Source organism: Streptomyces sp. NPDC091377 (genome assembly GCF_044757045.1).
Lineage (GTDB): Bacteria > Actinomycetota > Actinomycetes > Streptomycetales > Streptomycetaceae > Streptomyces.
This window is the reverse complement of record NZ_JBIVUE010000004.1, coordinates 288,358-401,786: the sequence shown is the minus strand read 5'-3', so window position 1 is coordinate 401,786 and position 113,429 is coordinate 288,358. Positions and strand designations below refer to the sequence as shown.

Annotated in this window: 91 protein-coding genes, 6 pseudogenes and 1 riboswitch (1 of these 98 running past the window's edge); of the genes and pseudogenes, 54 read left to right on the top strand and 43 right to left on the bottom strand. The window is 73.2% G+C overall.

The window, feature by feature from the left end:
• Positions 1-115: 115 nt before the first annotated feature.
• A complete protein-coding gene (locus ACIQNG_RS12015) occupies positions 116-547 on the top strand; it encodes a hypothetical protein (protein ID WP_401426168.1) in 432 nt (143 codons plus the stop codon).
• A 37-nt stretch (positions 548-584) separates the two neighbouring features.
• Here the strand turns inward: ACIQNG_RS12015 and ACIQNG_RS12010 are convergent, their stop codons facing one another.
• A complete protein-coding gene (locus ACIQNG_RS12010; RefSeq protein WP_401484293.1) occupies positions 585-1,358 on the bottom strand; it encodes a fumarylacetoacetate hydrolase family protein in 774 nt (257 codons plus the stop codon).
• A 104-nt stretch (positions 1,359-1,462) separates the two neighbouring features.
• Between ACIQNG_RS12010 and ACIQNG_RS12005 the strand changes: the two genes are divergently transcribed.
• From ACIQNG_RS12005 to ACIQNG_RS11990, 4 genes are all read left to right on the top strand, one after another.
• Positions 1,463-2,221 carry an IclR family transcriptional regulator gene (locus ACIQNG_RS12005; protein ID WP_401484291.1) on the top strand — a complete coding sequence of 253 codons (759 nt, stop codon included), beginning with the start codon at positions 1,463-1,465 and terminating at the stop codon, positions 2,219-2,221.
• A 592-nt stretch (positions 2,222-2,813) separates the two neighbouring features.
• Complete coding sequence (locus ACIQNG_RS12000; RefSeq protein WP_401484289.1) at positions 2,814-3,863, top strand: iron-siderophore ABC transporter substrate-binding protein; 1,050 nt, start codon at positions 2,814-2,816, stop codon at positions 3,861-3,863.
• Positions 3,863-4,915, top strand: a complete 1,053-nt coding sequence (locus tag ACIQNG_RS11995; protein WP_401484287.1) for a FecCD family ABC transporter permease — start codon at positions 3,863-3,865, stop codon at positions 4,913-4,915. Before ACIQNG_RS12000 ends, ACIQNG_RS11995 begins: the two co-directional genes overlap by 1 nt.
• A complete protein-coding gene (locus ACIQNG_RS11990) occupies positions 4,912-5,988 on the top strand; it encodes a FecCD family ABC transporter permease (protein WP_401484285.1) in 1,077 nt (358 codons plus the stop codon). Before ACIQNG_RS11995 ends, ACIQNG_RS11990 begins: the two co-directional genes overlap by 4 nt.
• A 100-nt stretch (positions 5,989-6,088) precedes the next feature.
• On the opposite strand, the gene ACIQNG_RS11985 is transcribed toward ACIQNG_RS11990, so the two are convergent.
• Both ACIQNG_RS11985 and ACIQNG_RS11980 read right to left on the bottom strand, forming a co-directional pair.
• On the bottom strand, positions 6,089-9,433 hold the full coding sequence (locus tag ACIQNG_RS11985) for a SpaA isopeptide-forming pilin-related protein (protein ID WP_401484283.1): 3,345 nt from the start codon (positions 9,431-9,433) through the stop codon (positions 6,089-6,091).
• 149 nt (positions 9,434-9,582) lie between these two features.
• Positions 9,583-10,287 (bottom strand): fasciclin domain-containing protein, encoded by a 705-nt coding sequence (locus ACIQNG_RS11980; protein WP_401484281.1) that lies wholly within the window; start codon positions 10,285-10,287, stop codon positions 9,583-9,585.
• A gap of 377 nt (positions 10,288-10,664) precedes the next feature.
• Here ACIQNG_RS11980 and ACIQNG_RS11975 point away from each other — a divergent pair, with 377 nt between their 5' ends.
• On the top strand, positions 10,665-12,881 hold the full coding sequence (locus tag ACIQNG_RS11975) for an APC family permease (RefSeq protein WP_401484463.1): 2,217 nt from the start codon (positions 10,665-10,667) through the stop codon (positions 12,879-12,881).
• Positions 12,882-12,925: 44 nt separating this feature from the next.
• Here the strand turns inward: ACIQNG_RS11975 and ACIQNG_RS11970 are convergent, their stop codons facing one another.
• On the bottom strand, positions 12,926-14,683 hold the full coding sequence (locus tag ACIQNG_RS11970) for a GAF domain-containing protein (RefSeq protein WP_401484279.1): 1,758 nt from the start codon (positions 14,681-14,683) through the stop codon (positions 12,926-12,928).
• Between the two features lie 374 nt (positions 14,684-15,057).
• Between ACIQNG_RS11970 and ACIQNG_RS11965 the strand changes: the two are divergent.
• Positions 15,058-16,014: pseudogene (locus tag ACIQNG_RS11965) on the top strand (pyruvate, phosphate dikinase); the annotation flags it as partial.
• A gap of 17 nt (positions 16,015-16,031) precedes the next feature.
• Positions 16,032-16,481 (top strand): pyridoxamine 5'-phosphate oxidase family protein, encoded by a 450-nt coding sequence (locus tag ACIQNG_RS11960; protein WP_401426147.1) that lies wholly within the window; start codon positions 16,032-16,034, stop codon positions 16,479-16,481.
• 31 nt (positions 16,482-16,512) lie between these two features.
• On the opposite strand, the gene ACIQNG_RS11955 is transcribed toward ACIQNG_RS11960, so the two are convergent.
• Entirely contained in the window at positions 16,513-17,208 is a 696-nt protein-coding gene (locus ACIQNG_RS11955) for a universal stress protein (RefSeq protein ID WP_401484277.1), read from the bottom strand.
• 240 nt (positions 17,209-17,448) lie between these two features.
• Complete coding sequence (locus ACIQNG_RS11950; protein WP_401426143.1) at positions 17,449-18,123, bottom strand: helix-turn-helix domain-containing protein; 675 nt, start codon at positions 18,121-18,123, stop codon at positions 17,449-17,451.
• 231 nt (positions 18,124-18,354) lie between these two features.
• On the opposite strand from ACIQNG_RS11950, the gene ACIQNG_RS11945 reads away from it, so the two are divergent.
• Positions 18,355-18,711, top strand: coding sequence for an STAS domain-containing protein (locus ACIQNG_RS11945; protein ID WP_401426141.1), 357 nt, complete (start codon positions 18,355-18,357; stop codon positions 18,709-18,711).
• Positions 18,712-18,795: 84 nt separating this feature from the next.
• Positions 18,796-19,626, top strand: a complete 831-nt coding sequence (gene ppk2, locus ACIQNG_RS11940; RefSeq protein ID WP_401484274.1) for a polyphosphate kinase 2 — start codon at positions 18,796-18,798, stop codon at positions 19,624-19,626.
• Here the strand turns inward: ppk2 and ACIQNG_RS11935 are convergent.
• The 3 genes and pseudogenes from ACIQNG_RS11935 to ACIQNG_RS11925 all read right to left on the bottom strand — a co-directional run bounded on the left by ACIQNG_RS11935 (position 19,596) and on the right by ACIQNG_RS11925 (position 22,302).
• A complete protein-coding gene (locus ACIQNG_RS11935; protein ID WP_401484272.1) occupies positions 19,596-20,561 on the bottom strand; it encodes a universal stress protein in 966 nt (321 codons plus the stop codon). The genes ppk2 and ACIQNG_RS11935 overlap by 31 nt on opposite strands.
• Positions 20,558-21,473, bottom strand: a pseudogene (locus ACIQNG_RS11930) (universal stress protein). The gene ACIQNG_RS11935 and the pseudogene ACIQNG_RS11930 overlap by 4 nt, the downstream one beginning before the upstream one ends.
• 166 nt (positions 21,474-21,639) lie before the next feature.
• A complete protein-coding gene (locus tag ACIQNG_RS11925; RefSeq protein WP_401484270.1) occupies positions 21,640-22,302 on the bottom strand; it encodes a hypothetical protein in 663 nt (220 codons plus the stop codon).
• A gap of 271 nt (positions 22,303-22,573) precedes the next feature.
• Between ACIQNG_RS11925 and ACIQNG_RS11920 the strand changes: the two genes are divergently transcribed.
• Positions 22,574-23,041 (top strand): cyclic nucleotide-binding domain-containing protein, encoded by a 468-nt coding sequence (locus ACIQNG_RS11920; RefSeq protein WP_401426130.1) that lies wholly within the window; start codon positions 22,574-22,576, stop codon positions 23,039-23,041.
• Positions 23,042-23,248: 207 nt separating this feature from the next.
• Entirely contained in the window at positions 23,249-23,968 is a 720-nt protein-coding gene (locus tag ACIQNG_RS11915) for a response regulator (RefSeq protein WP_401484268.1), read from the top strand.
• Between the two features lie 24 nt (positions 23,969-23,992).
• Here the strand turns inward: ACIQNG_RS11915 and ACIQNG_RS11910 are convergent, their stop codons facing one another.
• Positions 23,993-25,264: a cytochrome P450 gene (locus ACIQNG_RS11910; protein WP_401484266.1), complete on the bottom strand. Its 1,272-nt coding sequence runs from the start codon at positions 25,262-25,264 to the stop codon at positions 23,993-23,995.
• Positions 25,265-25,677: 413 nt separating this feature from the next.
• Here ACIQNG_RS11910 and ACIQNG_RS11905 point away from each other — a divergent pair, with 413 nt between their 5' ends.
• The 3 genes from ACIQNG_RS11905 to metE all read left to right on the top strand — a co-directional run bounded on the left by ACIQNG_RS11905 (position 25,678) and on the right by metE (position 30,123).
• A complete protein-coding gene (locus ACIQNG_RS11905) occupies positions 25,678-26,787 on the top strand; it encodes a type III polyketide synthase (protein ID WP_401484265.1) in 1,110 nt (369 codons plus the stop codon).
• An 82-nt stretch (positions 26,788-26,869) separates the two neighbouring features.
• On the top strand, positions 26,870-27,415 hold the full coding sequence (locus ACIQNG_RS11900) for a cupin domain-containing protein (RefSeq protein WP_401484263.1): 546 nt from the start codon (positions 26,870-26,872) through the stop codon (positions 27,413-27,415).
• Positions 27,414-27,640: riboswitch (cobalamin riboswitch) on the top strand. It overlaps the preceding gene by 2 nt.
• A gap of 152 nt (positions 27,641-27,792) precedes the next feature.
• Positions 27,793-30,123 (top strand): 5-methyltetrahydropteroyltriglutamate--homocysteine S-methyltransferase, encoded by a 2,331-nt coding sequence (gene metE / locus ACIQNG_RS11895; protein WP_401484261.1) that lies wholly within the window; start codon positions 27,793-27,795, stop codon positions 30,121-30,123.
• A gap of 82 nt (positions 30,124-30,205) precedes the next feature.
• On the opposite strand, the gene lysA is transcribed toward metE, so the two are convergent.
• Together lysA and ACIQNG_RS11885 are read right to left on the bottom strand one after the other, a co-directional pair.
• Positions 30,206-31,537 carry a diaminopimelate decarboxylase gene (lysA, locus tag ACIQNG_RS11890; protein ID WP_401484260.1) on the bottom strand — a complete coding sequence of 444 codons (1,332 nt, stop codon included), beginning with the start codon at positions 31,535-31,537 and terminating at the stop codon, positions 30,206-30,208.
• Positions 31,534-31,953 (bottom strand): SAV_915 family protein, encoded by a 420-nt coding sequence (locus tag ACIQNG_RS11885; protein WP_401484258.1) that lies wholly within the window; start codon positions 31,951-31,953, stop codon positions 31,534-31,536. The genes lysA and ACIQNG_RS11885 overlap by 4 nt, the downstream gene beginning before the upstream one ends.
• A 317-nt stretch (positions 31,954-32,270) precedes the next feature.
• On the opposite strand from ACIQNG_RS11885, the gene ACIQNG_RS11880 reads away from it, so the two are divergent.
• Positions 32,271-33,056 (top strand): polysaccharide deacetylase family protein, encoded by a 786-nt coding sequence (locus ACIQNG_RS11880; RefSeq protein WP_401426112.1) that lies wholly within the window; start codon positions 32,271-32,273, stop codon positions 33,054-33,056.
• 117 nt (positions 33,057-33,173) lie between these two features.
• On the top strand, positions 33,174-33,614 hold the full coding sequence (locus tag ACIQNG_RS11875; protein ID WP_401484256.1) for an SRPBCC family protein: 441 nt from the start codon (positions 33,174-33,176) through the stop codon (positions 33,612-33,614).
• Between the two features lie 54 nt (positions 33,615-33,668).
• On the opposite strand, the gene ACIQNG_RS11870 is transcribed toward ACIQNG_RS11875, so the two are convergent.
• The 5 genes from ACIQNG_RS11870 to ACIQNG_RS11850 all read right to left on the bottom strand — a co-directional run bounded on the left by ACIQNG_RS11870 (position 33,669) and on the right by ACIQNG_RS11850 (position 40,495).
• Positions 33,669-34,820: an XdhC family protein gene (locus ACIQNG_RS11870; protein WP_401484254.1), complete on the bottom strand. Its 1,152-nt coding sequence runs from the start codon at positions 34,818-34,820 to the stop codon at positions 33,669-33,671.
• A 50-nt stretch (positions 34,821-34,870) separates the two neighbouring features.
• Positions 34,871-36,325 (bottom strand): NCS2 family permease, encoded by a 1,455-nt coding sequence (locus ACIQNG_RS11865; RefSeq protein ID WP_401484252.1) that lies wholly within the window; start codon positions 36,323-36,325, stop codon positions 34,871-34,873.
• Positions 36,326-36,593: 268 nt separating this feature from the next.
• On the bottom strand, positions 36,594-38,999 hold the full coding sequence (locus ACIQNG_RS11860) for a xanthine dehydrogenase family protein molybdopterin-binding subunit (protein WP_401484250.1): 2,406 nt from the start codon (positions 38,997-38,999) through the stop codon (positions 36,594-36,596).
• Positions 39,000-39,001: 2 nt separating this feature from the next.
• The gene (locus ACIQNG_RS11855) at positions 39,002-39,604 is read right to left on the bottom strand and encodes a (2Fe-2S)-binding protein (protein ID WP_401484248.1); all 603 of its coding nucleotides are present in this window, start codon (positions 39,602-39,604) and stop codon (positions 39,002-39,004) included.
• Positions 39,605-40,495: an FAD binding domain-containing protein gene (locus ACIQNG_RS11850; RefSeq protein ID WP_401484246.1), complete on the bottom strand. Its 891-nt coding sequence runs from the start codon at positions 40,493-40,495 to the stop codon at positions 39,605-39,607.
• A gap of 403 nt (positions 40,496-40,898) precedes the next feature.
• Between ACIQNG_RS11850 and ACIQNG_RS11845 the strand changes: the two are divergent.
• The 3 genes and pseudogenes from ACIQNG_RS11845 to ACIQNG_RS11835 form a co-directional block, all read left to right on the top strand.
• Positions 40,899-41,453, top strand: a pseudogene (locus ACIQNG_RS11845) (PucR family transcriptional regulator ligand-binding domain-containing protein); the annotation flags it as partial.
• 111 nt (positions 41,454-41,564) lie between these two features.
• Positions 41,565-42,683: pseudogene (locus ACIQNG_RS11840) on the top strand (PucR family transcriptional regulator); the annotation flags it as partial.
• Between the two features lie 151 nt (positions 42,684-42,834).
• On the top strand, positions 42,835-43,605 hold the full coding sequence (locus tag ACIQNG_RS11835; protein ID WP_401426097.1) for a hypothetical protein: 771 nt from the start codon (positions 42,835-42,837) through the stop codon (positions 43,603-43,605).
• A 340-nt stretch (positions 43,606-43,945) separates the two neighbouring features.
• Here ACIQNG_RS11835 and ACIQNG_RS11830 read toward each other — a convergent pair whose 3' ends face one another.
• Positions 43,946-44,731: a GntR family transcriptional regulator gene (locus ACIQNG_RS11830; RefSeq protein WP_401484244.1), complete on the bottom strand. Its 786-nt coding sequence runs from the start codon at positions 44,729-44,731 to the stop codon at positions 43,946-43,948.
• A gap of 155 nt (positions 44,732-44,886) precedes the next feature.
• On the opposite strand from ACIQNG_RS11830, the gene ACIQNG_RS11825 reads away from it, so the two are divergent.
• A complete protein-coding gene (locus ACIQNG_RS11825; protein WP_401484242.1) occupies positions 44,887-45,726 on the top strand; it encodes a (2Fe-2S)-binding protein in 840 nt (279 codons plus the stop codon).
• Between the two features lie 314 nt (positions 45,727-46,040).
• The gene (locus tag ACIQNG_RS11820) at positions 46,041-47,084 is read left to right on the top strand and encodes a DUF2637 domain-containing protein (protein WP_401426091.1); all 1,044 of its coding nucleotides are present in this window, start codon (positions 46,041-46,043) and stop codon (positions 47,082-47,084) included.
• A 154-nt stretch (positions 47,085-47,238) separates the two neighbouring features.
• Here the strand turns inward: ACIQNG_RS11820 and ACIQNG_RS11815 are convergent, their stop codons facing one another.
• Together ACIQNG_RS11815 and ACIQNG_RS11810 are read right to left on the bottom strand one after the other, a co-directional pair.
• Positions 47,239-47,721: an ATP-binding protein gene (locus ACIQNG_RS11815; protein WP_401426088.1), complete on the bottom strand. Its 483-nt coding sequence runs from the start codon at positions 47,719-47,721 to the stop codon at positions 47,239-47,241.
• 531 nt (positions 47,722-48,252) lie between these two features.
• On the bottom strand, positions 48,253-48,876 hold the full coding sequence (locus ACIQNG_RS11810; protein ID WP_401484240.1) for a hypothetical protein: 624 nt from the start codon (positions 48,874-48,876) through the stop codon (positions 48,253-48,255).
• A 220-nt stretch (positions 48,877-49,096) separates the two neighbouring features.
• Here ACIQNG_RS11810 and ACIQNG_RS11805 point away from each other — a divergent pair, with 220 nt between their 5' ends.
• Positions 49,097-50,470, top strand: coding sequence for a helix-turn-helix domain-containing protein (locus ACIQNG_RS11805; protein WP_401484238.1), 1,374 nt, complete (start codon positions 49,097-49,099; stop codon positions 50,468-50,470).
• A 36-nt stretch (positions 50,471-50,506) separates the two neighbouring features.
• Here the strand turns inward: ACIQNG_RS11805 and ACIQNG_RS11800 are convergent, their stop codons facing one another.
• The 3 genes from ACIQNG_RS11800 to ACIQNG_RS11790 form a co-directional block, all read right to left on the bottom strand.
• Positions 50,507-51,151, bottom strand: a complete 645-nt coding sequence (locus ACIQNG_RS11800) for a dihydrofolate reductase family protein (protein WP_401484236.1) — start codon at positions 51,149-51,151, stop codon at positions 50,507-50,509.
• A gap of 114 nt (positions 51,152-51,265) precedes the next feature.
• Complete coding sequence (locus ACIQNG_RS11795) at positions 51,266-53,008, bottom strand: pyruvate dehydrogenase (RefSeq protein WP_401484234.1); 1,743 nt, start codon at positions 53,006-53,008, stop codon at positions 51,266-51,268.
• A 63-nt stretch (positions 53,009-53,071) separates the two neighbouring features.
• Positions 53,072-54,004 (bottom strand): protein phosphatase 2C domain-containing protein, encoded by a 933-nt coding sequence (locus ACIQNG_RS11790; RefSeq protein WP_401484232.1) that lies wholly within the window; start codon positions 54,002-54,004, stop codon positions 53,072-53,074.
• A 1,548-nt stretch (positions 54,005-55,552) separates the two neighbouring features.
• Here ACIQNG_RS11790 and ACIQNG_RS11785 point away from each other — a divergent pair.
• On the top strand, positions 55,553-56,536 hold the full coding sequence (locus ACIQNG_RS11785; protein WP_401426075.1) for a helix-turn-helix transcriptional regulator: 984 nt from the start codon (positions 55,553-55,555) through the stop codon (positions 56,534-56,536).
• 78 nt (positions 56,537-56,614) lie between these two features.
• A complete protein-coding gene (locus ACIQNG_RS11780; protein ID WP_401426072.1) occupies positions 56,615-57,097 on the top strand; it encodes a DUF456 domain-containing protein in 483 nt (160 codons plus the stop codon).
• A 28-nt stretch (positions 57,098-57,125) separates the two neighbouring features.
• On the opposite strand, the gene ACIQNG_RS11775 is transcribed toward ACIQNG_RS11780, so the two are convergent.
• The 5 genes from ACIQNG_RS11775 to ACIQNG_RS11755 all read right to left on the bottom strand — a co-directional run bounded on the left by ACIQNG_RS11775 (position 57,126) and on the right by ACIQNG_RS11755 (position 63,641).
• Entirely contained in the window at positions 57,126-57,644 is a 519-nt protein-coding gene (locus ACIQNG_RS11775; RefSeq protein ID WP_401484461.1) for a methylated-DNA--[protein]-cysteine S-methyltransferase, read from the bottom strand.
• Positions 57,645-57,715: 71 nt separating this feature from the next.
• Positions 57,716-59,140 carry an AlkA N-terminal domain-containing protein gene (locus ACIQNG_RS11770; protein WP_401484459.1) on the bottom strand — a complete coding sequence of 475 codons (1,425 nt, stop codon included), beginning with the start codon at positions 59,138-59,140 and terminating at the stop codon, positions 57,716-57,718.
• A gap of 160 nt (positions 59,141-59,300) precedes the next feature.
• A complete protein-coding gene (rsgA, locus tag ACIQNG_RS11765) occupies positions 59,301-60,401 on the bottom strand; it encodes a ribosome small subunit-dependent GTPase A (protein ID WP_401484230.1) in 1,101 nt (366 codons plus the stop codon).
• A gap of 225 nt (positions 60,402-60,626) precedes the next feature.
• Entirely contained in the window at positions 60,627-62,165 is a 1,539-nt protein-coding gene (locus tag ACIQNG_RS11760; RefSeq protein ID WP_401484228.1) for a cellulose binding domain-containing protein, read from the bottom strand.
• A gap of 144 nt (positions 62,166-62,309) precedes the next feature.
• On the bottom strand, positions 62,310-63,641 hold the full coding sequence (locus ACIQNG_RS11755) for a radical SAM protein (protein ID WP_401426065.1): 1,332 nt from the start codon (positions 63,639-63,641) through the stop codon (positions 62,310-62,312).
• A gap of 219 nt (positions 63,642-63,860) precedes the next feature.
• On the opposite strand from ACIQNG_RS11755, the gene ACIQNG_RS11750 reads away from it, so the two are divergent.
• The 5 genes from ACIQNG_RS11750 (at position 63,861) to mmuM (ending at position 71,191) form a co-directional block, all read left to right on the top strand.
• Positions 63,861-65,102, top strand: coding sequence for an FAD-binding protein (locus tag ACIQNG_RS11750; RefSeq protein WP_401426062.1), 1,242 nt, complete (start codon positions 63,861-63,863; stop codon positions 65,100-65,102).
• 121 nt (positions 65,103-65,223) lie between these two features.
• Complete coding sequence (locus ACIQNG_RS11745; RefSeq protein ID WP_401484226.1) at positions 65,224-68,100, top strand: glycoside hydrolase family 2 TIM barrel-domain containing protein; 2,877 nt, start codon at positions 65,224-65,226, stop codon at positions 68,098-68,100.
• Positions 68,101-68,478: 378 nt separating this feature from the next.
• Positions 68,479-69,297 (top strand): helix-turn-helix transcriptional regulator, encoded by an 819-nt coding sequence (locus tag ACIQNG_RS11740; RefSeq protein WP_401426057.1) that lies wholly within the window; start codon positions 68,479-68,481, stop codon positions 69,295-69,297.
• Between the two features lie 194 nt (positions 69,298-69,491).
• The gene (locus tag ACIQNG_RS11735; RefSeq protein WP_401426054.1) at positions 69,492-70,070 is read left to right on the top strand and encodes a TetR/AcrR family transcriptional regulator; all 579 of its coding nucleotides are present in this window, start codon (positions 69,492-69,494) and stop codon (positions 70,068-70,070) included.
• Between the two features lie 206 nt (positions 70,071-70,276).
• The gene (gene mmuM, locus ACIQNG_RS11730) at positions 70,277-71,191 is read left to right on the top strand and encodes a homocysteine S-methyltransferase (RefSeq protein ID WP_401484223.1); all 915 of its coding nucleotides are present in this window, start codon (positions 70,277-70,279) and stop codon (positions 71,189-71,191) included.
• A gap of 29 nt (positions 71,192-71,220) precedes the next feature.
• Here the strand turns inward: mmuM and ACIQNG_RS11725 are convergent, their stop codons facing one another.
• Positions 71,221-72,777, bottom strand: a complete 1,557-nt coding sequence (locus ACIQNG_RS11725; protein WP_401484221.1) for a carboxylesterase/lipase family protein — start codon at positions 72,775-72,777, stop codon at positions 71,221-71,223.
• 503 nt (positions 72,778-73,280) lie between these two features.
• Here ACIQNG_RS11725 and ACIQNG_RS11720 point away from each other — a divergent pair.
• The gene (locus tag ACIQNG_RS11720; protein ID WP_401484219.1) at positions 73,281-74,096 is read left to right on the top strand and encodes an SAM-dependent methyltransferase; all 816 of its coding nucleotides are present in this window, start codon (positions 73,281-73,283) and stop codon (positions 74,094-74,096) included.
• A 40-nt stretch (positions 74,097-74,136) separates the two neighbouring features.
• Here the strand turns inward: ACIQNG_RS11720 and ACIQNG_RS11715 are convergent, their stop codons facing one another.
• Positions 74,137-74,877 (bottom strand): class I SAM-dependent methyltransferase, encoded by a 741-nt coding sequence (locus ACIQNG_RS11715; RefSeq protein ID WP_401426048.1) that lies wholly within the window; start codon positions 74,875-74,877, stop codon positions 74,137-74,139.
• A 138-nt stretch (positions 74,878-75,015) separates the two neighbouring features.
• Between ACIQNG_RS11715 and ACIQNG_RS11710 the strand changes: the two genes are divergently transcribed.
• A complete protein-coding gene (locus tag ACIQNG_RS11710) occupies positions 75,016-75,420 on the top strand; it encodes a VOC family protein (RefSeq protein WP_401484216.1) in 405 nt (134 codons plus the stop codon).
• Here ACIQNG_RS11710 and ACIQNG_RS11705 read toward each other — a convergent pair.
• Positions 75,406-76,095 (bottom strand): annotated as a pseudogene (locus tag ACIQNG_RS11705) (helix-turn-helix domain-containing protein); the annotation flags it as partial. The gene ACIQNG_RS11710 and the pseudogene ACIQNG_RS11705 overlap by 15 nt on opposite strands.
• A gap of 120 nt (positions 76,096-76,215) precedes the next feature.
• Positions 76,216-77,160, bottom strand: a complete 945-nt coding sequence (locus ACIQNG_RS11700) for a cupin domain-containing protein (RefSeq protein WP_401484214.1) — start codon at positions 77,158-77,160, stop codon at positions 76,216-76,218.
• 123 nt (positions 77,161-77,283) lie between these two features.
• Between ACIQNG_RS11700 and ACIQNG_RS11695 the strand changes: the two genes are divergently transcribed.
• On the top strand, positions 77,284-78,096 hold the full coding sequence (locus ACIQNG_RS11695; protein ID WP_401484212.1) for an NAD(P)H-binding protein: 813 nt from the start codon (positions 77,284-77,286) through the stop codon (positions 78,094-78,096).
• 19 nt (positions 78,097-78,115) lie between these two features.
• Here ACIQNG_RS11695 and ACIQNG_RS11690 read toward each other — a convergent pair whose 3' ends face one another.
• On the bottom strand, positions 78,116-79,282 hold the full coding sequence (locus tag ACIQNG_RS11690) for a YihY/virulence factor BrkB family protein (RefSeq protein ID WP_401426040.1): 1,167 nt from the start codon (positions 79,280-79,282) through the stop codon (positions 78,116-78,118).
• Positions 79,283-79,391: 109 nt separating this feature from the next.
• Here ACIQNG_RS11690 and ACIQNG_RS11685 point away from each other — a divergent pair, with 109 nt between their 5' ends.
• From ACIQNG_RS11685 to ACIQNG_RS11615, 15 genes are all read left to right on the top strand, one after another.
• Entirely contained in the window at positions 79,392-81,023 is a 1,632-nt protein-coding gene (locus ACIQNG_RS11685; protein WP_401484209.1) for an acyl-CoA dehydrogenase family protein, read from the top strand.
• Between the two features lie 310 nt (positions 81,024-81,333).
• Positions 81,334-82,641: a GAF domain-containing protein gene (locus tag ACIQNG_RS11680; protein WP_401484207.1), complete on the top strand. Its 1,308-nt coding sequence runs from the start codon at positions 81,334-81,336 to the stop codon at positions 82,639-82,641.
• Positions 82,642-82,724: 83 nt separating this feature from the next.
• On the top strand, positions 82,725-84,017 hold the full coding sequence (locus ACIQNG_RS11675; RefSeq protein ID WP_401484205.1) for a hypothetical protein: 1,293 nt from the start codon (positions 82,725-82,727) through the stop codon (positions 84,015-84,017).
• Positions 84,018-84,187: 170 nt separating this feature from the next.
• A complete protein-coding gene (locus ACIQNG_RS11670) occupies positions 84,188-84,760 on the top strand; it encodes a GNAT family N-acetyltransferase (protein ID WP_401484203.1) in 573 nt (190 codons plus the stop codon).
• Between the two features lie 127 nt (positions 84,761-84,887).
• Positions 84,888-84,971 (top strand): putative leader peptide, encoded by an 84-nt coding sequence (locus ACIQNG_RS11665; RefSeq protein WP_309486338.1) that lies wholly within the window; start codon positions 84,888-84,890, stop codon positions 84,969-84,971.
• Positions 84,972-85,099: 128 nt separating this feature from the next.
• Entirely contained in the window at positions 85,100-86,797 is a 1,698-nt protein-coding gene (locus ACIQNG_RS11660) for a nitrite/sulfite reductase (RefSeq protein WP_401426027.1), read from the top strand.
• Between the two features lie 28 nt (positions 86,798-86,825).
• Entirely contained in the window at positions 86,826-87,005 is a 180-nt protein-coding gene (locus ACIQNG_RS11655) for a hypothetical protein (RefSeq protein WP_401426024.1), read from the top strand.
• Positions 87,002-87,712, top strand: a complete 711-nt coding sequence (locus ACIQNG_RS11650) for a phosphoadenylyl-sulfate reductase (protein WP_401484201.1) — start codon at positions 87,002-87,004, stop codon at positions 87,710-87,712. Before ACIQNG_RS11655 ends, ACIQNG_RS11650 begins: the two co-directional genes overlap by 4 nt.
• A 122-nt stretch (positions 87,713-87,834) precedes the next feature.
• Positions 87,835-88,371, top strand: a complete 537-nt coding sequence (gene cysC, locus ACIQNG_RS11645; protein WP_401426424.1) for an adenylyl-sulfate kinase — start codon at positions 87,835-87,837, stop codon at positions 88,369-88,371.
• Entirely contained in the window at positions 88,368-89,306 is a 939-nt protein-coding gene (gene cysD / locus ACIQNG_RS11640; protein ID WP_401426020.1) for a sulfate adenylyltransferase subunit CysD, read from the top strand. The genes cysC and cysD overlap by 4 nt, the downstream gene beginning before the upstream one ends.
• 2 nt (positions 89,307-89,308) lie before the next feature.
• Positions 89,309-90,643 (top strand): sulfate adenylyltransferase subunit 1, encoded by a 1,335-nt coding sequence (locus tag ACIQNG_RS11635; RefSeq protein ID WP_401426018.1) that lies wholly within the window; start codon positions 89,309-89,311, stop codon positions 90,641-90,643.
• A 263-nt stretch (positions 90,644-90,906) separates the two neighbouring features.
• Positions 90,907-92,019, top strand: coding sequence for an aliphatic sulfonate ABC transporter substrate-binding protein (locus tag ACIQNG_RS11630; RefSeq protein ID WP_401426016.1), 1,113 nt, complete (start codon positions 90,907-90,909; stop codon positions 92,017-92,019).
• 30 nt (positions 92,020-92,049) lie between these two features.
• A complete protein-coding gene (locus ACIQNG_RS11625; protein WP_401484198.1) occupies positions 92,050-92,838 on the top strand; it encodes an ABC transporter ATP-binding protein in 789 nt (262 codons plus the stop codon).
• On the top strand, positions 92,825-93,718 hold the full coding sequence (locus ACIQNG_RS11620; protein WP_401484196.1) for an ABC transporter permease: 894 nt from the start codon (positions 92,825-92,827) through the stop codon (positions 93,716-93,718). Before ACIQNG_RS11625 ends, ACIQNG_RS11620 begins: the two co-directional genes overlap by 14 nt.
• Before the next feature lie 5 nt (positions 93,719-93,723).
• Positions 93,724-94,464: a sirohydrochlorin chelatase gene (locus tag ACIQNG_RS11615; protein WP_401484194.1), complete on the top strand. Its 741-nt coding sequence runs from the start codon at positions 93,724-93,726 to the stop codon at positions 94,462-94,464.
• A gap of 79 nt (positions 94,465-94,543) precedes the next feature.
• On the opposite strand, the gene ACIQNG_RS11610 is transcribed toward ACIQNG_RS11615, so the two are convergent.
• Positions 94,544-95,095 carry a DUF1697 domain-containing protein gene (locus tag ACIQNG_RS11610; protein WP_401484193.1) on the bottom strand — a complete coding sequence of 184 codons (552 nt, stop codon included), beginning with the start codon at positions 95,093-95,095 and terminating at the stop codon, positions 94,544-94,546.
• Between the two features lie 452 nt (positions 95,096-95,547).
• On the opposite strand from ACIQNG_RS11610, the gene ACIQNG_RS11605 reads away from it, so the two are divergent.
• Both ACIQNG_RS11605 and ACIQNG_RS11600 read left to right on the top strand, forming a co-directional pair.
• Complete coding sequence (locus ACIQNG_RS11605; RefSeq protein ID WP_401484191.1) at positions 95,548-97,794, top strand: MMPL family transporter; 2,247 nt, start codon at positions 95,548-95,550, stop codon at positions 97,792-97,794.
• A 186-nt stretch (positions 97,795-97,980) separates the two neighbouring features.
• Positions 97,981-98,535, top strand: coding sequence for a MarR family winged helix-turn-helix transcriptional regulator (locus ACIQNG_RS11600; protein WP_401484189.1), 555 nt, complete (start codon positions 97,981-97,983; stop codon positions 98,533-98,535).
• Between the two features lie 28 nt (positions 98,536-98,563).
• Here the strand turns inward: ACIQNG_RS11600 and mgt are convergent.
• The 5 genes and pseudogenes from mgt to ACIQNG_RS11575 form a co-directional block, all read right to left on the bottom strand.
• Positions 98,564-99,845: pseudogene (mgt, locus tag ACIQNG_RS11595) on the bottom strand (macrolide-inactivating glycosyltransferase).
• 90 nt (positions 99,846-99,935) lie between these two features.
• Complete coding sequence (erm, locus tag ACIQNG_RS11590; RefSeq protein ID WP_401484188.1) at positions 99,936-100,715, bottom strand: ErmE/ErmH/ErmO/ErmR family 23S rRNA (adenine(2058)-N(6))-methyltransferase; 780 nt, start codon at positions 100,713-100,715, stop codon at positions 99,936-99,938.
• 297 nt (positions 100,716-101,012) lie between these two features.
• Positions 101,013-102,317: an ABC transporter substrate-binding protein gene (locus tag ACIQNG_RS11585; protein WP_401484186.1), complete on the bottom strand. Its 1,305-nt coding sequence runs from the start codon at positions 102,315-102,317 to the stop codon at positions 101,013-101,015.
• Positions 102,317-103,150 (bottom strand): carbohydrate ABC transporter permease, encoded by an 834-nt coding sequence (locus ACIQNG_RS11580; RefSeq protein WP_401425997.1) that lies wholly within the window; start codon positions 103,148-103,150, stop codon positions 102,317-102,319. Before ACIQNG_RS11580 ends, ACIQNG_RS11585 begins: the two co-directional genes overlap by 1 nt.
• Positions 103,147-104,082 carry a carbohydrate ABC transporter permease gene (locus tag ACIQNG_RS11575; RefSeq protein ID WP_401425995.1) on the bottom strand — a complete coding sequence of 312 codons (936 nt, stop codon included), beginning with the start codon at positions 104,080-104,082 and terminating at the stop codon, positions 103,147-103,149. Before ACIQNG_RS11575 ends, ACIQNG_RS11580 begins: the two co-directional genes overlap by 4 nt.
• A gap of 201 nt (positions 104,083-104,283) precedes the next feature.
• Between ACIQNG_RS11575 and ACIQNG_RS11570 the strand changes: the two genes are divergently transcribed.
• Positions 104,284-105,147, top strand: coding sequence for a phosphotransferase enzyme family protein (locus tag ACIQNG_RS11570; RefSeq protein WP_401484184.1), 864 nt, complete (start codon positions 104,284-104,286; stop codon positions 105,145-105,147).
• A 108-nt stretch (positions 105,148-105,255) separates the two neighbouring features.
• On the opposite strand, the gene ACIQNG_RS11565 is transcribed toward ACIQNG_RS11570, so the two are convergent.
• The 4 genes from ACIQNG_RS11565 to ACIQNG_RS11550 form a co-directional block, all read right to left on the bottom strand.
• Complete coding sequence (locus tag ACIQNG_RS11565; RefSeq protein WP_401484182.1) at positions 105,256-105,981, bottom strand: 3'-5' exonuclease; 726 nt, start codon at positions 105,979-105,981, stop codon at positions 105,256-105,258.
• Positions 105,982-106,169: 188 nt separating this feature from the next.
• On the bottom strand, positions 106,170-107,408 hold the full coding sequence (locus ACIQNG_RS11560) for an SAV2148 family HEPN domain-containing protein (RefSeq protein ID WP_401426421.1): 1,239 nt from the start codon (positions 107,406-107,408) through the stop codon (positions 106,170-106,172).
• 103 nt (positions 107,409-107,511) lie between these two features.
• A complete protein-coding gene (locus ACIQNG_RS11555) occupies positions 107,512-108,828 on the bottom strand; it encodes a copper amine oxidase (RefSeq protein WP_401484180.1) in 1,317 nt (438 codons plus the stop codon).
• Positions 108,829-108,902: 74 nt separating this feature from the next.
• Positions 108,903-109,739 (bottom strand): Tat pathway signal sequence domain protein, encoded by an 837-nt coding sequence (locus ACIQNG_RS11550; protein WP_401484178.1) that lies wholly within the window; start codon positions 109,737-109,739, stop codon positions 108,903-108,905.
• Between the two features lie 200 nt (positions 109,740-109,939).
• Here ACIQNG_RS11550 and glgX point away from each other — a divergent pair, with 200 nt between their 5' ends.
• From glgX to treY, 3 genes are all read left to right on the top strand, one after another.
• Positions 109,940-112,075 carry a glycogen debranching protein GlgX gene (gene glgX / locus ACIQNG_RS11545; RefSeq protein ID WP_401425980.1) on the top strand — a complete coding sequence of 712 codons (2,136 nt, stop codon included), beginning with the start codon at positions 109,940-109,942 and terminating at the stop codon, positions 112,073-112,075.
• Positions 112,076-112,156: 81 nt separating this feature from the next.
• Positions 112,157-112,459, top strand: a complete 303-nt coding sequence (locus ACIQNG_RS11540; RefSeq protein ID WP_401484176.1) for a hypothetical protein — start codon at positions 112,157-112,159, stop codon at positions 112,457-112,459.
• A 6-nt stretch (positions 112,460-112,465) separates the two neighbouring features.
• On the top strand, positions 112,466-113,429 hold the 5' end (the start) of the coding sequence (treY, locus tag ACIQNG_RS11535) for a malto-oligosyltrehalose synthase (RefSeq protein WP_401484174.1). The gene runs 1,400 nt beyond the window's last position; 964 of the gene's 2,364 nt are visible here — the first part of the coding sequence; its start codon is at positions 112,466-112,468; its stop codon lies beyond the right edge, outside the window.

Below are 113,429 nucleotides of genomic sequence, written 5' to 3'. Positions count from 1 at the left end.
CGGCCGGCCGCAACCCCGGTAGCAGTCGTGGGGCGCGGAACCGCAACCAGGGGCGTACACAGGTGTCAGCCGGGGGGCGACGCGGCGGCGGGTGCCCGGCACCGAGCCTGGTCGCATGAACACCACTCCCGGGCCCGCCGCCTCGCTGTCCGACCGGTTGCGCGGTGTGAACCGGACCCTCGTCGGCGTCCTGTCCGCGGTCGCGCTGATCCGCCCCCTGTTCTCGATCGTCGGCCTCAGCGACGCCCTCGGGAAACCGGCCGCGCCGCTGCTGCTCACCGCCGGTGTCTCGCTCACCTGGATCCTGGTGGTGGGCCTGCGCCGGGACCGTGAGCCGCTGCTGACCCTGATCGCGGCGGGCGTCGGCTACGCCCTCGCGACGATCGTGCTGAGCGCGATCCTCTCGCCGCTGCTGACCGGCGAACTCCAGGGCCCCCTCGCCAAGCCGTACGCGATCGTTCCCCTGCTCCTCGTCAACATCCTCTGGGGAGCGGCCTGCGGCGGCTTGGCCCTCGCCCTGCGCGCCCTCCGGAACCGGGGCCGCTGACCGGGAGGGAGCGGTCCGCTTCGGCGCGCCCCGCCGGTCAGGGGGCCGTACTCATCTCCACCGGGTGGTTCAGGGCGCCCACGCCCTCGATCCGGATCTCCACCGTGTCGCCGGGGACCAGCCGGCCGACCCCACCGGGGCTGCCGGTGAGCAGGACATCGCCGGGGCGCAGGGTGATCCAGCGGGTGACATGGGCGAGCAGCCGACCGACGTCGAAGATCATGTCGGCGGTGGAGGCGTCCTGGACCGTACGGCCGTTGACGAGGGTGCGCAGCCGCAGGGCGCCCGGGTCGGGGACGTCCGTCTCGATCCAGGGGCCGAGCGGGCAGAAGGTGTCGGCGCTCTTGGCGCGGGTCCACTGGCCGTCGGCCCGCCAGTCGTCGGCGGTGATGTCGTCGGCGCAGGTGTAGCCGAGGACATGGTCGGCGAAGTCGGCGGCGGCCACCTGGCTCGCGGTGCGGCCGATGACGACGGCGAGTTCACCCTCGTACTCCAGTCGGCGCAGCCCGGTCGGGTGGATCACCGGGGCGCCCGGGCCCACGACGGCGTTGGGGGCCTTGAGGAAGAGGGAGGGCTGGGTCGGCCACGGGCGGCCCTTCTCGGCCAGTTGCCCGGCGTAGTTGCTGCCCGCGCAGACGATGACCCGGGGGTCGCAGGGGGCGAGCAGTTCCACCTCGTCCAGGGCGGCGACCCGGGGGCCGGGGCGCCGGTCACCGTCGGCGGGGAGGGTGTCGCCCAGGTCGTGGACCTGGCTGCCGACGAGCGCGCCGTAGCCGGTGTGCCCGTCCTTGCGGTATCTGACCACTCGCATCGGAGCTTCTCTCCCCTTGTGCCGTGATACGGTACGGCGTTCCGTGAAAAGGTACAGGGATGGTAGGGCCGGGCTGTACCGGAGTCAACGAGGAGGCATCGGGGATGCAGAACGTTCTCAACGCGCTGCGGGTGCTGGAGGAGGTCGCCGCCCGGCAGCCGATCGGGGTCGGTGAGCTGTCCCGGGTGGTGGGGCTGCCCAAGAGCACGGTGCAGCGCGCGCTGCGGACGCTGGGCGAGGCCGGGTGGATCCGGCCGGCCGGGGGTGAGGTGACGCGCTGGGCGGTGACCACCAAGGCGCTGGACGTGGGCCGGCACGCCAGTGGCGACCTGGGGCTGCGGGACGCCGCCGTGCCGGTGATGGAGGAGGTGCGCCGGCGCACCGACGAGACGATCCACCTCACGGTGCTGGAGGGCGACCGGATGGTGCTGGTCGAGCGGCTGGAGACCGCCAAGGCGGTGCGTACCAGCATGTCCCTGGGGCACGCCCTGCCGCTGCACGCCTCCGCCAACGGCAAGGCGGTGCTGGCGGGCTGCCCCGCCGAGCGGGTCGAGGCGCTGCTCGCGCAGGGACTGCCGCGCTACACGGACACCACCGTCACCGACGCCGACCGGCTCCGCTCCGACCTGGACGAGGTGCGGGCGCGGGGCTACGCCGTCAACCGGGGCGAATGGCGGTCCGACGTCGGTTCGGTCGCCTCCGCCGTGCTCGGCGAGTCCGGCACGCCGATCGCGAGTCTCAGCGTCAACGTCCCGATGAGCCGGCTGACGGAGGAGTCCGAGCCGTACTTCGGATCGGTGGTGAAGGAGGCGGCGCGGACACTGTCGGCACGGTGGGGACCCGGCGGGGGCGGGGGGCGGTGAGCCGCTGAGGGGGCGACGGGCGTCGGAAGCCGCTGAGGGGGGCGGCGGACGCTGGGAACCGCTCGGGGCGGGTGACAGGCGCCGGGAACCGCTCGGGGCGAGCGGCGGGCGGCGGGCGCCGGGAGCACTCGGGGGGCGGTGTGCCGTGCCGGTTCAGTCGTCCGGTGTTCCGGCCAGTGTCGCCGGCGCGGTCGCCAGGTCGTGGAGGCGGGGGGCTCGACTACGCCCGGTCGGCCGTCGCGCCGGAGACGACGCGCGCCCGGCTGGGCCCGGCCGACGCCGACACCCTGGCGGTGCACGGGCTGGTGCCCGGCGGTGTCCCGCCCGTCAGCCCGCGCCCCGGCGTCCCGTGCCTCATCGACCCGGCCGTGCCGGGTGGTGCCGCTGCGGCGGTGAGGCAAGTCCGCTTCGGGCATTCGCATTTCACCTCATACACCCGCACTCCACTCGCACCGCACCCGCACCGCACCCGCACCACCACCCCCTCCGCTCCCTCGATTGAGTAAGCTTAGGCTTACCTTTGTATGCTGATCGCCGTGTGCTTCCGCCCCCGCGGAGGCACCCTCGTGCTGCCCAGTAGACAAGGTGCGTCATGTCCCTCCCCGCCCTCACCCGCCACCGTCGTCATCTCGCCGCCGCGGGCTCCCTCGCGCTCGCCCTCGTGCTGACCGGCTGCGGCGGCTCCGACGAGGCCGACGCCAAGGGCGGCTCCGACGACGCGAAGTCCTCCGGCGCGTTCCCGGTCACCCTCGACAGCGCGCTCGGCGAGGCCGTCATCGAGAGCGAGCCCAAGCGGGTCGTCACCCTCGGCCAGGGCTCCGCCGAGACCGCCATCGCGCTGGGCACCGTGCCCGTCGGCGTGGAGAGCTACCCCTGGGGCAGCGACAAGACCGGCTACCTGCCCTGGATCCACGAGGCCGTCAAGGAGAAGGGCGCCGAACTGCCCCAGCAGTTCACCGGCGGCGAGGAACTCGACATCGAGGCCATCACCGAGCTGGAGCCCGACGTCATCCTCGCGCCCTGGTCGGGTGTCACCCAGGACCAGTACGACATCCTCAAGGACATCGCGCCGACCGTCGCCTACCCCGAGAAGGCGTGGTCCACCAACTGGGACCAGCAGATCGAGATCATCGCCAAGGCGCTCGGCAAGCCCGAGCAGTCCAAGACCCTCATCGAGAAGATCGACCAGCAGCTCGGGGACGCCGGCGCGACCCGCCCCGGCTACAAGGACGTCACCTTCTCCTACATCTACACCTCCGGCCCCGGCACCCTCGGTGTCTTCAAGCCCGAGGAGCAGCGGGTGGCGATGCTGTCCAAGCTGGGCCTGAAGGTCGACCCGGTGGTGAACACGTTCAAGGAGACCGAGGGCACGGACTCCTCGCTCATCGGGCTGGAGAACGCCGACAAGCTGTCCGACAGCGACATCGTGTTCACCTTCTACACCGATGAGAAGACCCGCAAGGAGATCGAGGCCCAGCCGCTCTACGCGGCCATCCCGGCGGTCAAGAACGACGCCCTGGTGTACAGCGCCGACCAGCCCTTCGTCACCGCCTCCTCGATCATCAACCCGCTGACCGTGCCGTACACCATCGAGCGCTATCTGCCCATGATCGACAAGGCCGTGGCCAAGGTCGCCAAGTAGTGACGACCGGTCACCACGGGCCGGCCGTCCGGCGTCACCAGGGGCCGGCCGTCCGGCGGCGCGGCGGGCCGGCCCGGTATCTCACGGCCCTCGCGCTGTGTCTGCTGCTGCTCACGGGCGCGCTGCTGGCCAGCGTGATGTTCGGCAGCCAGCCGACCTCGCTGCGCGAGGTGCTGGACGTCCTGACCGGCGGCGGCGAGGACTACACCCGTACCGTCATCGAGAGCCGCTACCCGCGCACCGTGCTGGGGCTGCTCGCCGGGCTCTGCCTCGGAGTGGCGGGCACCCTCATGCAGGGGGTCACCCGCAACCCGCTGGCCGAACCCGGGCTGCTCGGCCTCAACGCCGGGGCCGCCGCGGCCATCGTCGCCGGGACCGCCTACGCCGGTGCCTCCGGACAGCGCGAGACCATCTGGTGGGCCCTCGCGGGCGCCCTGGTGACCGGCGTCGTCGTCCATGTCGTCGGCTCGGTCGGCGGCGGGGGCGGACCGGTGCGGCTGGTACTGGCGGGGGCGGTGCTCTCCGCCGTCCTCGCCGCGTTCGTGCAGGCCGTCGCGCTGTCCCGGCCGCAGGTCTTCGACACCTACCGCTACTGGGTGGTGGGCTCGCTCGCCGGCCGCGACTACGACGCCGCCTGGGCGGTCCTGCCGTTCTGCGGCGTCGGACTCGCCCTGGCCGTGGTGCTCGCGCCCGGCCTCAACGCCATGGCGATGGGCGAGGACAAGGCGGCCTCGCTCGGCATCAGCCCCGCCCGCGTCAAAGGCGGCGGGCTGCTCGCCGCGACCCTGCTCTGCGCCTCCGCCACCGCCGCCGTCGGCCCGATCGCCTTCGTCGGCCTGGCCGTCCCCCATCTCGTACGGGCCCTGGTCGGCGCCGACTTCCGCGCGCAGATCGCGTTCACCGCGCTCGCCGGACCGACCCTGCTGCTCCTCGCCGATGTCGTCGGACGGATCCTGCTGCGCCCGCAGGAACTGATGGTCGGCGTGGTCACCGCCTTCGTCGGCGCGCCCGCGCTGCTGTTCGCGGTGCGCCGGATGAGAGGAGCGACATGAAGCAGACCACGGCGGACCGGGTTCCGCCGTCCTCCTCCCGGCGCCCGGGCCGTGCGCTCGTCCGGGTCGGCCCCTGGGTCGCCCTTCCCGTGCGCCGGGCCACCGCGGGGGCCGCGCTTGCCGTACTGGTGCTGCTGGCCGCTGCCGCCGCCGCGACCCTGTCGATGGGCCGGCTCGGTATCGCCCTGCCCGATCTGCCGTCCGCGCTCGCCGGGGACGCCACCGGCAAGAACGCCTTCGTGCTCAACCGGCTGCGCGGGCCGAGGCTGGTCGTCGCCATCGCCACCGGCGGCGCGTTCGGGCTGTCCGGGGCCCTGTTCCAGTCCGTCACCCGCAATCCGCTCGGCAGCCCCGATGTGATCGGGCTCGGCGCGGGCGCCGGAGCGGGGGCCGCCGCCGCGGCGCTGTTCCTGCCCGATGTCGTCCCGGTGGCGGTCGGGGCGCTGCTCGGCGCGCTGATCGCCATGGCGGTGGTGTACGTCAGCACCGGCACCGGGTTCCGCAACCCCGGGCGGCTGGTGGTGGCCGGTATCGGGGTGGCGGCGATGGCCACCGCCCTCACCCAGTACGTGGTGTACGCCGTCGAGCGGGACAAGGCCAGCGCGCTGACCGCCTACATCAACGGCAGCCTCTCCGCCCGGTCCTGGGAGGACGCCCGCACCATCTGGGCCGTCCTGCTGGTCGCGCTGCCCCTCGCCGCGCTGCTCGCCCGCCCGCTGCGGCTCGCGGAGATGGGCGACGACCTCACCGCCGGACTGGGTGTCGACCCCGGCCGGACGGCGACGGGGGCGGTGGCGCTGTCCATCGTCCTGTCGGCGGGGGCGGTCAGTGTGGCCGGGCCGATCGCGTTCATCTCGCTGACCGCGCCTCAGATCGCCAAGCGGATCACCCGCGGCGGCGGCCCCCATCTGTTCCTGTCCACCCTGCTCGGCGCGCTCCTGCTGGTCCTCGCCGACCTCACCGCCCAGCAACTGCCGCTGTTCGACAACCTTCCCGTCGGCCTGTACACCATGGCCCTGGGCGGGGCGTACCTCGGCTATCTGCTGATGCGGGAGTGGCGGCAGGGGCTGTAGGGCCGCGCCTTTCGGAAACAGGGCCGCGCCCGCCGTCGCATGGACGGGCGGGCGCGGTCCGTCGAGCCGGCCGACCGGTCAGGCCGGCCGGCTCAGGGCGTCACTTGGACTCGGGGCAGGAGCCGTAGCCCCCGTCGCCGTACTCCTTGTCCTTGTCCTTGTCCTTGTCCTTGTGCCCGCCCTTGTCCTTGCCGTCCTTGCTGTTCTTGCTGTTCTTGCTGTTCTTGTCCTTCTTGTCGCCGTACTCCTTGTCCCCGTACTCCTTGTCGCCGTAGCCGTCGTCGCCGTAGCCTCCGGGCTTGCAGGGCTTGGGCGGCTTGGGCGGCTCCTGACCCTTCTCGTTGTGGAGGCGGGCGGTGACGGTCTCCTGGTCACCGCGGATCTCGTACGGCCCGCTGATCGGGTTCTCGGGCAGCGCGTAGCCGTCCGGGGCGTGGATCTCGCGCAGGTAGTACGTGCCGTCCTCCAGTTGATCGAAGGAGCAGCGGCCCGCGGCGTTCGTGGTGCACTCCAGCCCGAGCTGGCTGTCCGGGTTCGCACCGCTGGTCTGGAGACCGGGAACGCCGTTGGTCTCCTCCCACAGGTCGAACGTGGCACCCTCCAGCGGGTCCCCGCTGTCGGCGTCCGTCTTGACGATGCCGATGGAGCCGTTGTCCTGCGGGGTCGGGATGCGCCGGTTGCCGGCGGTCACGGAGACCCCCGTCTCCGCGGTGTCCTCGTTCAGCGGCAGCGGACCGAACACCCCGGGTACGGGCAGTTCGTAGCCGGCGGGGGCCGCCGTCTCCTGCCAGTAGTACGTCCCGGTCTCCACGGTCCGCGAGCAGACGCCGTCGGCGCCGGTCACGCAGGGGGCGCCGACCTCGGTGTCCGGGTTGGCGCCGGTCGTCTGGAGACCGGTGACGCCGTTGGTCTCCTCCCACAGCTGGAAGGTGGCACCGGACAGCCGGGCTCCGGTCTCGACGTCGGTCTTCACGACCTCGACCTCACCGGTGATGGGGGTGACCGTGGTCGGGTGGTCCTCGGCGATCACCGAGACACCCATCGACGCGTTGTCCTCGTTCAGGACGAGCGGGCCGAACACCGTGTTGTCGGGCAGGTCGTACCCGTCGGGCGCGGCCGTCTCCTGCCAGTAGTACGTGCCCGTCTCGACCGTCCGCGAGCAGACACCGTCGCCGCCCGTCACGCACGGGGCGCCGACCTCCGTGTCCGGATCGGCCCCGGTCGTCTGGAGACCGGGAACGCCGTTGGTCTCCTCCCACAGCTGGAAGGTGGCACCGGACAGTGGGTCACCCGTGTCGGCGTCGGTCTTCACGACCTCCACGTCACCCGTGATCGGCGTGACCGTCGTCGGCTCGTTCTCGGCGGTCACCGAGACGCCCTCCGACGCGTTGTCCTCGTTCAGCACCAGCGGACCGAAGACCTGGTTGTCCGGCAGTTCGTAGCCGTCGGGGGCGACGGTCTCCTGCCAGTAGAACGTGCCCGTCTCGACCGTCCGCGAGCAGACGCCGTCGGCGCCGGTCACGCACGGGGCGCCGACCTCGGTGTCGGGGTTGCCGCCGTCGGTCTGGAGCCCCTCGACACCGTTGGTCTCCTCCCACAGCTGGAAGGTCGCACCGGACAACGGGTCACCCGTGTCCGCGTCGGTCTTCACGACCTCCACGTCACCCGTGATCGGCGTGACCGTGGTGGGGTGGTTCTCGGCGGACGCCGACACACCGTCCGACGCGTTGTCCTCGTTCAGGACGAGCGGGCCGAACACCGGGTTGTCGGGCAGGTCGTAGCCGTCGGGGGCCGCCGTCTCCTGCCAGTAGTACGTCCCGGTCTCCACGGTCTGCGAGCAGAGGCCGTCGGCGCCGGTCACGCACGGGGTGCCGACCTCGGTGTCGGGGTTGGCACCGTCGGTCTGGAGCCCCTCGACACCGTTGGTCTCCTCCCACAGCTGGAAGGTCGCACCGGACAACGGGTCACCCGTGTCCGCGTCGGTCTTCGCCACCTCCACGTCACCCGTGATCGGCGTGACCGTGGTGGGGTGGTTCTCGGCGGTCACCGTGACGCCGGTCTCCGTCGTCAGCTCCAGCGGGCCGAACACCGTGTTGTCGGGCAGGTCGTAGCCGTCGGGGGCCGCCGTCTCCTGCCAGTAGTAGGTGCCCGTCTCGACGGTCCGCGAGCACGAGCCGTCGGTGCCCGTCACACACGGGTCGCCGACCGAGGTGTCCGGGTCCGCGCCGGTCGTCTGGAGACCGGGGACGCCGTTGGTCTCCTCCCACAGCTGGAAGGTGGCACCCGCGAGCGGGTCGCCCGTGTCGGCGTCGGTCTTCACGACCTCCACGTCACCGGTGACCGGGACGGTGCCGCCGCAGTCGGGCAGGTCGCCGTTGAACGGGTAGGCGTGGAACTCCTGGCCGCCGCCCCCGGTCGATGACGAGGTGTGGGTGAGCGAGCCGGTGGTGAAGAAGCGTCCGTTGACACCCGGCAGGGTGACCGTGGTGCTGGAGGACTGGTTTCCGATGAGGAAACTGCCCTGGAACTGCCCGGTGCCGTTCAGGTTCACGGTCGTGGCGTCGGGGAAGTTCCACAGCAGTCGCTCGCGGTAGGCGTTGAGCGGGTCGGTGCTGTCGTCGATGGCGCCGCTGTAGGTGTTGATCGTGCGGTTGGCCCCGATGATGTTGACCAGGACGGTCGCGGTCGCCGGGATGTTGGCGAAGGCCACGCCCTGCTGGCCGCCGTTGGCGCTCGCGATGTTGAAGTCGACGTTGAAGACCTGGAGCTGCGAGGTGCCGTCGCCGGTGAACAGGGTCTGGAAGCCCTGGTTGACCGCGGTGCCGGTGGGCGGACGCAGGGCGCCGTCGACGCGGGCGTAGCACTGGCTGGCCGTGGTGAGTCCGTCGCGCAGGGCGGTGTACGGGCCGGCGGCGTCGGGGTCCTCCACCAGGTCGGCGAGGACGGTGCCGGTGACGGTGCCCGCGTGGCGGACCACGCCGGCCTCGGCGAGCAGTCGCTGGCCCGGTGCCACGGTGACATCGCCACCGGTGGTCAGCCAGTCCGCGCCGACCGGAGGCGGCACCCGGGAGCCGACGCCGGCCTCGCCGACGTTGTAGATCTGGCTGACGCCGGCGCTCTTGTTCATGTCGAAGTTGTCGAGGACGACGACCCGGCCCTCGGCCTCGGCCGCGGCGCCGCGCACATCGAAGTCGGCTCCGACGAACACGTTGATGCCGTTGTCGCGGCCCGCGATCGGCCCGTTGCTGACCCCGGGGAAGGGGTCGGGACAGCTTCCGGGCACGCAGGGCCCGAGCCCTCCCGGCAGCGGCGCGGCCGACGCCGGGGCGGCGGCGGGCCCGAGGACCAGGACGGGTACGGCCGTCAGCACCGCCGCACAGGCGAGTCCCGCCGATCTCGCGTGCCGTCTCAGGCGCGCGGAGGGGCGGGCGGTGTGGTTTGTCATGCCGGGAGTGTCGGATTCCCGGCCCCCGGGGCTCGGATACGCCACGCGGGGTTGGGCCGGTCAGGGCCGCCTCTCACCCGGCAGGCGCACCGCTGCCGCGGCGGTATGACCGCGCGGCAGCGGTGGCGTGGCGTACGGCGTCCCGGTGCTCAGGAGGGCGGCATCAGGACCGTGTCGACAAGGTCGATCTGCCCGTTCTTGGTCTTGATGTCACCGCAGGTGATCTTCGCGACGTTGTTCACCTTGAAGGTGCTGCCGGAGCCGGCCGTGGTCAGCTTGGCGCCCTCCAGGGTGGTGAAGGAGCCCTTGGCGAGGTTCGACCGGGTGATGTTCTTCTCCACCACGTGGTACTGGAGGACCTTCTTCAGCTGGTCCGCGTTGTTCATCAGATTGTCCAGCTCGGTCTGCGAGAGCTTCTTGAAGGCGGCGTTGGTCGGCGCGAAGACGGTGACCTGCTTGGCGTCGTTCAGCGTCTTGGTCAGGTTGGCCTTCTTGAGGAGGGTGTTGAGCTGGGAGAGTTCCTTGGTGTCGGCTATCGCGTCACCGGTCTTCTCCGTGGCCGAGTCCGCGGTGCTCCCGTTGCCGGACGTGGGCAGTACATTGCAGCCGGTGCCGAAGGTCCCCGCCTTGGCGGAGGCGCTGGCGCTCGGGCTGGCGCTCGTGCTCGTGCTCGCGCTGGGGCTGGCGCTCGTGCTGGCGCTCGCGCTGGGGCTGGTGCTCGTACCGGCGCTTGCGCTGCCGCTCGGGCTGGGGGAGGCGGCGGCGAACGCCTGCGGGGCCGCGCCGACGGCCAGGGCCAGTGGAAGGGCCACGGCGACGGAGCCGACGAGGGTGCGAGAACGACCGAACTTCATGACGTTTCCCCTTTCCGGGGTGAGCGGGTTTCCGAGGTGGGCGGGGGTCCGAGGCGGGCGGCCGAACGAGCCGTCACGCCGTCACGGCTCGTTCGGGAGGGGGGCGGTCGCTCCCCGCGGATCCCTGGCACAGCCGGGTTCTCGGAGCCGCGTCACTCCGAAGGCCGTCCCGGACCGGGCCGACCGGTGCACACCTGACTCCGAGCATTGCAGCGGTCGTACGGGTCTGCATCCCAGGGTCGGCGGCCGGGTGAACGGGGGTGTCGTGAGGCGGACCTGACGGCCGGGTGCCAAAGGATGCGGACGTGACGGACGCGAACGGACACCGGGGCTGCGACACATCGGGACCGCCGGGGCCGGCGGCGGTGCTGCCGGGCATGAGCGAGGAGCAGGTACGGGCGCTGCGCCGGGTCGGCCGGGCCTGGAACCGGGTCTCGGCGGCGCCGTCGGTATGGCGCCGGGCGCTGCCCGTCGAACCCGACATGGGCCGCTTCCCGCGCTCCGCGGAACCGGCCCCGGCCTGGTTCGGCCGGCTGATCCCGCTCCCCCCACTGCCCGGCCCCGGCCACGCCACCCCACCCACCGGACCGGCCGAACCGGCTGAACCGGCTGGATCGGCCGGACCAGCCCGAGAAGCCGGACCGGCCGACCGGGCCGAAGCCCCCGAAGAAGCCGAAGCGGCGGCGAACCCGCGGGGGGCGGTCCTGCGGCGGGTCCTGCTGGGGGCGCCGCTGGCGAGTTCGGCGTTCGTCACGGAGCGGATGCGCAAGCTGGTGGCGTTGCCGGTGCTGTCGGCGGACGCGCTGTCCTCGGTGGCGTACGGGCCGGAGGCGATGCTGACGGTCCTGGTGCTCGCGGGCGCGGCGGGGCTGGCGTACACCTTCCCGGTCGCCGCGGTGATCGTGTTCCTGATGCTGGCGGTGGGGGTGTCGTACCGGCAGACGATCCGCGCCTACCCGCACGGCGGCGGCTCGTACATCGTCGCGGGCGACAATCTGGGGCCGGTGGCGGGGCTGGTCGCGGCGGCCGGGCTGATGACGGACTACGTGCTGACCGTCGCCGTGTCGATCGCCTCCGGCATCGCGGCCATCACCTCGGCGCTGCCGGGGCTCACCCCGTGGACGGTGCCGCTGGGCGTGGCAGTGATCGTGCTGCTCCTCGCGGGGAACCTGCGGGGCATCCGGCAGGCGGGGGCGCTGTTCGCGGCGCCGACGTACGCGTTCGTCGTCGCGATGTTCGCGCTGATCGGGGCCGGTCTGGTGGACGCCGCGCAGGACGGGTTCCGGGCGGCGCCGACGCCCTCGGTGCCGGTCACCGAGGCGGTCGGGCTGCTGCTGATCACCCGGGCCTTCTCGTCCGGCGCCACGGCGATGACCGGGATCGAGGCCATCTCCAACGCGGTGCCCGCCTTCCGGCCGGTGGAGTGGCGCAACGCCCGCACCACCCTCACCTGGATGGTGGGGCTGCTGATCGCGATGTTCGCGGGGATCGTCGTACTCATCCATCTCACCGGGGTGGTCCCCCGCTCCGACGAGACGACCCTGTCCCAGCTCGCCCATCTCTCGTTCGGGCAGGGCTGGTTCTACGTCTACGTCCAGGCGGCCACCGCCGCCGTGCTGCTGCTGGCGGCGAACACCGCCTACAACGACTTCCCCCGGGTGCTGTCCCTGCTGGCCCGCGACGACTACGCGCCGAAGGTGTTCCTGCGCCTCGGCGACCGGCTGGCGTACAGCAACAGCACGGTGGCACTGTCACTGGCGGCGGCCCTGGTGTACGTCGCCTTCGACGGGCGGACCGGGGCGCTGATCCCGCTGTACGCGGTCGGGGTGTTCCTCGCGTTCACGCTGTCCCAGTCGGGGATGGTCGTGCACTGGTGGCGGCGGCGCGATCCGCACTGGCGCAAGAGCCTCGTCTTCAACGCCACGGGCGCGGTGCTGTCGGGGCTGGTGCTGCTGACGGCCGGGGTCAGCAAGTTCACCTCCGGGGCGTGGGTCGCGCTGCTCGCGATCGCCGTGTTCCTGCTGGTGACGACCCGGGTCCACCGGCACTACGCCACCACCCGCGAGGCCCTGCGGCTGCGCCCGCACGCCGTGGACCTGCCCGCCCGCCCCGGCGCGGGACCGCTGACGCCCGCCGTGCGTACCGGGTCGGCCGCGGATCTGCGGGAGTCGGAGGAACTCCCCGAGGAGATCCGCCATCTGTCGGTGGTCGCCGTCGCCACACTGGACCTCGCCGCGATGCGCACCCTCGCCTACGCCGCGTCGCTCGCCCAGCCGGTGCTCGTCGTCCACATCAGCACCACCGAGGAGGAGGAGCGGCGCTTTCGCGCGTACTGGTCGCTGTGGGGCGACCATCTCCCGCTCCAGACCGTGCTGTCGCCCTACCGTGCGGTGGTGGCACCGCTGGTGCACTACATCGAGACCCTGCACCGGCTGAACCCCGGTCTGACCCTGACCGTCATCCTCCCGGAGATCGTCACCCGCCACCGCCGCCACCAGTTCCTCCACAGCCGCACGGCCCCCCGCCTGCGCCGCTCCCTGCGCCGCCTGCCGAAGATCGTCATCACCACGGTCCCGTTCCACCTGCCGACGTGAACGGGCGGGGCGGGCAGGCCGATGAGCGGGGTGCGGATCTGGTGCTACTCGCCCGTGGGGCTCGGCGGGGTTCCGGGGGTCCGGGGCAGGCGGGCCCGCCACGTCAGGCGGGTGCCGCCGCCGGGCGGGGTGCCGAGGTCCAGGGCGCCGTCGCACTGCGCGGCCCGCTCCGCCATGTTGCGCAGTCCGCTGCGGCGGCCGTCGGCCGGGGTGCCCACACCGTTGTCGGTGACGGTGAGGCGGACCTCGTGGGCGTCGGCGGTGAGGGCGATGTCGGCGCGGCTCGCCCGGGCGTGGCGGGCGATGTTGGTGAGCGCCTCGGAGAGCACGGCCACCACATGGTCGGCGATCTCACGCGGTACGTCGGTGTCGAGCAGCCCCTCCATCCGGACGCTCGGCGCGAACCCGAGGACGGGGGCGGCCTCGCCCGCGACCCGCACGGCCCGGGAGCGCAGCCCCGCCCCGGCGGCGCCCTCGCGGGTGCGGAGCCCGAAGATGGTCGAGCGGATGATCTTGATGGTCTCGTCCAGGTCGTCCACCGCGCGCACGACCCGCTCGGACGCCTCGGGGTGCTCGATGAAGCGGCCCGCGCTCTGGAGGGTCATACCGGTGGCGAAGAGCCGCTGGATGGCCAGATCGTGCAGGTCGCGGGCGATCCGGTCGCGGTCCCTGAGCACCGCGACCTGGGCGGCGTCCAGGCGCCGCTCGGCCAGTTCCATGGCGATCGCGGCCTGCGCGGCGAAGCCCTGGAGGGGTTCGATCTCCGTCGCGGTGAACACCGTCCGCCCGCTCTCCCGGATCAGCAGCACCACCCCGCGCACCCCGCCGTCCCGGGTGCCGATGGGCACGGCGACCGCCGGTCCGAGTCCGGTGAAGGCCGGGGAGCCCACCGCGACCCGGTCGTCCTGGGAGACATCCGGGCTGGTCACGGGGGTGACCGTGGTGAACGCCTCGCCCATCAGCCCGGCGTCGGCGGGCAGCACCAGGCCGCGCACCTCCTCCGCCTGCGGGCCGAGGGCGAGTTCCACGCCGAGCGCGTCGGTGTCCTCCATCGGCATGGCGACCACGGCGAGCGCGGCACCCATGATCTCCCGCGCCCGGTCGGCGATCAGCCGCAGCACCTCGCCGCGCTCATCGCCGGACATCAGGACGTGGGTGATCTCGGCGGTGGCCCGCAGCCAGCGTTCCCGCAGCCGGGACTCCTCGTAGAGCCGGGCGTTGTCGATGGCCACCCCGGCGGCGACGGCGAGGGTGGCCGTGACCGCGACGTCCTCGTCGTCGAAGCGGACGCCGCCGCGCTTCTCGGTGAGGTAGAGATTGCCGAAGACCTGGTCGCGGACCCGGATGGGGACGCCGAGGAAGGTGTTCATGGGCGGGTGGTTGGCCGGGAAGCCGTAGGACGCCGGGTGGTCGGAGAGCTTGTCCAGGCGCAGCGGCTCCGGGTGACGGATCAGCTCGCCGAGGATGCCGTGGCCCTCGGGGTAGTGGCCGATGGCGGCGATCCGGTCCTCGTCCACGCCGACCGTGTGGAACGCGGAGAGCCGTCTGCCGTCCGGGCCGATCACGCCGAGCGCCGCGTACTCGGCGTCGACCAGGGCAGCCGCGGCCTCCACGATGCTGCGCAGCGCCTGTTCCAGGTCCAGCTCCCGGCCGACCGAGAGCACCGCCTCCAGCAGGCTGTGCACCCGGTCCCGGGTGCCGCGGGCGGCGTCGATCCGCGCCTGCAACTCCTCCAGCAGCTCGTCCAGCCTCAGCTGCGGTAGTCGTACCCGCGTCTCCCACGGCTGCTCGGGGCTTGCCACCTGCGTCGTCTCCTCCGGTCCTGCGAACGGGCCGCTGAGCGGCCTGGTGAACGGCCTGCTGAACGGACTGGTGAACGGCCCTGCGAACGGCCTGCTGGACGTCCGCACACCGCCCCCTCCGGCCAGGCCCACCGTACCCACCCGGGGCACGGGGCGGTATCGGGGCGGTACCGGACGGGTCCACCACCCGGGCGGGCCGCGGCGCCGGGCCCGGGCCGTGTCGGTTGGGTCGTGTCGGTTGGGCCGTGTCGGTTGGGTCGTTCGGCCCTAGAGGTGGGGAAGGACAGCACCTCCCCCTCGGGGCGTCCGCGTCGGACGCTGGAAGCGTGCCGTGACCGTGGACCGGTCCGAACCGTCGACCCGAGGAGCGTGTCATGGGCCGTTACGTGTACGACTTCCCCGAGGGCGGCCGGGAGACCGCGGAGCTGCTCGGCGACAAGGGCGCCGGCCTCGCCGAGCTGGCCCGGCTGGGCCTGCCGGTACCGGCGGGTTTCACCGTGACCACCGAGGCGGGCCGCGCCCTGCGCGCCGAGGGCACGGAACCGGAGGGCCTGATGGCGGAGGTCTCCCGCCATCTGCGGACCCTGGAGCGCGAGGCGGGCCGGCTGCTGGGCGGCCGGGACGACCCGCTCCTGGTGTCCGTCCGGCCCGACGAGGGGGCCGCGCGGACCGTCCTGGACATCGGACTCAACGACGGCACGGTGACCGGCCTCGCCAAGGCGTCCGGCAGCGAGCGGTTCGCCTGGGACTCCTACCGCCGGCTCGTCCACACCTTCGGCAGCACGGTCATGGGCGTGGAGTCCGACCGCTTCGAGACGGCCCTCACCGAGCTGGAGCGGGATCACGAGACCCCGGACGAACCGCACCTGGACGCCGAGGAGCTGACCGAGCTGGTGGAGTCGTACAAACGGCTGATCCTGGACCGGACCGGCCGGGCGTTCCCCCAGTCGCCCGCCGAGCAACTGGGCCAGGCGATCCTCGCCGTGCTGCGCGCCCACGACGACGACGGTCAAGGCGTGGCGGTGACCGTGCAGCGGATGGTCTACGGCGATCTCGGGCCCGACTCCGGCAGCGGGGTGGCCGTCACCCACGACCCGGTCACCGGCCGGCCCGGCCCCTACGGCGCCTATCTGCCCGACGCGCAGGGCGCGGACGTGTCGGCCGGGGTCCGCGACACCCTGCCGCTGACCGCCCTGGACCGGCTCGACCCGGCCTCCCACCGGCGGCTCTCCGCCCATCTGGCCCGGCTGGAGGAGCTGCACGGCACCCGCTGCGCCCTGGAGTTCACCATCGAGCGCGGCACGCTGTGGCTGCTGCGGGCACGGGTCGGCACCCCATGAGGTACGAGATGACGCACACGGGCGAAGCACCGGCGCGGCGGGCCCCCGTCCGGCGCCGGGTCGAGATCGACGGGGCCGAGGCGCTGCGGCTGCTGGGCGGGGTCTCGCTGGGGCGGATCGTCTTCACCCGGCACGCGCTGCCCACGGTCCGCCCGGTCAACCACGCGCTGGACGACGGTGACATCGTCATCCGCACCCACGAGGGCGCCGCCCTGACCACCCACGCCCAGTCGGAGGACGGGCCGGGGGTCGTCGTCGCCTACGAGGCCGACTCCTTCGACCCGGAGACCCGGCTGGGCTGGAGCGTGGTGGTCACGGGGTACGCCCGGCTGGTGACCGATCCGGCCGAGCTGGCCCGCTGTCAGGCGCTGGTGCGGCCCTGGGTGGACCAGGAGATGGACCAGACGGTCCGGATCCGGCCGGACCTGGTGACCGGGGTACGGCTGGTGGCCGACTGACCGGGCGGGACGACCGCCGTCGCCGGTCGGGTCAGCCCGCCGGGACGTAGATGACCGGGCAGTGCGCGTGGTGCAGCAGCGCCCGGGCGGGCCCTCCGTGCCGGGTCCCGGCCGCGCGAGGGGTGCCGACGACCATGACGGCGGCGCCGCGGGTGGCCTCCACGAGCGCGGTGTACCCGGTGCGGGTGCCGCGCGGCGGGCGGGGGTCCTGGGCCGGGTACGGCGCCCGCGCCCCGGTCACCACCTGGAGCCGGGTACCGCGCCGCGCCGCCTCCTGGAGGGCGTAGACCGCCGTGTCGGTGTCGTGCTCCGGTCCGAGCAGGACGTCATGGCGGTCGGCGCGGTACGGCCGCGCGCCCCGGACGACCATCACGGGGCCGTGCGCCCGGGCGAGCAGCCGGGGGCCGACCGCGCCGCACAGCAGGGCGGTCAGCGCGCCCAGGCCGCGCGAGCCGACGACGGTGAGCAGGGCTTGCGCGCTCTCGCGGGCCAGCGCCCGGGCGGCGCCGCCCGCCACGGCGACGGGCTCCACGGGCAGGCCGGGGTGGCGGGCGCGGACCCGGGTGACGGCGGAGTCCAGCACCGGTCCTGCGGCGTCCCGGTCCTGTACGGCGTACACCACCCGGAGTCCGACGCCCCTGCGGTCCGCCTCCTCGGCGGCCTGGTCCAGCGCCCGCACGGATCCGGGCGACCCGTCCACCCCGACCGTCACATGCTGCGGTGTCATGACCCCGGCTCCCTTCGGGCACTCTCCTGTGTGCCCGATGGTGAGGTCCCGCCCACCCCCCGGGGAGCCGCCGGGAAGCCCCCGGCGCAACGCCGAACGGCCCTTTACGACAGGGCCGTTCGGCATCCACAGGGGGCTCCCGGCACGCGCCCGCCGACGCCGGGTCCGGGTTTCCCTTCTCGCGGGCACCGGGGCTCACACCACTCCGGACACGCGGCCCGCGTCGCCCACGCGGCGGCCTCATACCGTGATGCGGCGGCCCGTGATCACCTGGGCGTCGACCCGGATCCACAGGTCGCGGCCGTTTCCGGCCCACGGTTCGCTGTAGGCCGCCTCCGCGAGTCTGCGGGTGTCGTCCGTGCCGGTCACCGCCTCGCCGCGCCCGCGGACCAGCACGCTCCAGCCCTGGCTGAACGCGTCGTCGATGCGGTCGACCTCGAAGGCGACCCGGCGGCCCGCGGCGAGCGAGGGGGTGGCGCCGTCGGCGGTGCGGAAGACGACCGCGCCGTCCACCACGCTGTAGTTGACCGGCACGACGACCGGCCCCGAGGAGGTGGGGACCGCGATCCGGCCGACGCCGTGGCTGCCGAGCAGGGAGCGGGACTCGTCCTCGCTCAGCTCGGTGAACTCGGCGGTACGCGATGCCTGTTCCGGTCCTGGCGGCAGGTCGGCCGTGCCGCCGGACAGCTCGGAGACCGAGGTCTCCAGGGCGGCGGCGATACCGAGCAGCGCTCCCCGGTCGGGGGCGGCGCCGGGATGCTCCTCCAGATAGCGGATGTAGCTGGGCGCCATGCTGGCGCGTTCGGCGACGTCCTCCCTGGTCAGACCGAGGTCGGCCCGCCGGGTGGCGAGACGGCGTCCCAGATCCCCGAGGGGCCGTTCGCCCGCCGCGCCGTCCCTCGTCCGTTCCGCCATGCTCGTCACATCCCTTCGCCCCCACCCACCACATGCGCCACGTAAGTCCATCTTGACCGAGATGGCCCCCGTCCGCTTGGGCCGATCGGCCCGGTCCGGTCCGGTGACGCGGGACGGGGCACCGCGCACACACGGTGACCCGCACCCGCGTCCGGCCTGCCCCACCCGGCCCGCCCGGCGGGGACCGTCCGGCCCTTCTGCCAGGTCAGCGGCGGGCGGTTTCATCAGAGCATGTGCCAGAACCCCACGCGGCCCATCCCCACACCGTCGGTCCGGACCGTCGACGGGACCACGGTCGTCGCGCTGTACGGCGAGATCGACCTGATGACCGCCGCACCCCTCGCGGCCCGGCTCGACGCGCTGACCTCGGGCCCCCGCCCCGACCTGGTGCTGGATCTGCGCGAGGTCACCTTCATCGACTGCGCCGGGCTGAGCGTGCTGTGCCGCACCCGCAACCGGGTACGGGCCCGGCAGGGCAGGCTGCGCCTGGTCGCGGGCGGCGGGGGGTTCGCACGGCTGCTGCGGGCCACCCGGCTGGGCGGGGTCTTCGAGATCAGCCCGGACCTGCCCAAAGTCCCGGCGATCTGAGCGGGGCCGGGGTGCGCCGACGGCCCCGGGAACGTACGGTGACGTCCACGTGTTCGACCATGAACGTAGGCGGCGGAGGGCGGCATGGCCGACAAGCAGACGACGAAGGCGGCGAAGGCGACGAAGCCGGCCAAGGTCCCGCGCGCGGTGTACGAGAAAGAACTGCTGCGGCTCCAGACCGAGTTGGTGAAGCTCCAGGAGTGGGTGCGGGCCACGGGCGCCCGGCTCGTCGTGGTCTTCGAGGGACGGGACGCGGCCGGCAAGGGCGGCACCATCAAGCGGGTCTCCGAGCATCTCAACCCGCGTGTCGCCCGCATCGCCGCGCTGCCGAAGCCGACCGAGCGCGAGCGCACCCAGTGGTACTTCCAGCGCTACGTCGAGCATCTGCCGGCCGCCGGGGAGATCGTGCTGTTCGACCGCTCCTGGTACAACCGGGCCGGCGTCGAGCATGTGATGGGCTTCTGCACCAAGGAGGAGTACCAGCTCTTCCTGCGCCAGTGCCCGATCTTCGAGCGGATGCTGGTGGAGGACGGGATCCTGCTGCGCAAGTACTGGTTCTCGGTGAGCGACACTGAGCAGCAGGAGCGGTTCCGCAAGCGTCTGGAGGATCCGCTGCGGCGCTGGAAGCTCTCCCCGATGGACCTGGAGTCGATCACCCGCTGGGAGGCGTACTCCCGGGCCAAGGACGAGATGCTGGTGCACACCGACATCACCGAGGCGCCCTGGTTCGTGGTGGAGAGCGACGACAAGCGCCGGGCCCGGCTGAACACGATCGCGCATCTGCTGGACTCGATGCCGTACCAGGAGATCCCGCCGCCCGTCCTGGAACTGCCGCGGCGCCCGCCGTCCACCGGCTACGAGCGTCCGCCGCGCGATCTGCAGACCTACGTCCCGGACCACGCGGCGAAGCTCTGACCGAGACGCTGACCGACGCTCTGCCCGTCATCCCGTTCCGGCACCACCGCGACCGGGCAGTCCGCGTGGTGCAGCGCCCGATGGGCCACCCGGCCCAGTTGCAGGCCGAAGGTCCTGGGGCGGCGCCGGGCGCCGACCACCAGCAGACCGGCACCGTGCGCGGCGTCCACGAGGACGGTCCTCGCGGAACCCTCGACGACCCGCCGCCGCACCTCCATCCCGGCGGGCACACCCCTGAGCGCCTCCTCCAGCGCCTCCCACGCCCGCCGCTCGCACCGGTGCGCCGACTCCTCATCGGGCCGGGCCAGGTCCGGGCCGCCGCGCGCGGGGTGCCGCCAGGCCCGTACGGCCTCCAGGACCGCGCCGCGCCGCCGCGCCTCGTCGACGGCGAAGCGCACCGCCGCCGAGCCGGCGAACGGCTCCCCGACACCGACGAGGATCCGCGGGCGCGAGCGGGTGTCGTGGTCGTCGCCGCGGACGACGATCAGCGGGCAGTGGGCGTGTCCGGCCACGGTGAGAGCGACCGAGCCGAGCAGTGCCTCGGTGAGGGCGCCGCGGCCCCGGCTGCCGAGGACCAGCAGACAGGCGTTGCGGCTCTCCCGCACCAGCACGTACCCGGGCTCCTCCGGCACCGTCCCGGCGGACACCCGCAGCGCCGGGCGGCGGTCCCGGGCGCGACGGACGGCCACCTGGACGACCTTCTCGCCCAGCACCTCGTCGGCGGGCCCGCCGAGGGCGTCGGCGAGTGCCTTGCCCTCGTAGCGCTCCCACAGGGAGGCGTACACCACCCGCAGGTCCACCCCGCGCAGGGCCGCCTCGTCGGCCGCCCGGTCCACGGCGCGCAGGCCGGGCCCGGAGCCGTCGACCCCGACGACGACCGGCAGGTACTCCCGTTCGTCCCGGCCGCGCGGGACGCCTACGACCGTGGTGTTCATGGCTGCGCTCCTCGGGACGGGTGCGGGACGACGGCGACCGGGGCGGTCGCGTGGTGCAGGACCGTGTGGGTGACGGCGCCGATGCGGGAGCCGAGGGGGCCCCGCCGGTCCCGGCGGCCCACGACGACGAGGGAGGCGTCGGCGGAGGCTTCCACCAACTGCGGGCCGGGGCTGCCGTAGCCGGTCTCCCGGACCACTTCGACCTCGGGGAACTTCTCCCGCCACAGAGCGAGGGGTGCGTCCAGGGCGGCGGTCCGCTGCTGGGCCATCGAGCCGTGGTGGGCGGGGTCGACGGCCAGGCCGTACGCGGAGTACGGCGGTGGATTCCAGGCGTGCAGGATGCGCAGGGAGGCGGGCCGCGGCCCGGAACGCGAACCCGATCACCCCGGCGTCGGGGTCGGCGGTGTCGAGGCCGAGGACGACGGGCCGGTTCGGGGTGGCGGCGGAGGGGGTGCCCGCCGGGTCCGGCGCGTGTGCGTCGGCGGCCCGTGCCTCGGCCCGGACCAGGACGACGGGCCGCTCGGTGCGGGCCACGACGGCGAGTCCGACGGAGCCGAGCACGAAGCCGCCGACCGGGCCGAGCGCGCGTGAGCCGAGGACGAGCAACTCGGCCTCCTCCGCCTCCCGCGCCAGCAGTTCGGCGGGCCTGCCGTCCAGGTGTCCGCTGGTCACCTCCAGGTCGGGGTGGCGCAGCCGCAGTCCCTCGGCGGCCTCCCGGGGCACCCGCTCCGACCAGTGCCGGTGGGTCTCCTTGCCGTCGACGCGGGCCTCCGCGAGGGGCTCGGGCACGGGCTCCCGGATGTGCACCAGCTTCAGCGGCGCACCGAGCGTCCGCGCCTCGCGGGCCGCCCACTCGGCCGCCGCGCGGCTCTCACGCGAACCGTCGAGCCCGACGGTGACGGGGCGGGTCATGGTCTCCACCTCCTGGACGGGGCCCTGCGACGGACCCCGGACGGACGGATCCGGTCGCGCCGGACCCTCGACGGTTCCTTCTTCCAGCCTCGGTCCCCGGGCGGGGCCCCGGCAGGGGTCGGAGGTCCCCGCCGGGGTCCGACCGGCCCGGGCCGCTCCTCCGGGGTCACCGCAGCCAGGTGCCGCGGCGGACGAGCGGGAGCCGGGACCAGGCCCGGCCGAGGCCGAGGGTGTCGCCGGCCGAGGCGGCGGCGAGGGCGATCAGGACGACGGCGTAGACGAGGTGGTAGTCGGCGAAGGGGTTCGTCGACATGCTCGCCGAGCCGTCCGACAGGTGCCGGGCGGGCGGCCATTCGGCGATCCACATCAGCGCCATCATCACCGTGCCCGCGAGGGCGGCGCACCGCAACGCCACCCCGGCGGTGAGGGCGAGTCCGACCCCGAGCAGGCCCAGCATGAAGAGCCAGTCCGCCCAGGCGGCCCCGGCCCAGGCGTGGAACGCGGACTCCATGGGGCCGACGCGCACCCCGCCGAGGAACCCGGCGGTCGGGGAGCCGCCGTCGAGCCAGCCCTTGCCGGACGGGGTGGCGTAGCCCAGGCCGAAGGTCTTGTCGAGGAACACCCAGAGGAAGACGAACCCGGTGACCAGCCGCAGGCCGGCCAGGGCGTACGCCGACGCGGCGGGCCGCGCGGTCGCGCCCTCGTCCCGTACCGCGGACCCGGCGGCGCCGGACGCGCGCCCGCCGGACAGGGAGGGCGGGGCGGGCGGGGAGGGCGGGGAGGGCCGGCGGGGACCCGGAGTGCGGTGCGGGTGGTGGTGCACGGCCATGGTCGTGATCCCTTCGGGAGGGGGCCGGGACGGTCGGTCACTGCCCGACACGGCTCACCCTCGTCCCGTGACGGCCCACCCGCACGATGCCGAAGGGCACCCACCGCCGATGCCGGGCGGGCCCGGCCGTACGAGCCGAAGGGCCCGGTGGGCGGGCCCGGGCGGCCCATGGCCGGGGGGACGCGCCCGGCGCACTCTGGAGGAGGCGACCCGGCCGCCGCGCCGGCCCCTCCACCGCACTGGCCGTACCCACCGCGTCCGGAGGCACACCATGATGACGACCGCCACGCCCAGCATGCTGCGCGCGCTGCCCGCCGAGTACCGGCAGCGGCTCATGAGCACCGCCCGCGAGGTGTCCTTCGGCCCGGGCACCCGGCTGTTCGAGGAGGGCGGCGCCGCCGACCGGTTCTGGATCATCCGCACCGGCACCGTCGAACTCGACCTGCATGTCCCCGGCCGCCGGGCCGCCGTCATCGAGACGCTCCGCCACAACGAACTCGTCGGCTGGTCCTGGCTGTTCACCCCGCATGTGTGGCATCTGGGCGCGGAGGCGACGACACCGGTACGGGCCTACGAGTTCGACGCCCGGGCCGTACGGGCGATGGGCGAGGAGGACCCGGCGCTGGGGCGGGCGGTGGCCCAGTGGGTCGGCGACGTCCTCGCCCACCGGCTGCACGCCGCGCGCACCCGGCTGCTGGACCTCTACGCCCCGTACGGCTCGGGCCACGGACGGCTGTGAGCACCCCGGGCCACGGCACCCCGGCCGCCCTCAGTCCTCCCCCGGCCTCCGGCCCCCCGGTCGGCCGATTGGGGCCGGTCGGCCCTGGTGCGTCCGGCCCCCGGCGCGCGATGATCGACCCACCGGGGAGTCCGCGGCCCGCCCGGTGACCGCCCACCGGCGACCGGGCACACCGCGACGCAGGCCACAGGGGAACAAGGGGTCGTCATGACCGACACACGCACCTTCACCGAGCAGGAGCCGATCAGGGTCTTCCTGCTGGACGACCACGAGGTCGTACGGCGCGGACTGAGCGATCTGCTCGACGCCGAACCGGACATCTCGGTGGTCGGCGACGCCGACACGGTCGCGCACGCCCTCGTCCGCGCCCCGGCGCTGCGCCCCCATGTCGCCGTGCTCGACGTACGGCTCCCGGACGGCGACGGCATCACCGTCTGCCGTGAACTGCGCAGCCGGATGCCGGAGCTGGCCTGTCTGATGCTGACCTCGTTCGACGACGAGGACGCGCTCCTGGACGCCATCATGGCGGGGGCCTCGGGATATGTGCTCAAGCAGATCCGGGGGTCCGACCTGATCTCGGCGGTACGCACGGTCGCCTCCGGGCAGTCCATGCTGGACCCGGCGACCACGGCCCGGCTGATGCGCTCGCTGCGCGCCGACCCGGCCGAGAGCCAGACCCCGGCGATCGCCCCCGAGCTGGCCAGTCTGTCGCCGCGGGAGCGGGACATCCTGGCCCTGATCGGCGACGGGCTGACCAACCGGGAGATCGGCAAGAAGCTGTACCTCTCCGAGAAGACCATCAAGAACCACATCTCCCGGCTGCTGGCCAAGCTCGGTGTGCAACGCCGGGTGCAGGCGGCGGTCCTGGCGTCCCAGCTGGACCACGGGGACCGGGCCGGGGGCGGGAGCGGGCGGCCCGCACGGTAACGAGCCGATCCCCCGGGCAGCCCCTCAGGCGTCGCCAGGGGCCCCGAGGCGGACCGGCAGGGCCTGGTGACCGTTGCTGATCATGGAGCCGAGCGGGCGTAACTCCTCGTGCGGGACGGCGAGGCGGACGTCGGGATAGCGGGTGAAGAGCCCGCGCAGCGCCTCCGCGACCTCCATCCGGGCCAGCGGAGCCCCCAGGCAGAAGTGCACGCCGTGCCCGAAGGCCAGGTGCTCCTTGTTGAGGCGGGAGACGTCGAAGGCGTCGGCGGTGTCGCCGTGCCAGTCGGGGTGCCGGTTGGCGGGACCGTAGGAGGGGAGGATGGCCTCGCCGCGCCGGATGGTCTGCCCGTCGGGGAGGGTGAGGTCGCCGACGGCGAAGCGCAGGGGCAGGAACTTCAGGGCCGGTTGCAGCCGCAGGGTCTCCTCGGCGACGTCCTCCCAGCGGAACTCGCCCGCCCTGACCCGGGTGAGCTGCCGGGGGTGGGTGAGCATGGCGACCAGGGCCTCGTCGATGACGTTGACGGTCGTCTCGTAGCCCGCGCTGATCAGCAGGATGATGGTGTCCCGCAACTCCGGGTGGGTGAGGCCGCTGCCGTCGGTCTCGTCGTCCCGGGCCGCTATCAGCAGGGAGGTCATGTCGTCGCCGGGGGTGGCGCGTTTGGCGACGATCAGTTCGTCGGCGAGGGCGAAGAGCCGGTCGTTGTTGGCGGCCTGCTGTTCCTGGGTGAGCGTGGTGTCGAATATGCCGTCGACCACCTGACGGAAGTGCAGGGTCTGTTCGTCGGCCACGCCCAGGAGATGGCTGATCACCGTGATGGGCAGCGGATAGGCGAGCCGCTGCCGCAGATCGACCACCGTGTCCCCGGAGTCCGGGGCCAGCCCGTCGAGCAGGGCGGAGACCGTCTGCTCCACCATGGGGGCGAGCGCGGCGATCCGGCGGGCGCTGAGCGTGGGGGAGATCAGCCGGCGCAGCCGCCGGTGGTCACCGCCGTACGCGGTGAACATGTTCTGCACCGCGACCCACAGGGCGAGCGGCCAGGTGGTGACCCGGTTCCCGAAGTCCGGCCAGTGGGTGCGGGCGTCCTTGGAGACGTCGGGGCTGGTGAGCAACTGCTTGAGCAGGGCGGGGTCGGCGACCGACCACGCGGTCACCCCGAGGATGTCGACCCGGACGGCCGACCCGCTGTCGCGCAGGGTCCGGAACTCCGACTGCCAGTCGGCGCCGTTGGGGTCCAGGACGAGCGGCGGACGCGGCGGACGCACGCTGTCGTGTGACTGAGCGGACTGCTGGGACATGAGTTCTCCCTTTACTCGAATAGACGATCGACTTTCCCGAATTTCTCGACTTTCCCGAAGAACGGAACACGGAAATACGCGCGCACCGGCCGACGCATATGACAGAGAAATAACCCCATGCACGCTGAATTCAATAAAAGGGTGCGCGCCCCGCACTCCCCACAAACCCCGCCCCTGACGGCGCCCACGGCGCTTACGTCGTACCGGTCCGCCGGTCGCCGAGCGTCGCGCACGCCCGCGCGCACCCCGGCACCACCCCGCGTCCCGCGCCCCTTCCCTTGCCCACGGGCGCCCATCTCACGCTATCGAGGGTGTTTAGTGGGCTTGTCGCATGTTCCAGGGACATGAAGGGCAAGGACCGGTCTGCCGAGACGGATCTCGCTGAAACGGATCATCTCTGAAGGGGGAACTCCATGCCCGTCCTGTGCTGCCCGGCGGTGGCCGTGCCCGAGTACACGATCACGCATGAACAGACGCTGAGCCTGGCCCGGTCGTTGTACAGGGGCCATGAACAACTGCCGCTGGCGCTCCGTCTGATCGGCAACACCGGCGTCAGCAAACGCCATGTCGTGCAGCCGCTGGAGAAGACCTTGCGGCACCCGGGGTTAGAGGCGCGTACGGAGACGTACGAGGCGGAGGCGAAGGCGCGCGTCCCGGACGTGGTCGAGCGGGCCCTCGCCCACGCGGGGCTCGGCCCCCGGGACATCGACGTCATCATCTATGTCTCGTGCACGGGCTTCATGATGCCCTCGCTGACCGCCTGGATGATCAACGCCCTGGGGTTCCGCTACGACTGCCGTCAGATCCCCATCGCCCAGCTCGGCTGCGCGGCGGGCGGCGCGGCCATCAACCGCGCCCATGACTTCTGCGCGGCCCACCCCGGTTCCAACGCCCTCATCGTGGCCTGCGAGTTCTGCTCGCTGTGCTACCAGCCGACCGATCTGACCGTGGGGAACATGCTCTCCAACGGACTGTTCGGGGACGCGGTGGCCGCCGCCGTGGTCCGCGGCTCCGGCGGAACGGGCGTGAGTCTGGAGGCCAACGGCTCGTACCTGGTGCCGGACAGCGAGGACTGGATCGCCTACCGGGTCCGTCCCACGGGCTTCCACTTCATGCTGGACCGGCGGGTCCCGGGCACGATGAAGCAGTTGGCGCCCGCGCTGTCCTCCCTGGCCGCCCAGCACCAGCGGGACGTCAGCACACAGGGTTTCTATCTGATCCACGCGGGCGGCCCGCGCATCCTGGACGACCTCAGCCATTATCTCGCCGTCCCGCCGGAGAAGTTCCGCTTCAGCCGGGCCACCCTCGCCGACTACGGGAACATCGCGAGCGCGGTGGTCCTGGACGCCCTGCGACGGTTGTTCGAGGAGGGCGGCTGCCCGCCCGGCGCGCTGGGCATGATCGCGGGCTTCGGCCCCGGCATCACCGCGGAGATCTCCCTGGGCCGCTGGGTCACCGACACGCCCGACCCCACGGAGCGCAGCGGCGACACCCCGGCCGTGGCCACCGAGGGCCCCTCATGAGCGAAAAGGCCGTCGCGCACACGGGCCCCCTCGTGAACGCAGGAGCCGTCGCGCACACGGACCCCCTCGTGAGCGGAGGAGCATGACCGCGATCGTCCCGTCCGCCGGGCTGGTGCTGCCGCCCGGCGGCGGCCGGACCATGGCCGCCGCCGCCCAGCACGTCACCTTCAAGGTGACCGGCGCGCACTCCCGGACCGCCTCCACCTTCGAGGTCGTCGTCCCGCCCGGATTCGACGTGGGCGCCCACACCCACACGCACAGCGAGGAGTTGTTCTACGTCATCGAGGGCGAGTTGGAGGTGCTCGCCTTCGAACCGCTGGTGCGGACGCCCGACCGCTGGCGGGAGTGGGAGTCGGCGTCCGGCGAACGGGCGGTGCGGGCCGGCCCCGGCACTCTGCTGTTCGTACCGCCGGGCTGTCCGCACGCCTTCGCCAACCCGGGCGGAGCGCCGGCCCGGGTGCTCTTCCAGGCCGCCCCTCCCCCGGCGCACGAGCGGTACTTCGAGGAACTGATGGACCTCCTGGCCGCCGACGGCGATCAGATCGACCACGCGGCCGTCGCCGCCCTGCGGCTGCGCTACGACGTCCATCAGCTCACCCCACTGCGCTACGAGCCGCCGTGCGGTTAAGGTGGCCGGTGCAGCTGGTTCGCCCCGTCCGCCAGGCGGGAGGCGTCGTAAGAGGGAACCCGGTGGGAATCCGGGACTGCCCCGCAGCGGTGAGCGGGAACGACCGCCGTCATACGCACTGGACCCCTCGGGGTCTGGGAAGCGACGGCCTGTAGGTGTCCTCCGGTGTGCCACCGGGGAACGTGCCCGCGAGTCCGAAGACCTGCCATCTGCCCGTGCGCGAACCACTCGCGCGCGGACATCCCGGTGACCTCGTGGGCGGGTCGGCGTACAGACCGAGCGGACGGCCGAAGGCCGCTTCCGTCCGGTCCCGTCACCCTTCGCGCCCCCGTCCCGTCCCCGGGATCTCAGGGATTCATCTCGCGAAGGAGATCTCCGTGACCCGCACGTCCGCAGCCGCGGCGACCCAGGCCACTGTGTACGGCTACCCCCGCCAGGGACGGCACCGGGAGCTGAAGAAGGCGATCGAGGGCTACTGGAAGGGCCGCACCGACGCCACCGCACTCACCGCGACGGCCACCGCGCTGCGCCGCGCCCACTGGCATGAACTGGCCGACGCCGGCATCACCGAGGTCCCCACCGGTGACTTCTCGCTGTACGACCACGTCCTGGACGCCACCGTGATGGTCGGCGCGATCCCCGCCCGGCACCGGACGGCGGTCGACGCGGACGCCCTGGACGGCTACTTCGCGATGGCCCGCGGCACCCAGGAGATGGCGCCGCTGGAGATGACGAAGTGGTTCGACACGAACTACCACTACCTGGTCCCGGAGCTGGGCCCGGACACGGTGTTCAGCGCCGACCCCGGCAAGCAGGTCGGCGAGTTGAGGGAGGCCCTCGCGCTCGGGCTGGCGGCGCGTCCGGTGCTGGTCGGGCCGGTCACCTTCCTCCTCCTCGCCAAGCCCGCGCCCGGGGTGGCCGCCGACTTCGAGCCGCTGACCCTGCTGGACCGGCTGCTGCCCGTCTACGCCGAGGTCCTGGCCGATCTGCGGGCGGCCGGCGCCGAGTGGGTGCAGTTGGACGAGCCCGCGCTGGTGCAGGACCGCACCCCGGCCGAACTGAACGCCGCCGCCCGCGCCTACCGCGACCTCGGCGCCCTCACCGACCGGCCGAAGCTGCTGGTGGCGTCGTACTTCGACCATCTCGGCGAAGCCCTCCCGGTGCTGGCGAAGGCACCGGTGGAGGGACTGGCGCTGGACTTCACCGAAGCCGCCGCCGCGAACCTGGACGCGCTGGCGGCGGCCGGCGGGCTGCCCGGCAAGCGGCTGGTGGCCGGGGTCGTCAACGGCCGCAACATCTGGATCAACGATTTCTCCCGCTCCCTGTCCACCCTCGCCACCCTGCTGGGCCTGGCCGACCGCGTCGACGTCGCCGCCTCCTGCTCCCTGCTGCACGTCCCGCTCGACACCGGCCTGGAACGGGACATCGAACCCCAGGTGCGGCGCTGGCTCGCCTTCGCCCGGCAGAAGACCTCGGAGATCGCCACCCTCGCCAAGGGCCTCGCCCAGGGCACCGACGCCATCGCCGCGGAACTCGCCGCCAACCGCGCCGACCTCGCCTCCCGCGAGCACTCCCCGATCACCCGCGACCCCGCTGTCCGGGACCGCGCCGCCGCGGTCACCGCCACCGACACCCGCCGCTCGCAGCCCTACGCGCGGCGCACCTCCGCGCAGCGCGCCCACCTCGGGCTGCCGTTGCTGCCGACCACCACCATCGGCTCCTTCCCGCAGACCGACGAACTGCGCGCCGCCCGCGCCGACCTGCGCGCGGGCCGTATCGACACCGCCGGCTACGAGGACCGCATCAAGACAGAGATCCAGGAGGTGATCTCTTTCCAGGAGAAGACCGGACTGGACGTCCTCGTGCACGGCGAGCCCGAACGCAACGACATGGTCCAGTACTTCGCCGAACAGCTCACCGGCTACCTCGCCACCCAGCACGGCTGGGTCCAGTCCTACGGCACCCGCTACGTCCGCCCGCCCGTCCTGGCCGGCGACATCTCCCGCCCCCGCCCCATGACGGTGCGCTGGACCACCTACGCCCAGTCGCTCACCACCCGCCCCGTCAAGGGCATGCTCACCGGGCCGGTCACCATGCTCGCCTGGTCCTTCGTCCGCGACGACCAGCCCCTCGCCGACACCGCCCGCCAGGTGGCGCTCGCCCTGCGCGACGAGGTCACCGACCTGGAGGCCGCCGGAACCTCCGTCATCCAGGTCGACGAACCCGCACTGCGCGAGACCCTGCCCCTGCGGACCGCCGACCGGCCCGGCTACCTGGACTGGGCCACCGAGGCGTTCCGGCTGACCACGGCCGGGGTCCGGCCGGACACCCAGATCCACACCCACATGTGCTACGCCGAGTTCGGCGACATCGTCCAGGCCATCGACGACCTCGACGCCGACGTCATCAGCCTGGAGGCGGCCCGCTCCCACATGCAGGTCGCCCGCGAACTGGCCGCCCACGGCTACCCCCGCGAGGCCGGCCCCGGCGTCTACGACATCCACTCCCCCCGGGTACCGGGCGCGCAGGAGGCGGCCGACCTGCTGCGCACCGGGCTCAGGGCCATCCCCGCCGAGCGCCTGTGGGTCAACCCCGACTGCGGACTGAAGACCCGCGCCTGGCCCGAGACCCGGGCCTCCCTGGAACACCTGGTGTCCGCCGCCCGCACCGTGCGGGCGGAGATCGCGCCGGAGCCGGGGCCGAAGTAGCGCGGTGACAGGGCGAGGGCCGGGAGAGGCGTACGCGGTGTACGCCTCTCCCGGCCCTCGGCCCTCCCCCGTCCGCGCCCCGCTACAACCCGATGTCGCGGGCGCGGATGTCCTCCAGGGACTCACGGCGGACCAGCAGCCGGGCCTGGCCGTCGCTGACGGCGGCGACGGGCGGACGCCCGACCAGGTTGTACCCGGAGGCCATGGAGAGGTGGTAGGCACCGGCGACGGGGACCGCGAGGAGGTCGCCGGGGCGGATGTCCTCGGGGAGTTCGACGTCGGCGGCGAGGATGTCGCCCGCCTCGCAGTGCCGGCCGACGACGGTGACCGGGGCGGGGGCGCCGCCCGCGCGGCCGATCATCCGGGGCGCGTAGCGGACGCCGTACAGGGCCGGGCGCGGGTTGTCGCTCATGCCTCCGTCGACGGCGACGTAGGTGTGGCGGCCGGTGCGTTTGACGGCGAGCACGTGGTAGAGGGCGATGCCCGCCGGTCCCGCCACGGCCCGGCCCGGTTCGATGAGGAGCCGGGGGACGGGGAGGCCGGCGGCGGTGCAGGCGCCGGTGAGTTCGGCGCGGACCTTGCGGGCGAGGGCGGTGAGGTCGAGGGCGGGTTCGCCGGGGCGGTAGGCGATGCCGTGGCCGCCGCCGAGGTCGAGTTCGGGCAGGGTGAGGCCGTGCTGGTGGTGCAGCCGGGCCATCAGGCCGACCAGCCGGCGCACGGCGGCGAGATAGGGCTTGACGCTGGTGATCTGCGAGCCGAGATGGCAGTGGAGGCCGGTCAGTTCGAGCTGGGGCTGGTCGAGTATGCGGGTGATGGCGTGCTGGGCGTAGCCGTCGGCGATGGAGAGCCCGAACTTCTGGTCCTCGGTGCCGGTGCGGATCTTCTCGTGGCCGCCCGCCGAGACACCGGGCACGACCCGCACCATCACCTTCTGGTGGCCGTCGGGTCCTACGGCGGCGGCGAGCCGGGCGATCTCGGAGGGGCTGCCGATGACGATCCGGCCGACACCGAGCCGCAGCGCGCTCTCCAGGTCGCGGGGCGTCTTGGCGTTGCCGTGGAGCACGATGCGCTCGGCGGGGAACCCGGTGGTGACGGCGAGTTCGAGTTCTCCGGCGGAGCAGACGTCGAGGCCCAGGCCCTCCTCCGCCACCCAGTGGACCATGGCCCGGCACAGGAACGCCTTGGCGGCGTAGTGGATACCGGCGTCGGGGAAGGCGTGCCGGTAGGTGCGGCAGCGGTCGCGCACCTCGGCCTCGTCGAGGACGTAGACGGGGGTGCCGAAGCGGTCGGCGACCTCGGTGAGCGGGACCCCGCCGACGGTGACCTCGCCGGGCAGGGGTTCGGTGGTGGAGGCCGGCCACACGGACAGGGCGTCGGCGGTGGCGGTGACGGTGGTGTCGTGGACGGTGGTCATCGTGCGCTTCCCTCGACGAGTGCGGCGGCACCGGTGGCCCGGCGGGCGGCCACGGTGTCGGGGGCGGTCCAGGTGCGCCGGCCGGCCCCGGACGGTGCCGGGTGTCCGGGGCGGCGTGGCCGTGCGGTGGGCACGGGGGCGGAGAGCTGGGGGTCGACGGTGAGGGCGGTGACACCGAGGGGCTCGGTCAGCGCGCGGAGGGCGGGCTCGGCGAGCCGGATCCAGAGGTGGCCGGTGCCGAGGGTGGCCGTCAGACGGCGCTCGGAGGTGAAGGCGACAGCGGTGCGGTCGCCGAGCGGGGTCCGGAAGAACCGGGCCGCGCACCCGGAGGGTCCCGGACGGACCGGGACGTACAGCGGTCCGGCCGGGGACGGTGGGGAGGGCTCCGGGTCGTCGTCGCACAGGGTGTCTGCCATGGGTGCCTCCTGGAGGCCGGGCTCGTTCGGTCGGGAGCGATGAGCGCCCCGGACGCGGGGAGGCGGTCCGGGGCTCACGGATGACGCTATGCCCGGGGACCGGGGGGCCGGGACGGTCCCTGACGCGACGCTGACGGTGCGGGGCGGGACGCATACGGATCGCTGACGCGAGAGCCCGGAAGAGGTCCCGGGGTGGTGCGGGAGGTGGTGCGGGAGGTGACCTGGAAGGTGGTCCGGAAGTGGTCCGGAAGGTGGTCCGGAAGGTGATCTTCCACCCACTATGAACGCCGTCTATACTACCTATGTATAGTCCTGGTATGCCCACTCTGAGCAACAAGATGGAAAGACCGGGGCGCCGGTTCCGAACTGCGGCGACGTATCTGACAGCGACCGTGCTGACCCTGGCGCTCGCGGGCTGCGCGAACGTGGAGACCACGGCGCCGAGCAGTGTCCGCGCTGACACCGCCGCCGACGCCGGGGACCGGTTCGGCAGCGTCGACTGCCGCAAGGCCAAGTGCGTCGCGCTGACCTTCGACGCCGGTCCGAGCGAGCACTCCACGAAGCTGCTGGACATCCTGAAGGAGAAGCGGGTCCCGGCGACCTTCTTCCTCCTCGGCAAGCGGCACATCGACACCTACCCCGAGCTGGTGGTGCGGATGGCCGACGAGGGGCACGAGGTCGCCAGCCACACCTGGACCCACCGGATCCTCACCGAGCTGGACGACGACGAGATCCGCGAGGAACTGACCCGCACCAACGAGGAGATCGAGCGCCTCATCGGCCGCGCGCCGACGCTGATGCGCCCGCCGCAGGGCCGCACGGGCGACAGCGTGCACCGGATCTCCAAGGAGCTGGGCCTGGCCGAGGTGCTGTGGACGGTGACCGCGAAGGACTACCAGACCACCGACTCCGACCTGATCCGCGAGCGGGTGCTGAAGCAGACCTCGCGGGACGGGATCATCCTTCTGCATGACATCTACGACGGGACCGTCCCGGCCGTGCCCGGCATCATCGACGCCCTCAAGGAGCGCGGGTACGTGTTCGTGACCGTGCCCCAGCTGCTCGCCCCGGGCGAGGCGGAGCCGGGGAAGGTGTACCGGTAGACCGAACCGGCGGGCACCGGCGGGCGGGAGCGGTGGGCAGGACCGGTCGGCGGGACCGGCGCGCGGGAGCGGTGGACGGGAGCGGTGGGGGCGGGTGGGCCTGCCTAGGATGCGTTCGTGATCAGCTTCCTGCTCGAACGCACGGCCCCGCTGCCACCGGCCGAGGCGTGGCGCCGGCTCACCGAGTGGCCCCGGCACGGGGACGCGGTCCCGCTGACCCGGGTCTTCGTGGCCACCGCGCCGCCCAGCCGTACGGGGACGGTCGTCGTGGCCCGTTCGGGACTCGGCCCGCTCGGCTTCGACGACCGCATGGAGATCACGGTGTGGCAGCCGCCCGGCGCGGACACCCCGGGCCGCTGCCGACTGGAGAAGCGCGGACGGGTCGTGCTCGGCTGGGCCGAGATCGAGGTCCTGCCCGGGCCCGGCGGTCGCGCCCGGGTGCGCTGGCACGAGGAACTCGGCGTCCGCTTCCTCCCCCGCCTCTTCGACCCGCTCCTGGAACGCACGGCACGGGCGGTGTTCGGGCGGGCGGTGAACCGGCTGTTGCGGACGGCGTAGCGGACCGCCCGGCCCGGCTGTTCACGCACCGGGATCGGGAGGCCGCGGTGCGGCTCAGGCCACCGAACCGATCCGCCGCACCGGCGCCCTCGGCGGGTCGTGGTGGATCGGGGTGTGCGCCCCGGTGAGCGGGACCCCGGAGCCGCCGCGCCGGGCGGCGACGATCTCCGCCGCGATGGACAGCGCCGTCTCCTCGGGCGTACGGGCGCCCAGGTCCAGGCCGATGGGCGAGCGCAGCCGGGCCAGTTCCCGCTCGCTCACGCCGACCTCCCGCAGGCGCCTTTCACGGTCCAGGTGGGTGCGGCGCGAGCCCATCGCGCCGACGTACGCCACCGGCAGCCGCAGCGCGAGCCGCAGCAGGGGGATGTCGAACTTGGCGTCGTGGGTGAGCACGCACAGCACCGTCCGGCTGTCGACGTCGGTCGACTCCAGATAGCGGTGCGGCCAGTCGACCACGACCTCGTCGGCCTCCGGGAAGCGGGTACGGGTGGCGAAGACGGGGCGGGCGTCGCAGACCGTGACGTGGTGGCCGAGGAACCCGCCGACCCGCACCAGGGCGGAGGCGAAGTCGACGGCACCGAAGACGATCATCCGCGGGGGCGGTACGGACGCCTCCACGAGCACGGTGAGCGGGGCCCCGCAGCGGGAGCCACGGGCACCGATCTCCAGGGTGCCGGTGCGGCCGGCGTCCAGGAAGGCGCGGGCCTCGGCGGCGACCGTGCGGTCCAGTTCGGGACGGTCGCCGAGACCGCCGTCGTAGGAGCCGTCGGGGCGTACGAGCAGGGCCCGGCCGCGCAGGGCGGAGGGGCCGGAGACGATCCGCGCCAGTGCCGCCGCCTCCCCCCGCGCGGCGGCGGCGAGGGCGGCGGCCAGCACCGGCCGGCCGGGGTCGCCCGTCCGCACCGGGACCACCAGGATGTCGATGACGCCGCCGCAGGTCAGTCCGACGGCGAAAGCGTCCTCGTCGCTGAAGCCGAAGCGCTCCAGGACGGGGAGGCCGTCCTGGAGCGCCTGGCGGCACAGTTCGTAGACCGCCCCCTCCACACAGCCGCCGGAGACCGAGCCGACCGCCGTGCCGTCGCCGTCCACCGCGAGGGCGGCGCCCGGCCGGCGCGGGGCGCTGCCGCCCACGGCGACCACGGTGGCGACGGCGAAGTCGCGGCCCTGCCCGACCCACCGGTCCAGCTCCTCGGCGATGTCCAGCATGTGTCGGTCTCCTCACGGTGTCGAAGGGGGCGTCGGCGCGGACGACGGCGCTACCGCACGCCGAGCCAGCTCTCGATCGGGCTGAGGGCGAAGAAGACCAGGAAGACCGCGGTCAGCGCCCACATGAACGCCCCGATCTGCCGGGCCTTGCCCTCGGCGAGCTTGACGGCCGCGTACGAGACGACACCGGCCGCCACGCCCGCGGTGATGGAGTAGGTGAACGGCATGACGACGACGGTCAGGAAGACCGGGATCGCGGTGGACCGGTCGGACCAGTCGACGTGCCGGGCGTTCATCATCATCATGGCGCCGATCACCACCAGCGCCGCGGCGGCCACCTCGCCCGGCACGATCGCGGTGAGCGGGGTGAAGAAGAGACAGGCCGCGAAGAACAGTCCGGTGACGACCGAGGACAGCCCGGTACGGGCGCCCTCGCCGACGCCGGTCGCGGACTCCACGAACACGGTCTGGCCGGAGGCGCCCGCGACCCCGCCCACGACCCCGCCCGCGCCGTCGACGAACAGCGCCTTGGACAGACCCGGCATCCGGCCGTCCTTGTCGGCGAGTTCCGCCTCGGTGCCCACGCCGATGATGGTCGCCATCGCGTCGAAGAACCCCGCCAGCACCAGCGTGAACACGATCATGCCGACCGTCATCACGCCGACCTCGCCCCAGCCGCCGAACTCCACCTGGCCGAAGAGCGAGAAGTCGGGCAGGGAGACCGCGCCACCGCTCAGTTCGGGCGCCCCGCTCGCCCACTGCTTCGGGTCGATGACACCGAGGGCGTTGAGGAGAACGGCGACCAGGGTGCCGCCCACGATGCCGATGAGGAGGGCGCCGGGGACGCGGCGGGCCTGGAGCATGAAGATCGCGAGCAGGGTGAGGGCGAAGAGCAGCACCGGCCAGCCGGTCAGCTCACCGGCGGGGCCCAGGGTGACCGGGGTGGACTCGCCCTGGTGCACGAACCCAGCCTTGGAGAAGCCGATCAGCGCCACGAAGAGGCCGATGCCCATGGTGATGGCGTGCTTCAGCGCCGCCGGGATCGAGTTCATGATCATCTGGCGCAGGCCGGTGACGACCAGCAGCATGATGACCACCCCGTACATCACGCACATGGCCATCGCCTGGCCCCAGGTCATCTGCGGGGCGACCTGGGAGGCGAGGACCCCGGAGACGGAGAGTCCGGCGGCGAGAGCGAGCGGCACCTTGCCGACGAAGCCCATCAACAGGGTGGTCAGGGCCGCCGCGAAGGCGGTCGCGGTGATCAGCCCCGACCGGGCCAGGGTGCCCCCCGCCGCGTCCTCGCCGGACAGGATCAGGGGGTTGAGCAGCAGGATGTACGCCATCGCCATGAAGGTGGTGACGCCGCCGCGGACCTCGCGGGCGAGGGTTGAGCCTCGGTCGGATATGTGGAAGTACCGGTCGAGCCAGGAGCGTCCGGCGGGGACACGGGTTCCGTCACCCGCGTCCTGCGCGACGCTCTTCGGCTCCAGTTGCTGGGTCATATGGGCCTGCTCCCAAGGTTCACAGGGGCACCCGTGTGGAGCACCGCCGTACGGCGGTCACGGGATTCGGGACGTGCCCGACCCGGGGGACGGCCCGAGACGAACGGGGGGACGGAGGGACGGACGGAGGGATGGAGGGACGGAGGGTGCCGGGGGGGGCCGTGAGCGAGCGGCCCGCCCGGCGCCGGTGTGCGGTGGTTCCCGCGTCCGGCGGTCGCGGTGGACCGCGGTCGCCGGATGCGATGGGCCGCGGTCGCCGGGTGCGGTGTTACGCCGTGCCCGTCAGATGCTCCGGGCGTACCGGGGTCCGGTTCAGCTCCAGCCCGGTCGCGGCGCGGATCGCCGCGAGGACCGCCGGGGTGGAGGAGAGGGTGGGAGCCTCGCCGACGCCCCGCAGTCCGTAAGGGGCGTGGTCGTCGGCGAGTTCGAGGACATCGACCGGGATGGTCGGGGTGTCGAGGATGGTGGGGATCAGGTAGTCCGTGAAGGACGGGTTCCTGACCTTGGCCGTCTTCGGGTCGACCACGATCTCCTCCATGACGGCGACGCCGAGGCCCTGGGTGGTGCCGCCCTGGATCTGGCCGATCACCGAGAGCGGGTTGAGGGCCTTGCCGACGTCCTGGGCGCAGGCCAGTTCGATGACCTTGACCAGGCCGAGTTCGGTGTCGACCTCCACGACGGCGCGGTGCGCGGCGAAGGAGTACTGGATGTGGCCGTTGCCCTGCCCGGTGCGCAGGTCGAAGGCTTCGGTCCGGCGGGGCCGCCACTCCTCCTCGGCCTCGACGGACCTGTCCTCCAGGACGTCGACCAGATCGGCGAGGACCTCCCCGGCGTCGGTGACGACCTTGCCGCCCTCCAGGAGCAGTTCGGCGGTGGCCCAGGCGGGGTGGTAGGAGCCGAACCTGCGGCGGCCCAGCTCCAGGACCTGCTCGCGGACCAGTTCGCAGGCGTTCCTGACGGCGCCGCCCGTGACGTACGTCTGCCGGGAGGCGGAGGTGGAACCGGCGCTGCCCACCCGGGTGTCGGCGGGCTGGATGGTGACCTGGGCGACGCCGAGTTCGGTGCGGGCGATCTGGGCGTGGACGGTGATACCGCCCTGGCCGACCTCCGCCATGGCGGTGTGCACGGTGGCGACCGGCTCACCGGCGATGACCTCCATGCGGACCCGGGCCGTCGAGTAGTCGTCGAAGCCCTCGGAGAAGCCGACGTTCTTGATGCCGACCGCGTACCCGATCCCGCGGACGACCGACTCGCCGTGGGTGGTGTTGGACAGGCCGCCGGGCAGTTGCCGTACGTCGGCGCCCTCGCTGGACTCCCACTGGCGTTCCGGGGGCAGCGGCATGGCCTTGACGCGGCGCAGGAGTTCGGCGACGGGGGCCGGGGAGTCCACGGGCTGGCCGGTCGGCAGGAGCGTGCCCTGTTCCATGGCGTTGAGCTGCCGCAGTGCGACCGGGTCCATATCGAGCCGGGCCGCCAGTTTGTCCATCTGGGCCTCGTAGGCGAAGCACGCCTGGACCGCGCCGAAGCCGCGCATGGCGCCGCAGGGCGGGTTGTTGGTGTAGAGGGCGATCGACTCGATGTCGACGTCGTCCACGGCGTAGGGGCCGATGCCGAGCGAGGCGGCGTTGCCGACGACGGCCGGGGAGGCGGAGGCGTAGGCGCCGCCGTCCAGGACGATCCGGCACTTCACATGGGTGAGCCTGCCGTCCGAGGTGGCGCCGTGCTCGTAGAAGAGCTTGGCGGGGTGGCGGTGGACATGGCCGAAGAACGACTCGAAGCGGTTGTAGACGATCTTGACGGGTTTACCGGTGCGCAGGGCCAGCAGACAGGCGTGGATCTGCATGGACAGGTCCTCGCGCCCGCCGAAGGCGCCGCCGACCCCGGCCAGCGTCATCCGGACCTTGTCCTCGGGCAGGCCGAGCACGGGGGCGATCTGCCGCAGGTCGGAGTGGAGCCACTGGGTGGCGACGTAGAGGTCCACCCCGCCGTCCTCGGCGGGGACGGCGAGCCCGGACTCGGGGCCGAGGAACGCCTGGTCCTGCATGCCGAAGGTGTACTCGCCGCTGACGATCACGTCCGCGCGGCGGGCCGCCGCGGCGGCGTCGCCGCGGACGATGGGCTGGCGGTGCACGATGTTGGGGTGCGGGACATGTCCGGCGTGGTGGTCGTCGCGGTGTTCGTGGACGTGGATCGCGTCCGGGGCGGTGGCGGACGCCTCGTCGGTGATGACGGGCAGCGCGCGGTAGTCGACCTTGATCTTCGCCGCCGCCCGGCGGGCGGTCTCCGGGTGGTCGGCGGCGACGACGGCGACGGGTTCGCCGTGGTGGCGGACCTTGCCGTGGGCGAGGACCGGGGTGTCCTGGATCTCCAGCCCGTAGTGCTTCACGTCGGTGGGCAGGTCGTCGTAGGTGAGTACGGCGTACACGCCCGGGGTGGCGAGGGCCTCGGCGGTGTCGATGGAGAGGATCTCGGCGTGGGCGACGGTGGAGCGCAGGATCTGCCCCCACAGCATGTCCTCGTGCCACATGTCGGAGGAGTAGGCGAACTCCCCGGTGACCTTGAGGGTGCCGTCGGGGCGGAGGGTGGACTCGCCGATGCCGCCCTTGGTCGGGGAGCCCTGGGAGCCCTGGGTGACCTGGGTGGGCGTGCCGTCGGGGGCGCCGTTCACGGGCATCGTCAGACCTCCTGTCCCTGCCGTGCCGCCGCGAGGCGGACCGCGTCCATGATCTTCTCGTAGCCCGTGCAACGGCACAGGTTGCCGGAGAGGGCCTCGCGGATGTCGGCGTCGCTGGGGTCGGGGTTGCGCTCCAGCATCTCGTCGGCGGCGACCAGCAGTCCGGGGGTGCAGAAGCCGCACTGGACGGCTCCGGCGTCGATGAACGCCTGCTGGATCGGGGCGAGCGCGGCGGCGCCGTGGCTGTCGGTGGGACGGCTGTCGGTGGTACGGCTTTCGGCGGTACGGCCTTCGGTGGCACGGCCTTCGGCGGTACGGCTTTCGGTGGTGTGGCCCGTCGTGCCGTGGGCGCGCTGGTGGGCGTGGTCGGCGAGGCCCTCGACGGTGACGACCTCGCGGCCCTGGGCCTGTCCGGCGGCGACCAGGCAGGAGCAGACCGGCACGCCGTCGAGGCGGACCGTGCAGGAGCCGCACTCGCCCTGCTCGCAGGCGTTCTTGGAGCCGGGCAGGCCGAGCCGCTCGCGCAGCACGTACAGCAGGGACTCGCCCTCCCAGACGTCGTCGGCTTCCTGCGGGCGTCCGTTGACGGTGAAGTTGACGCGCATCTACGCAGCTCCCTCGCTCGTGCGGCGGGCGCCGCGGTACGACTCCCAGGTCCAGGTCAGGGTCCGGCGGGCCATCACACCGACGGCGTGCCGGCGGTAGCTCGCGGTGCCGCGGACGTCGTCGATCGGGTTGCAGGCGGCGGCGCACAGATCGGCGAACCGCCGGGCGACGGACGGGGTGACGACCTTCCCGTTGTCCCAGAAGCCGCCCTCCTCCAGCGCGGCGTTCAGGAACTCCTCGGCGGCGCTCGCCCGCACCGGTGTGGGCGCGGCCGAGCCGATGCCGGTGCGCACGGTCCGGGTCTCGGGGTGCAGGGCGATCCCGAAGGCGCAGACCGCGATCACCATGGCGTTGCGGGTGCCGACCTTGGAGTACTGCTGCGGTCCGTCGGCCTTCTTGACGTGGATCGCGCGGATCAGTTCGTCGGGCGCGAGCGCGTTGCGTTTCACGCCGGTGTAGAAGTCGTCGATGGGGATACGGCGGGTGCCGCGCACCGAGGCCGCCTCGACCTCGGCGCCCGCGGCGAGCAGCGCCGGGTGGGCGTCACCGGCCGGGGAGGCGGTGCCGAGGTTGCCGCCGACGCCGCCGCGGTTGCGGATCTGCGGGGAGGCGACCGTGTGGGAGGCGAGGGCGAGTCCCGGCAGTTCGGTCCGCAGGTGCTCCATGATGCGGGTGTAGGGGACGGAGGCCCCGAGCCGGACGCTGTCGGCGCCGACCTCCCACGCGGAGAGGTCCTCGATGCGGTTCAGGTCCATCAGGTACGGGGGCCTGCGGTGGTCGAAGTTGATCTCGACCATCACGTCGGTGCCGCCCGCGATCGGGACCGCGGTGGGGTGCTCGGCCTTGGCGGCGAGCGCCTCCTCCCAGCTGGCGGGGCGAAGGAAGTCCATGACCGGCTCTCTTCTGGGTCTGGTGTCGTACGTCCGGGTCTGGTGTCGTACGGCTTCGTGTCGCGTCGCTCGATGCGGTGTCGTGCGTCGTGCGCCATACGTCGTGCGTCGTGCGTCGTGCGTTGCACGTCGTGCGGAAATGAGCCAGATCGGGTGCGGCGGGCCCGGCTCGTCCTGATTCTGTTCACGCGGAGTGGGGTCAGTACACCGTGGTGTGCTCCACCGGGGTCAGTCACCGAAACCATGAAGGAGTTGGCTGGCCAGCGTGGTCATCTTGTAGATTCGTATGAACAGAGGGGCTCTGTAACCTCTCCGTTTTCCCTGAGAAACGCGGGCCCCGGCTGCACGCCCGCGGTCCACACTGTTCATCGTAGTTTTCGAGACATGGAACGGCGGCGACGAGATGCGGCTGCGCGCCCTGCTGGACACCGACGCGCTGGGTCTGAGGCTCCTGGGCGGCGAGGAGGAGCTGGACCGGGCCGTGCGGGGGGTGATGACCACCGATCTGCGCGACCCGAGCCGGTACCTCAGCGGCGGCGAACTGGTGCTCACCGGCCTCGCCTGGCGGCGGGACGCCACGGACTCCGAGCCGTTCGTACGGCTTCTGACGCAGGCCGGGGTGGCGGCGCTGGCGGCCGGTGAGGCCGAGCTGGGCGAGGTGCCGGACGATCTGGTCGCGGCCTGTGCCCGGCACCGGCTGCCGCTGTTCGCGGTGCACGAGTCGGTGGCCTTCGCGACCGTCACCGAGCATGTCGTACGGCAGGTGTCCGGCGAGCGCGCCGGGGACCTCGCGGCGGTCGTGGACCGGCACCGGCGGATGATGACCTCCGGCCCGGCGGGCGGCGGCCCCGATGTGGTCCTCGGCCTGCTCGGCTCCGACCTGGACCTGCGGGCCTGGGTGCTGTCGCCGACCGGGCGCCTGATCGCGGGGCCCGAGGAGGAGCGACCGGGGGACGCGGGGAGCACGGGGGATGCGGGGAGCACCGGGAGCGCGGGGTCGGTGGAGGACGGGGGCGTGGACGGGGACGGGGGCGGGGGCGCTGAAGGGGGCGTGGGGGGTGCGCTGTCCGCGGAGGTGTGCGCCCGGCTCGCGGCCGAGCACCTGGCCGCCGTGCGCACCGGACGCCGCGGCCCGCATCGCGCGCGGATCGGTACGACGACGTACTCGCTGTTCCCGATCCGCGGCGGCGGGCGCTCCCCGCAGGCGTCGCGGGACGTGCGCGAGAGCGTGCTCTCGGACTGGCTGCTGGCGGTCGAGGCGGACGCCGGGGACTGGCCGGAGGAGCGGCTGGACCTTGTGCACGGAGTCACACAGCTGATCGCCGTCGAACGGGACCGCCAGGAAGCGGCCCGTACGGTACGGCGCCGGCTCGCCCAGGAGGTCCTGGAACTGGTCCAGGCGGGCGCCGCCCCCGCCGAGATCGCGGCCCGGCTGCGGGTCGCGGCGCCGGTGCTGCTGCCGGGGCTCGGCGCGGCCCCGCACTGGCAGGTCGTGGTGGCCCGGGTCGAGTGGGACTGGGCCGAGAGCGAGGGCGGCCCGATCGCCCAGGCCCTGCTGGAGGAGATCCTGGCCGACCCGTCGGCCCCCGGCCCGGAGCCCTCGGACCGGATCGCCGTGGCGCACACCGGGGACGAGGCCGTCGCCCTGGTGCCGCTGCCGGCCGTCTCCGCCGAGCACGACGGCTCCGAGACCGGGATCCTCGCCGAGACCCTCCTGGAGTCCGTACGGGACCCCCTGACGGCCGGCCTGGAGGAGGACGGGCGGGTCACCCTCGGGGTGAGCGCGGCCGTGCACTCGGCGGAGGGGCTGCGCGGGGCGCTGGAGGAGGCCCGGCACGCCCGGCGGGTGGCCGCGGCCCGGCCCGGCCGGGTGTGCGCGGCGGGCCACCAGGAACTCGCCTCGCACGTGCTGCTGCTGCCGTTCGTGCCGGACGACGTGCGCCGCGCCTTCACGGCCCGGCTGCTGGACCCGCTGCGGGAGTACGACCGGCGGCACCGCGCCGAGCTGATCCCCACCCTGGAGGCGTTCCTCGACTGCGACGGCTCCTGGACACGGTGCGCGGCCCGGCTGCATCTGCACGTCAACACCCTGCGCTACCGGGTGGGGCGGATCGAGCAGTTGACCGGGCGCGACCTGTCGCGGCTGGAGGACAAGCTGGACTTCTTCCTCGCGTTGCGCATGAGTTGAACCGTGCGGGGCCCGCCGGAGCCGAAACCTCCGGGGGGTCCAAGTTCCCACGACTTTGTGAAATCCTTCACCCACCCTCTTGGCCCGGCGGTGCCGCAAGTGCTGGAATGCGGACACTCAACAGCTCGACGGCGTGCTCGGGGAGGGCAATGTGGCGCATACCGCCATGTCTGGTGCCGGAACGACCGCAGACGACGATCCGCTCCAGACGGCGGTGTGGCGCTTGCGCTCGCGCGCCTGCTGGACGGACGCCGCGGAACTGCTCCGGCCGGACACGCCGGCCGCGGCGCTGCAACGGGCCGCGCTGCTGGTGGAACGGTGTCTGTACACCGAGCAGGGCTGGCCGGAGGCGGAGGACGCGCTGCGGACGGCGGAGGCGGTCGCGCACAGCGACGAGGAGCGGGGTGCCGCCGCTTGTGAACGCGGGTACTTGGCCTACGCGGCGACGGTGCTGGCGGTGCGGGACCGGGCCGACGAGGCGCGGGCCGCGCTGGGGCGGGCGGCGGCGCTGATCCCGCCGGACGCGGCGGGGCGGGCGCTGCTCGACTTCCGGCGGGGGCTGCTCGCGGAGAACCTGGCCCGGTCGCCGCAGTCGGCGCGGGCCGCGTACCGGCGGGCGCACGCCGGGGCGACCGCCCGGTCGGACACCCTGCTGCTGTCGTTCACCTGGCGGCATCTGGCGGGGCTCGCGCTGCGGGACGGGGAGTTGGCGGAGGCGCGGCACGGGTTCGCGGAGTCGCTGCGGATCCGGGAGGAGCTGGGGTATCTCGTCGGGACGGCTCCCGCGTTGGCCTCGCTGGCCGACACGGAGTCCGAACCGGAAGCCTCTCGGTTGCGGGAGGAGGCTCGGCGGTTGTTCCGGTTGTTGGGGGGTGTGCCGACGTGGTTGGCGGGGCGGTTGCCTCCGGCGGTTTCTGCGTGAGGTTGGGGTTGGGGAGGGGTGGGGGGTGGTGGGGGTGGTTGTTCGGCCGGCCGATCGTCGTGGCTGGTCGCGCAGTTCCCCGCGCCCCTTCGGGTGGGACGGCGGGGCCGGGGTTTTCAGGGGCCGGGGGTGATCTCCGCGATCGGCCGTCGAGCGGCTGGCCGGATCGTCGTGGCTGGTCGCGCAGTTCCCCGCGCTCCTTTGGGTGGGGCGGCGGGGGCGGGGTTTTCAGGGGCCGGGGGTGATCTCCGCGATCGGCCGTCGAGCGGCTGGCCGGATCGTCGTGGCTGGTCGCGCAGTTCCCCGCGCCCCTTCGGGTGGGACGGCGGGGGCGGGGTTTTCAGGGGCGGGATCTGAAGATTTCTGCGATGAGTAAGTGGACGGAGTCCAGGTCGTCGGCGATCAGGGCGTCCAGGAGGGCCGCGTGGTGGGCGGCGTCGGCCATGAGTTCGGTGCGGCCTCGGGGGGCGGGGGTTCCGGCCTGGGTACGGCGGTGGAGGTCGCCGGCGATGCGGACGAGCTGTTCGTTGCCGGAGAGGCTGAGCAGGGCGCGGTGGAAGGCGCGGTCGGCCTCGGCGTAGGTGGCGCGGCAGCCGGTCGCGGCGGCGCGGACGGTGGCCTCGGCGGCGGGGCGCAGCTCGGCCCAGTCCTCGGCCGGGACGGTCCGCGCCAGCCGCATCAGCACCGGCACTTCGAGGAGCGCCCGCACCTCGGCGAGTTCGGCCAGTTCACGGGCGTCGCGCTGGACCACCCGGAAGCCCCGGTTGGGGACGACCTCCACGGCGCCTTCCTGGGCGAGCTGCTGCATGGCCTCGCGGACGGGGGTCGCGGAGACGCCGAAGCGTTCGCCGAGGGCGGGCGCCGAGTACACCTCGCCGGGGCACAGCTCGCCGGCCAGCAGGGCGGTGCGCAGGGCGGCGAGTATCTGGCCGCGCACGGAGGAGCGCTGGACGACCGGCCGCGGCAGGGGCGGCTCGCTGTGGGTGTGCTCACCGCGCACGGCCCCGGTGAGGTCGCCGCGCTCGCGTACGGCGTCGTCCTCGGGACGTGCCTGGGGCGGGACCCGGACCGCGGTGGACCGCGGCGGTGCCCCGGTCCGGGCGGTGTCCTGCACACCCTGCTTCACGGGCCCTCCTCCGGGCTTGTCGGCACTTGGGGTCATTACGGCGGGTTGTTACTCGTCCGTCAAGCACCATAGGCGCAGAACCGGGCAGTTCAAATTTCGAACAGAGTGGGTAAGGTAAGGCTTACCTCTAATCGCTCGCGCATCGGTGGTCCGGTATGCCTCTGCCCTCGTCGTCCGTCGCGGACTCGTTCGCCCGTCTCGCCGAGGTCTACCCCTGGCTCTCGATCCGGGAGCTGACCGAGGGCGAGCCGGTCCCCGAGGGGGACGGCTGGGTCTCCGCGGGGGCGCTCTCCGAGGGCGGGGCCGCGCTGGACACCTTCCTCGCCTGGGACGACACCCAGATACGCCGGGACTACGGCGAGCCGGGCCGCCCGGACGTGGTCGCCAGCTTCGGTCTGCACCGGTACGCCTGGACGGCCTGTCTGCTGATCACCGTGCCCTGGTTCGTGCACCGCCGCGTGCCGCGCTTCCCCGTGGCGCAGGTGGCGTACCACCGCGACGAGTCCCGGATGGCGGTGCGCACCGGGTCCTTCGCCTGTCTGCCCGGCGATCCCGCCGCCGCGCTGCCCGGCGCCCGGGTGGTCGCGGACGAGGCGGCGCTGCGCGACGAGGTGCGGGCCGCGGTCGCCGAGCACCTGGAGCCGGTCCTCGGCGCCTTCGGGCCGCGGATGCGGCGCCGGGGGCGGGCCCTGTGGGGCATGGCGACCGACGAAATCGTGGAGGGGCTCTGGTACATCGCCGGACTGCTCGGCGAGGGCGAGAAGGAGCGGGCCGAGCGGGAACTGGACCTGCTGATGCCGGGGACGGTCAAGCCGTACGCCGGTTCCGCCGCGTTCCGGGTGCTGACCGGCCCGGCGGGCGAGGCGCTGCCCACCCGGGACCGGGTCACGTGCTGCATGTACTACACCCTGCGCCCCGACGACGTCTGCGCGACCTGCCCGCGCTCCTGCGACGCCGAACGGGTCGTCAAACTGATGGCCGAGGCGACCGCCTGACGGTCGTTCAGGGCCCCCCGGGGACGCGCGTGGCGCCGGACCCGCTAAGATCCTGCGCGAGCGGACCCCGTACAGTCTGCAAAACTTCACAGCTTCCTCACACGTTGCGAGAAGTTCCCCTGGAACCACCCGTACGGGTAGTCTTCTTCGAACTCAACTCCCGCCCCTCAAGCGGCAGTTCGAGCAGAACGCCGCCCTGGGCACCCCTCACTGCCTTCCTTGGCGGCCTCTTGCCCCGAAACCCTCTGAGGGCCGCTGGGTTTGGGCCACTATGGCGGGCGATACGCCCTATCCCAATGCGAGGGACCCCCAGTATGAGACTGACCGACATATCGCTTAACTGGCTGCTTCCGGGCGCCGTGCTGCTCCTGGGCATGCTGGTTGCGGTGGCGGTGCTCCAGCGCGGCAAGCGCTCCGCGGGGAAGGACACGAAGGCGGACGACTCGTGGGAGCGCGCGGAGGAGCGCCGCAGGCGCAAGGAGGCCATGTACGGCACGGTCTCCTACGTCCTGCTGTTCTGCTGCGCGGCGGTCGCCGCCGCTCTCTCCTTCCATGGCCTGGTCGGCTTCGGCGAGCAGAACCTCGGCCTGAGCGGCGGCTGGCAGTACCTGGTCCCGTTCGGCCTGGACGGCGCCGCCATGTTCTGCTCGGTGCTCGCGGTGCGCGAGGCCAGCCACGGTGACGCGGCGCTCGGCTCCCGGATACTCGTGTGGACCTTCGCCTTCGCCGCCGCCTGGTTCAACTGGGTGCACGCGCCGCGGGGCATCGGTCACGCGGGCGCCCCGCACTTCTTCGCCGGCATGTCCCTGTCGGCCGCGGTCCTCTTCGACCGCGCGCTGAAGCAGACCCGCCGGGCCGCGCTGCGCGAGCAGGGCCTCGTGCCGCGTCCGCTGCCGCAGATCCGGATAGTGCGCTGGCTGCGCGCCCCGCGCGAGACGTACAGGGCATGGTCGCTGATGCTCCTCGAAGGAGTGCGCAGCCTGGACGAGGCCGTCGAGGAGGTCCGCGAGGACAAGAAGGTCAAGGAGCGCGAGCGGCTGCGCCGCCGCGAGGCCGAGCGCCTGGAGCGGGCCCAGCTCAAGGCCATCAGCCGGGGGCACCAGAAGTTCGTGGGACGCGGCCACGGCCGCCAGGCGGAGCTTCCCGCCGCGGAGCAGAGCGCCGAACGCGCCGCCGCGGAGCCTGCCATAGAAACCCCGGAGCAGTTGCCCGTACTCCAGCGGCCCTCCTTGCAGCCCGTCCGCACCAGCACTGACCCCATCACGGTCGATCTGACCGCGGAGGACGACACCATGGCGCTGCCGCGCCTGGACTCCCTGGAGCGCAAGCTCAAGGACCTTGAGCAGCAGTTCGGCTAGCCGAACCGCAGCACGAGCGGTGTCCGGCCGAGGGCCGGGCCGCGGTACGGCCGGGACACGAAGGGCACCGGCACGGACCACACCATCGGGACGGGGCGCGACCGGAGACGGTTCGCGCCCCGTCCCGTTGGGTCCCGCTGGCCGTGCACCGCGCTCAGGCCGCCTCGGCGCCCAGTTCGAACCAGACCGACTTGCCCACCCCGTGGGACCGTACGCCCCACGCGTCCGCGAGGGACTCCACCAGGGTCAGGCCCCGGCCGTTGGTCCCGTCGTGCGGGCCCGGCGCGCCGGGCCGGGGGCGCTGGGCCACGAAGTCCCGCACCTCCACCCGCAGTCCGCGCGGACCCACCTCGGCGGTCAGCACCGCGTCCCGGTCGGTGTGCACCAGCGCGTTGGTGACCAGCTCACTCGTCAGCAACTCGGCGATCTGCGACTGTTCGGGCCGCTCCCAGCCGCTCAGCAGCTCACGCAGTGCCCTGCGTGCCTCGGGAACGGCCCGCAGATCCGCCCGGCCGAGTCGGCGCCGCAATCGCGGCTCGTACGGTCCCCCTCCTGGAGCTTCCGGAATCCCTACCCCCGTGATGCGCGGGCCGACCCCGACGACCGTCGGACCGCCCCCGCGTACTTGCCTCTTCATGACCCCCGCCCGCGTGCCGATCTCGGTTCCCCTCCTGTCGAACACGTTCACGGGGATCCTTGCCCCATCAACCACCGGGCAAGTCATGGCGAAGGGTTGAGGCCCGGGTGTTCGGCCATCGTGGAGAGGCGCGCGGAGCGCCGGAACGGCCTCGGTGCGACATGAGTTCGACTCATGGACCACGGGAGTTCGCCCGGCGGCCCGTTTCGCGGCATGCATCAGGGCGTGCGGGTGGTGGAGCGGGGGTGCAGCGGGGGCGGATCGATCCGGACACGCCGATTCCGGCACCACCACGGCGCGCGCCCGCGTGCACGTGAATCTGGCCGGAATCGTATGGGTGCTCCGTACCGAGATGTACGGTCCGGACGGATATGAGCGGTCCGGACGGAGCGAGGTGCTCCGTCCGGACCGCAGGGCGACGGGGCCGCCCTCCCGACCCCCGTGGCGGGAGGGCGGCCCCGTCCTGCGCGCGCGGGCTCCCCCCGTCGCCCGCGCCTCACCGGAGCTGGTGCGAAACCGCGCTCGGTGGCGTCAGTAGAGCTTGTTGACCGCCGTGGTCGTCGTCTTCTTGAAGGCCGGCACCGGCGCGTCCGAGAAGTCGCCGAGCTGCGACCAGTCCACGACCGTCACGGCCTTGCCGTCCCGGCCCACCGACAGCAGCCGGATGTCGGTCGCGCCCCACGAGGTCTCGGTGTGCAGCCCGTGCACCCGGGCGCCCTCCTCCACCGGCAGCGTGCCGTAGCCCCGGTAGCTCGCCCGCACCTCGGGGTCGCTCTGCTCGATGCGCTCGGCGCAGGTGCGGATCTCCCGGTTCATCCGGTCGGCCAGCGCCTTGGCCTTGGCCGCCGTGCCGGTGACGATGGTCAACTGACGGGCGCTCGCGTCGAGATCGGTGCGGAAGGGGCGGTAGCGGGAGTCGTAGCCCCGGAACACCTCGTCCAGGCAGAGCCGCAACTCGTCCGGGACCCCGTCGGTGACCCGCCCCGCGGTCCACGCGGAGGAGGGGTGCGGCGGCAGTTGGGACGCCGACAGGAACGCGGGCGAAGGGGCCGCCGAGGGCGCTGCGTCGGCGGGAGCGCCGAGCACCGCGGCGGCGGTGAAGGCGGCGACGGAGAACGCGGTGAGCGCTGTGGTCCGGCCGACCTGGGTACGCATGGACAAGTGGACTCCCCCTGATGAGAGCGCGCCGGAAGGGGCGCGCGAGTGGTGTTCCAAGAGCATCCGCGCTCCCGCTGAACCGCCGCAACCTTCCCGGACGGTGGAACCATCCCAGCCCATCTGACGTGCACATATATGAGGTGCCTGGGATACCGTCGGAGACCGTCCCGCAGCGCCGCACACCCCTGAAGGTCCGTCCACGGAAGCTGGGAGAACGGTGTCGGCCCACCATGACGACGTCGAGCGGTTCGCGGCCCTGCTGCGAGGGCTGAAGGAGCGCACGGACCGCAGCTACGGTTCGCTCGCCCGCCGGCTGCACATGAACACCTCCACGCTGCACCGCTACTGCGCCGGCGACACGGTGCCGCTGGAGTTCGCCCCCGTGGAACGGTTCGCCGCGCTGTGCGGGGCCGCCCCGGAGGAACGGCACGAACTGCACCGCGCCTGGCTGCTGGCGGTGGCGGCCCGCCAACGGCCCCGGAACACGGGAACGGCGGCGCAGGAGACGGCAAAGGCGGAAGCCGCTCCTGCGGTTGCCGAGGCGGCCGGGGAAGCCGAGGCGGTCGGGGAAGCCGAAGCAGCCGCAGGGACCGGGGCAGCCGCCGAGCCCGCCCCCTGGTTCCGCCGACGTCGTACGGTCATCGCCACCGCCGCCGTCTGCGCCACGCTGCTCGCCACCCTCGGGACGCTCTCCGGGCTGCCCGCCGACCGGCGGCCGGAAGCGGTGGGGGCGTCGTCCTCATCCGGTTCCACGCCGGAGGTGTTCCGGGCGACCGGGACGCCCACGCCCGGCGACTCGACCGGCCCCTCCGTCAAGGGCGACAAGAACAGCGCGGACGGTGCCGGCGACGGGAAGGGCACGGGCTCCCCCAGCGCGTCCGGTGCGCCCCGCGCGTCCGGCGCCGGGGGCGGTACGTCGGGGGCGGCGCCGTCCGCCGGGGCGGCGGCGGGGTCGAAGGACCCGGCGCCCGCCGGGCTCCCCTTCACCTGGACCTCCGACTCGCACGCCTGGGCGCTGGGCTGCGGCCACGACTACGTCATCGACCGGCCGCCCGCCCGGGTCCCGCCGCCCCCGGCCGCGCAGGACGCCCGGGGCTGGGCGACCGCGCAGGGCGCGGTGCACGGCAGGGACACGAACGTACGGATCACCGTGCAGGGGCGGTCGGCGACGACGGTGGTGCTGGAGGCGCTGCGGGTCCGGGTGGTGGGGCGCGCGGCGCCGGTCCGGGGCAACTCGTACGCCATGGACCAGGGCTGCGGCGGCGCCATCACCCCCCGCTACTTCGATGTCGACCTGGACATCGACCGGCCGATCGCGCGGGCGATGCCGGGCGACGACGTGGGCACGGAACTGCCCGCGGTGCGGATGCCGTACACCGTCTCCAGCACGGACCCGGAGGTGCTGCTGGTGACGGGGCGGACGGCGGGCTGCGCCTGCGACTGGTACCTGGAGCTGGACTGGTCCTCGCAGGGGCGCGGCGGCACGGTCCGGATCGACGACAACGGGCGCCCGTTCCGCACCAGCGCGATCAAGGGCCTGGACCGCTACCAGTACGACGTCAGCGGCCGGGACTGGATCCCGTACGCCTGACCCCACCGCCCGGGCGGCCCCGGGCGGTGCCGGGCGTCATCTGCGCCAGAACAGGTGGTGGGTGACCCCGCTCGGGCTGGGCACGACCTCCAGGTGGTACCGGTCGAGCAGGTCCTCGGGGGACTCCCACAGCCGCAGCCCGGACCCGAGGGTCACCGGCGCGACCGCCACGTGGAGGGTGTCGACCAGATCGGCGTCCAGGAACTGCCGGACGGTACCGACCCCGCCGCCGAGCCGGACGTCCTGGCCCCGCGCCGCTTCCCGCGCCTGTCCGAGGATCGTGGCCGGGTCGCCCTCGACGAAGTGGAACGTGGTGTCGGAGAGGGTGAACGAGGGGCGCTCGTGGTGGGTCAGGACGAACACCGGGGTGTGGAAGGGGGGCTCCTCCCCCCACCAGCCGCGCCACTCGTGGTCCTGCCAGGGCCCGCGCTGGGGCCCGAACTTGTTGCGGCCCATGATCTCGGCGCCGATGTTGCGCGAGAAGTCCCGGGTGAAGTAGTCGTCCAGGCCGCGGGTGCCGCCGGGGTCGGTGCGGCCGGGCCAGCTCGCCGTGGCCCCGGCCCAGGCGAGCAGTTGTTCGGGACGGGCGTGGCCGAACGGCCGCTCCAGGCTCTGGTCCTCACCGGCGCCGATCCCGTCCCGGGAGACGGTGAAGTTCATGACTCTCAGCATTTGGTCCATGGGGGGTCCTCGTCCCGTCCGGTCGGATGGTCGTGGTGCGGCGGAGTGCCGTACATCAGGACGTCGAACGGGAGGCGGCCGGATCGACAGCGGACCGCGACGTTCCGCGACGGATCAGGGGCGCGGTACGTTGCGCAGGTTGGAGCGGGCCATCTGGACCATCCGGCCTACGCCGCCGTCCAGCACGATCTTCGACGCGGAGAGCGCGAAGCCGGTGACCATCTCGGCGCTGATCTTCGGCGGGATGGAGAGCGCGTTGGGGTCGGTGACGACGTCCACGAGGGCGGGCCCCTTGTGCCGGAAGGCGTCCTTGAGGGCGCCCGCGAGCTGCTTGGGCTTCTCGACCCGCACCCCGTAGGCGCCGCAGGCACGGGCGACGGCGGCGAAGTCGGGGTTCTTGTTGGTGGTGCCGTACGACGGGAGCCCGGCGACCAGCATCTCCAGTTCGACCATGCCGAGGGAGGAGTTGTTGAAGAGGACGACCTTCACCGGCAGGTCGTACTGGACCAGGGTGAGGAAGTCGCCCATCAGCATCGAGAAGCCGCCGTCGCCGGACATCGAGACGACCTGCCGGCCCCGGTCCACGAACTGGGCGCCGATCGCCATGGGCAGCGCGTTGGCCATCGAGCCGTGCGAGAAGGAGCCGATCACCCGGCGGCGTCCGTTGGGCGAGATGTAGCGGGCGGCCCAGACGTTGCACATCCCGGTGTCGACGGTGAAGACCGCGTCGTCGTCGGCCATCTCGTCCAGGACGGCGGCGACGTACTCGGGGTGGATCGGGACGTGCTTCTCCACCTTGCGGGTGTACGCCTTGACGACGTTCTCCAGCGAGTCCGCGTGTTTCTTGAGCATCTTGTCGAGGAAGCGGCGGTTCTCCTTGGGCTTCACCCGCGGGGTGAGACAGCGCAGGGTCTCCTTCACATCGCCCCACACCGCGAGGTCCAGCTTGGAGCGCCGGCCGAGCCGCTCGGGGCGGACGTCGACCTGGGCGATCGTCACGTCGTCCGGGAGGAAGGCGTTGTACGGGAAGTCCGTGCCGAGCAGGATCAGCAGATCGCACTCGTGGGTGGCCTCGTAGGCGGCGCCGTAGCCGAGCAGCCCGCTCATGCCGACGTCGTACGGATTGTCGTACTGGATCCACTCCTTGCCGCGCAGGGCGTGGCCCACCGGGGACTTGATCTTCCCGGCGAACTCCATCACCTCGCGGTGCGCGCCCGCCGTGCCGCTGCCGCAGAAGAGGGTGATCTTCTCGGCGCGGTCGATGAGGTCCACGAGCCGGTCGATCTCGGCGTCGCCGGGGCGGATCGTGGGCCGGGAGGTGACGAGGGCGGTCTCCAGCGGCTTGTCGGGGGCGGGGTGGTCCGCGATGTCCCCGGGGAGGGTGATCACGCTGACGCCGCTCTGTCCGACGGCGTGCTGGATGGCGCTCTGGAGCACCCGGGGCATCTGCTTCGGGTGGGAGATCATCTCGCTGTAGTGGCTGCATTCGGTGAACAGCCGGTCGGGATGGGTCTCCTGGAAGTAGCCGAGCCCGATCTCCGCGGACGGGATGTGCGAGGCGAGGGCCAGCACGGGGGCCATCGAGCGATGGGCGTCGTACAGGCCGTTGATGAGATGGAGGTTGCCGGGGCCGCACGAGCCGGCGCAGGCCGTGAGCTTGCCGGTGATCTGGGCCTCGGCACCGGCCGCGAACGCGGCGGTCTCCTCGTGGCGGACGTGCACCCAGTCGACGGCGGGGTTGCGGCGGACGGCGTCCACCACCGGGTTGAGGCTGTCGCCCACCACCCCGTACAGCCGCTTGACTCCGGCGCGGGCGAGGATGTCGACGAACTGCTCGGCGACGTTCTGCTTGGCCATGACTGCGGTGCCCCTTCGGTCTCCGTGGATCCCTCGGGTTCCATCCACGCACATCGAAACCGGTTACGCCTCCCAAACGGCCGCGGCCGTACGGTCGTCCGCGTACCCCTTGACCCGCATCTGTATGTCCGCGAGGAACGCCGTCAGGCCCGGCGGCCCGGCCGCCGACCAGCGGTCCGTCAGATGGGCGCTCAGCCCGGGCTCGTCGCGCAGCGGTGCCGCGAGCCCGTCCGTGCACATCAGCAGGGTGTCCCCCGGGCGGGCCACCGAGGCGCGGAAGCGGAAGGGCGCGCGGGGCGGCCCGGGCGCCGGTTCGTACGGGCTCGGGGGGACGGGGAGGCCGAGGTCCATGGTGAGCCGGTCGCCCTCGGGGGTCTCGGCGGGCGGTGCGTCGGGGGCCATCTCGGTGAGCTGCGGTTCGACGGTCTGCCAGACCCCGTCGCGGAGCCGGAAGAGCCCGCCCGCGCCGACGCCGAAGAAGACCCGGGTACGGCACCCGGGGTCGGCCGGCAGCAGCAGACAGCGCAGACTGGCCGACCACTCCTCGGGGCGCAGCCCCTGGTCGGCGGCGCCCGCGCGGAGTCTGCCGAGGCTGCGGTCGGTGAGCCGGTGCAGACCGGACTTGAGGTCGCCGCGCCGACCCGCCCGCAGGTCCTCGGCCAGTCGGGAGTGGCTGCGGCCCACGGCCCGGGCGATCCAGGCACACGCCTCGGCCGCCGCGCGGTGCGCCCCGGGGGTGGCCCGCACGCCGGTGGCCATCGCCACCAGCACCAGGGCCTCCTCCCCCGCCCCGAAGCGTGCGGTGAGCAGCGCGTCGCGGCGGGGCTCGCCCCGGTAGCGGGCGGAGTCGCCCCGCACGGACACCGCGCGCAGGACGCAGCTTCCGTGATGGGCGCCGTCCAGCACGGTGTCCGCGACCAGCCCCGCCAGGTCCTCCGGATCGGCGACGGGCAGCGCGGTGGGCTCGGGGTCATAGGTGGGCGGCCCGGAACCCACGTGACCGACGGAGGGAGCCGGTACCGGATCCGGTGCCGGGGGCGGCGGAGGCGGGAAGGTCTGAGGACCACTCTCCGTGGACAGAGGCCGCTCCCAGGGCGCACGTCGACGAACAAACCCGAGCCGCCGGGTGGCCTCCGGCCGGGTGGCAGGGAGGGGCGGGTTGGCGGACCCGGGCCGGGTGGCGGGGTGGGACGGAGTGGCGGACCCGGGCCGGGTGGCGGGGAGGGGCGGAGCGGCGGACCCGGGCCGGGGGGCGGGGTGGGACGGAGTGGCGGGCTTGGACGGAGTGGCGGGCTGAGGTCGGGCGTCGGGCTCGGGCCCGGTGGCGGCCTGGGATGGGGTGGCGGGCACGGGCCAGGTGGCGGCCACCGGCCGGACGGCGGGCGGGGGCGAGGGGGCGGCCTCGGGCCTGGCGTCAGCATCGGGCCGCGCGTCGGGCTCCGGCCCGGTGGCGGCCTGGGATGGGGTGGCGGGCACGGGCACGGGTCCGGTTGCGGCCTGGGGCCGGTCGGCAGGTGCCGGCCGGTCGGTGGGCTCGGGCCGGTCGGTGGGCTCGGGCCCGGCGGCGGGCTGGGGCAAGGTGGCGGGTTCGGGACGGGCGTCAGCCTCCGGCCGCGCCTCAGACCGCGCCTCAGACCGCGCCTCGGGCTCCGGCAGGAAGGCGGCCTGGGGACGGGCCTCGGCCCGGGGCGGGATGGCAGACTCCGGCCCGGCGGCAGACTCCGGCCCGGCGGCAGACTCCGCCCCGGCGGCGGGCCCTGGCGAGGGGGCGGGCTCGGGCCGGTCGTCGGCCTGCGATGGGGCGTCGGCGGGCTGGGGCGGGATGGTGGCCTGGGGCCGCGCGTCGGGCTCTGGCCGGACGACAGACACCGGCCGGGCGGCGGCCTCGGGCCGGTCGGCAGACTCCGGCCGCACCGTGGGCCGGGGCGAGGGGGCAGGCTCGGGCCGCGCGTCGGGCTCCGGTCGAGCGGCGGCCTGGGGCGCGGGCTCGGGCCGGGTGGGCCTCGGCTCGGTCGGGCCCGGCGGGGAGGGCTTCGGGGCGGTCGGGCCCCGTAGGGGTGGGGCGTCGGAGAGAGGGGGCGTCGCGCTCGGGGCCGAGGCGAAGCGGTCGTCCACTGAGTCGCTGGTCGCCGTGGGACCGGTGTCGTCGGTGGGGCCGTCGTACAACTGCCCCCACCAGTCGTCCTCGGGACCTGTGGGCCTTCCCCCTCGATGGCTCATGCCCGTCATTCTCACCGGACGGGCCCCGGAAAAACGGGGCATGTGGAAAAACGCATGGGCCGAAGGCCGGGGCGCGGGGGCCGTCCCGAGGCCGTCGGGCGGCTCCACCCCCCACGGGAGAACCGCCCGACGACGCTCGGGGGACCCGGCCGGACCAGGCCGAAAAGGCCCTCTTGACCGGGGGCGGTGACGTAGGTCGCCGTCGCCCCACCTTGGCAGAGTGACCGTCGGTACGGCGATGATGGGCCGAGGCGGGTTTGCGCCGTGGCTGCTTTCCGCCACCGCCCCCGCGGGAGGCCGACGAATCGGGAGGTGCGGCGCCTGATGCTGGCGGCGATAGGGCTGGACGGAACACACGAGTCGGCGTACCGGGCGCTGGTGGCGGTGGGCGCGGCCGACGTACCCGATCTGGCGCGGCGGCTGACGCTGGGCGAGCGGGACACCGAGCACGCGCTGCGCCGGCTGGAGGCGCGCGGACTGGCCGCGCAGTCCTCGTCGCGTCCGGGCCGCTGGGTGGCGGCCCCGCCGGGGGTGGCGCTGGGCGCGCTGCTCACCCAGCGGCGGCACGAACTGGAGCAGGCGGAACTGGCGGCGGCCCTGCTCTCCGAGGAGTACCGGGCGGCGGCCTCGGAACCGGCCGTGCACGATCTCATCGAGGTGGTCAGCGGGGCGGCGGCGGTCTCCCAGCGGTTCCTCCAGTTGCAACTCGGCGCCGGTGCCGAGGTGTGCGCGCTGGTGACCGGCGACCCGGTGGTGGTCACCGGGACGGAGAACGACGCCGAGGAGCAGGCGACGGGGCGCGGGGTGCGCTACCGGGTGGTGGTGGAACGGGCGGTGCTGGACCAGCCGGACGGCATCACCGAGCTGACGGCGGCGCTGGGGCGGGGCGAGCAGGTGCGGGTGGTGGACAGGGTGCCGACCAAGCTGGTGGTCGCGGACCGCTCGCTGGCGCTGGTGCCGCTGACCGCGCCGTCGGCGGAACCGGCCGCGCTGGTGGTGCACGCGAGCGGGCTGCTGGAGCTGCTGTGCGGGCTGTTCGAGTCGGTGTGGCGGGAGGCGCTGCCGCTGCGGCTCGGCGCGACGGGCGTGACCGAGCAGGGCCCGGACGGTCCCGACGGCACCGATCTGGAGCTGCTCTCCCTGCTGCTGGCCGGGCTCACCGACGCGAGCGTGGCCAAGCAGCTCGATCTGGGGCTGCGGACGGTGCAGCGCCGGGTGAAGCGCCTGATGGAGCTGGCGGGGGTGACGACCCGGCTGCAACTGGGCTGGCACGCCTACGAACGGGGCTGGGTGGCGCGCGAGGGGTAGTGCCCCGGCGTGCGGGGGATGGTACTCCGGCCGGTTCGCGGACCTGCGCGTTCCGGGCGCCTCCGGCACCCTGGGCAGATGGAAGTGTGGGAACTCCTGCTGGTCGGCGTGGTCCTGCTGCTCGGCCTGTGCGGAGTACTGGTGCCCGGGGTGCCGGGGTCGTGGCTGGTGTGGGCCGCGGTCCTGTGGTGGGCGCTGAAGGAACCGGGGCCGGTCGCGTGGGGCGTGCTGGTCGGGGCGTCGCTCGCGCTGCTGGTCGCGCAGGTGGTGCGGTGGGCGCTGCCGCCGAGGCGGCTGGCGGAGTCCGGGGCGACACCTCGTACGGCGGTGTTCGCGGGGGTGGGCGCGGTCCTCGGCTTCGTCCTCGTCCCGGTGGTCGGGGCGATCCCGGGCTTCATGGCCGGGATCTATCTCTGCGAACGGCTCCGGCTGGGCGGCCCCGGTGAGGCGAGGGCCGCCCTGCGCCAGGCGATGCGCTCGGGCGGCTCCAGTGTGCTGACGGAGTTCTTCACCTGTCTGTTGATCGTGGCGGCGTGGCTGGGGGCGGTGCTCGCGGGCTGACCCGGATGCGTGCGGGGCGGCGGCCGTCTCAGAGGGAGCCCTCCAGTTCCAGCAGCCGCAGCTTCCGTTCCAGACCCCCCGCGTACCCGGTCATCGACCCGTCCGCGCCGATCACCCGGTGGCACGGCCGGACGATCAGCAGCGGATTGGCGCCGACGGCCCCGCCGACCGCCCGGACGGCGGCACGCGAGGCCCCGATGCGGGCCGCGATCTCGCCGTACGAGGTGGTCGCCCCGTGGGGGACGGTGTCGAGCGCGTCCCACACCCGCTCACGGAAGGCGGTGCCGGACGCGCGCAGCGGCAGCCGGAACTCCTTCAGCTCCCCCGCGAAGTAGGCGGCGAGCTGTTCTCCGGCCGCGCGGAACAGCGCCGGGTCGTGGATCCAGCCCTCCTCCACGGTCCGTCCGCCCTTCTGCCCGGGCACGGACAGGGAGGTCAGCGTTCCGTCGGGGTCGGCGGTCAGCAGCAGCTCACCGAGCGGGCTTTCGAGGCGGGTGTAGTGGACGGGGCCGGGGACGGGCACAGGGGTGGCGGGGGTGGGGGGCATCCCGGTGGCTGCCGTGGTGGCGGTGGTCTCGGTGATCTCGGTGGTCTCGGTGGTCTCGGTGGACATCGTGGTCACTCCAGCTCTCCTGCGGTCCGCAGGTGTCGTACGGCGTATGAGCGCCAGGGGCGCCAGGGGGCGGGGGCATCGGCGCCGGGTGGCGCCACGTCGGGGTCGCCGAGGGCCCGGGTGCGGATCGCGGCGACGGCCTCGGGGGTCAGGCCCGGCAGGGCGTGCAGCGCCTGTTCCGCCTCGTCCCGGTCGGCCCCGGGGTCGAGGCGTACGGTGCCGTCGGCGAGGGCGGCGGTCAGCGCGCCGAGCGCACCGGTGGGCTCGGCGCCGGCGAGGACGGCCGGTTCGGGGAAGAGGTGCGTGAGGGTGCCGCAGGGCGCGTCGAGCGCCTTGCCGTACCGCTGGACCAGTTCCCCGGCGCGGGCGGGGCCGACCAGGGCGCGTACCGCCAGTTCGTCCGGGTCGGCGGTGCCGGGTGAGCGCAGTCCGGGCCGGGCGGTGACCAGCGGGGCGAGCCGGGGGTCGGCGCCGAGCCGCTCGTCGACGGCGTACGGGTCGGCGTCCAGGTCGAACAGGCGGCGCAGGCGTTGCACGGCGGTGGTGAGATCGCGCTGGTCGGTCAGGTGGAGCTGGGCTTCCAGCCAGCCGCCCGGATGGGTGGCCGAGCCGGAGGTGCCGGTCCGCTCGCCGACGGCGACGATGCCGGTGCCGTAGGGCAGGCGGAGGGTACGGCGGTAGGTGCGGGTGCCGGGTGTCCCGGTGACCTCCTCGACGCCGGGCACGGCCTCGCGCTCCAGCAGATCGAAGACGGAGGCGGCGTGGTACGGCCCCCGGTGGGCCAGCCGCAGCGGGATCCCGGCGGTCGGGGTGCCGGTCGCCGGGGTGCCGGCCTCCGGAGTGCCGGTCGGCAGGGTGTCGGTCCGGGCGGGTCCGGGCGCGGTGGTGCGCAGGTCGCTCGGGGTGAGCGCGTACACCTCGCGGATCGTGTCGTTGAACTGCCGCACGCTGGCGAAGCCGGACGCGAACGCGATCTCCGTGACCGGCAGGCCGGTGGTCTGGAGCAGCACCCGCGCGGTGTGGGCGCGCTGGACGCGGGCCAGGGCGACCGGGCCGGCGCCCAGTTCGGCGGTGAGCTGGCGTTGCACCTGCCGGGAGCTGTAGCCGAGCCGGGTGGCGAGGCCCGCCACGCCCTCGCGGTCGACCACGCCGTCCCTGATCAGCCGCATGGCCCGGCCGACGACGTCGGCGCGGACGTCCCAGTCGGCGGAGCCGGGGACCGCGTCCGGGCGGCACCGGCGGCAGGCCCGGAAGCCGGAGCGCTGCGCGGCGGCGGCGGTGGGGTAGAAGCGTACGTTGCGGCGTTTCGGGGTGACGGCCGGGCAGCTGGGGCGGCAGTAGATGCCGGTGGTTTCGACCGCGAAGAAGAACGCGCCGTCGAAGCGGGCGTCTCTGCTGCGTACGGCCTCGTACCTGGTGTCTTCGTCCATCACGTGGTCCAGTCTCCGCCCGGGGTGGGGGGTGGTGCTAGCGGAAATCGGACGTCGGGTTCGGGGGGGGTGTGCCGGGTGCGGGCGGGCGGGCGGGGCGGGGTGGGGGTTGCCGTGTGGTTCCCCGCGCCCCCAAAGGGTTGGGGGCGCGGGAGGGCGGTTACCTCAGGCCGCGGCGTTTGGAGGCCATGGCCTCTCGGCCCACGGCTCCTCGGCGCTTGCTCTCCTTCCGGATCTCCGCGCGGGCGCGGGCGTCGGTCTTGGCGACGATGCGCTGGTTCTCGCGCAGCAGCTTGCGGTAGCTGTCGAGGCGGCGTTCGGGCAGGTCGCCCGAGTCGATGGCCTCGCGGACCGCACAGCCGGGCTCGCTCTCGTGGGCGCAGTCGTGGAACCGGCACCGCTCGGCCAGTTCCTCGATCTCCGAGAAGACCTGTCCGACGCCGGTCCCGGCGTCCCAGAGCCCGACGCCGCGCAGCCCGGGTGTGTCGATCAGCACCCCGCCGCCCGGCAGGAGCAGCAGATTGCGGGTCGTGGTGGTGTGCCGGCCCTTGCCGTCGACGTCCCGGGTGGCCTGGACCTCCATGACCTCCGCGCCGGCGAGCACATTGGCCAGGGTGGACTTTCCGGCGCCGGACTGGCCGAGCAGCACGGACGTGCCCGAGCCGACGACGGCCCGCAGGACGTCGACCCCCTCGCCTCCGACCGCGCTGACGGGGAGCACCTGCACGCCGGGCGCGCTGGTCTCGACGTCCCGCACGAGGTGGGCCAGGGTCACCGGGTCCGGCACCAGGTCGGCCTTGGAGAGGACGACCACGGGCGCGGCGCCCGACTCCCAGGCGAGGGCGAGGAACCGCTCGATCCGGCCGAGGTCCACCTCATCGGCGAGGGAGACCGCGACGATCGCGTGGTCGACGTTGGCGGCGAGGATCTGTCCCTCGGACCGCTTGGAGGAGGTGGAGCGGACGAACGCGGTCCGGCGCGGGAGGTAGGCCCGGACGTACCGGGGTGTGCCGCCGGGTTCGACGGCGACCCAGTCACCGGTGCAGACGACCCGCAGCGGGTCCTCGGGGGTGACGAACGCGGTGTCGGCCCGCAGCGGACCGTCGGCGGTGATCACGTCGCACTGCCCGCGGTCGACCCGGACCACCCGTCCGGGCAGCAGCCCTTCGGCGGCGTACGGGGCGAACGCGTCCGCCCAGGCGTCGTCCCAGCCGTAAACGGTGAGGGGGGAGAGATCTGCGGACGCAGAGTGGGAAGTCAAGGGGGACCCTTCGCGATGCGGTCCCGGCGCGCAGTGGGTGAGGTCAGCCGGTGACCGCGGAGGTGGAATGGATGGTGTACGGGATGCGGGCAGCGCCCATCACGGAGACAGCCATCGGTCGACACCTCCTCATCACTCGCTCGCGGTACGTCGGCGGCCGTGCGGCCACCGCGGGACCCGGCAACTCTAGCCCGGTGTCCGGGATCGCCGTCAACCGCTTTTCCGTCAGCCGGTACGGCAGGTGCGGCCGTTCAGGGTGAAGTCCCGCGCGGGGGCGTTCCCGTGGTCCCTCAGGCCGACGAAGCCGAAGGCGAGGGTGCCGTCGGCGGGGACGGTGCGGTTGTAGTGGGCGGCGCGGGCGGTGACGCGGGAGCCCTTCTGGTCGATGCGGGTGTCCCACATCGAGGAGATCGACTGGCCGTCGGGGAAGGTCCAGCCGACGGTCCAATTGTCGAGGGGCCGCTCGGTGGTGACCTTGACGACGGCCTCGAAGCCGGTCGTCCACTCGCTGACGATCTCGTAGGTGGCGTGGCAGGGCGCCTCGGGGCGCCGGTCGCCCCCGGTCCCGGTCCCGGACCCGCTGCCGGTTCCTTCGCCGTGCCGGTTCCCGGTCGCGGAGGTTCCCTGCGGCTCGGGCTCCGGCTCCGGCTCGGACGCCGGCTCGGCGTCGGGCTCCGGCCCGGCGTCGTGGCCCGGTACCGGGGCCTCGCTCCCGGCGGCGGAGGGCTTCGGCGGCTCCGCGGCCCGGGGCGACCGGGAGGACCCGGCGGACGGGGCGTCCTGGACCGCCTCGGTGACGTCGGGGTCGGTGGCGGGCACCCGGTCGGCGGCGTCGCTCTTGCCGTCCCCGAAGGGCATCAGGGAGACGCCGAGCGCGACGAGGGAGACGACCACGGCGGTGGCGACCAGGCCGCCGCGCAGCGCCCGGATGCGGCACGGGGTGGCGTCGGCGGCGCGGACGGCCGGGACGGCGCCGGTGGCGAGGCGTACCTCGGCGGCGCGGCGGCGGCGTTCGAGATAGGCGAGGCCGCCCCAGCCGAGGATGCCTCCGGCGAGCGCGGCGGGCAGGGCGCCGCCGTGCACCCGCAGGCATCCGGCTGCCTCCGAGCAGGTCGCACAGCGGGCGACGTGCCGGGAGAGGTCCTCGGGGGTGTCGGCGACGGCGGTGCGGGTGACGGCGTCGAGCAGCCGGGCGTGGCCGCGGCACTCGGCGTCCAGCGGCCGGTCGAGATGGTTGCGCAGGCAGCGGTCGCGGAAGAGTCCGCGGACCTCGGTGAGTTCCTCGGCGAACCCGGCCGGGTCGAGCCCGAGCCTGGCGGCGACGGTGCGCGGCGGCAGCGCCTCGACCTCGGTCAGCCAGAGCAGGGCCGCGTCGGGTCGCTGCATGTCCTGGAGGGCGCGCAGCGCGAGGGGGCGCTGGGTGGGCGGTCCGGTGGGGCGGGCGGCCTGTCCGGAGGTGAGCCACAGCCGTAACTGGGGGTCGAGGCGGTGGCCCTGGCCGCGGGCCTCCCAGTCGGCGGCGGTGTCACGGACGGCGGCGAGCAGCAGGGGCAGCCGCGGCAGGGTGGCGGGCCGGCGTCCGGCGCCCCGCCCCGCGACGCCGGTGCGTACCTCGCGGACGCCGTGCGCGAACGCCTCGGTGGCCAGGTCGGCGGCGGCCTCGGAGCCGACCGCGCACAGGTCGGCGTAGGAGAGCACGGTGTCCCAGCTCTCGTCGAACTCCGCGGCCCCGGCGGCGTCGTGGGGCGTGGGCAGGTCTGGCATCGGTCTCCCGCGTCGAAGCGAGGTCGGCTCACTCTGTGGACAGCGAGGTCAACTCACTCCATGGATACGTCAGTTGCGGGGAACCTCGCGAGCGCCGTCGAGCCTTTCACGCGTTCCCCGCAACTGACAAGCGAGCATTCCGCCCTACGCCTGGACCGGTTCCTCCGCGGGCTCCCGGGCGGGGAGGCTGTCCATGAAGGAGCTGACCGAGAAGACGGCGTTGCCGGGGCCGGGGGGGCCGTAGCCGGGGGGTGAGGAGAGACCGAAGTCCTCCATCGTCTGCCGGTACGCCTGGAGCAGGCGGATGTGGTACTCCAGCGGGGCGCCCTGGGGGTTGGCCTTGCCGAGCGGGGTGGTGGGCTCGGGGCACCAGGTGGTGAACCGCGGGGTGATGCCGTGGGACATGAAGAAGCGCAGCCCCTCCGTGGTGGAGGCGATGGCCTCGTCCACGGTGGTGAAGCCGAAGGGCTCGGCCATCTCGACACCCGCGACGAAGTTGGGGATGACGTTGCGGGCGCCGAAGATCTCCGCCGAGTCCAGGATGCGGCGGTGCCACTCGTCCCGGCCGACGTAGCGCTCCTTGCCCGGGCAGTACAGCTCGAACAGCCGGCGGTCCCACACCTCGTAGTTGGGGTGGTAGATCTGCACGCCGTAGTCCTTGAAGCGCTGCACGTCGTCGCGAGGCAGGGCCTGGGCGACGACCTTGCCGATCCAGCGGCCCGGGAAGCGCTCCTCGATGGCCTTGGCGTAGTGGCCGTAGAAGTCGGCCTCGTCGCGGCCGGCGACGGTCTTGGTGATGGCGCCGCCGGTGAGGGTGTAGGCGGTGGAGGTCTTGGCGGTGTCGTAGCGGTCGATGATCTCCAGGGCCTCCAGCACCTCCTCCACGTCCTTGACGCCGGTGTAGGGGCGTCCGGCCGCCTTGTGCTGGCGCCAGTTGTGGTTGATGTCGCAGTACTGGCACTCCTCCTTGGCGCCGAAGTACTGGCAGACCCGGAAGACGGTCAGGTAGATCAGATAGCCCCACTGGATGGTGGGGGCCACCTCCATGACGGACTTCCCGTTGGAGAGGGTGTGCCGGTAGTACTCGGGCATCGGCGGCACCCCGACGTCGGCGATGCGCTTGCCGTCGAGGTAGAGGCCGAGCATGCCGGAGTCGTCGGCGGCGACCCGGTAGGGGGAGGCCGGGTTCACGCGGACGGAGACCACGGTGCGGCGCAGGTCGTAGGGGCCGCCGGTGAGGATGATCTCCTCGGGCGGCCGGCGCAGCGCGGCCTCGCCCAGTTCGGGCAGGGTGCCGTGGTCGAAGGAGAAGATGAAGTACGACTTCGGTTTGACCTCACCGCCCTCGTTGTCGCTGAGCGCGGAGGGGTCGAACGCGAGGCCGCCGCGCAGCAGGTCCTCCTTGAAGACGGCCTCCCGTGGTACCTGCGGGAAGCGCTCCATCAGATCCTCGACGAGCGCGGTGCGGCTGCCCATCCCGTTGTCTCCTCCCTGCGGCGGTGTTCCGCTCCTCACGGTATGCCCCCGGCTCCGCCTGGTGTGCGGCCGGGTCCACCGGAGTGGCGTCGACGCTTCCGGCGGATCTCGCCGGAGCCGCCAGTATCGCCCAGGTCACGGGGGTGTCGTGGCACTGGACCGGGGTGCCGGGGGCAGTGGTGTGATGATCCCGACACGTCCGCCGGGAGGGGCCGCCGTATGACCGTGACGAACTGGGCCGGGAACATCGTCTACACCGCCGGGCGGGTGCGGCGGCCGGTGAGCGTGGCGGCGCTGCGCTCGCTGGTGGCGGGCAGCGCGCGGGTGCGGGTGCTGGGCAGCGGGCACTCGTTCAACACCCTGGCGGAGCCCGGGCCGGGCGGCACGCTGCTCTCGCTGGACGCGCTGGAGCCCGTGCTCGACGTGGACACCGGGCGCCGTACGGTCCGGGTCTCGGGTGGGGTCCGGTACGCGGAACTCGCCCGCGCGGTGCACGCGCGGGGTCTCGCGCTGGCCAATCTGGCCTCGCTGCCGCACATCTCGGTCGCCGGGTCGGTCGCCACCGGCACCCATGGCTCGGGGGTCGGGAACGGGCCGCTGTCCGACGCGGTGCGGGAGGTGGAGCTGGTCACCGGTGACGGTACGGAGGTGCGGATCGGGCGCGGGGACCGGCGGTTCGGCGGGGCGGTCACCGCGCTGGGCGCGCTCGGGGCTGTCACCGCCCTCACCCTGGACCTGGAGCCCGCCTTCGAGGTCGAGCAGCGGCTGTTCACCGAGGTGCCGCTCGCCGGACTGGACTTCGAGGCGGTGATGGCGGCGGCGTACAGCGTGAGTCTGTTCACCGACTGGCGGGCGCCGGGCTTCCGGCAGCTGTGGGTCAAGCGGCGCACCGACCGGCCGCTCGCGGACCTCGGCTGGGGCACGCCCGCGACCGGGCCGCTGCATCCGGTGCCGGGGATGCCCGCGGGCCACTGCACCGAGCAGCTCGGGGTCCCCGGGCCCTGGCACGAACGGCTGCCGCACTTCCGCGCCGAGTTCATGCCGAGCAGCGGGGCGGAGTTGCAGTCGGAGTATCTGCTGCCGCGGCGGCACGCGCTCGACGCGCTGCACGCGCTGGACGGGCTGCGGTCCGTGCTGGGGCCGGTCACCCAGATCTGCGAGGTGCGCACGGTGGCCGCGGACGGTCAGTGGCTCAGCCCGAGCGGGGGCCGGGACTCGGTGGCCGTGCACTTCACCTGGGTCCCGGACACCGCCGCCGTACTGCCGGTGGTCCGGCGGGTGGAGGCGGCCCTGGACGGCTTCGCGGCCCGGCCGCACTGGGGGAAGGTGTTCGCGGTCCCGGCGGAGGTGGTGCGGGAGCGGTACCCGCGTCTGGCCGCCTTCCGTGAGCTGGTCGCCGCGCTGGATCCGGGCGGGACGTTCACCAACGCGTTCGTCCGGCACCACCTGGGTCCGGTGTGACATGCCGTTACGCCTTTTCGGTGACGGTGCCGGTGCCGGCGGCCGTGCGTCCCGCGGATCCCGGAGACTTCCTGGGATGCCCGGAGGGACCATCGCTCCCAGGGCCGACCGAGGAGACCGGATGTCCTTCCGCACCACCACCGCCCCCGCCTACGTCGAGGATGTCTCGCCGGGCAGCGGGGCCCTGCCGCCCCGGGCCGGGTACGCGGCCTCGGACGCCGCGACGCTGTCGCTCGACGGCACCTGGCGCTTCCGGCTGTCGCCGGACGCGGGCAGCGCGGACGAGTCCTTCGCCCGGCCCGGGTACGACGCCGGGGACTGGGCCGGGATCGCGGTGCCCGGCCACTGGGTGCTCCAGGGCGAGGGGGCGTTCGGCGCCCCGATCTACACCAACCACACCTATCCCTTCCCGGTGGATCCGCCGCGCGTCCCGGCCGAGAACCCGACCGGCGACCATCTGCGCGTGTTCGACCTGCCCGACGGCTGGCCGGACGGCGGGGACGCGGTGCTGCGCTTCGACGGGGTGGAGTCCTGCGCCCGGGTCTGGCTCAACGGGACCGCGCTCGGCGACTTCAAGGGCTCCCGGCTGCCGCACGAGTTCGCGGTCGGCGCGCTGCTGCGGCCCGCCGGCAATGTGCTCGCGCTGCGGGTCCACCAGTGGTCGGCGGGGTCGTACTTGGAGGACCAGGACCAGTGGTGGCTGCCCGGGGTGTTCCGGAGCGTGACCCTCACACACCGCCCGCCGGGCGCCGTCCGTGACTTCTTCGTGCACGCCGCCTACGACCATGTCCAGGGCGAGGGCACCCTCCGGGTCGACTCCGACGTGCCCGGCCGGGTCACCGTCCGCGAACTGGGTCTGGACCTGGCGACCGGCGAGACCGCGCGGGTGCCGGTGGCGCCGTGGACGGCGGAGACCCCGAGGCTCTACGACGCCGTCCTGGCCACGGCGGGCGAGCGGGTCCCGCTGCGGATCGGCTTCCGGACGGTCGCCCTCGACGGTGGGCTGATCAAGGTCAACGGGCGGCCGGTGCTGTTCAAGGGCGTCAACCGGCACGAGTGGCACCCCGAGCGGGGCCGGGCCCTCGACCCCGCCACCCTGCGCGAGGACGTGCTGCTGATGAAGCGGCACAACATCAACGCGGTGCGCACCGCGCACTATCCGCCGCACCCGGCCTTCCTCGACCTGTGCGACGAGTACGGGCTGTGGGTGATCGACGAGTGCGATCTGGAGACCCACGGCTTCACCGAGCAGGACTGGCGGGACAACCCGGTGGACGACGACCGCTGGACCCCGGCCCTGCTGGACCGGGCCGCGCGGATGGTGGAGCGGGACAAGAACCACCCCTCCGTGATCATCTGGTCGCTGGGCAACGAGGCCGGCACCGGCCGCGGACTGACCGCGATGGCCCGCTGGATCCGCGCCCGGGACTCCTCACGGCTGCTGCACTACGAGGGCGACCCCACCTGCCGCGACACCGACATGTACACGCGGATGTACGTGGACCACGCCGAGACCGAGCGGATCGGCCGCGGCCTGGACGGCGGCCCGCACCGACGCCGCCGGCTGCCCTTCCTGCTGTGCGAGTACGCGCACGCCATGGGCAACGGGCCGGGCGGCCTCGCCGACTACCAGCGGATCTTCGAGACGTACGAGCGGATCCAGGGCGGGTTCGTCTGGGAGTGGATCGACCACGGCCTGAAGGACCCGCGGTACGGGTTCGCGTACGGCGGCGACTTCGGGGAGGAGGTGCACGACGGGAACTTCGTCTGCGACGGGCTGCTCCTGCCCGACCGCACCCCGTCCCCCGGTCTGGTCGAGCTGAAGAAGGTCGTCGAGCCGGTCCGGATCGAGGGCGACGGCACGGGCGGCACGGTCCGGGTGACCAACCGGCAGGACTTCGCCGATCTGGCGGCGTTCGCCTTCACCTGGTCGTACGAGATCGAGGGCGGGACGGCCGGGACGGGCCCGCTGTCCGTGCCGCCGCTCGCGCCGGGCGAGTCGGCCGAGGTGAAGCTGCCGCAGCGGCCCGAGGGGACCGGTGGGCCGGCCGGTGAGGCGGTGTGGACGGTCCGGGCGGTGCTGGCCGGGGACACGGCGTGGGCGGAGCGGGGCCACGAGGTGGCGTGGGCCCAGCTGCCCGCCGCCGCGCGCCCGCCGGTCTCCCCCGGCCCGGTCGCCCGCCCGGTCGAGCGCGAGGGGCGGATCACCCTCGGGCCGGGTGTGTTCGACGCCCGCTCCGGCGCGCTGCTGGCGGTCGGGGAGGTGGCGGTGGAGGCGCTGCGGCTGGATGTGTGGCGGGCGCCGACCGACAACGACGAGGGCGCCCCCTGGCAGCCCGAGGCCCGCCCCGGCCCACTGTGGCGGCGCCTCGGGCTGCACCGGATGCGGCACCGCACCGACGGGGTGGAGGTCGGCGAGGACACGGTGACCGTACGGTCCCGGGTGGCGCCGGCCGGCCGTGAGGTGGGCCTGCGCACGGTCTACCGCTGGACCGGCGACGGCACCCGGCTGCGGCTGGCCGTCACCGTGACGCCCGAGGGCGAGTGGACGGTACCGCTGCCCCGGCTCGGCGTCCGCTTCGGGCTGGCGTCGGCGGACGGGGTGGAGTGGTTCGGCGGCGGTCCCGGCGAGGGCTACCCGGACACCGCGTCGGCGACCCGGCTGGGCCGCTGGCGGTCCACCGTCGACGCGCTCCAGACGCCGTACGTCCGCCCGCAGGAGAACGGCGCCCGGCCCGCGGTGCGCTGGGCGGAACTGGGCGGACTGCGGATCGAGGGCGACCCGGAGTTCTGGCTGACCGCACGCCGCTGGACCACCGAGCAGCTCGACGCGGCCCGGCATCTGACCGACCTCACGCCGGGCGACACGGTGTGGGTCAACCTGGACCACGGCCAGACGGGCATCGGCTCCCAGTCCTGCGGTCCGGGCACCCTGCCGCCCTACCGTCTGCGGGCGGAGCGCGCGGAGTTCAGGTTCTCGTTCTCGCCGACACGGTGAGATGCACGGCCCGGTGAGGCGTACGGCGGACGGGGCGCAGGGCGATCGGGGCGCACGGCGCCGGGGGGCGGTGGTCCTCCCGTACCCCCGTGACGGGAGGGCGCCGCCCCGGCGCGCGGGCTCAGTGCCTCCGGTCCTTGCGGAGCCTCCGGTGCCGCCCGGCCTCCGCCCCCGGCGCCGTACAGCCCCAGCCCGAGTCGTCGTCGCCCTCGGCCGTGGCCCTCGACGCGTCCGCCCCGCCCCACACCCGTCGCCGTAGCACTCGTGCTCCTCTCGGATCCGCCGGTCTCGTCCCCCACATGCTCACGCGGGTGACGCCCGGGTCCCAGGCCCTCTGCGACCCTGGGACCACCAGACCCACCCAGGGACAATGAACCCATGGCAGCAGCAGGGGAGTTGGGTCAGTTCCTGCGGTCGCGGCGGGCGCGGATCCGGCCGGAGGACGTGGGGTTCGCGTCCGGGTCGGGACCGCGCCGGGTGCCGGGGCTACGGCGGGAGGAGGTCGCGCATCTGGCCGGGGTCAGCGTCGACTACTACGTACGGCTGGAGCAGGGCCGCAACCGCGGGGTGTCGGACTCGGTGCTCGGCGCGGTCGCGGGGGCGCTGCGGCTCGGGCCGGACGAGCGGGAGCATCTGACCCGGCTGGCCCGCCCGGACCGCGCCCTGGACACCCCCGAGGAACGGGCGCCGCGCCCGGGAGTGCAGCAACTGCTGGACTGGATCGGCGCCCCGGCGCTGGTCATGGGCCACCGGATGGACGTCCTGGCGTGGAACCGGCCGGTGTGCGCGCTGGTCACGGACTTCGGGCGGCTGCCGCGCGCCGAGCGCAACCTGGCCCGGCTGCATCTGCTGGACGAGGAGATCGGCCGCCGCTACCCGGACCGGGACTTCATCGCACGGGAGGCGGTCGGCCATCTGCGGATCGCAGGCGCCAGACATCCGCAGGACGCCGAGCTGAAGCAGCTCATCGCCGACCTCGGCGCACGGGTTCCGGAGTTCCGCCACTACTGGGAGCGGCACACCGTGCAGGTCAAGTCCTCCGGGCACAAACGGCTGGTGCACCCGGAGGCCGGCGATCTGACCCTGGCCTACGAGATGACGCACTTCCCGCACGAGCCGGACATGTGCCTCCTCGTGTACACGGCGGCCCCGGGCACCCCGGAGGCCGCCGCGCTGCGGCAGATGGCCAAGGCGTGAGCGACCGCCGCGCCCCGGTTTCCTGGAGCCCTTAGGATTCTTCCTGTCCGTCCAAGGACGCGAGCAGCGTCCGTCCCGCTTCGGCGTCGGGCATCGGACGTCGGACGTCGGACGTCGGACGTCGGGCGTCGGACGTCGGGCGTCGGACGTCCCGCTTCCGACGTCGAGGGAAGACCGAAGGTGGTGGAGCGACCGTGCCCCGAGTGGGCCTCACGCCCGAGCGGGTCGTGGCCGCCGCGGCCGAACTCGCCGACGAGGTCGGCCTGGAGAAGGTCACCGTCTCCGCGCTGGCCCGGCACTTCGGCGTCAAGGACGCCAGCCTGTACACCCATGTCCGGGGCCTGGCCGACCTGCGCACCCGGCTCGCGCTGTACGCGGGCGGCGAGTTGGTCGACCGGATCGCGGCGGCGGTCGCGGGCCGGGCCGGGAAGGACGCGCTGGCGGCGTTCGCGGACGCGTACCGCGACTACGCGCTGACCCACCCGGGCCGTTACGCGGCCACTCGGCTCCCCGTCGACCAGGACCTGTGCGCCGACCACCCCGCCCCGCGCCGCGCCACCGACCTCACCCACGGCATGCTCCGCGCCTACGACCTGGCGGAACCCGACCTCACCGACGCGGTCCGTCTGCTGCGCAGCACCCTCCACGGCTACTGCGCCCTGGAGGCGGGCGGCGGCTTCGGCGCCCCCAGGGACGTGCACCGCTCGTGGGAGCGGGTGGTGGAGGCCCTCCACGTGACCCTGACCCACTGGCCGCGCGAGGAAGCGGGCTGACCGCGGCTGAGGTCCTGTACGGCAGGGAGCCGAGGGTGAGGGCGAGCTTCAGGAGGCGTGGTCCCAGGCGTTCGGCAGCAGCAGCGGCGGACCGGTGTGGTGCAGGGCGGCGAAGGCGCTGGTGGTGGTCATGAGGGAACGGTAGGCGGGGATTGTTCCGGTACGCGCCTCACTGTCGGCGCCGGGGAGCGGATTAGTGTCGGTGTATGACCAGCGGAACGACCTCCCCTCCCCTCGCCTCCGCGCTCGCCTCCCGGACGCTGGTGCTGGACGGCGGGATGTCCAACCAGTTGGAGGCGGCGGGGTACGACCTGAGGGACGGGCTGTGGTCGGCGCGGCTGCTGGCCGAGCGGCCCGAGGCGATCGTCGCGGCGCATCTCGCGTACTTCCGGGCGGGGGCGGACGTGGCCATCACCGCGAGTTATCAGGCGACGTTCGAGGGGTTCCGTGCGCGGGGCGTCGGACGGGAGCGGGCCGCCGGGCTGATCGGGGCGAGTGTGGGGCTGGCCCGTGAGGCGGCGCGGCGGGCCGGGGCGGCGCGGCCGTTGTGGGTGGCGGCGTCCGTGGGGCCGTACGGGGCGATGCTCGCGGACGGGTCCGAGTACCGGGGGCGGTACGGGCTGGGCGTGGCTGAGCTGGAGCGGTTCCACCGGCCCCGGATCGAGGTGCTGGCCGGGGCGGCGCCGGATGTGCTGGCGCTGGAGACGGTGCCCGACACCGACGAGGCGGTGGCGCTGCTGCGGGCCGTGCGGGGGGTGGGGGTGCCGGTCTGGCTGTCGTACAGCGTGGCCGGGGGACGCACCCGGGCCGGGCAGCCGTTGGAGGAGGCGTTCGGGCTGGTGGCGGAGGTGGACCAGGTGATCGCGGTCGGGGTGAACTGCTGTGCGCCCGGGGAGGTGGCGGACGCGGTCGCCGTCGCGGCCCGGGTGACCGGGAAGCCGGTGGTCGCGTATCCCAACAGCGGGGAGGGCTGGGACGCCGGGGCGCGGGCCTGGGCGGGCCCGTCCTGCTTCGACGCCGGTGCGGTGCGGGGGTGGCGGGACGGCGGGGCCCGGCTGGTCGGGGGATGCTGCCGGGTGGGGCCGGAGGCGATCGCCGAGGTGGCGCGGGCGCTGCGGTAGCGGGCGGAGGGCCGTCGCGGCCCGGGGTCTCACGTCCGTCTGACGTTGCCGGGGAGCCGCAGTCGCCGTACCACCGAGCGGAGTTCCGTCATCCGGGCGGGCAGTTCCGCGGGGGGTGGGGGCGGCTGGGCGGGGGTCCGGGGGCCGGGGGCCGTCGTCCAGAGGGAGAGTTCGGCGTCCCGGGGGCCCTTGGCGGTGTGGGAGGGGCCCGCTCCGAAGAGGTGGGTGGGGTGGGTGGCGTCCCAGTGCGGCCAGCCGGGGGTGCCCTCGCGGGCGAAGCGGACCCAGGCGGCGTGCATCTCGTCGGCGAGGTCCTGCGGGGCGCCCTCCCCGGCCAGCAGGACGGCGTCCGGGGCCTTGCCGGTGCCGAACACGAAGCCGAGTTCGAGGGCGTGGCAGGCGCCCAGGCCGGGGCGCAGGGACGGCCAGGCGAACTCGTAGACGTAGGAGGAGCGCGGGCGGGCGTCGGCCAGCCGGTGCAGGGGCAGCCGGAGCAGATGGTCGGTGACCATCTGGCCGACGATCTCGGCGGGGCCCGCGCCGGGCCGCAGGGTGCGGTAGCCGCGCGGTACCTCGTGGCCGCAGCGGCAGCGGGCCATGGCTGCGGCCAGGGCGACGGGGCCGAGCCGGTCGACCCGCTCCAGGAGTCCGCCGGGGACCAGCCAGAGCCGGTACTCGTCGCTGGTCCAGCCCATCATCAGATCGACGCCGGGGGCCGCGCCGCCCTCGGTCAGGGCCTCCAGGGGGTCGCGGGGGACGACGTCCCCGTCCACCACGATGCCGAAGGCGGGGCCGCCGAGCACCGGGCTGCTGAGCCGGCCCACCTCGGCCTGGGTGCGCAGCAGCAGGGCGCGGTCGACGGCGGCGAACGCCTCGGCGGTGGCCGGGATCCGCAGCCGGTTGGCCATCCGGCGCACCATGCGCCGCACCCTGTCGCGGTCGGACACCTCGGGCGCCCCGCTCTGGAGCACCGCGCGCCGCACCAGCCCCTGCGTCTGCGGGGCGGCGATGAGCGCGCCGACGCTGATGGCTCCGGCGGACTGGCCGGCCACGGTGATCCGCGCGGGATCGCCGCCGAACTCCTCGATCGCCTCGTACACCCAGGTCAGGGCGGCGGTCTGATCGCGCAGCCCGGCGTTGGCGGGGGCGTCGGGGAAGAGGCCGTAGCCTTCGACGCCGAGCCGGTAGTTGAGCGAGACCAGGACGACTCCGTCCCGGGCGAAGGGGCCGCCGTCGTAGACCGGGACGGAGGAGGAACCCCTGGTCAGCGCGCCGCCATGGAGCCAGACCAGCACGGGCAGACGGGCGCCCGGGCCAGGCTCGGGGGTCCAGACGTTCAGGTTGAGGCAGTCGTCGCCGGGCACGACCGGGTCGGACAGGTACTGGGCGAACGCCTCGGAGTACGGCGGTTTCGGCGCGGTCGGTCCGAAGGCGCCCGCGTCCCGCACCCCGTCCCAGGGCTCGGGGGGCACGGGCGGTCGGAAGCGGTGGGGGCCGAAGGGGGGCGCGGCGTACGGGATGCCCCGGAACACCGCGACACCGTTCTCGTAGCGTCCGCGCACGGCTCCGTACGGTGTCCTCACCACGGGATCGGCCCGGTCCCCCGGGTCTGTCGGGTCTCTCGGGTCCGCCGGGTCTGTCGGGTCTGTCGGGTCTGTCGGGTCCGCCCAGTCCTCCGGGTCCGCCCGGTCCATGGGGTCCATCGGGTCCGCCGCCGTCATCCGCCCACCAGCCCTTCGCCACGCTCACGCACCGCTCATGTTCGGGCACCCGTTCACCTCAGAGCACCACATCGCGCCGCGGTCTTCCGGCGTACCGAGGGGAGACCAGGGCCGTTCGGGTTACGTCGGGGGTCCAGGCGACCGAATCGCAGGGCTGGAGAGGCCGTCACCTTCGAATCTTGGAAGACTGTCCATGTCGTACAACATCGTGGCATCGTGTACTCGCCACCCCTGAAAAGATGGCCAAAACTCCACCGTGTGCAGGCGGTTTGTGTGCGGCATGCCGTCACAAGGCCACCGCGCCGGTCGGAGGTTCGCCTACGTTGTCGCTGACCTGATCACCCCACTCGTCCGCAGGAGGCACTGCCGTGTCGGAGTCCAACCCCCAGATCGTCACCTCCGCGGAGATACGCGCTCGGATCGACACGACCAAGCCGCACTCCGCCCGTTTCTGGAACTACTTCGTCGGGGGCAAGGACAACTACGAGGTGGACCGCGAGATCGGGGACCACATCAAGGAGATCTTCCCCGGTCTGGTCGACGTCGCCGTCACGAGCCGGCACTTCCTGGGACGGGCCGTGCGCCACCTCGCCGGGGAGCAGGGCATCCGCCAGTTCCTCGACATCGGCACCGGGCTGCCCACCGCCGACAACACCCACGAGGTGGCCCAGCGGGTCGCCCCGGACGCGCGGATCGTCTACGTCGACAACGACCCGATCGTGCTGACCCACGCCAACGCGCTGCTCACCAGCACCCCCGAGGGCAAGACGGCGTACCTGGACGCCAATCTGTACCACCCGGACTCGGTCCTCAATGCCGCCGAGAGCACGCTGGACTTCTCGCAGCCGATCGCCCTGATGATCCTCAACACGCTGGGGCATGTGGCCGATTACGACCAGGCGCGCTCCCTGGTGGACCAGCTCATGGCCGGACTGCCCTCCGGCAGCTACCTGGTGATCAGCGACAGCACCGCCACCAGCGAGGGCATGATCGCCGCGTCGAACGCGTACAACGCCAGTGGTGCCGTGCCGTACTACGTACGCAGCACCGAGGAGATCGCCGGGTTCTTCGAGGGTCTCGACCTGGTCGAGCCGGGGGTCGTGCAGGTGACGCGCTGGCGCCCGGACGGCGCGGCGTCCGAGGTGGCCGTGGACGCGTACTGCGGCGTGGCCCGCAAGCCCTGACCCGGGGTCCGTCGGTGGCCGAGGCGGTCCCGCGGGCGGATCACTCCGCGCCGGGCCGCCGGGCCACGAAGACGAACTCACGCCCCGGACGGTCGGGGGCCTCCCGCACCTCCGCCACGGCGTAGCCGTGCTCCACGAGGTCCGCCACCACCTCGTCCCGCTCGCGGAAGCGCAGGGTCGAGTGCGAGACCAGCTTCTCGGCGGGCGTACCCAGCACGTACGAGGAACGGAAGGTCACCAGCGGCCCGTCGACCCCGACCAGGTCGATCCAGTGCTCCACCGGGCCGACGCCCGCGACGTCGGTCACCTCGTGGGTCCGCGCCCGGTTCCAGCCCTCCCACGCCCGCCGGGCCGGGTCCCGGGTCTCCAGCACCAGCCGGCCGCCCGGCCGCAGCGCCCGGTACGCCCCACGCAAGGTGCGCCGCCAGTCCCGCGCGTCCACGACCGCCTGGGCGGCGTTTCCGGTCATCGTCACGAGATCGGCCCCGAGCACGGGCAGTTCCCCCGCGTCGCCGTGGATCCACCGCACCCGCTCGGCCCCCGCCTTGCCCCGGGCCACGTCCAGCGAGGCGGCGGCGGGATCGACCCCCACCACGTCGAGGCCGCGCCCGGCGAGCAGCAGCGCGAGGACCCCCGTACCGCACCCGAGGTCCACGACACGCCGGGCCCCGAACTCCCGCGCCATCGCCAGATAGGCGTCCAGATCACCGCGATCGGGGTCGAGCGGGTCGTAGAGCCGGGCGAGCCGGGGGTCGGCGAAACAGGCATCGGCTTCAGGCATGGGGCGACGGTAGGGAGGGGGCAGGGACGGGGCAACCGGATTTCGTCGCGCAGGGGCGGGCTCCGGGGCCGCTCCACGGCGCACCCGGTGACCGATTCCTTCAAGACCTCCGCTCCCCCGCGCGCCTACGGTTCCCCCATGACTCCACGTTTCGACGCCATCAGCCTGATCGTCTCCGACATGGCCGCGTCCGTCGCCTTCTACCGCCGACTGGGCCTCGACTTCCCGGAGGACTCCGGGTCCGCCCCGCACGCGGAGGCCGAACTGCCCGGCGGGCTGCGGCTGCTGCTGGACACCGAGGACAGCGTGCGCGGCTTCCACCCCGGCTGGGAGCCGCCCACCGGCTCACGCCACTCGCTCGCGCTGCTGTGCGACGACGCCGCGGAGGTGGACCGGGTCTACGAGGAGTTGGTCGGGGCCGGTCACCACGGGGAGCTGAAGCCGTGGGACGCCTTCTGGGGGCAGCGGTACGCGGTGCTGCACGACCCGGACGGCCACGGCATCGACCTGTTCGCGCCGCTGTCCGGCCCGGCCGCCGAGTAGTTCGCCCAGCGGCAGCCCCGTCAGCTCCTTGACGTCACGGGAGAGATGGGCCTGGTCGGCGTAGCCCGCGCGGGCCGCGGTCTCGGCGTACGGCACCCCCGCCCGGGCCAGCGCCAGGGCGCGCTGGAGCCGCAGGACGCGGGCGAGGGTCTTGGGGCCGTAGCCGAAGGCGGCCAGCGAGCGACGGTGCAGTTGACGGGCGCCGAGCCCGAGCCGGTCGGCGGTGGCGGCGACCGGGCGGCCCGCCGCGAGGGCGGCGACGACCCGGCGCAGCGCGGGATCGGCGGGCGCGGCGCCGGCGGCCCGTTCCAGGACGAGGTCCTCCAGGGCGGTGGCCGGATCGGGGGCGGCGGCGATCCGCGCGGCCGGCCCGCGCACCTCGGCGGCGGGCCACAGCTCGGTCAGCTCCACCCTGCTGTCGCGCAGCCGGTGGGCCGGTACGCCGAGCAGGGCGGGCGCGGTGCCGGGCGGGAAGCGGACGCCGGTCCAGGGGCCGGCCGACTCTCCGGTGGGGACATGCGCGCGGGTGTCGGGGCCCGCGACCAGCAGGCGTCCGTCGTGCCAGAGCAGGTCCATGCAGCCGTCGGGCAGCACCCGCCCGGCACCGCCCGGCCCGGTCGGCCGTACCGTCCAGACGACCGCGCCGGCCAGCCGCGATTCCCGTTCCTCGTACACCTGTCTCAGGCTACGCCGCCGTCACACGGCCCCTCGGTGCCGTCATACGGCTCCTCGCCGCCGTCACACGGCTCCTCGGGCGGCGCCCCGGCCGTTCCGCGGCGGAAGCCAGCCGGCCCCTCACGCCCCCTGTGCCACCCGTGCCCGGTGTTCCTGCGGGCTCACCCCGTACACCCGTTTGAACGCGCTGGAGAGGGCGAAGGCACTGCCGTAGCCGACCTGGCGGGCGATGGACTCCAGGGTGTCGGTGGTGTCGCGCAGCCGGTCGGCGGCGAGGGCGAGGCGATAGCCGGTGAGGTGGGTCATCACGGGTTCGCCGACCAGGTCGGTGAAGCGGCGGGCGAGGGCGGCGCGGGAGACCCCGGCCTCGGCGGCGAGCGCGGCGACCGTCCAGGGGTGGGCGGGGTCGTCCTGGAGCAGGCGCAGCACCCGGCCGACGACCGGGTCGGCGAGCGCGTGGTACCAGGCGGGCGGGGCGGCCTCGGGGCGGGCGAACCAGGCCCGCAGGGTGGCGATGACCAGCAGGTCGAGCAGCCGGTCGAGGACGACTTCCTGGCCGGGTTCGTCGCGGGTGATCTCGTCCAGGAGGAGCGGGGTGAGGGGGCAGTCCCACACCTCCGGGCCGAGCGAGAGCAGCGGGGGCAGCGCGTCGAGCAGCCGGGCGCTGACCTCGCCCGGCCAGAGGTAGGTGCCGATCAGCAGGACGGCCTCGCCGTCGGGACGGTCGCCCCAGGTGCGTACCCCGAGGTCCATGGAGCCGTTGAGGGCGCGGCCGTCGGGGTAGTGGCACACGCCGCCGGGCAGGATGAGCGCCTGGGGCGCGGTGGCGGGGTCGTCGGCGCAGGTGTAGGGGGCGGGGCCGCGCGCGATGGCCACCTCGCCGGGGCGCAGCGGCAGCGGTGGGCCGGTGTCGGGCAGCACCCAGGCGGTGCCCCGGACCATCAGCATCACCGTGAGCGGCGCGCGGTCCTCCACGCGCACGCTCCAGGGCGGGTCGAAACTCGTCCGGATCATGAAGGCACCACGCGCGCGGGGGCCCTCCAGGAGACCTGCGAGAGCGTCCATGGGGGTCAGCGTAGACGCGCGCTTATGGGAATGAGCCGTTCGCCGATGGGCGGGGGCCGGACGCCCGGGTTGACTGGTCACATGACACGCGAAAAGGAACAGAAGACGCGGAACGCTTCGAACATGACGGTGGTCGTGACCGGGGCGTCGGGGCGTACCGGGCGCCGGGTCGCGGAGGCGGCGCGGGCCGCGGGGCTGACCGTACGGCCCGCGTCGCGGGCCCACGGGTTCGACTGGGACGACCGTTCGACCTGGGCGCGGACGCTGCGCGGGGCGGACGCCGCCTATCTGGTGCACCCGGCGGACGTGGGCTCGCCGCAGGCGACCCGGGCGGTGGGACTGCTGGCGCACGACGCGGTGGCGCTGGGGGTGCGGCGGCTGGTGCTGCTGTCGGCGCGGGGCGAGGAGCAGGCGCGGCCGACCGAGGAGGCGCTGCGGGAGTCCGACGCGGACTGGACGGTCGTACGGGCCGCGTGGTTCATGCAGAACTTCAGCGAGGGGCCGCTCGGGGACGAACTGCGCCGGGGCGAACTGGTGTTCCCGGCGGGTGAGGTGGGTGAGCCGTTCGTGGATCTGCGGGACGTGGCGGAGGTGGTGGTGGCGGCGCTGACGGCCGGGGACACCTATGTGCGCACATCGCTCGATGTGTCCGGGGGGCGGCTGCTGAGCTTCGGCGGGGCGGTCGCGGAGATCGCGGCGGGGACCGGCCGGGAGTTGACGTACCGTTCGGTCCCGGCGCCCGCCTACGGGGAGGCGCTGGCCGGGTTCGGGGTGCCGCCGCAGGAGGTCGCTTTCCTGATCGACGTCTTCGAGACGCTCCTGGACGGCCGCAACGCCCATCTCTCCGACGGGGTACGGCAGGTGCTGGGCCGTGCTCCGCGCGAGTTCGCGGAGTTCGTGCGGGAGGCGGCGGCGGCCGGGGTGTGGAAGGAGTGAGCCCGCGGGGAGCGGGGCCTCATCCGTCGTACCGCTTGTCCTGCGGGGGCTCCTCCGTGCTCCGGCCGGTGGCCTTCGCGTGGGCGCGCAGCCGGGCGGAGAGGTCCTCGGGGGGCAGGAAGCGGGACCAGCGCTCGGGGAACTCGGAGGGCATGTCCGGGTCGTCGGGGTCGTCGGGCTCGCTCGCCCGGGCGGCCCTGGCGCGGGCGACGTACTCCTCGACCTGCGCCTCGCGCAGCCGTTCGTTGGCCGCGCGGGCGGCGGCGGTGGCGGCGGCGGGCCAGACCCGGTCGATGGCGGCGTTGACGGCCGCGCCGACCAGGACGGCGAAGGCGGAGACGCCGATCCACAGCAGCACGGCGACGGCGGCGGCGAGCGAGCCGTAGATGGTGGCGCCCTCGACGGTGTTGGCGAGGTAGATGCGGAGCAGGAAGCTGCCGAGGACCCACATGCCGAGGGCGACCAGCGCGCCGGGGACGTCCTCGATCCAGGGGGAGCGCACGGGGACGGAGACGTGGTAGAGGGTGGTGAGGAAGGCGATCGACAGCAGGATGACGACCGGCCAGTACAGGACCTGGACGAGGGTGGTGGACCAGGGCAGGATCCGCAGCACCGCGTCCGGTCCCGCCACCATCAGCGGCAGGGCGACCGAGCCGACGAGCAGCGCCACGAGGAAGAGCAGGAAGGCCAGCAGCCGGGTCTTGACGATGCCGCGCACGCCGTCGAGGCCGTACATCACGGTGATGGTGTCGATGAAGACGTTCACCGCGCGGGAGCCGGACCACAGGGCGAACAGGAAGCCTATGGAGATGACATCGGGCCGGCCGCCCCGCATCACATCGTCCAGGATCGGCTGGGCGATGTCGGTGACGCCCCGGTCGGACAGGACGGTGCGGGACGCCTCCAGCAGATTGCTCTCCAGGCTGGAGATGGTGTCGGTGCCGGTCCAGTCGTCCACGTAGCCGAGCAGGCCGATCATGCTGAGCAGCAGCGGCGGCACGGACAGCAGGGTGAAGAAGGCGGCCTCGGCGGCGAGGCCGAGGATGCGGTACTCGATGCAGGAGCTGACGCTGTCCTTCAGAAGCAGCCAGGCGGTCCTGCGCTTGGAGACGTTCCGGTAGAGGGCACGCGCGCGATGCAGACGGCCGGTGGGCGGCGTCTCGGGGAGGTCACTTGCTGGCTGCACGACCCAAAGGTATCCGCCTGGTCAGGCATCACTCACCCAGGTGGGCGGCCGGGCCCCGACACCGTGTCCCCCGGCGGCCGGTTCCGTACCGCACGGTAGGTTCCGGATCATGGCACGCAGCACGCACACGGTGACCAACCAGCCCCCGCCGTTGACCGGGTACGACGTCTACGGCGCCGACCGGGCGCTGACGTCGGCGGTCGAACGCCATCTCGATCCGGCGCTGCTGGAGACGGCCCGCTCCGAACTGTCGGCGCTCGGGCGGGCCGCCGGGTCGGCGCAGGTGCAGGAGTGGGGGGCGCAGGCGAACGAGCAGCCGCCGCGGCTGCGCACCCATGACAGGTACGGCCGGCGCATCGACGAGGTGGAGTTCCATCCGGCGTGGCACCGGCTGCTCGGCAAGGGCGTCTCGGCGGGGCTGACCGGGGCGTGGGGGCGGCCGGGCGGGCATGTCCGGCGGGCGGCGGCGTTCCTGGTGTGGACGCAGGTGGAGGCGGGCCACACCTGCCCGCTGTCGATGACGCACGCCGCGGTGCCGGCCCTGCGCACCGACCCGCGGCTCGCGGTCTGGGAGCCGCTGCTGACCTCGGCCGTCTACGACCGGGGGCTGCGGCCGGCCGGTGAGAAGGCCGGGGTGCTGTTCGGGATGGGCATGACGGAGAAGCAGGGCGGCAGCGATGTGCGGGCCAACACGACGGTCGCACGGGCGCTCGCGGAGCCGGGGACCTATGAGCTGACCGGGCACAAGTGGTTCTGCTCGGCGCCGATGTCGGACGGCTTCCTGGTGCTGGCGCAGGCCCCGGACGGGCTGACCTGCTTCCTGGTGCCCCGGGTGCTGCCGGACGGGGAGCGGAACGTGTTTCGGCTCCAGCGGCTCAAGGACAAGCTGGGCAACCGGTCCAACGCCTCCGCCGAGGTCGAGTTCGACGGGACCTGGGCGCGGCGGGTGGGCGCGGAGGGGCGCGGGGTGGCCTCCATCATCGGGATGGTCGCGGCGACCCGGCTGGACTGTGTGCTGGGGTCGGCCGCGCTGATGCGGCAGGCCGTGGCGCAGGCGGCCCACCACTGCGCGTACCGCGAGGTGTTCGGGGCGCGGCTGCTGGATCAGCCGCTGATGCGCAATGTACTGGCGGACCTGGCGGTGGAGTCGGAGGCGGCGACCACGCTGGCGCTGCGGCTGGCGGCGGCGTACGACGACGGCGGGGAGCAGGAGCGGGCGCTGCTGCGGATCGCGGTACCGGCCGCCAAGTACTGGGTGACCAAGCGCTGTACGCCGGTGGTGGTGGAGGCGGCGGAGTGTCTGGGCGGCAACGGCTATGTGGAGGAGTCGGGGATGCCCCGGCTGGTGCGGGAGTCGCCGCTGAACTCGGTGTGGGAGGGCGCGGGGAATGTGCAGGCGCTCGATGTGCTGCGGGCGCTGCGGCGGGAACCGGCCGCGCTGGACGCGTATCTGCGGGAGGTCGGCGCGGCGCGCGGCGCGGATCGGCGGCTGGACCGGGCGGTCGGGGACCTGTTGACGGATCTCGCCGATCTGGAGGGGGTGGAGGCGCGGGCCCGGACGGTGACCGAACGGCTCGCGCTGGTGCTCCAGGGGGCGTTGCTGGTGCGCCATGCTCCGCCGGAGGTCGCCGACGCGTTCTGCGCCACCCGGCTGGGCGGTGAGGGTGGGGCGGCCTTCGGGACCCTGCCGCGCACGGCCGCGCTCAAGGCACTGACGGAACGGGCGCTTCCGGGGGTGTGACCTGCCGGGACGCTGGTAGCGAGGGTGGTGCTGCGCCGACACGGCACCACCCCCGCGGCACGGGCCCCGCACGGGGGCCACACCGCTCCCAGGGGGAACGACGTGGTTTAAGTTTCAGCCACCACGGAGGGGTTCACCAGGGTTGCAGGGGGTTGCAACTTGACGGCGCCTGTGCCCGGAGCGTGCCCGTCCGTGACCGGGGCACAGGCACTATGGGACGGGCCGGCGCGACCCGGCCGCACGGCGGTGGGAAGCGTTGTCATCGGCGCTCGGGATCCGCGGCAGAACAGGGCTCTCCAGGAGGACGCAGGTGGCGAACCCGCCGACCCACGTGACGCGACGCGACGCCGTGGACGCGGCGCGCGCGGCCCGGACGCTCAGCGAGGTGCGCGACGCGCGGCTCTCGGGACAGCGCGCCGGGATCGCGCCCCGGCCGGTGATCGAGGAGTCGTGGGGGCGGATGCTGCGCGGCGGACTCGACCCCGACCAGCATGTGCGGTCCGGGCTGCTCAGCGCGGAGGAGGTGCTGCGCCGCCGGGAGAACTCCCCGCTGCGCTCGGTGCTCCCGGTGCTGCGGCAGGGGCTGCTGTCGGTGGCCGACACCGCCCGGCACATCATGGTGGTGGCGGACGAGGAGGGCCGGGTGCTGTGGCGGGAGGGCAGTTCGCCGGTGCTGCGCAAGGCCGACGGGCTGGGTTTCACGCTCGGCGCCGACCTGCGGGAGAACGTGGTCGGCACCAACGGGGTCGGCACCCCGGCGGTGGTGCGGCGGCCGGTGCAGGTCTTCGGCTCCGAGCACTTCACCGCCTCGCAGGCCGACTGGACCTGTGCGGGGGCGCCGATCAGCGATCCGCGCGACGGCCGGCTGCTCGGTGTGGTCGATGTCAGCGGCCCGCTGGAGACGATGCATCCGGCCACGCTCGCCTGGGTCGAGGCGGTGGCCAAGCTCGCCGAGGCGCGGCTGCGCGAGGAGCATCTGGCCGAACTGGACCGGCTGCGGGCGGTGGCCGCGCCGCTGCTGGCCCGGATCGGCGGGCGGGCGCTGGCGGTGGACCGGGCCGGGTGGACGGCGGCGGTCACCGGGATGCCGTACACCGGGCGGGTCGCGCTGCCCAAGGGGTGCCGGGCGGGGCGGCGGACGGTGCCCGGGCTCGGGGTGTGCGCGGTGGAGCCGCTGGCGGGCGGCTGGCTGCTGCGGATCGCCGGTGAGCGGCCCGCCCCCGACGCGGCGCGGATCGTGCTGGATCTCAGCCGGGAGCGGCGGTGGTCGATCGAGGTGTCCGGGGCCGCGGGCGCCTGGAGCCGGGAACTGAGTCCCCGACACGCCGAGTTGCTGTACCTCCTGGCGGTCCACCGTTCCGGACGCGGCGCGGCGGCGCTCGCACTGGAGATGTTCGGCGACCCGGCCCGCACGGTGACGGTCCGCGCGGAGGTGTCACGGGTCCGGCGCTACCTCGGTGGCCTGCTGGAACACCGGCCGTATCGTTTCTCCGAACGGGTCGAGATCGAGGTGATTCCGCCCCGGGACGCACGCGACCTGCTGCCCGCCTCCACGGCACCCACCGTGATCGGGGCCCGGCTGAATACGGGGTCTTCGCCCGCGCGCCGGGGTACCTGACGTAGCATCCCTACGGGCCACCCCTTCTGCGCCTCCGTCAACGTACGGATCGTGAGACGCAGTTGACGCGGCCGGGAGGAGCCATGAAGCAACGCGGCAGACACCGTCGGCGCAAACGGGGCAGGGCGCTGCGCGCGACCCTGGCCGGAGCGGCACTCGCGCTCACCGCCACCGCCACCATGATCAGCGCCTCCCAGGCCACGAACGGCGACGACCCGGGCGCGCTCGCACCACTGAGCACGGTCGCCGAGGCCGACGCGCTGAGCCTCGCCGAGGACCCGGTGCCGGACCGCTCGCTGAACCGGCTCACCGAGGAACTCGGCGCGCCGGTCGGGGTGAACACGGTGCTCGCCGAGACCGAGGGCACCCTGCGCGACACCGACCACTGTCCCTCCGCCGACCGCTCCGCGCTGCCGGTCTCCCCGGAGGCCAGCCGCGCCTACTGCTGGGACGAGGACGACACCCGCGGCTGGCGGGCGGGCGCGGTGACCACCTCCGGCGACGCCGACGACGACGGCCGCTGGGGCCGACACCAGGTGGTGCTCTCCGGCTGGTCCCGCACCGAACCGGGCACGGGTCCCGCCCGCGACCTGGCACGGGTCGCCTTCGTGAACGCCGACGAGACCGCCCGCCCCGACTACTCCTGGGCCCTGCTCGTCGTCCCGGTGGACGGCGGCCGGGACTACCGGGGACTGTTCTCCGGACTGACCGGCATGGTCTGGTACCAGGACAAGCTGGTCGTCACCACCACCGCCGGGGACGCCGACGCCCTCTACGTCTTCGACCTCGACCGGATCCACCGCGCCACCGTCACCGCGCCGACCGTCGGACGGGTGGACGACGGCTGGTCGGCCGCCGGACAGCGGTTCGTGCTGCCCGCCGTCGCCACCTACCGGCCCGCCGCCGCGGACGGCGCCCGCCCGGACACCCTCTCTCTCGACCGCAGCACCACCCCCGACACCCTGGTCGCGAGCGAACGGGTGCCCGAGGCCGCCGACCGCGCCAGCCGCCTCTGGCGCTACCGGCTGAGCACCGACACCGCCCGCCCCGGCCCGCTCTCCGCCGGCACCGGCGGACGGAGCGCGCCCCAGGAGGCGTACGAGACGGACGCCGCCGATCTGCGGGGCGTGCTGGCCTACCGCTCGCAGTGGTATCTGAGCCGCCCCGCGGACTCCCCCGACGACCACGGCACGCTGTGGCGGCAGGACACCGACGGCGCCCGGGCCACCGAGTGCGGGGCGGACGAGGTGCGGGACTGCTGGAGCGGACGCCCGGCGCCCCTGTCGTACTGGGAGGAGTCGGGCGAGGTCTGGTCCCAGTCGGACCGTACGCTCTTCGCCCTGCCGCTGACCTCGCTGGACGACGCGCTGGAGTAGCCCCGGGCCCCGGGCCCCGTCCCCCGGGCCCCTGGAGTGGCCCCCGGGGCCCTCGGACCTCCGACCCTCGGACTTCCGGGCCCGGGCCCGCGCCTCCCGCACGCGCTCGCACCGCCGCTCCCCTGTCCGCCGATCGACAGATCCCCGGCGCGGATGATTCCCTGACCGGCATGAGCAACATCGCCGTGACCACCTGGTCCCTGGAGCAGACGGACCCCTCGGATCTGCTGCCCGCCGCCGCGCCCGAGGGCGACGTCCGTGTCGTCCGCGCCGAGGTGCCCTCCCCCGAGTTCAGCCGGTTCCTTTACGCCTCCGTCGGCCAGGACATCCGCTGGACCGACCGGCTGGGCTGGTCCTACGAGCGGTGGCAGAGCCATCTGGAGCGGCCGGGCGTGGAGACCTGGGTCGCCTACGACCGGGGCACCCCCGCCGGATACGTGGAGCTGACGCCCGGGGACGACGGGGTGGTGGAGATCGAGTACTTCGGACTGCTCCCGGCCTTCCGGGGACGCCGGATCGGCGGTCATCTGCTCGCGTACGGCACCGAGCGCGCCTGGGATCTGGCCGAGCGCTGGCCGGGACTCGCCGCCACCAAGCGGGTGTGGCTGCATACGTGCAGCAAGGACGGCGAGTTCGCGATGGACAACTACCAGCGGCGGGGCTTCACGCTGTTCGACACCAAGGTGGAGGAGGAACGCGAGGTGGCGACCCCGGGTCCCTGGCCCGGCGCATACCCTGTCTGACCTGCACCGACAAGCCCCCTGTCGGGGCATGTGACCGATCACACCCTTGTCCCACTCCTCGGGACAAGGGTGTCCGCATTCTGGGCAATGCTGGACTGTGTCCAGAACGCCGTGCCACGCTTCCGTCATGTCTGGAACTGGAATCGCCTTGGTGAGCCGACGGCACGTCGACCTCGGCCGTATGTCCAGCGCCATCTGTCCGGCGAGCTGACCGCACCAGCACCGCCGTCTCCCCGTATCCTCTCTCCCCTTTGCGCACTGCCGCGCAGGGCATGTGCCCATGCGCCCGTATGCGCAGGTCAGAGCTGCTTTCCGCCGGTCCCGAAGGACGTATTCACCATGGCCGCCACCCCCGAGAAGCCTGCCGCCTCCGCGCCCCGTCGCAAGGTGAGCCGTCACCGCGGCGAGGGCCAGTGGGCCGTCGGACATCACACCCCGCTCAACGGCAACGAGCAGTTCAAGAAGGACGACGACGGTCTCAATGTGCGGACACGCATTGAGACGATCTACTCCCGGCGCGGATTCCACTCCATCGACCCCAACGATCTGCGCGGGCGCATGCGTTGGTGGGGTCTGTACACCCAGCGCAAGCCCGGGATCGACGGCGGCAAGACCGCGATCCTGGAGCCGGAGGAGCTGGACGACGAGTACTTCATGCTGCGGGTCCGCATCGACGGCGGCGCGCTGACCACCGCCCAGCTGCGGGTCGTCGGCGAGATCTCCCAGGAGTTCGCCCGCGGCACCGCGGACATCACCGACCGGCAGAACGTCCAGTACCACTGGATCCGGATCGAGGACGTGCCGGAGATCTGGAACCGCCTGGAGGCGGTCGGGCTGTCCACCACCGAGGCGTGCGGCGACACCCCCCGCGTGATCCTCGGCTCGCCGGTCGCCGGTATCGCCGCGGACGAGATCATCGACGGCAGCCCGGCGATCGCGGAGATCCAGCGCCGGATCGTCGGCAACCCGGCGTTCTCCAATCTGCCCCGCAAGTTCAAGTCGGCGGTGTCCGGCTCGCCGCTGCTGGACGTGGCGCACGAGATCAACGACATCGCGTTCGTCGGTGTCGACCACCCCGACCACGGCCCCGGCTTCGACCTGTGGGTGGGCGGCGGCCTCTCCACCAACCCGAAGATCGGCGTCCGGCTGGGCGCCTGGGTCCCGCTGGACGAGGTCCCCGACGTCTACGAGGGCGTCATCTCCATCTTCCGCGACTACGGCTACCGGCGGCTGCGCACCCGCGCCCGGCTGAAGTTCCTGGTCGCCGACTGGGGACCGGAGAAGTTCCGCCAGGTGCTGGAGGACGAGTACCTGGGCCGCAAGCTCACCGACGGCCCCGCCCCCGCCCAGCCCGTGGCGCGCTGGCGGGACCACGTCGGGGTGCACCGGCAGCGCGACGGCCGCTTCTACGTCGGGTTCGCGCCCCGCGTCGGCCGGGTGGACGGCGCCACCCTCACCAAGATCGCCGAACTGGCCGAGGCCCATGGCTCGGGCCGGGTCCGCACCACCGCCGAGCAGAAGATGATCGTGCTCGACCTGGCGGAGCAGCAGGTCGACTCGCTGGTGGCGGGCCTGGAGGCGCTGGACCTGCGGGTCACCCCCTCGCCGTTCCGGCGCGGCACCATGGCCTGCACCGGCATCGAGTTCTGCAAGCTCGCCATCGTGGAGACCAAGCAGCGCGGCTCCACACTCATCGACGAACTGGAGCGCAGGCTGCCGGAGTTCGGCGAGCCGCTCACCATCAACATCAACGGCTGCCCCAACGCCTGCGCCCGGATCCAGGTCGCGGACATCGGTCTCAAGGGCCAGTTGGTCCTCGACGACAACGGCGAGCAGGTCGAGGGCTACCAGGTGCACCTGGGCGGCGCGCTCGGCCTGGAGGCGGGCTTCGGCCGCAAGGTGCGCGGACTCAAGGTCACCGCCGACGAACTCCCCGACTACATCGAGCGGGTCCTCGGCCGCTTCCAGGAGGGACGCGAGGACGGCGAGCGCTTCGCCGCCTGGGCGGCCCGCGCCTCCGAGGCGGACCTGTCGTGAGCGCCGCGCACCGGACGGGGGAGGCCCGATGAGCGAGCGTGCGGCGCCCTTCCACTGCCCGTACTGCGGTGACGAGGACCTGCGTCCGAACGAGACGGGCCACGGGGCCTGGGAATGCGGAGCCTGCAACCGCGCATTCCAGTTGAAGTTCCTCGGACTGCTGTCCCGGGGACTTCGGCCCAACACCCCCGAAGGGGACGGGATATGACCGCTCTTCAGGAAGTTCCCACGACCGACGAACTCAAGGCACTCGCCGAACGGGCGGGCCGTGAACTGGAGGACGCCTCCGCGCCGGAGATCCTCCGCTGGGCGACGGGCACCTTCGGCCGGCGCTTCTGCGTCACCTCCTCGATGGAGGACGCGGTGGTCGCCCATCTCGCCTCCCGGGCGATGCCCGGCGTCGACGTCGTCTTCCTCGACACCGGCTACCACTTCGAGGAGACCATCGGCACCCGCGACGCCGTCGAGGCCGTGATGGACGTCAACGTCATCACGCTCACCCCCCGGCGGACCGTCGCCGAGCAGGACGCCGAGCACGGCCCCCGGCTGCACGACCGCGACCCCGACCTGTGCTGCAAGCTCCGCAAGGTGCAACCGCTGGAGCAGGGCCTGGAGGGCTACCACGCGTGGGCGACCGGACTGCGCCGCGACGAGTCCCCGACCCGGGCAAACACCCCCGTCGTCGGCTGGGACGAGAAGCGGCGGAAGGTCAAGGTCTCCCCCATCGCCCGCTGGACCCAGGACGACGTGGACGCCTACGTCGCCGCACACGGCGTCCTCACCAACCCGCTGCTGATGGACGGCTACGCCTCCGTCGGCTGCGCCCCCTGCACCCGCCGGGTGCTGGCCGGCGAGGACGCCCGGGCCGGCCGCTGGGCGGGCCGCGGCAAGACCGAGTGCGGGCTGCACGGATGACCGGCCCGCTCACCACCACCGCCGCCCCCGACACCACCCCCGGCCCCGGCACCACCCCCGGCCCCGGCACCACCCCTGACGCCGGTCCCGCCACCGACGCCCCCTCGATCCAGGAGACCCCCGTGACGACCGGAGCCACCGTCTGGCTCACAGGTCTGCCGAGCGCCGGCAAGACCACCATCGCGTACCAGCTGGCCGGACGGCTGACGGCCGAGGGCCGCCGCGTCGAGGTGCTCGACGGCGACGAGATCCGCGAGTTCATCTCCGCGGGCCTCGGGTTCTCCCGCGAGGACCGGGACACCAATGTGCGGCGCATCGGCTACCTCGCCGAACTGCTCGCCCGCAACGGGGTGCTGGCACTGGTCCCGGTGATCGCGCCGTACGCCGCCAGCCGGGACGCCGTACGGGGACGGCACCAGCACAGCGCGACGGCCTATCTGGAGGTCCATGTGGCCACCCCGGTCGAGGTGTGCTCGGTCCGCGATGTGAAGGGGCTGTACGCCAAGCAGGCCGCGGGGGAGCTGACCGGGCTGACCGGGGTCGACGACCCGTACGAGGAACCGGAGGCGCCGGATCTGCGGATCGAGTCGCAGCACCAGAGCGTGCAGGAGTCCGCGGCGTCGGTGTACGCCCTGCTGAAGGAGAGGGGACTGGCATGACGACGACCGTGGCCACGGTGACCGGGGAGACCGGCAGCCCGTACGCCCTGTCCCACCTGGACGCGCTGGAGTCCGAGGCGGTCCACATCTTCCGCGAGGTGGCGGGCGAGTTCGAACGGCCGGTGATCCTCTTCTCCGGCGGCAAGGACTCCATCGTCATGCTGCATCTGGCGCTGAAGGCGTTCGCCCCGGCGCCCGTCCCCTTCACGCTGCTGCACGTCGACACCGGGCACAACTTCCCCGAGGTCATCGACTACCGGGACCGCACCGTCGAACGGCACGGACTGCGCCTGCATGTGGCGTCCGTCCAGGACTACATCGACCGCGGGGTGCTCCGGGAACGCCCCGACGGCACCCGCAACCCGCTCCAGACCGTCCCGCTCACCGAGAAGATCCAGGGCGAGAAGTTCGACGCCGTCTTCGGCGGCGGACGCCGGGACGAGGAGAAGGCCCGCGCGAAGGAACGGGTGTTCTCGCTGCGGGACGAGTTCTCCCAGTGGGACCCCCGACGCCAGCGCCCCGAGCTGTGGAACCTGTACAACGGCCGGCACGCCCCCGGCGAACACGTCCGGGTCTTCCCGCTGTCCAATTGGACCGAGCTGGACGTGTGGCAGTACATCGCCCGCGAGTCCATCGAACTGCCGCAGATCTACTTCGCGCACGAGCGCGAGGTGTTCCGGCGGGCCGGGATGTGGCTCACCGCCGGGGACTGGGGCGGCCCGAAGGACGGCGAGTCGGTCGAGAAGCGGCTGATCCGCTACCGCACGGTCGGGGACATGTCCTGCACCGGCGCCGTCGACTCGGACGCGACCACCCTGGACGCCGTCATCACCGAGATCGCCGCCTCCCGGCTGACCGAGCGGGGCGCGACCCGCGCCGACGACAAGCTGTCCGAGGCCGCGATGGAAGACCGCAAGCGCGAGGGGTACTTCTAGCCATGAGCACCATCACGACCGAGGAGCTGTCGGCCACCACGCTGCTGCGGTTCGCGACCGCCGGCTCGGTGGACGACGGCAAGTCCACCCTGGTGGGCCGGCTGCTGCACGACTCCAAGTCGGTGCTCACCGACCAGCTGGAGGCCGTCGAGCGGGCCTCCGCGGACCGCGGGCAGGAGGGGCCCGACCTCGCGCTGCTCACCGACGGACTGCGCGCCGAACGCGAACAGGGCATCACCATCGATGTCGCCTACCGCTACTTCGCCACGCCCCGGCGCCGGTTCATCCTGGCCGACACCCCGGGCCATGTGCAGTACACCCGCAACATGGTCACCGGCGCCTCCACCGCCGAGCTGACCGTGGTGCTGGTCGACGCCCGCAACGGCGTGGTCGAGCAGACCCGCCGCCACGCCGCCATCGCCGCCCTGCTCCGGGTCCCGCACGTCGTCCTCGCCGTCAACAAGATGGACCTGGTCGGCTACGAGGAGAAGGTGTTCGCGGCGATCGCCGAGGAGTTCACGGCGTACGCCACCGAACTCGGCGTCCCCGAGGTCACCGCCGTCCCGATCTCCGCCCTGAACGGCGACAACGTGGTGGAGCCGTCGGCGCACATGGACTGGTACGGCGGCCCGACCGTCCTGGAGCATCTGGAGACCGTGCCGGTCAGCCACGATCTGGCGCACTGTCACGCGCGGCTGCCCGTGCAGTACGTGATCCGGCCGCAGACCGCCGAGCACCCCGACTACCGGGGCTACGCCGGGCAGATCGCCGCGGGCTCCTTCCGCGTCGGCGACCAGGTCACCGTCCTGCCGTCCGGACGGCGGTCGACCGTCACCGGGATCGATCTGCTGGGCCGGCCGGTCGAGGTGGCCTGGACCCCGCAGTCGGTGACGCTGCTGCTGGCCGACGACATCGACATCTCCCGCGGCGACCTCCTGGTGCCCAGCGCGGACGCGCCCGCGACCTCGCAGGACATGGAGGCGACGGTCTGCCATGTCGCCGACCAGCCGCTGACGGTCGGCCACCGGGTGCTGCTCAAGCACGGCACGCGCACGGTCAAGGCGATCGTGAAGGACATCCCGTCCCGGCTGACGCTGGACGACCTGTCGCTGCACCCGCACCCGGGCCGGCTGGTCGCCAACGACATCGGACGGGTGAAGATCCGTACCGCCGAGCCGCTGCCCGCCGACTCCTACGCGGACTCGCGGCGCACCGGCTCGTTCATCCTGATCGACCCGGCGGACGGCACCACGCTGACCGCCGGCATGGTCGGCGAGTCGTTCGCCGCGCCGGAGCCGGTGCGCGACGCCGCCGAGGACGACGGCTGGGACTTCTGAGACAGGTGGGGGTTAGTGATCATGAGACCGACTGACGTCTACTCGACGTTCGCGAAGGAGGGCGGCCGGGTCGGCAGCGGCGCCCTCGGCAGCGGACAGGGCGGAGTGGCGCGATGTGTGTGAACCGCGCCACCTCCGTCACGTCCTGTCCGCACCGCGCCCTGCGCCGCGCGCCCCGAGCGCGCCGAAAACCCGCCGAACTCCCGGCCACGGCCTGATCCAGAGGCACCGTGACCGCCGGGCCACCGAGAGGAACACCTCCCGTGCCTGCCAGAATCGCCGTCCGCCGCTCGCTCGCCGCGATAGCCGCGCTCCCGCTGCTCACCCTCGCCGCCTGCGGCTACGGCTCCGACTCGGACTCCACGAACGACGACACCGCCGAGGTCGCCGCCGGGGCGAAGAAGATCGACGGTCTGGACTCCGTCCGGATCGGATACTTCGGCAACCTCACCCACGCGACCGCGCTCGTCGGCCGTGAGCAGGGCTTCTTCCAGAAGGAACTGGGCGCCACCAAGGCCGAGTACGCCACCTTCAACGCGGGCCCGTCCGAGATCGAGGCCCTGAACTCCGGCTCCATCGACATCGGCTGGATCGGCCCCTCCCCCGCCATCAACGGCTACACCAAGTCCGCCGGCAAGAATCTGCGGATCATCAGCGGGTCGGCGTCCGGCGGTGTGAAGCTCGTCGTCAACCCCGACAAGATCAAGACCCTGGACGACGTCAAGGGCAAGAAGATCGCCACCCCGCAGCTCGGCAACACCCAGGACATCGCGTTCCTCAACTGGATCAAGGAGCGGGGCTGGAAGGTCGACGCGCAGAGCGGCAAGGGCGATGTGTCGGTGGTCCGCACCGACAACAAGGTGACCCCGGACGCCTACAAGTCGGGCTCCATCGACGGCGCGTGGGTGCCGGAGCCGACCGCGTCGAAGCTGGTCGCCGAGGGCGCCGAGGTGCTGCTGGACGAGGCGTCGCTGTGGCCGGACGAGAAGTTCGTGATCACCAACATCATCGTGTCGCAGACGTTCCTCAAGGAGCACCCGAAGGCGGTCGAGGCGGTGCTGCGGGCGTCGGTCGGGACCAATGAGTGGATCAACGCCAACCCCGACGAGGCCAAGGCGTCCGCCAACGACCAGTTGGCGGCCGACACCGGCAAGCCGCTGCCCGCGGAGGTGATCGACCCGGCGTGGAAGTCGATCGAGATCACCAACGACCCGCTGGCCGCCACCCTCAACACCCAGGCGGAGCACGCGGTCCAGGCGGGTCTCCTGGAGGAGCCCTCGCTGACCGGCATCTACGACCTGACGCTGCTGAACAAGGTGCTCGCCGCCGAGGGCGGGGGCACCGTGGACGACGCCGGGCTCGGCGCCGCTTCGTAAGCACGGATGACATCCCAGGAGGTGACGACCATGGCCACGACTTTCGCCAAGACCGCCGACGCCGGTACGTCGGCCGAGCACGCCGCGCGCATCGAGCATGTCTCGAAGTCCTTCTCCGGCCCCGCCGGGCAGCAGCTCGTCCTGGACGACATCACGCTCGATGTCGCACCGGGTGAGTTCGTCACCCTCCTGGGAGCCTCCGGCTGCGGCAAGTCCACGCTGCTGAACCTGGTGGCGGGGCTGGACCGGCCGACGGCGGGCGGGATCACCACCGACGGCCGGCCCGCGCTGATGTTCCAGGAGCACGCCCTGTTCCCCTGGCTGACCGCGGGCAAGAACATCGAGCTGGCGCTGAAGCTGGGCGGGGTCCCCAAGCCGGAGCGGCGCGGCCGGGCCGAGCAGCTCCTGGAGCTGGTCCGGCTCCAGGGCTCGTACGGCAAGCGGGTGCACGAGCTGTCCGGCGGGATGCGGCAGCGGGTGGCGCTGGCCCGCGCGCTCGCGCAGGACAGCAGGCTGCTGCTGATGGACGAGCCGTTCGCGGCGCTCGACGCCATCACCCGCGACGTGCTGCACGACGAACTGACCCGGATCTGGAGCGAGACGGGTGTGTCGGTGCTGTTCGTGACGCACAACGTGCGGGAGGCGGTACGGCTCGCCCAGCGGGTGGTGCTGCTGTCCTCACGGCCGGGCCGGATCGCCCGGCAGTGGACCGTGGACATCCCGCAGCCGCGCCGGATCGAGGACGCGGACGTCGCCGAGCTGTCCCGAGAGATCACCGAAGAACTGCGTGGGGAGATCCGCCGCCATGGCCAGCACTGACACGACCGCCACCAAGAACGGCGGCGATCTGGCCGGACTGGGCGCCGGGCTCGACGCCCTGGAGACGGTCCAGACCGGCCGTACCCCGGTGCGGACCGTCCTCGTCCAGAAGGTCGTCCCGCCCGTCACCGCCATCGTGCTGGTGGTGGCGGTGTGGCAGGCGCTGATCTCGTTCCACGTGGTGGACGACCCCAGCAAGCTGCCCGCGCCCGGCGATGTGTGGAACGAGGTCGAGAACGCCTGGCTCCAGGGCACGCTCATCGACTACATCTGGACGAGTGTCTCGCGCGGTCTGCTGGGCTTCCTGCTGGCCCTCAGCATCGGCACCCCGCTGGGGCTGCTGGTGGCGCGGGTGCGGTTCGTGCGCGCCGCGATCGGGCCGATCCTGTCCGGCCTCCAGTCGCTGCCGTCGGTGGCGTGGGTGCCGCCCGCGGTGATCTGGCTGGGGCTGAACAACCAGATGATGTACGCCGTCATCCTGCTCGGCGCGGTCCCGTCCATCGCGAACGGGCTGGTGTCGGGCGTGGACCAGGTGCCGCCGCTGTTCCTGCGGGCGGGCCGCACCATGGGCGCGACCGGGCTCAAGGGCACCTGGCACATCGTCATGCCGGCCGCGCTGCCGGGCTATCTGGCCGGGCTGAAGCAGGGCTGGGCGTTCTCGTGGCGGTCGCTGATGGCGGCCGAGATCATCGCGTCCTCGCCCGAGCTGGGGGTCGGACTGGGACAACTGCTGGAGAACGGCCGCAACACCAGTTCCATGTCGATGGTGTTCCTCGCGATCCTGCTGATCCTGGTCGTCGGCATCGCCATCGATCTGCTGATCTTCAGCCCGCTGGAACGGCGGGTGCTGCGCAGCCGCGGGCTCCTGGTGAGAAGCTGAGCATCATGGACCAGGGACCCGTTCTCCTCGTCGTCGCCCACGGCAGCCGCGACGCGCGGCACGCCGCGACCGTGTACGCCCTGGTGGAGCGGGTGCGGTCGCTGCGGCCGGGGCTGCGGGTGGAGACCGGGTTCCTGGACTTCAACCTGCCGTCGGTACCGGCCGTGCTGGAGTCCCTCGCGGGGGACGGCGTACGGGAGGTGGTGGCGCTGCCGCTGCTGCTGACCCGGGCGTTCCACGCGAAGGCCGACATCCCGGCGGTGCTGCGGGAGGCGCCGCCGGTGCTGCGGGTCCGGCAGGCCGAGGTGCTCGGACCGTCCCCGCTGCTGATGGCCGCACTGGAACGGCGGCTGTACGAGGCCGGCCTCTGCCCCGCCGACAAGGCGACGACCGGGGTCGTCCTGGCCTCGGCGGGCTCCACCGACCCGGAGGCGATCGCGGTGATCGCGTCCTTCGCGCGGGAGTGGCGGCGGACCGGTTGGCGTGCCGTACGGCCCGCGTTCGCCTCGGCGCGGCTGCCCCGCACGCAGGACGCGGTACGTCAGCTCAGGGCGCTGGGGTGTGAGCGGGTCGCCGTGGCGCCCTATGTGCTGGCGCCGGGGTTCCTGCCGGACCGGATCGCCCGGGGGGCGGCCGACGCGGACGTCCTCGCCGAGGTGCTGGGGTCCGCCGTCGAGGTGGCCCGGGTGGTGCTCCAGCGGTACGACCGGGCGGGGGTCCGGTCGATGTCCGCCGTCGGCGCCTGACGTCGGCCTTGCCCCCTGGACGTCTTCGCGCTGCCCCGCGGGCACGCCCCTTGAGCAGGGCTCACCCGGTGGGCGGGGTTCACCCGGTGGCGGTCATCTCCGCCAGCTTCAGCACCGTGTTCCAGTTGCGGGTGGTCGCGATCAGGCCGCGCGGGGCGTAGCGGGGGCGGGCGAGGGTCTCGGCCAGCTTGGAGCGGCCGAGACCGCCCGGGGTGTGGAGGTAGAGGGCGCGGTCGCCGAGGGTGAACTCCTCGGGCAGGAAGGCCGTACGGTCGAGGCCGGTGTAGCGGTCCCGCGTCACCTGCTCGGAGAAGTAGGTGACGTGGAGTTGCTTGGCCTCCAGCTCGGCGGCCGGGTAGGGGCAGGCGTCGACGATCGCCCTGAGGTAGGCGTGGTCGCGGACGAGGAGGTCGACGGTGAAGCCGAAGTGCTCCTCGACCGCCTGCGCCAGCCCGGCCGCCAGGGTGTCCTCGTCGCCGTCGTCGGCGGTGAACACGGCCTGGCCGCTCTGGAGATAGGTGCGGACGTCGCCGTGGCCGAGCCCTTCGATGACGGCGCGCAGTGCCGCCATCGGGACCTTCCGGCTGCCGCCCACGTTGATACCGCGCAGCAGGACCGCGTACGTCGTCATCGGCTCACTCTAGTCGCCGACGGTCTCCGGCCGGCCCACCCCGGCCTTCGTGCTCCGTGGGGGTGAGCACGACGGCCGGGGTACTGCGCGAAACTCTCGCCGACGAGCGGGGGCCTGGGCAACAGCTACACGCAGCTGTGACTTGTCCAACAAAGTTTCGTAATGACAAACCGGATGTCCCGCGACGGACCGGGCACCCCGCCGGGCGCGGCCGGGAAGGTCCGGGCACGGGCGGGGAGCCGGTCGGACCCTGATCCGGGTCCCCCACAACTCCCCTTAGGTGTAAGGGGTCGCCGTCCTCCCTGGTGCGGAGAGCCGGGGGTCCGAAGGGATGATCCGGGCCTTCCCCCTTTCACCGGGCAGTACGACGAGATGCCTTTATCCCGGCCATACCTTCGAGGCGGAGGGTGGCGGCAGCAGGCGGCCACCGGGCACAAGGGGGCAGGCCCGTCATGGGGAGCAGACATTCACGGGTGCGGGGCGTCGCCGCGCGGGCCGGCGGCTGGAGCGCCCGGCACCGGTGGGCGGCCGTGGGGATCTGGGTGCTGTTCGTGGTCCTGGTCATGGGGTTCGGGTCGGCGGTCGGCCGCGCCGAGGTCAAGGACAGCGAGCAGCTCAAGGGGGAGACCCGGACCGCGGCGAAGCTCATCGAGGACGCCGGGATCGAGGAACCCGCCAGTGAGACGGTCCTGGTCCAGTCGAAGGACGCCTCGCTGAAGGCCACCGACGACGCGTTCCGCGCGGCGGTCGCCGCCGTCGTCAAGGCCGTCGACGCGACCGGCGAGGTCACCGGCATCACCTCGCCCTACGAGACCCGGACCGTCTCCGAGGACGGCCGCAGCGCGCTGGTGCAGTTCGACATGCGCGGCGCCTCCGACACCGCGGGCGAACGGGTGCAACCGGTGCTGGACGCGGTCGAGGAGACCCGGAAGGACCATCCGTCGCTGCTGATCGAGGAGATCGGCGGCGCCAGCATGACGAAGACGTTCGACAAGGCGTACGGCGACGACTTCAAGCAGGCCGAGTACTCGGCCGTACCGGTGGCCCTCGGCATTCTGCTGATCGCGTTCGGCGCGCTGGTCGCGGCGCTGGTGCCGGTGCTGCTCGCGATCACCGCCATCATGGCGACGATGGGGCTGATGAGCCTGGTCAGCCATGCGATCCCGATGAGCGACACCGCCGACTCGGTGATGCTGCTGGTCGGTCTGGCCGTCGGTGTCGACTACTGCCTGTTCTATCTGCGCCGCGAGCGCGAGGAGCGGGCGGCCGGCAAGGACGCGGAGACGGCGCTGCGGATCGCCGCCGCGACCAGCGGACGCGCGATCGTGGTCTCGGGTGTCACGGTGTGTGTCGCGATGGCGGGCATGGCCTTCACCGGGATCGCCGACTTCGTGGCGATGGGTCTGGCCTCCCTGATGGTCGTCGCGGTCGCCATGGTCGGCTCGGTCACCGTGCTGCCCGCGGTGCTGTCGCTGCTGGGCGAGCGGGTCGAGAAGGGCCGGCTGCCGTTCCTGCGCCGCCGGACCGCCGGCCACGGCAGCCGGTTCTGGAGCACGGTCCTGAAGGCGGTGCTGGCCAAGCCGGTGCTGTCGGTGGTGGTCGCGACGGGCGCGCTGCTCGCGGTCGCGGCGCCCGCGGTGGGCATGAAGACCCAGGAACTCACCCTGGACCAGGAGTTCGGCGACTCGCTGCCGATCGTCCAGACGTACAACCGGGTCAACGAGGCGTTCCCGGGCGGCTCGGATCCCGCCACGGTGGTCGTCAAGGCCAGGGACATCAACGCCCCCGAGGTGCGCTCGGCGCTCGCCGAGTTCCGTGAGCGGGCGATCAGTTCGGGGGCCTCGCGGGGGCCGGTCGAGATCAAGGTGCACGACGCGGACAACCTGGCCTTCGTCTACGTCCCCCTGGTCGGCGGTTCCGACCTGGACGAGGCGGGCGCCGGCGTGGACACCCTGCGCGACGAGGTGCGGCCCGCCACACTGGGCGAGGTGGCGGGGGTCGAGGCACCGATCACCGGCCAGGTCGCCGGGTCCAAGGACTTCAGCGAGCAGTTGATCGGCTCGGTCGTCCCGGTCTTCGCCTTCGTCGTGGTCTTCGCCTTCCTGCTGATGCTGCTCTCCTTCCGCTCGCTGACCATCGCGATCACCTCGATCGCGCTCAACCTGCTCTCGGTCGCCGCCGCCTACGGGATCCTCGTCGCCGTCTTCCAGCACGGCTGGGGCGCGTCGCTGGTGGGCGCGGAGGGGGTCGGCGCGATCGTCAGCTGGCTGCCGCTGTTCCTCTTCGTGATCCTGTTCGGACTGTCGATGGACTACCACGTGTTCGTGGTCTCCCGGATCCGCGAGGGACGGATGCAGGGCCGTACCACCAAGGACGCCATCACCCACGGGGTGGTCACCACGGCGGGGGTCGTGACCAGCGCCGCCGTCATCATGGTCGCCGTGTTCGCGATCTTCGGCACGCTCTCCATGCAGTCCATGAAGCAGATGGGGGTGGGCCTCGCGGCGGCGGTGCTGATCGACGCGACGGTCATCCGCGGGGTGCTGCTCCCGGCGGTGATGGCCCTGCTCGGCGAGCACAACTGGTACTTCCCGAGGTGGCTGCGCAAGCTGCCCGACCTGACCCATGACGAGACGCCCGAGGCGGTCGTCCCGGGTCCGAGGCACCGGCGCGACGACGAGGAGCCCGTACGGGTGTAGTCGCGGCAGCCGGTACGGAGGGGCCCGTCGGTCACCGGGGAACCGACGGGCCCTTCCTGGTGCCCGGCCCCGCCCCGGGGACCCGGCCGACGGCCGAGGATGCCGGGGTCCGGCGAGGGCAAGCCTCACGGTGGAGTCACCTCACCGTGACGTAGTCTGACGGCCGGTCGGAGCGGTGACGAGGCGATGGCGGAGGTTCCCGTGGCGGACGAGCAGGGGACGGCCGGCCGGCCCGGGGAGGCGGCGGGCGGGGCGGCCGAGCAGGGCGAGCGCATCATGCGCGGACTGCGCGCCTGGGGGGCCACCTACACCGAGTTCACCCGGCGCTTCGCCGCCCATCTCGGCCTGCACTCCACGGACGCCGTGGCCCTGCTGGAGATCCTGTACGCCGAGGACCAGGGCGCCCCGCTGTCACTCGCCCGGCTCGGCGAACGGATCTCGCTCACCTCCGGGGCGACGACCGCGCTGGTGGACCGGCTGGAGAAGGCCGGGCACATCGTCCGGGTCCGGGGCGAGCAGGCGGACCGCAGGGTGGTCACCCTGCGCGGCGGCCCGGCGATCGGGGAACCCGCCGTCGCCTTCTTCACCCCCTTCGACGAGCGGATGCAGCGGCTGATGGCCTCCTATCCCCCCGAACTCATCGAGCGGTTCGCGGGGTTCCTCCGGGAGATGCACACCGATCTGGCGGCCCTTCTGGCGGAGGAGTACAGCGGGGGGAAGCCGCGCGGACGGCACCCGTAGGGCGGGGCCGCGGGCAGGCGCGCGGCCGTCACCGCCCCGACGGGGCGCGGCGGGCGGCGAGTTCGGCCTCGATGAGGTCGGCCGCCTGCCGGGTGCCGCCCTCGTCGGCCATCGTGGACCGGATCTCCTTGAGCCGGCGGTGGACCTCGGGGTCGGCCATCAGTTCGTCCCCGAGAGCGCGCAGGAGGTCGGCGGTGGCCTCCTCGGTCGCCACGGTCCTGGCGACGCCGAGGGCCTGGAGCATCTCGGCGTTGCCGAACTGGTCGGCGGCCTGCGGCACGGCGATCATCGGGGTGGCCGTGGCGAGGCCCTCCTGGCTGCCGCCCGCCCCGGCGTGGGTGATGAACAGGTCGGCCTCGCGGAGGATCGCGAGTTGCGGCACCCAGGAGCGGACCTCGACATCGCCGGGGATCTCCCCCAGGTCGGCGGGGTCGACATGGCGGCCGATCTGGAGCACCAGACGCAGCCCGGGGCGGTCGCCGAAGGCCCGCAGACACTCCCGGTAGAAATCGGGCCGGTCGGTGAAGGCCGAGCCCAGCGAGACCAGGACGACCTTCTCAGCGTCCGCCGGCCGCTGCCACCCGCCCTGCTCGGCCCGGTCGCCCTGGCAGGCGCCGACGAAGGTGTACCGGGCGGGGTCCACCCGGTCGGCGTGGGGCTGGAGGGCCTTGGGGATGAGGACGAGGGAGCGGTCGGGGCGGCCCCCGAAGTCGTCCGGGTCCATGGTGATCCCGTTCTCCGTCAGCCAGGAGGTGTAGCGGGCGAAGTACGCCCGGCCGCGCTCGGTGCGCCTGGGCTCCTCCCACATCGGGCGGGCGACCTCCTCCTCGTACCCCTCCCAGGCGACCAAGCACGGGGAGAGGGAGAGGGCGGGGACGCCCCACTGGTGGGCGAGGATCCGCGCCGCGAATCCGGCGATGTCGTAGAGCACGAGATCCGGTGTGTCGCCCTCGTACGCGGCGCGCAACTGCGGCAGGGAGCGGATCGCGTCGTCCAGGAACGGCTCCACGTTGTCCAGCAGGCTCGTGCCCCAGTCCTCCGGGGGCGCGTCGGGCCCGGGCAGCGTGGAGTTCCACGGCTTGACCTCGGCCCCGGCCTCGGCGACCTTCTCCGCGAAGGCGGGCGGGATCGCGTAGGTCACCCGGTGGCCACGGGCGACCAGTTCACGGATGACCTCCAGGCTGGGGTTCACATGGCCGTGGGCGGCGACGGAGAACATGGCGACATGGGCGGGGGCGGATGCGGGGGTGGTCATGAGAAGGAGAATAGACGAGACGAGACGTCTCGTGCAACTCATTCTTCTTCCTGATCCACCCCCGCGACGTCACGCCTCAGCCAGGGCGCCGCCCGGTCACGACGCCCCAGGGCGCCCGGTCACGACGCCTCGGGGCGCCGCCCGGTCACGACGTCAGCGCCGCGTGCAGCCGCAGCCAGCCCGTCGGCGGCACCTCGCCGACCAGCGAGGAGGGATCGAGTCGCGCCGCGCGGAACGCCGCGTCCACCCGGCGCCTCGGGTACGCCCGCCGCAGCGAGGCGTGCAGACTGCCGCCGACCCCGGTGAAGCCCAGCTCCACCAGTTCCCGCCAGCCCTGGTAGGCCCCGGTGTCGAGCAGCGGGGTGGCCCGCCGCTCGATCCGGATGATCCCGGCGTCCACGCGCGGCACCGGCCGGAAGCTGTGGCGGCCGACCCGGGCGAGCAGCCGCCACTCGTGGCGCGGCCAGCTCCGTACCGTCAGCAGGGTCCAGCTGCCGTAGTCACCGGTGCGCTTGCGGGCGTACTCCAGCTGGGTGAGCAGGGTGGCGTGGGTGAGGGCCGGGGCGCGCAGACACCAGTCCACGACGTCGGCGGTGCGGGAGAACGGGACGTTGCCCGCGACGGAGAACGGCGTTCGGGGAGGATGCGCGGTGAGGAAGTCCCCGCCGAGGATCCGGACGTGCCCGGCGTCCGCGAAGCGGGCGCGCAGCGCCGGGACCAGCCGGGGGTCGATCTCGTAGGCGTGCAGTCGCCGGCAGCGCGGGGCCAGCCGGGTGGTCAACGCGCCGTTCCCGGCGCCCACTTCGAGGACGAGGGGGGCCGGGTCGTGCCGCGGTACGGCGAGCCGGGCCAGGCGCTCGGCGGCTGCCTGGTCGGTGAGGAAGTTCTGCGAGAGCGCACGTGAGGTACGCGAAGGGCGGGCCATGTGCCTGCGGGTCCTTGTCTTCCGGGTGAAAGGGAGGAGGGCAGCCGAAGGCCCTGACCGGAAGACATGCCGAGAGGCACGGAAAAAGAGCAGGAGGCGGTGAAGGAACGGCCCGCGCGGAGGTCGGAGCGACCTCGGATCAGCGGGCGGAATGCCCCGGTCCGGTCAGGACTTCGGGGCAAGCACGTACTCGGGTGTAGTACGTGCAGCCCCGGCCGTAACCGGAGTCGAATACCGCGTTGCAACCTGCCACGAGAGGCACGGTAGAGCGCGGGTCGTCACCCGTGCAAACGTTTTTCATCGCTGGTAGCGCGCCAGCACCAGGTTCCCGTCCACCTCCAGCCGGTGTCTCAGCTCGTCCGCGTCGATCGCCCCGCTGTAGTACTCCTGGAACGCGGGGGTCGCCACCTTGTCCTTCCACTCCGGGTAGCCCCGCACGGACTGGGCCGGTGCCGGGCGCAGATGGGCGGCGAGGGCCGTGCCGGTCGCCCAGTCGTGCTCGGCGGTGCGCAGGGCCGGGTCGGCGAGCGCGGCCGTGCCGGTCGGCAGCATCCAGTCGCCGAGGGCGAGCCGCACCATGTTCGGCGGCCGGAGGAGGAAGTCGAGGAACGCGACGGCCTCCTTCTTGTGGGGGCTGTCCTCGGCGATGGAGAGGGTCTGCGGGCTGACGCCCTGGGTGAGCCCGTCCGCCCCGGCGGGCGCGGGCAGCACCTGCCAGTCGAAGCCCTCCGGGGCCTGCTGCACGATCTGCTGCCGGTAGGAGAAGCCGAGCGGCACCATCGCGTACCGTCCGCCGAAGAACCCGGGCAGGGTGTCGGAACCGCCGCTGCCGAGTGTGCTGGGCGAGGCGCTCCGGTCGGTGCGGACCTGGGCGTTGACGGTGTCGGGGACGACCGCGTCACCGGCCTCGTAGCGGAGGGTGACCTTGCCGTCGGCGCCCCGGTGGAAGAGCTGTCCGCCCGCCGACAGGGAGAGGTTCAGCGTGGCGGAGACGGGGTCCTTCAGCGGCCAGGCCACCCCGTACGTCCCGTCCCCCGACAGCCGCTCGGTCACCTGCCGGAACTCCGCCCAGGTCCAGGGCGCCCGTGAGGTCGGCACCCGCACCCCGGACCGCTTCAGCCAGTCGGCGTTGGCGATCAGCACCCGGGGCTCCTGGAGGAACGGCACCCCGTAGATCCCGTCCCCGAAGGTCGCCGTCCGCCAGGTGTGCTCCGGGATGTCGGACCTGAGCCGCTCGGGGAGCAGCGCGGTGAGGTCGGCCAGATAGCCGCCGTAGGCGAAGTCGGCGAGGTCGTCGGAGGCGTCGTGGATGATGTCGGGCGCCTCACCGCCCTCGAAGGAGGTGAGGAGTTGGTCGTGGACGCTGTCCCAACTGCCCTGGACGTACTCCACCCGTACGTCCGGGTGGGCCGCGTTCCACTCCTCGACCAGTTCCTTGGTGGCCCGGACGGACTCCTCCTGCCAGGCGAGGGACTGGAACCGCAGGGTGATCCGGCCGTCCGCGTCGGCGGACCGACCCCCGCCGGTGCAGCCGGCCAGCAGCAGCGTCAGGGCGACGGCGACGGCCGCGCACCGCCAGGCCCGCTCGGTGATCGCGCGCATCAGCTCTTCACCGCCCCGGCGAGCATGCCGCTGGTGATGCGGCGCTGGATGACCGCGAAGACGAGCAGCGAGGGCAGGGTGGCGAGGACCGCCGCGGCGGCCAGCGGGCCGAGGTCGGCGACGCCCTCCGCGCCGATGAAGTGGGTGAGGATCACGGGAAGTGTCTGTTTCTCCGGGGTCTTGAGCAGCACCAGCGCGAAGAAGAACTCGTTCCACGCGGTGATGAACGCGAACAGGGCGGTGGCCACGATGCCGGGCGCGAGCAGCGGCGCGGTCACCGACACCAGGGTGCGCAGCTTCCCGGCCCCGTCGACCGCCGCGGCCTCCTCCAGTTCGACGGGCACGGCCCGGACGTAGCCGGCGAGCATCCACAGCGCGAACGGCAGCGCCCACACCACGTACACCATCACCAGCCCCGGCACGGAGTCGATCAGCCGCAGGTTCTTCAGCACCAGGAACAGCGGGATGATCACCAGGACGAACGGGAACGCCTGGCTGATCACCACCCAGCCGGTCGCCGCCCGCGCGAGCCGGGTGCGCTGCCGGGCCATGACGTAGGCCATGGGGGTCGCGACGAGCACGGCGATCAGGGCGGCGCCGGTCGCGGCGAGCAGGGAGTTGCCCGCGGCCCGCAGCAGGGGCTGTTCGTCGAACGCCTGGCGGAAGTTGTCGAGGGTCGGGTTGTCGGGGATCCAGGTGGGGTGCAGACTCCCCAGTTCGCGGGGTGGTTTGAAGGCCGTGGAGATCAGCCAGAGGAACGGGAAGGCGAGGAAGACGAGATAGCCGAGCAGGGCCGCGTACTGGCCCGCGCGTGCCGCGGTACGGGTCCTCATGTCTTCTCCCCTCCGCGCAGCCGGCCCACCAGGAAGACGGCGAGCACGATCGAGATGAGCGCGACCATCACACAGCCCATGGCCGCCGCGTAGCCGAACTGGCCGTAGCGGAACGCCTCCTCGTAGGCGAAGAGCATCGGCAGCCGGGTGCGTCCGCCGGGGCCGCCCGAGGTGAGGACGTACACCAGGGCGAACGCGTTGAAGTTCCAGATGAGGTTGAGCGCGGTGATGGCGAGCGCGACGGGTCTCAGGGCGGGCCAGGTGACCGTGCGGAAGCGGCGCCAGGCGCCGGCGCCGTCCAGGGCGGCGGCCTCGTGCAGTTCGCGCGGGGTGTTCTGCAACCCGGCCAGCAGGGCGACCGTGGTCTGCGGCATGCCCGCCCAGACGCCGACGAGGATCACGGCGGGCAGGGCGGTGCCGAGCGAGCTGAGCCAGTCGCGGCCGTCGCCGAGGCCGAGATCGCGCAGGGTCTCGTTGAGGATCCCGGCGTCCGGGTTGTAGACCAGGCGCCACATGATGCCGACGACGACCTCGGGCATGGCCCACGGGACGATCGCCAGGGCGCGGGCGAGCCAGCGCAGCCGGAGTCGCTCGTTGAGCAGCAGCGCGAGGCCGAGGGCGAGGAGGAACTGCGGGACGGTCACCCCGACCGCCCAGATCAGCCCGATCCGGAACGACTCCCAGAACAGGGTGTCCTTCAGCAGGTCCTGGAAGTTGAGGGTGCCGATCCACTCGGTGGGTTCGGTGCGGCCGGACTGGGCGTCGGTGAACGCCAGCAGGATCCCGTACAGCAGTGGTCCGACGCTGAGCACCAGGATGGGCAGGAGGGCGGGCAGCACCAGGAACCAGGCCCCGTGGTCCAGGGGGCGGCGCCCCACCGTCCGGCCCGGTGGTCGTCGCACCGGGCGCTCGGCCTCGGTCACCAGTGTCACGTCATCGGCTCCTTCGCACGGTGTGTGACGCACGGGACCCGGCGGGCCCCCGTCATGGTCGTGAACGCGCCATGTGTCGTCAAGGCACCGCGCGCACCTCCGCGACCTGTGCGAATGCGACACTGGCCGGTGAATGGCGCGAACCCGACGGCGGGGGCGTGGCCCACGGTGTGCCGGTCGGCGAGATCACGGAGGCGGCGGATGGACGAGGCACGGGCCCGGGACGTACTGGCCCGGGCACAGGTGCTGCCCGGCGCGGCGCGGGACGCGCGGCTGCTCGCCCTCGGTGAGAACGCCGTGTTCGCCGCCGGTGACCTGGTCGTCAAGGTGGGGCGCGCGGCCGAACTGCTCGACCGGGCGCGGCGTGAGCTGGACATCGCGCTGTGGCTGGCCGGGGCGGGAGTGCCCGCGGTGCGGGCGGCGGAGCCGGAGCCCCGGCTGGTCGACGGGCATCCGGTGACGGTGTGGCGGCGGCTGCCGGACGCGGTACGGCCCGCGGGCCCCGCCGATCTGGCCGAACTGCTGCGGCTGGTGCACGCACTGCCCTCCCCCTCCTTCTCGCTGCCGCCCCGGGACCTGCTGGGCGGGGTGGAACGCTGGCTGCGGCTGGCCGGGGACGCCGTCGATCCGGCGGACGCGGCGTTTCTGCGCGAGCGCCGGGACGGTTTCGCGACGGCCGCGGCCCTGCTGGTCCCGAGGCTGGAGCCGGGGCCGATCCACGGCGACGCGCTGCCCCGCAATGTGCATGTCGGCCCCGACGGCCCGGTCCTGGTCGACCTGGAGACCTTCTCCTCGGACCTGCGGGAGCACGATCTGGTGGTGATGGCCCTGTCCCGGGACCGCTACGGGCTCACCGCCGAGGCGTACGACTCCTTCACCCACGCCTACGGGTGGGATGTGCGGGAGTGGGAGGGGTGCGGGGTGCTGCGCGGGGCCCGGGAGACGGCGAGCTGCGCCTGGGTGGCCCAGCACGCCCGCTCCGACCCGAAGGCTCTCGCCGAGTTCCGCAGGCGGGTGGCGTCCCTGCGGGACGGGGACGCGGAGGTGCGCTGGTACCCCTTCTGACGCCGGGTCGGCGCGCTGCCCCGGTTGGGGACCCTGCGGCCCGCCACCCCGCACCGGCGCCCGGACGACGGCCGGGGGTCGGGGGCCGGGGGCCGGGGGCCGGGGGCCTCAGACTCTCTCCGCCCCCGTCAACTCGCGTATCGGCCAGGCCCCGTCCACCACCGCGTCCCGCTCCCCCTTGCGGCGCAGGAAGCTCTGGAAGTCCGCGGCCCATCGCGCGTACCACTCGATCTGCCGGCGGTGCAGCTCCGCCGGGCCGAGGTCGGCGACCTTGGGGTGGCGGGTGGCCACGGCGCAGGCGAGACGGGCCGCCGCGAGGGCGTCGGCACCGGCGTCATGGGCCGAGTCCAGGGCGATCTCGTACTCGGCGCAGACCGCTTCGAGGTTGCGCTTGCCGCGGCGGTAGCGGTCGACCTGGCGGTCGATGGTGTACGGGTCGATGACGGGGCCGGGTTCGGCGCCGCCCAGCCGTTCGCGCAGGGACGGCAGCCGGTGCCGGTGGAGTTCGGCGCTGAGCAGGGTCAGATCGAACGCGGCGTTGTAGGCGACGACCGGGACGCCGGTCTTCCAGTAGGTCGTCAGGACGTCGGCGATGGCGTCGGCGACCCGGTCGGCGGGGCGGCCCTCGGCCGCGGCGCGCTCGTTGCTGATGCCGTGCACGGCGACCGCGTCGGCCGGGATCTCGACGCCCGGGTCGGCCAGCCACTCCTTGCGCCCCAGCAGCTGTCCGGCCCTGACCTCCATCACGGCGCCCGTGACGATCCGCGCCTCGCACGGATCGGTCCCCGTCGTCTCCAGGTCGAAGCCGATCAGCAGCTCCTGGTGCCAGGCCATGGCGGCCCCCCTCTTCTTCGTGGTGCTCTCCCCCAGTGGTTTCCACCCTGCCATGCGCCACTGACAATCGGAGGATCGCATTCCGGATGACCGCCCCAGCCGAGCACCGCATTCCGGTTGACCGCGCCCCCCAGCCGAGGACCGCATCCCGGCTGACCGCCCCGGCCGACCACCGCATTCCGGATAGTTCACGACACCGGTCGTGAATCCGCCCAGGCCAGTTCGAATTCCTCGCGGTAGGTCGGGAAGAGGCCGCCCTCCTCCAGCTCGTGCGTCCGCACCAGCCGGCTGCCGTTGCGCAGCACGAGCACCGGTGCCTCCATCCCCCGGCTGCGGCGCAGATAGGACTGGACGATCGCGATGCCGTCACTGCCGTCGCCGTCCACGAGGTACGCGGTGAAGCGCGGGGTCTCGTCGAACACCTGGATCTCGAACGCGCCGGGATCGCGCAGTCGGGCCCGGACCCGCCGCATGTGCAGGATGTTCATCTCCACGGCACGGCTCAGCTCACCGCGTTTGAGGCCCAGTTCACGCTCGCGCCGCTTGATCGCGCTGGAGGCCGGGTTCAGGAAGAGCAGCCGCACCCGGCCGCCGGCCTCCGCGAGGCGCAGCAGCCGGCGCCCGGAGAAGTTCTGCACCAGCAGGTTCAGTCCGATGCCGATGGCGTCCAGGCGGCGGGCGGCGCCGAAGATGTCCTCGGCGGGGAACTGGCGCAGCAGCCGCACCCGGTCGGAGTGCACGGCGACCACGTCCGCGTACCGGTCGCCGACCAGGTCCTCCACCGCGTCCATCGGCAGCCGCCGGGCGGAGGGCACGTCACCGGCCGCGCCGAGCATCTCCAGGAGCCGGGCCGAGGCCCGCTCGGCCTGGTTCAGCACGGCCTCGGACAGGGCGCGGTTGCGGGAGACGACATTGCGGGTGACCTCCAGCTCGTCCAGCGCCAGCTCGACGTCCCTGCGGTCGTCCAGGTAGGGCTCGAAGCAGGGCCAGTGCTGGACCATCAGCTCCCGCAACTGCGGGAGGGTGAGGAAGCTGAGGACGTTGTCGTCGGCCGGGTCGAGGAGGTAGCCCTTGCGGCGGCTGACCTCGCGGACCGCCACCGCGCGCTGCACCCACTCCTGGCCCGCGGGTCCGGCGGCGGCCACCACCCAGTCGTCGCCGTGGACGGGCTCGTAGATCGGGCGGACCAGCGCGGAGACCACGGAGCGCAGCCGCTGCTCGACGAGATTGAGCCAGATGTAGGCGCGTCCGGCGCGCTGGGCGCGGGTGCGCACCTCGTGCCAGGCGGCGGCGTCCCAGTCCAGCTCCGGCCCTATGGAGCCGGTCTCCATGGGCCGGGCCAGCGACACCGCGCCGGGCTGGACATCCGCTGTGTCACCCTCGTGACCCTCGTCACCAGGGGGCAGCTCCAGCCCACCCGAGCCCACCCGCGCACCGCCTTCCGCTCCCCCGAGCACTCCCCATGTCAACGATCAAGGAAGGGTACTCCGCGAGCGGCGGACGGTGCAGCCGGATGGACAGGGTCGTTTCTCAACTACCGTCGCGCGGGCGTCCGTTCTCACCGGCCAGTTCGGCGGGCGTGAGCGGATTCATAGCGGTGACGTCACGCGGGACCAGGGAGAAGCCCTGCCAGTGGACCGGCATGGGCTGCTGGTCCTCGTCCCGGGCTATGTGGTGGAAGCCGATGTTGACCCAGGTGACGGGGTTCTTCAGGGTCTGCCCGTTGACCCATTTGTCGACACTCTTGCCTGCCCCGGCGCCGCAGTTGAGCGGGTTGTTGCTGGCGTACTGCTCGCACTTGTTGTGCTCGGTGAAGTACACGTCGTGCTTGCTGTAGGCGCGGCCGGAGTACGGGCTGCTCGGCCCGAGGGCGATCTCGTAGGAGCGGGGGTGGCCGTCCTTGTTCTTGCCCTTGTTGCTGATCACCCGCCACCAGCGCATGTTCTTGCTGTCACCGGCGAGTTCCTTGGTGACCTTGGTGCGGGTGGTCTTGTTGGTGGGGCCCTGGCCGCGCGCGGGCGGGCTGACCTTGGAGTCGTACTGCTCGACCCGGGCCTTGGAGGAGCCGTCCAGGCCGAAGTTGAGACGCCAGAACACATTGTGGTTGTGGCTGGTGGAGTAGTCCTTGGCGCCCTTGCCGATGGGCCAGCCGCGGCCGTCCCCGGCGTCGTAGTCGGCGGGGGCGAGGCTGCCGGTGGCGCCGACGTTGGTGGTGATGGTGCCGTCGTCCTGGAAGCGCCACTCGGTGATGTACTCGTACCAGCCGACCTGGTTGACGGTGTAGACGAGCAGGTCACCGCCCTGCTTCTGGTAGACCTTGCCGGGCGTGTCGCCCTGCATGCGGTACGCGTGTCCGCGCGCGCGGGTGGTGGTGCACAGGCCCTTGACGTTGGCGTTGGCGGGGTCCCAGGCGTCCGGGACCTTGACGGTGCGGATGGTGCCGCCGGGACACTCGCCGGGCGCCATCGCCAGGAGGCCAGCGCCGAAGAAATAGCTGGTCAGGTCGTCGTACTCGTTCTTGCCGTCGTCGTACGGGACGTGGATCTGGCCGAGCTTGGCGCTCTTGAGGACCTTGATCGGCTTGGCCTCGCCGGGCGGCTGGTAGGAGATGTCCTCCAGGACCAGGCCCGCCTTGCCTTCGTAACGCCAGCACATCTGCCAGGTGGTGCCGTTGGCGAGCTTCTGCTCGATGCGGTAGGCCGCGCTGCACTGCGGGGCCGGGGCGGCGGCCCGGGGCTGGGCCGCGGCGGGTCCTGCACCGGCCGCGGCGCCGCCGGCGAGGGCGGCCACGGCGAGCGCTGCCGCGCCCGTCCGGGTGTGGGCACGGCTGATTCTGTTGACACGCATGTGAGGAACTACTCCCTTGCGTAAGGAGCGAGTCAAAAATACGGACATGTCGGCGATGTGGCGGACCGGTGCGGTCAGCCGCCGAGGCGGGAGACCTTGCGGTCGCTGAGGTCGATCACGAAGGACCGGGCGTCGATCCAGGGCCCGTTGACGACCTTCGGGAACAGCCGTGCGCAGCGGTTCTCGCCGCACTTGCCGAGAGCGGCGGGCTGGACGCCCGGCGAGGACCGGAAGACCATGCTCGTCAGCTTGAGCTGGTCGAGGGAGGTCAGCTGCTTGCCGGTGGCGTCCTTGTAGTCCGCCTTGAGGCCCGCGCCCAGCGGGTCGGCGAGCAGCAGTTCGGCCGCCTTCAGGGTCTCCGCCCTGGTCAGGGGCGGCTGCACCCCGCTCTGCGTGCCGGTCTTCTCGACCTTGCCCGTGTCGAGGTTGACCGTCTTGGTGACGACGGTGTCGTCCCGGTAGTCGTAGAACGTGACGTCCGCGCGGCGCGGCGCGTTCGGGTCGTCGAGCTGGGCGGCGTCCGGCTCGGCCAGGTCGATGGCCAGGCTCTCCGGGCCGCGTTCGCCGTCCACGCCCTCGCTGGAGGCGCGGAGCTTCTGGTCCAGCGCGATCTGCCGGACGCGTTCCAGTTCGTCGTCGGTGAGCGGATCGCGGCCCTTGCCCCGTTCGCCCTGCACGGGCGCCTCTTCGACGACACCGGGCGCCACCGCGCCCTGTCCCGCCGCGCCCTGTTCCCCGCCGGCCCCTTGGCCGGCCGCCTGGCCCGCGGGCTGCCCGCCGGTGCCGCCGTCGCTGTCGTCCGCCCCGGCCGTGCCCGGCAGGGTGACGGCGACCATGACGGCCGTACCGGCGACGGCTATGCCCGCGCCGGCCACCACCTTGCCCAGGTGGCGGCGCATCATCTTGCGCACATTTCCCCCTACTCCCCCTTGGATGCTGGGAGTACGTGTGGTTGCCCCAAATGGTTCGGCACACCGTGCGACACGCTGGATCACGGCATGCACTGGTCGCCCGCTAAGAGGGTGGTGGGTCGAAGGAGGTTCCGTCACTTTCGGGGAGACTCGAACGCAAGGCGGCCCCGGCCGGGCGCCACACCTGAAAGAGTCGCTCCATGCAGGTCTGGCCTGGAGAGGCGTATCCCCTGGGTGCCACGTACGACGGCGCCGGTACCAACTTCGCGGTGTTCACGGAGGCCGCGGACCGAGTCGAGCTGTGTCTGCTGCACGACGACGGCTCCGAGACGGCGGTGGAACTGCGCGAGAGCGACGCGTTCGTCCGGCACGCCTATCTGCCGGGCGTCATGCCGGGACAGCGCTACGGCTTCCGGGTGCACGGCCCGTACGCCCCCGAGCGCGGGCTGCGCTGCAACTCGTCGAAGCTGCTGCTCGATCCGTACGCGCGGGCGATCAGCGGGGAGGTGCGCTGGGGCGAGGAGGTCTACGGCTATCACTTCGGCTCGCCCGAGCGGCGCAACGACCTGGACTCGGCGCCGCACACCATGACATCGGTGGTGGTCAATCCGTACTTCGACTGGGGCGACGACCGCCGACCGCGGGTCGAGTACCACCACACGGTGATCTACGAGGCCCATGTCAAGGGGCTGACCATGCGTCACCCGGGGCTGCCTGAGGAACTGCGCGGCACCTACGCGGCGCTCGCGCATCCGGCGATCCTCGACCATCTCACCGGGCTCGGGGTGACGGCGCTGGAGCTGATGCCGGTCCATCAGTTCGTCAACGACCACCGCCTGGTGGACATGGGCCTGAACAATTACTGGGGCTACAACACCATCGGCTTCTTCGCCCCGCACAACGCGTACGCCTCCTGGGGCGATCGCGGGCAGCAGGTGCTGGAGTTCAAGTCGGCGGTCAAGGCGCTGCACGAGGCCGGGATCGAGGTGATCCTGGACGTGGTCTACAACCACACCGCCGAGGGCAACCACCTGGGCCCGACGCTCTCCTTCCGGGGCCTGGACAACCCGTCGTACTACCGGCTGACCACCGCCGACCGCCGCTACTACATGGACACCACGGGGACCGGTAACAGCCTGCTGATGCGCTCCCCGCACGTGCTCCAGCTGATCATGGACTCGCTGCGGTACTGGGTGACCGAGATGCATGTGGACGGCTTCCGCTTCGACCTCGCGGCGACGCTGGCCCGGCAGTTCCACGAGGTGGACCGGCTGTCGTCGTTCTTCGACCTGGTGCAGCAGGACCCGGTGGTCTCGCAGGTGAAGCTGATCGCCGAGCCGTGGGACGTGGGCGAGGGCGGCTACCAGGTGGGGAACTTCCCGCCGCTGTGGACCGAGTGGAACGGCAAGTACCGCGACACCGTACGGGACCTGTGGCGCGGGGAGCCGCGCGCGCTGGCGGAGTTCGCGTCCCGGCTCACCGGCTCCTCCGACCTCTACCAGGACGACGGCCGCCGCCCGCTGGCCTCGATCAACTTCGTGACCTGCCACGACGGGTTCACGCTGCGGGACCTGGTGTCGTACGACGAGAAGCACAACGAGGCCAACGGTGAGGGCAATCGGGACGGCGAGAGCCACAACCGGTCCTGGAACTGCGGGGCGGAGGGCGAGAGCGACGATCCGGGCGTACGGGCGCTGCGGGCCCGGCAGATGCGGAACTTCGTCGCCACGCTGATGCTGTCGCAGGGGGTGCCGATGCTGAGCCACGGCGACGAGTTCGCGCGCACCCAGCGCGGCAACAACAACGCGTACTGCCAGGACAGCGAGCTGGCCTGGGTGGGGTGGCCCGACGGCGGCCGGGACGAGGGCGAGGGCGGCTACGGCGGGCTGCTGGAGTTCACCCGGGCGATGGTGTGGCTGCGGCGGGACCATCCGGTCTTCCGGCGGCGGCGCTTCTTCCACGGCCGGTCGGTGGAGGGCACCCACGACGAGCTGTCCGACATCGCCTGGTTCACCCCGGAGGGCCGGGAGATGACCCAGCGGGACTGGGGGCGGGCGCAGGCGTCCGCGCTGATGGTGTTCCTCAACGGCAACGCGATCTCGGAGCCGGGGCCGCGCGGGGAGCGGATCGGTGACGACTCCTTCCTCCTGATGTTCAACGCGTCGCCGCGCACCCTGGAGTTCGCGGTTCCGGTCGACCACGGGCAGCAGTGGCAGGTGGTGGTCGACACCGCCCGCGAGGACGGCGTACCGCCGGGCACCGGCCCCAAGGTCCGGGCGGGTGAGCGGCTGTCCCTGGTGGACCGGAGCCTGACGGTCCTCCAGCGGCCCGCGTAGGGCGGTGTGGCTCGGGGGCCGCTGGTTCACCGTGATCGGGCTGCTCGCGCCCAACGGGCCGACCCCGGAACCGTCTCCGCGGTGCGGGGTGTGCTGGGGGCGACCGCCAACCCGGAGAAGCCGGACGAGGCGGTGGTCTCCCGGCCGTCCGATGTGCTCGCCGCCGCCGACACCATGGTGATCTCGGTGCTGGAGCGCCGTCCCTACCAGGGCCGGCCGTCGGTCGTGCCGCTCCGGACGCTGGCCGGGGGCGTCGGCTCGACCCTGCTCAACGGGGCGCGCGGCCCGGCTGCCGCGACCCGGCGCGGGCGGGGCGACCGGGCACCCCGCCACGGCGCACATGGCGGCGCCCATGTCAGGAAACCCGGCACCGGGGGTACGTAGGTCTGCATGACTCCTGCGCGCCCGCTCCCCCCGGTGCCCACCGCCACCTACCGGCTCCAGTTGCAGCCCGCGTTCCCGTTCGCCGCCGCGGCGGCGGCCGTGCCGTATCTGGCCTCGCTCGGGGTGTCGCATCTGCATCTGTCCCCGGTGCTGGAGGCGGTGCCCGGGTCCGAGCACGGCTACGACGTCGTGGACCACGGGCGCGTACGGGAGGAACTGGGCGGCGAGGAAGGCTTGCGCGCGCTGTCGCGCACCGCGCGCGAGCACGGGCTCGGCCTGGTGGCGGACCTGGTGCCGAACCACATGGCGATGGCCCCGCGCCACAACCGGGCCCTGTGGGAGGTCCTGCGCGAGGGCCCCAGGTCACCGTACGCGCGCTGGTTCGACATCGACTGGGAGGCGCAGGGCGGACAACTGCTGCTGCCGGTCCTCGGCGGGCCGCTGGGCACCCAGATCGAGCATCTGGAGGTGGACGGGGAGGTCCTGCGCTACTACGACCACGCGTTCCCGCTGCGCGAGGGCACCGAGGGGCTGCCGCTGCCCCGGCTGCTGGACGCCCAGTGGTACCGCCCGGTGTGGTGGCGGCTGGCCCGCACCGAGCTGAACTACCGGCGGTTCTTCAGCATCTCCGAGCTGATCGGCGTACGGGTCGAGGACCCGGAGGTGTTCGAGGCCACCCACGCGAAGACCCTCGCGCTGCTGCGGGAAGGGGTGCTGGACGGGCTGCGCGTCGACCACCCCGACGGGCTCGCCGACCCCGCCGGCTATCTGCGCACCCTCCACGACGCGACCGGCGGGCGCTGGACCGTGGTGGAGAAGATCCTGGCGGACGGCGAGCGGCTGCCGGCCGCGTGGCCCGTGGCGGGCACCACCGGCTACGACGCGCTGCGACACGTGGACGGGGTGTTCACCGACCGCTCGGGCGCCGGGGAACTCCTCGGCGACTACCGGCGGTTCGCGGCCCCGCAAA

What these genes read in the sequence shown, in the direction of transcription:
- ACIQNG_RS11555 (WP_401484180.1), bottom strand. Translation starts at nt 108,828, where the DNA reads ATGCGTGTCAACAGAATCAGCCGTGCCCACACCCGGACGGGCGCGGCA.
- ACIQNG_RS11605 (WP_401484191.1), top strand. Translation starts at nt 95,548, where the DNA reads ATGGGGAGCAGACATTCACGGGTGCGGGGCGTCGCCGCGCGGGCCGGC.
- ACIQNG_RS11570 (WP_401484184.1), top strand. Translation starts at nt 104,284, where the DNA reads ATGGACGAGGCACGGGCCCGGGACGTACTGGCCCGGGCACAGGTGCTG.
- ACIQNG_RS11670 (WP_401484203.1), top strand. Translation starts at nt 84,188, where the DNA reads ATGAGCAACATCGCCGTGACCACCTGGTCCCTGGAGCAGACGGACCCC.
- ACIQNG_RS11785 (WP_401426075.1), top strand. Translation starts at nt 55,553, where the DNA reads ATGCTGGCGGCGATAGGGCTGGACGGAACACACGAGTCGGCGTACCGG.
- ACIQNG_RS11820 (WP_401426091.1), top strand. Translation starts at nt 46,041, where the DNA reads ATGAGACTGACCGACATATCGCTTAACTGGCTGCTTCCGGGCGCCGTG.
- ACIQNG_RS11900 (WP_401484263.1), top strand. Translation starts at nt 26,870, where the DNA reads ATGACCGCGATCGTCCCGTCCGCCGGGCTGGTGCTGCCGCCCGGCGGC.
- ACIQNG_RS11635 (WP_401426018.1), top strand. Translation starts at nt 89,309, where the DNA reads ATGAGCACCATCACGACCGAGGAGCTGTCGGCCACCACGCTGCTGCGG.
- ACIQNG_RS11650 (WP_401484201.1), top strand. Translation starts at nt 87,002, where the DNA reads ATGACCGCTCTTCAGGAAGTTCCCACGACCGACGAACTCAAGGCACTC.
- mmuM (WP_401484223.1), top strand. Translation starts at nt 70,277, where the DNA reads ATGACCAGCGGAACGACCTCCCCTCCCCTCGCCTCCGCGCTCGCCTCC.
- ACIQNG_RS11860 (WP_401484250.1), bottom strand. Translation starts at nt 38,999, where the DNA reads ATGCCCGTGAACGGCGCCCCCGACGGCACGCCCACCCAGGTCACCCAG.
- ACIQNG_RS11990 (WP_401484285.1), top strand. Translation starts at nt 4,912, where the DNA reads ATGAAGCAGACCACGGCGGACCGGGTTCCGCCGTCCTCCTCCCGGCGC.
- ACIQNG_RS11655 (WP_401426024.1), top strand. Translation starts at nt 86,826, where the DNA reads ATGAGCGAGCGTGCGGCGCCCTTCCACTGCCCGTACTGCGGTGACGAG.
- ACIQNG_RS11580 (WP_401425997.1), bottom strand. Translation starts at nt 103,150, where the DNA reads ATGAGGACCCGTACCGCGGCACGCGCGGGCCAGTACGCGGCCCTGCTC.
- ACIQNG_RS11960 (WP_401426147.1), top strand. Translation starts at nt 16,032, where the DNA reads ATGACGCACACGGGCGAAGCACCGGCGCGGCGGGCCCCCGTCCGGCGC.
- ACIQNG_RS11815 (WP_401426088.1), bottom strand. Translation starts at nt 47,721, where the DNA reads ATGAAGAGGCAAGTACGCGGGGGCGGTCCGACGGTCGTCGGGGTCGGC.
- ACIQNG_RS11675 (WP_401484205.1), top strand. Translation starts at nt 82,725, where the DNA reads ATGAAGCAACGCGGCAGACACCGTCGGCGCAAACGGGGCAGGGCGCTG.
- ACIQNG_RS11685 (WP_401484209.1), top strand. Translation starts at nt 79,392, where the DNA reads ATGGCACGCAGCACGCACACGGTGACCAACCAGCCCCCGCCGTTGACC.
- ACIQNG_RS11945 (WP_401426141.1), top strand. Translation starts at nt 18,355, where the DNA reads ATGTGCCAGAACCCCACGCGGCCCATCCCCACACCGTCGGTCCGGACC.
- ACIQNG_RS11855 (WP_401484248.1), bottom strand. Translation starts at nt 39,604, where the DNA reads ATGCGCGTCAACTTCACCGTCAACGGACGCCCGCAGGAAGCCGACGAC.
- ACIQNG_RS11775 (WP_401484461.1), bottom strand. Translation starts at nt 57,644, where the DNA reads ATGCCCCCCACCCCCGCCACCCCTGTGCCCGTCCCCGGCCCCGTCCAC.
- ACIQNG_RS11565 (WP_401484182.1), bottom strand. Translation starts at nt 105,981, where the DNA reads ATGGCCTGGCACCAGGAGCTGCTGATCGGCTTCGACCTGGAGACGACG.
- ACIQNG_RS12015 (WP_401426168.1), top strand. Translation starts at nt 116, where the DNA reads ATGAACACCACTCCCGGGCCCGCCGCCTCGCTGTCCGACCGGTTGCGC.
- ACIQNG_RS11980 (WP_401484281.1), bottom strand. Translation starts at nt 10,287, where the DNA reads ATGAAGTTCGGTCGTTCTCGCACCCTCGTCGGCTCCGTCGCCGTGGCC.
- ACIQNG_RS11920 (WP_401426130.1), top strand. Translation starts at nt 22,574, where the DNA reads ATGATGACGACCGCCACGCCCAGCATGCTGCGCGCGCTGCCCGCCGAG.
- ACIQNG_RS12005 (WP_401484291.1), top strand. Translation starts at nt 1,463, where the DNA reads ATGCAGAACGTTCTCAACGCGCTGCGGGTGCTGGAGGAGGTCGCCGCC.
- ACIQNG_RS11740 (WP_401426057.1), top strand. Translation starts at nt 68,479, where the DNA reads ATGGCAGCAGCAGGGGAGTTGGGTCAGTTCCTGCGGTCGCGGCGGGCG.
- ACIQNG_RS11660 (WP_401426027.1), top strand. Translation starts at nt 85,100, where the DNA reads ATGGCCGCCACCCCCGAGAAGCCTGCCGCCTCCGCGCCCCGTCGCAAG.
- ACIQNG_RS11610 (WP_401484193.1), bottom strand. Translation starts at nt 95,095, where the DNA reads ATGACGACGTACGCGGTCCTGCTGCGCGGTATCAACGTGGGCGGCAGC.
- ACIQNG_RS11925 (WP_401484270.1), bottom strand. Translation starts at nt 22,302, where the DNA reads ATGGCCGTGCACCACCACCCGCACCGCACTCCGGGTCCCCGCCGGCCC.
- ACIQNG_RS11695 (WP_401484212.1), top strand. Translation starts at nt 77,284, where the DNA reads ATGACGGTGGTCGTGACCGGGGCGTCGGGGCGTACCGGGCGCCGGGTC.
- ACIQNG_RS11715 (WP_401426048.1), bottom strand. Translation starts at nt 74,877, where the DNA reads ATGCCTGAAGCCGATGCCTGTTTCGCCGACCCCCGGCTCGCCCGGCTC.
- ACIQNG_RS11760 (WP_401484228.1), bottom strand. Translation starts at nt 62,165, where the DNA reads ATGCCAGACCTGCCCACGCCCCACGACGCCGCCGGGGCCGCGGAGTTC.
- ACIQNG_RS11750 (WP_401426062.1), top strand. Translation starts at nt 63,861, where the DNA reads ATGACCGTGACGAACTGGGCCGGGAACATCGTCTACACCGCCGGGCGG.
- ACIQNG_RS11880 (WP_401426112.1), top strand. Translation starts at nt 32,271, where the DNA reads ATGCCCACTCTGAGCAACAAGATGGAAAGACCGGGGCGCCGGTTCCGA.
- ACIQNG_RS11955 (WP_401484277.1), bottom strand. Translation starts at nt 17,208, where the DNA reads ATGACACCGCAGCATGTGACGGTCGGGGTGGACGGGTCGCCCGGATCC.
- ACIQNG_RS11825 (WP_401484242.1), top strand. Translation starts at nt 44,887, where the DNA reads ATGCCTCTGCCCTCGTCGTCCGTCGCGGACTCGTTCGCCCGTCTCGCC.
- ACIQNG_RS11780 (WP_401426072.1), top strand. Translation starts at nt 56,615, where the DNA reads ATGGAAGTGTGGGAACTCCTGCTGGTCGGCGTGGTCCTGCTGCTCGGC.
- ACIQNG_RS11745 (WP_401484226.1), top strand. Translation starts at nt 65,224, where the DNA reads ATGTCCTTCCGCACCACCACCGCCCCCGCCTACGTCGAGGATGTCTCG.
- cysD (WP_401426020.1), top strand. Translation starts at nt 88,368, where the DNA reads ATGACGACGACCGTGGCCACGGTGACCGGGGAGACCGGCAGCCCGTAC.
- ACIQNG_RS11865 (WP_401484252.1), bottom strand. Translation starts at nt 36,325, where the DNA reads ATGACCCAGCAACTGGAGCCGAAGAGCGTCGCGCAGGACGCGGGTGAC.
- ACIQNG_RS11950 (WP_401426143.1), bottom strand. Translation starts at nt 18,123, where the DNA reads ATGGCGGAACGGACGAGGGACGGCGCGGCGGGCGAACGGCCCCTCGGG.
- ACIQNG_RS11935 (WP_401484272.1), bottom strand. Translation starts at nt 20,561, where the DNA reads ATGAACACCACGGTCGTAGGCGTCCCGCGCGGCCGGGACGAACGGGAG.
- ACIQNG_RS11615 (WP_401484194.1), top strand. Translation starts at nt 93,724, where the DNA reads ATGGACCAGGGACCCGTTCTCCTCGTCGTCGCCCACGGCAGCCGCGAC.
- ACIQNG_RS11585 (WP_401484186.1), bottom strand. Translation starts at nt 102,317, where the DNA reads ATGCGCGCGATCACCGAGCGGGCCTGGCGGTGCGCGGCCGTCGCCGTC.
- ACIQNG_RS11795 (WP_401484234.1), bottom strand. Translation starts at nt 53,008, where the DNA reads ATGGCCAAGCAGAACGTCGCCGAGCAGTTCGTCGACATCCTCGCCCGC.
- ACIQNG_RS11850 (WP_401484246.1), bottom strand. Translation starts at nt 40,495, where the DNA reads ATGGACTTCCTTCGCCCCGCCAGCTGGGAGGAGGCGCTCGCCGCCAAG.
- ACIQNG_RS11620 (WP_401484196.1), top strand. Translation starts at nt 92,825, where the DNA reads ATGGCCAGCACTGACACGACCGCCACCAAGAACGGCGGCGATCTGGCC.
- ACIQNG_RS11710 (WP_401484216.1), top strand. Translation starts at nt 75,016, where the DNA reads ATGACTCCACGTTTCGACGCCATCAGCCTGATCGTCTCCGACATGGCC.
- ACIQNG_RS11870 (WP_401484254.1), bottom strand. Translation starts at nt 34,820, where the DNA reads ATGCTGGACATCGCCGAGGAGCTGGACCGGTGGGTCGGGCAGGGCCGC.
- ACIQNG_RS11770 (WP_401484459.1), bottom strand. Translation starts at nt 59,140, where the DNA reads ATGGACGAAGACACCAGGTACGAGGCCGTACGCAGCAGAGACGCCCGC.
- ACIQNG_RS11905 (WP_401484265.1), top strand. Translation starts at nt 25,678, where the DNA reads ATGCCCGTCCTGTGCTGCCCGGCGGTGGCCGTGCCCGAGTACACGATC.
- glgX (WP_401425980.1), top strand. Translation starts at nt 109,940, where the DNA reads ATGCAGGTCTGGCCTGGAGAGGCGTATCCCCTGGGTGCCACGTACGAC.
- ACIQNG_RS11915 (WP_401484268.1), top strand. Translation starts at nt 23,249, where the DNA reads ATGACCGACACACGCACCTTCACCGAGCAGGAGCCGATCAGGGTCTTC.
- ACIQNG_RS11885 (WP_401484258.1), bottom strand. Translation starts at nt 31,953, where the DNA reads ATGGCAGACACCCTGTGCGACGACGACCCGGAGCCCTCCCCACCGTCC.
- ACIQNG_RS12000 (WP_401484289.1), top strand. Translation starts at nt 2,814, where the DNA reads ATGTCCCTCCCCGCCCTCACCCGCCACCGTCGTCATCTCGCCGCCGCG.
- ACIQNG_RS11810 (WP_401484240.1), bottom strand. Translation starts at nt 48,876, where the DNA reads ATGCGTACCCAGGTCGGCCGGACCACAGCGCTCACCGCGTTCTCCGTC.
- ACIQNG_RS11625 (WP_401484198.1), top strand. Translation starts at nt 92,050, where the DNA reads ATGGCCACGACTTTCGCCAAGACCGCCGACGCCGGTACGTCGGCCGAG.
- ACIQNG_RS11985 (WP_401484283.1), bottom strand. Translation starts at nt 9,433, where the DNA reads ATGACAAACCACACCGCCCGCCCCTCCGCGCGCCTGAGACGGCACGCG.
- ACIQNG_RS11700 (WP_401484214.1), bottom strand. Translation starts at nt 77,160, where the DNA reads ATGGACGCTCTCGCAGGTCTCCTGGAGGGCCCCCGCGCGCGTGGTGCC.
- erm (WP_401484188.1), bottom strand. Translation starts at nt 100,715, where the DNA reads ATGGCCCGCCCTTCGCGTACCTCACGTGCGCTCTCGCAGAACTTCCTC.
- ACIQNG_RS11600 (WP_401484189.1), top strand. Translation starts at nt 97,981, where the DNA reads ATGGCGGAGGTTCCCGTGGCGGACGAGCAGGGGACGGCCGGCCGGCCC.
- ACIQNG_RS12010 (WP_401484293.1), bottom strand. Translation starts at nt 1,358, where the DNA reads ATGCGAGTGGTCAGATACCGCAAGGACGGGCACACCGGCTACGGCGCG.
- ACIQNG_RS11975 (WP_401484463.1), top strand. Translation starts at nt 10,665, where the DNA reads ATGAGCGAGGAGCAGGTACGGGCGCTGCGCCGGGTCGGCCGGGCCTGG.
- ppk2 (WP_401484274.1), top strand. Translation starts at nt 18,796, where the DNA reads ATGGCCGACAAGCAGACGACGAAGGCGGCGAAGGCGACGAAGCCGGCC.
- lysA (WP_401484260.1), bottom strand. Translation starts at nt 31,537, where the DNA reads ATGACCACCGTCCACGACACCACCGTCACCGCCACCGCCGACGCCCTG.
- ACIQNG_RS11665 (WP_309486338.1), top strand. Translation starts at nt 84,888, where the DNA reads ATGTCTGGAACTGGAATCGCCTTGGTGAGCCGACGGCACGTCGACCTC.
- ACIQNG_RS11800 (WP_401484236.1), bottom strand. Translation starts at nt 51,151, where the DNA reads ATGGACCAAATGCTGAGAGTCATGAACTTCACCGTCTCCCGGGACGGG.
- ACIQNG_RS11755 (WP_401426065.1), bottom strand. Translation starts at nt 63,641, where the DNA reads ATGGGCAGCCGCACCGCGCTCGTCGAGGATCTGATGGAGCGCTTCCCG.
- ACIQNG_RS11910 (WP_401484266.1), bottom strand. Translation starts at nt 25,264, where the DNA reads ATGTCCCAGCAGTCCGCTCAGTCACACGACAGCGTGCGTCCGCCGCGT.